The organism is Streptomyces sp. NPDC001002, assembly GCF_053599215.1.
The window spans coordinates 1-114,992 of record NZ_JBSFLV010000004.1 but is presented as its reverse complement, the minus strand read 5'-3'; the positions used below and the strand labels follow the sequence as shown (position 1 = coordinate 114,992).

General features: G+C 71.2%; 96 protein-coding genes (1 of these 96 running past the window's edge). 49 read left to right on the top strand and 47 right to left on the bottom strand.

From position 1 onward, the window contains the following. On the top strand, window positions 1–634 hold the 3' portion of the coding sequence (locus ACWDR3_RS03710; RefSeq protein ID WP_450350517.1) for a potassium channel family protein. Its footprint begins 464 nt before the window's first position; the window shows 634 of its 1,098 coding nt (coding positions 465–1,098); its start codon lies off the left edge, out of view; it ends in the stop codon at window positions 632–634. 24 nt (window positions 635–658) lie between these two features. Here the strand turns inward: ACWDR3_RS03710 and ACWDR3_RS03705 are convergent, their stop codons facing one another. After that, complete coding sequence (locus ACWDR3_RS03705; protein WP_450350516.1) at window positions 659–1,507, bottom strand: ABC transporter permease; 849 nt, start codon at window positions 1,505–1,507, stop codon at window positions 659–661. Next, a complete protein-coding gene (locus ACWDR3_RS03700; RefSeq protein ID WP_450350514.1) occupies window positions 1,504–2,538 on the bottom strand; it encodes an ATP-binding cassette domain-containing protein in 1,035 nt (344 codons plus the stop codon). Before ACWDR3_RS03700 ends, ACWDR3_RS03705 begins: the two co-directional genes overlap by 4 nt. Window positions 2,539–2,678: 140 nt before the next feature. Here ACWDR3_RS03700 and ACWDR3_RS03695 point away from each other — a divergent pair, with 140 nt between their 5' ends. Further along, complete coding sequence (locus ACWDR3_RS03695; protein WP_450350512.1) at window positions 2,679–3,659, top strand: NAD(P)H-quinone oxidoreductase; 981 nt, start codon at window positions 2,679–2,681, stop codon at window positions 3,657–3,659. Between the two features lie 124 nt (window positions 3,660–3,783). Here the strand turns inward: ACWDR3_RS03695 and ACWDR3_RS03690 are convergent, their stop codons facing one another. Then, on the bottom strand, window positions 3,784–4,332 hold the full coding sequence (locus ACWDR3_RS03690; RefSeq protein WP_450350511.1) for a hypothetical protein: 549 nt from the start codon (window positions 4,330–4,332) through the stop codon (window positions 3,784–3,786). 223 nt (window positions 4,333–4,555) lie between these two features. Between ACWDR3_RS03690 and ACWDR3_RS03685 the strand changes: the two genes are divergently transcribed. Together ACWDR3_RS03685 and ACWDR3_RS03680 are read left to right on the top strand one after the other, a co-directional pair. After that, window positions 4,556–5,143 (top strand): PadR family transcriptional regulator, encoded by a 588-nt coding sequence (locus ACWDR3_RS03685; RefSeq protein ID WP_450350509.1) that lies wholly within the window; start codon window positions 4,556–4,558, stop codon window positions 5,141–5,143. 112 nt (window positions 5,144–5,255) lie between these two features. Continuing rightward, complete coding sequence (locus tag ACWDR3_RS03680; RefSeq protein WP_123998912.1) at window positions 5,256–5,798, top strand: bacterial proteasome activator family protein; 543 nt, start codon at window positions 5,256–5,258, stop codon at window positions 5,796–5,798. Window positions 5,799–5,853: 55 nt separating this feature from the next. On the opposite strand, the gene ACWDR3_RS03675 is transcribed toward ACWDR3_RS03680, so the two are convergent. Further along, on the bottom strand, window positions 5,854–7,479 hold the full coding sequence (locus tag ACWDR3_RS03675; protein ID WP_450350508.1) for a protein kinase domain-containing protein: 1,626 nt from the start codon (window positions 7,477–7,479) through the stop codon (window positions 5,854–5,856). 335 nt (window positions 7,480–7,814) lie between these two features. On the opposite strand from ACWDR3_RS03675, the gene ACWDR3_RS03670 reads away from it, so the two are divergent. Beyond that, window positions 7,815–9,404, top strand: coding sequence for a protein kinase domain-containing protein (locus ACWDR3_RS03670; protein ID WP_450350507.1), 1,590 nt, complete (start codon window positions 7,815–7,817; stop codon window positions 9,402–9,404). A gap of 122 nt (window positions 9,405–9,526) precedes the next feature. Here the strand turns inward: ACWDR3_RS03670 and ACWDR3_RS03665 are convergent, their stop codons facing one another. The 3 genes from ACWDR3_RS03665 to ACWDR3_RS03655 all read right to left on the bottom strand — a co-directional run bounded on the left by ACWDR3_RS03665 (window position 9,527) and on the right by ACWDR3_RS03655 (window position 11,815). Beyond that, window positions 9,527–10,531 carry a phosphotransferase gene (locus ACWDR3_RS03665; protein WP_450350590.1) on the bottom strand — a complete coding sequence of 335 codons (1,005 nt, stop codon included), beginning with the start codon at window positions 10,529–10,531 and terminating at the stop codon, window positions 9,527–9,529. Between the two features lie 92 nt (window positions 10,532–10,623). Next, on the bottom strand, window positions 10,624–11,058 hold the full coding sequence (locus tag ACWDR3_RS03660; protein ID WP_450350588.1) for a pyridoxamine 5'-phosphate oxidase family protein: 435 nt from the start codon (window positions 11,056–11,058) through the stop codon (window positions 10,624–10,626). 97 nt (window positions 11,059–11,155) lie between these two features. Next, window positions 11,156–11,815: a response regulator gene (locus ACWDR3_RS03655; protein WP_450350505.1), complete on the bottom strand. Its 660-nt coding sequence runs from the start codon at window positions 11,813–11,815 to the stop codon at window positions 11,156–11,158. Between the two features lie 344 nt (window positions 11,816–12,159). Between ACWDR3_RS03655 and pdhA the strand changes: the two genes are divergently transcribed. Genes pdhA through ACWDR3_RS03640 form a run of 3 tightly spaced genes read left to right on the top strand, consistent with a single transcriptional unit; the run spans window position 12,160 to window position 15,758 of the window. Continuing rightward, on the top strand, window positions 12,160–13,341 hold the full coding sequence (pdhA, locus tag ACWDR3_RS03650; protein ID WP_450350503.1) for a pyruvate dehydrogenase (acetyl-transferring) E1 component subunit alpha: 1,182 nt from the start codon (window positions 12,160–12,162) through the stop codon (window positions 13,339–13,341). Between the two features lies 1 nt (window position 13,342). After that, entirely contained in the window at window positions 13,343–14,338 is a 996-nt protein-coding gene (locus ACWDR3_RS03645) for an alpha-ketoacid dehydrogenase subunit beta (protein ID WP_450350502.1), read from the top strand. Between the two features lie 10 nt (window positions 14,339–14,348). Further along, window positions 14,349–15,758: a dihydrolipoamide acetyltransferase family protein gene (locus tag ACWDR3_RS03640; RefSeq protein ID WP_450350500.1), complete on the top strand. Its 1,410-nt coding sequence runs from the start codon at window positions 14,349–14,351 to the stop codon at window positions 15,756–15,758. Between the two features lie 101 nt (window positions 15,759–15,859). Here ACWDR3_RS03640 and ACWDR3_RS03635 read toward each other — a convergent pair whose 3' ends face one another. Continuing rightward, on the bottom strand, window positions 15,860–16,762 hold the full coding sequence (locus ACWDR3_RS03635; RefSeq protein WP_450350499.1) for a D-alanyl-D-alanine carboxypeptidase family protein: 903 nt from the start codon (window positions 16,760–16,762) through the stop codon (window positions 15,860–15,862). 264 nt (window positions 16,763–17,026) lie between these two features. Here ACWDR3_RS03635 and ACWDR3_RS03630 point away from each other — a divergent pair, with 264 nt between their 5' ends. Together ACWDR3_RS03630 and ACWDR3_RS03625 are read left to right on the top strand one after the other, a co-directional pair. Continuing rightward, entirely contained in the window at window positions 17,027–17,698 is a 672-nt protein-coding gene (locus ACWDR3_RS03630) for a GntR family transcriptional regulator (RefSeq protein WP_450350498.1), read from the top strand. Then, entirely contained in the window at window positions 17,695–19,008 is a 1,314-nt protein-coding gene (locus tag ACWDR3_RS03625; protein WP_450350497.1) for an MFS transporter, read from the top strand. Before ACWDR3_RS03630 ends, ACWDR3_RS03625 begins: the two co-directional genes overlap by 4 nt. A 93-nt stretch (window positions 19,009–19,101) precedes the next feature. Here the strand turns inward: ACWDR3_RS03625 and ACWDR3_RS03620 are convergent, their stop codons facing one another. Then, window positions 19,102–19,926, bottom strand: a complete 825-nt coding sequence (locus ACWDR3_RS03620; RefSeq protein ID WP_450350495.1) for a maleylpyruvate isomerase family mycothiol-dependent enzyme — start codon at window positions 19,924–19,926, stop codon at window positions 19,102–19,104. Between the two features lie 181 nt (window positions 19,927–20,107). Between ACWDR3_RS03620 and ACWDR3_RS03615 the strand changes: the two genes are divergently transcribed. Next, window positions 20,108–20,944, top strand: a complete 837-nt coding sequence (locus tag ACWDR3_RS03615; RefSeq protein ID WP_450350494.1) for a carbon-nitrogen family hydrolase — start codon at window positions 20,108–20,110, stop codon at window positions 20,942–20,944. Window positions 20,945–21,001: 57 nt separating this feature from the next. Here the strand turns inward: ACWDR3_RS03615 and ACWDR3_RS03610 are convergent, their stop codons facing one another. Further along, window positions 21,002–21,412 (bottom strand): SsgA family sporulation/cell division regulator, encoded by a 411-nt coding sequence (locus ACWDR3_RS03610; protein ID WP_450350492.1) that lies wholly within the window; start codon window positions 21,410–21,412, stop codon window positions 21,002–21,004. A 230-nt stretch (window positions 21,413–21,642) separates the two neighbouring features. Between ACWDR3_RS03610 and ACWDR3_RS03605 the strand changes: the two genes are divergently transcribed. Beyond that, window positions 21,643–23,316 carry a sigma-70 family RNA polymerase sigma factor gene (locus ACWDR3_RS03605; protein WP_450350491.1) on the top strand — a complete coding sequence of 558 codons (1,674 nt, stop codon included), beginning with the start codon at window positions 21,643–21,645 and terminating at the stop codon, window positions 23,314–23,316. 9 nt (window positions 23,317–23,325) lie between these two features. Here ACWDR3_RS03605 and ACWDR3_RS03600 read toward each other — a convergent pair whose 3' ends face one another. Further along, window positions 23,326–23,817, bottom strand: coding sequence for an LURP-one-related/scramblase family protein (locus tag ACWDR3_RS03600; RefSeq protein WP_450350490.1), 492 nt, complete (start codon window positions 23,815–23,817; stop codon window positions 23,326–23,328). 101 nt (window positions 23,818–23,918) lie between these two features. Here ACWDR3_RS03600 and ACWDR3_RS03595 point away from each other — a divergent pair, with 101 nt between their 5' ends. Continuing rightward, on the top strand, window positions 23,919–25,745 hold the full coding sequence (locus tag ACWDR3_RS03595; protein ID WP_450350488.1) for an NHL domain-containing thioredoxin family protein: 1,827 nt from the start codon (window positions 23,919–23,921) through the stop codon (window positions 25,743–25,745). Window positions 25,746–25,875: 130 nt separating this feature from the next. Here ACWDR3_RS03595 and ACWDR3_RS03590 read toward each other — a convergent pair whose 3' ends face one another. The 3 genes from ACWDR3_RS03590 to ACWDR3_RS03580 all read right to left on the bottom strand — a co-directional run bounded on the left by ACWDR3_RS03590 (window position 25,876) and on the right by ACWDR3_RS03580 (window position 29,539). Next, window positions 25,876–26,124 (bottom strand): DUF6458 family protein, encoded by a 249-nt coding sequence (locus ACWDR3_RS03590; RefSeq protein ID WP_280875979.1) that lies wholly within the window; start codon window positions 26,122–26,124, stop codon window positions 25,876–25,878. Between the two features lie 124 nt (window positions 26,125–26,248). Beyond that, a complete protein-coding gene (locus tag ACWDR3_RS03585; RefSeq protein ID WP_450350487.1) occupies window positions 26,249–27,541 on the bottom strand; it encodes a M18 family aminopeptidase in 1,293 nt (430 codons plus the stop codon). Window positions 27,542–27,712: 171 nt separating this feature from the next. Then, window positions 27,713–29,539, bottom strand: a complete 1,827-nt coding sequence (locus ACWDR3_RS03580) for an acyl-CoA dehydrogenase (RefSeq protein WP_450350486.1) — start codon at window positions 29,537–29,539, stop codon at window positions 27,713–27,715. Between the two features lie 161 nt (window positions 29,540–29,700). Here ACWDR3_RS03580 and ACWDR3_RS03575 point away from each other — a divergent pair, with 161 nt between their 5' ends. The 3 genes from ACWDR3_RS03575 to ACWDR3_RS03565 all read left to right on the top strand — a co-directional run bounded on the left by ACWDR3_RS03575 (window position 29,701) and on the right by ACWDR3_RS03565 (window position 32,500). Further along, window positions 29,701–30,168, top strand: a complete 468-nt coding sequence (locus tag ACWDR3_RS03575; protein ID WP_123998889.1) for an SseB family protein — start codon at window positions 29,701–29,703, stop codon at window positions 30,166–30,168. A 111-nt stretch (window positions 30,169–30,279) separates the two neighbouring features. Continuing rightward, on the top strand, window positions 30,280–31,257 hold the full coding sequence (locus ACWDR3_RS03570; RefSeq protein ID WP_401720439.1) for a pirin family protein: 978 nt from the start codon (window positions 30,280–30,282) through the stop codon (window positions 31,255–31,257). Between the two features lie 166 nt (window positions 31,258–31,423). After that, a complete protein-coding gene (locus ACWDR3_RS03565) occupies window positions 31,424–32,500 on the top strand; it encodes an AI-2E family transporter (protein ID WP_450350484.1) in 1,077 nt (358 codons plus the stop codon). On the opposite strand, the gene ACWDR3_RS03560 is transcribed toward ACWDR3_RS03565, so the two are convergent. Beyond that, window positions 32,455–34,659, bottom strand: coding sequence for a SpoIIE family protein phosphatase (locus ACWDR3_RS03560; RefSeq protein ID WP_450350482.1), 2,205 nt, complete (start codon window positions 34,657–34,659; stop codon window positions 32,455–32,457). The two genes, ACWDR3_RS03565 and ACWDR3_RS03560, sit on opposite strands and share 46 nt — an antisense overlap. 176 nt (window positions 34,660–34,835) lie before the next feature. On the opposite strand from ACWDR3_RS03560, the gene aspS reads away from it, so the two are divergent. Together aspS and ACWDR3_RS03550 are read left to right on the top strand one after the other, a co-directional pair. Continuing rightward, entirely contained in the window at window positions 34,836–36,599 is a 1,764-nt protein-coding gene (aspS, locus tag ACWDR3_RS03555; RefSeq protein WP_450350480.1) for an aspartate--tRNA ligase, read from the top strand. Between the two features lie 153 nt (window positions 36,600–36,752). Further along, complete coding sequence (locus tag ACWDR3_RS03550) at window positions 36,753–37,661, top strand: intradiol ring-cleavage dioxygenase (RefSeq protein WP_450350479.1); 909 nt, start codon at window positions 36,753–36,755, stop codon at window positions 37,659–37,661. A gap of 92 nt (window positions 37,662–37,753) precedes the next feature. On the opposite strand, the gene ACWDR3_RS03545 is transcribed toward ACWDR3_RS03550, so the two are convergent. Both ACWDR3_RS03545 and ACWDR3_RS03540 read right to left on the bottom strand, forming a co-directional pair. Continuing rightward, window positions 37,754–39,169, bottom strand: a complete 1,416-nt coding sequence (locus ACWDR3_RS03545; protein ID WP_450350478.1) for a VCBS repeat-containing protein — start codon at window positions 39,167–39,169, stop codon at window positions 37,754–37,756. Window positions 39,170–39,198: 29 nt separating this feature from the next. Further along, a complete protein-coding gene (locus tag ACWDR3_RS03540) occupies window positions 39,199–40,710 on the bottom strand; it encodes a polysaccharide pyruvyl transferase family protein (RefSeq protein ID WP_450350477.1) in 1,512 nt (503 codons plus the stop codon). Window positions 40,711–40,880: 170 nt separating this feature from the next. On the opposite strand from ACWDR3_RS03540, the gene ACWDR3_RS03535 reads away from it, so the two are divergent. After that, a complete protein-coding gene (locus ACWDR3_RS03535; RefSeq protein ID WP_450350475.1) occupies window positions 40,881–42,227 on the top strand; it encodes a pectate lyase family protein in 1,347 nt (448 codons plus the stop codon). A gap of 109 nt (window positions 42,228–42,336) precedes the next feature. Here ACWDR3_RS03535 and metG read toward each other — a convergent pair whose 3' ends face one another. Then, on the bottom strand, window positions 42,337–44,061 hold the full coding sequence (metG, locus tag ACWDR3_RS03530) for a methionine--tRNA ligase (protein WP_450350474.1): 1,725 nt from the start codon (window positions 44,059–44,061) through the stop codon (window positions 42,337–42,339). A 145-nt stretch (window positions 44,062–44,206) separates the two neighbouring features. Then, the gene (locus ACWDR3_RS03525) at window positions 44,207–45,673 is read right to left on the bottom strand and encodes a VWA domain-containing protein (protein ID WP_450350472.1); all 1,467 of its coding nucleotides are present in this window, start codon (window positions 45,671–45,673) and stop codon (window positions 44,207–44,209) included. Window positions 45,674–45,906: 233 nt separating this feature from the next. Here ACWDR3_RS03525 and ACWDR3_RS03520 point away from each other — a divergent pair, with 233 nt between their 5' ends. Then, window positions 45,907–47,994: a PhoX family protein gene (locus ACWDR3_RS03520; RefSeq protein ID WP_450350470.1), complete on the top strand. Its 2,088-nt coding sequence runs from the start codon at window positions 45,907–45,909 to the stop codon at window positions 47,992–47,994. A gap of 15 nt (window positions 47,995–48,009) precedes the next feature. Here the strand turns inward: ACWDR3_RS03520 and ACWDR3_RS03515 are convergent, their stop codons facing one another. Further along, complete coding sequence (locus ACWDR3_RS03515; protein WP_450350468.1) at window positions 48,010–49,008, bottom strand: LysR family transcriptional regulator; 999 nt, start codon at window positions 49,006–49,008, stop codon at window positions 48,010–48,012. Between the two features lie 174 nt (window positions 49,009–49,182). Between ACWDR3_RS03515 and snpA the strand changes: the two genes are divergently transcribed. Beyond that, complete coding sequence (gene snpA / locus ACWDR3_RS03510) at window positions 49,183–49,893, top strand: snapalysin (protein ID WP_450350466.1); 711 nt, start codon at window positions 49,183–49,185, stop codon at window positions 49,891–49,893. 104 nt (window positions 49,894–49,997) lie between these two features. Here the strand turns inward: snpA and ACWDR3_RS03505 are convergent, their stop codons facing one another. Genes ACWDR3_RS03505 through ACWDR3_RS03495 form a run of 3 tightly spaced genes read right to left on the bottom strand, consistent with a single transcriptional unit; the run spans window position 49,998 to window position 53,732 of the window. Beyond that, window positions 49,998–51,932: an FUSC family protein gene (locus ACWDR3_RS03505; protein ID WP_450350465.1), complete on the bottom strand. Its 1,935-nt coding sequence runs from the start codon at window positions 51,930–51,932 to the stop codon at window positions 49,998–50,000. 28 nt (window positions 51,933–51,960) lie between these two features. Then, window positions 51,961–52,959, bottom strand: coding sequence for an endonuclease/exonuclease/phosphatase family protein (locus tag ACWDR3_RS03500; RefSeq protein WP_450350463.1), 999 nt, complete (start codon window positions 52,957–52,959; stop codon window positions 51,961–51,963). 35 nt (window positions 52,960–52,994) lie between these two features. After that, window positions 52,995–53,732, bottom strand: a complete 738-nt coding sequence (locus ACWDR3_RS03495; RefSeq protein ID WP_450350461.1) for an alpha/beta fold hydrolase — start codon at window positions 53,730–53,732, stop codon at window positions 52,995–52,997. Between the two features lie 97 nt (window positions 53,733–53,829). Between ACWDR3_RS03495 and ACWDR3_RS03490 the strand changes: the two genes are divergently transcribed. Further along, window positions 53,830–55,266, top strand: a complete 1,437-nt coding sequence (locus tag ACWDR3_RS03490) for an aminotransferase-like domain-containing protein (protein ID WP_450350459.1) — start codon at window positions 53,830–53,832, stop codon at window positions 55,264–55,266. A gap of 980 nt (window positions 55,267–56,246) precedes the next feature. Then, window positions 56,247–56,798 carry an SH3 domain-containing protein gene (locus ACWDR3_RS03485; protein WP_450350458.1) on the top strand — a complete coding sequence of 184 codons (552 nt, stop codon included), beginning with the start codon at window positions 56,247–56,249 and terminating at the stop codon, window positions 56,796–56,798. 110 nt (window positions 56,799–56,908) lie between these two features. Here the strand turns inward: ACWDR3_RS03485 and ACWDR3_RS03480 are convergent, their stop codons facing one another. Next, window positions 56,909–57,382, bottom strand: coding sequence for a hypothetical protein (locus ACWDR3_RS03480; RefSeq protein WP_450350457.1), 474 nt, complete (start codon window positions 57,380–57,382; stop codon window positions 56,909–56,911). A 114-nt stretch (window positions 57,383–57,496) separates the two neighbouring features. On the opposite strand from ACWDR3_RS03480, the gene ACWDR3_RS03475 reads away from it, so the two are divergent. Together ACWDR3_RS03475 and ACWDR3_RS03470 are read left to right on the top strand one after the other, a co-directional pair. Next, window positions 57,497–58,669: a PP2C family protein-serine/threonine phosphatase gene (locus ACWDR3_RS03475; protein ID WP_450350455.1), complete on the top strand. Its 1,173-nt coding sequence runs from the start codon at window positions 57,497–57,499 to the stop codon at window positions 58,667–58,669. 126 nt (window positions 58,670–58,795) lie between these two features. Then, the gene (locus ACWDR3_RS03470; RefSeq protein WP_450350454.1) at window positions 58,796–60,085 is read left to right on the top strand and encodes a hypothetical protein; all 1,290 of its coding nucleotides are present in this window, start codon (window positions 58,796–58,798) and stop codon (window positions 60,083–60,085) included. A 12-nt stretch (window positions 60,086–60,097) separates the two neighbouring features. On the opposite strand, the gene ACWDR3_RS03465 is transcribed toward ACWDR3_RS03470, so the two are convergent. Continuing rightward, entirely contained in the window at window positions 60,098–61,333 is a 1,236-nt protein-coding gene (locus ACWDR3_RS03465; protein WP_450350452.1) for an amidohydrolase, read from the bottom strand. A 124-nt stretch (window positions 61,334–61,457) separates the two neighbouring features. On the opposite strand from ACWDR3_RS03465, the gene ACWDR3_RS03460 reads away from it, so the two are divergent. After that, on the top strand, window positions 61,458–62,294 hold the full coding sequence (locus tag ACWDR3_RS03460) for a membrane protein (protein ID WP_450350450.1): 837 nt from the start codon (window positions 61,458–61,460) through the stop codon (window positions 62,292–62,294). A 92-nt stretch (window positions 62,295–62,386) separates the two neighbouring features. Here the strand turns inward: ACWDR3_RS03460 and ACWDR3_RS03455 are convergent, their stop codons facing one another. Together ACWDR3_RS03455 and ACWDR3_RS03450 are read right to left on the bottom strand one after the other, a co-directional pair. Then, window positions 62,387–62,695, bottom strand: coding sequence for a DUF6401 family natural product biosynthesis protein (locus ACWDR3_RS03455; RefSeq protein ID WP_450350448.1), 309 nt, complete (start codon window positions 62,693–62,695; stop codon window positions 62,387–62,389). Between the two features lie 46 nt (window positions 62,696–62,741). Next, complete coding sequence (locus ACWDR3_RS03450; protein WP_450350446.1) at window positions 62,742–62,909, bottom strand: hypothetical protein; 168 nt, start codon at window positions 62,907–62,909, stop codon at window positions 62,742–62,744. Between the two features lie 111 nt (window positions 62,910–63,020). Between ACWDR3_RS03450 and ACWDR3_RS03445 the strand changes: the two genes are divergently transcribed. The 4 genes from ACWDR3_RS03445 to ACWDR3_RS03430 all read left to right on the top strand — a co-directional run bounded on the left by ACWDR3_RS03445 (window position 63,021) and on the right by ACWDR3_RS03430 (window position 67,023). Continuing rightward, a complete protein-coding gene (locus ACWDR3_RS03445; RefSeq protein ID WP_450350444.1) occupies window positions 63,021–64,364 on the top strand; it encodes a tetratricopeptide repeat protein in 1,344 nt (447 codons plus the stop codon). A 136-nt stretch (window positions 64,365–64,500) separates the two neighbouring features. Next, entirely contained in the window at window positions 64,501–65,505 is a 1,005-nt protein-coding gene (locus ACWDR3_RS03440; RefSeq protein ID WP_450350443.1) for a permease, read from the top strand. After that, entirely contained in the window at window positions 65,502–66,257 is a 756-nt protein-coding gene (locus tag ACWDR3_RS03435) for a TIGR03943 family putative permease subunit (protein WP_450350442.1), read from the top strand. Before ACWDR3_RS03440 ends, ACWDR3_RS03435 begins: the two co-directional genes overlap by 4 nt. A gap of 121 nt (window positions 66,258–66,378) precedes the next feature. Further along, window positions 66,379–67,023, top strand: a complete 645-nt coding sequence (locus ACWDR3_RS03430; protein WP_450350441.1) for a GAF and ANTAR domain-containing protein — start codon at window positions 66,379–66,381, stop codon at window positions 67,021–67,023. Between the two features lie 47 nt (window positions 67,024–67,070). On the opposite strand, the gene ACWDR3_RS03425 is transcribed toward ACWDR3_RS03430, so the two are convergent. After that, window positions 67,071–67,859, bottom strand: coding sequence for a hypothetical protein (locus tag ACWDR3_RS03425; RefSeq protein WP_450350439.1), 789 nt, complete (start codon window positions 67,857–67,859; stop codon window positions 67,071–67,073). A 323-nt stretch (window positions 67,860–68,182) separates the two neighbouring features. On the opposite strand from ACWDR3_RS03425, the gene thrS reads away from it, so the two are divergent. Further along, on the top strand, window positions 68,183–69,433 hold the full coding sequence (thrS, locus tag ACWDR3_RS03420; RefSeq protein ID WP_450350437.1) for a threonine--tRNA ligase: 1,251 nt from the start codon (window positions 68,183–68,185) through the stop codon (window positions 69,431–69,433). A gap of 97 nt (window positions 69,434–69,530) precedes the next feature. Next, window positions 69,531–70,520: a nucleoside hydrolase gene (locus ACWDR3_RS03415; RefSeq protein ID WP_450350435.1), complete on the top strand. Its 990-nt coding sequence runs from the start codon at window positions 69,531–69,533 to the stop codon at window positions 70,518–70,520. Between the two features lie 88 nt (window positions 70,521–70,608). Here ACWDR3_RS03415 and ACWDR3_RS03410 read toward each other — a convergent pair whose 3' ends face one another. After that, on the bottom strand, window positions 70,609–71,547 hold the full coding sequence (locus ACWDR3_RS03410) for an LAETG motif-containing sortase-dependent surface protein (RefSeq protein WP_450350433.1): 939 nt from the start codon (window positions 71,545–71,547) through the stop codon (window positions 70,609–70,611). 214 nt (window positions 71,548–71,761) lie between these two features. On the opposite strand from ACWDR3_RS03410, the gene ACWDR3_RS03405 reads away from it, so the two are divergent. Continuing rightward, on the top strand, window positions 71,762–73,405 hold the full coding sequence (locus ACWDR3_RS03405) for a glycoside hydrolase family 13 protein (RefSeq protein ID WP_450350431.1): 1,644 nt from the start codon (window positions 71,762–71,764) through the stop codon (window positions 73,403–73,405). A 16-nt stretch (window positions 73,406–73,421) separates the two neighbouring features. On the opposite strand, the gene ACWDR3_RS03400 is transcribed toward ACWDR3_RS03405, so the two are convergent. Then, the gene (locus ACWDR3_RS03400; protein ID WP_450350430.1) at window positions 73,422–74,159 is read right to left on the bottom strand and encodes a DUF4142 domain-containing protein; all 738 of its coding nucleotides are present in this window, start codon (window positions 74,157–74,159) and stop codon (window positions 73,422–73,424) included. Between the two features lie 265 nt (window positions 74,160–74,424). Between ACWDR3_RS03400 and ACWDR3_RS03395 the strand changes: the two genes are divergently transcribed. The 4 genes from ACWDR3_RS03395 to ACWDR3_RS03380 all read left to right on the top strand — a co-directional run bounded on the left by ACWDR3_RS03395 (window position 74,425) and on the right by ACWDR3_RS03380 (window position 78,547). Beyond that, window positions 74,425–75,132 (top strand): DUF6445 family protein, encoded by a 708-nt coding sequence (locus ACWDR3_RS03395; protein ID WP_450350428.1) that lies wholly within the window; start codon window positions 74,425–74,427, stop codon window positions 75,130–75,132. A gap of 132 nt (window positions 75,133–75,264) precedes the next feature. Beyond that, entirely contained in the window at window positions 75,265–76,725 is a 1,461-nt protein-coding gene (locus ACWDR3_RS03390; protein ID WP_450350426.1) for an APC family permease, read from the top strand. Further along, window positions 76,722–77,159, top strand: a complete 438-nt coding sequence (locus ACWDR3_RS03385; protein ID WP_450350424.1) for a hypothetical protein — start codon at window positions 76,722–76,724, stop codon at window positions 77,157–77,159. Before ACWDR3_RS03390 ends, ACWDR3_RS03385 begins: the two co-directional genes overlap by 4 nt. 5 nt (window positions 77,160–77,164) lie before the next feature. After that, window positions 77,165–78,547 (top strand): M20/M25/M40 family metallo-hydrolase, encoded by a 1,383-nt coding sequence (locus tag ACWDR3_RS03380; RefSeq protein WP_450350422.1) that lies wholly within the window; start codon window positions 77,165–77,167, stop codon window positions 78,545–78,547. A 5-nt stretch (window positions 78,548–78,552) separates the two neighbouring features. Here ACWDR3_RS03380 and ACWDR3_RS03375 read toward each other — a convergent pair whose 3' ends face one another. The 8 genes from ACWDR3_RS03375 to pstC form a co-directional block, all read right to left on the bottom strand. After that, the gene (locus ACWDR3_RS03375; RefSeq protein WP_450350421.1) at window positions 78,553–78,921 is read right to left on the bottom strand and encodes a DUF6479 family protein; all 369 of its coding nucleotides are present in this window, start codon (window positions 78,919–78,921) and stop codon (window positions 78,553–78,555) included. A gap of 37 nt (window positions 78,922–78,958) precedes the next feature. Continuing rightward, on the bottom strand, window positions 78,959–79,723 hold the full coding sequence (gene pstB, locus ACWDR3_RS03370) for a phosphate ABC transporter ATP-binding protein PstB (protein ID WP_450350587.1): 765 nt from the start codon (window positions 79,721–79,723) through the stop codon (window positions 78,959–78,961). Window positions 79,724–79,820: 97 nt separating this feature from the next. Further along, window positions 79,821–80,711, bottom strand: a complete 891-nt coding sequence (locus tag ACWDR3_RS03365) for a sortase (RefSeq protein ID WP_450350419.1) — start codon at window positions 80,709–80,711, stop codon at window positions 79,821–79,823. Between the two features lie 141 nt (window positions 80,712–80,852). Further along, window positions 80,853–82,835, bottom strand: a complete 1,983-nt coding sequence (locus ACWDR3_RS03360; protein ID WP_450350417.1) for an Ig-like domain repeat protein — start codon at window positions 82,833–82,835, stop codon at window positions 80,853–80,855. A 164-nt stretch (window positions 82,836–82,999) separates the two neighbouring features. Continuing rightward, window positions 83,000–85,642 (bottom strand): hypothetical protein, encoded by a 2,643-nt coding sequence (locus ACWDR3_RS03355; RefSeq protein WP_450350415.1) that lies wholly within the window; start codon window positions 85,640–85,642, stop codon window positions 83,000–83,002. Beyond that, window positions 85,639–87,306 carry a phosphate ABC transporter substrate-binding protein PstS gene (locus ACWDR3_RS03350; RefSeq protein WP_450350413.1) on the bottom strand — a complete coding sequence of 556 codons (1,668 nt, stop codon included), beginning with the start codon at window positions 87,304–87,306 and terminating at the stop codon, window positions 85,639–85,641. Before ACWDR3_RS03350 ends, ACWDR3_RS03355 begins: the two co-directional genes overlap by 4 nt. Further along, window positions 87,306–88,811: a phosphate ABC transporter permease PstA gene (gene pstA / locus ACWDR3_RS03345; RefSeq protein ID WP_450350411.1), complete on the bottom strand. Its 1,506-nt coding sequence runs from the start codon at window positions 88,809–88,811 to the stop codon at window positions 87,306–87,308. The genes ACWDR3_RS03350 and pstA overlap by 1 nt, the downstream gene beginning before the upstream one ends. A gap of 1 nt (window position 88,812) precedes the next feature. After that, a complete protein-coding gene (gene pstC / locus ACWDR3_RS03340) occupies window positions 88,813–89,787 on the bottom strand; it encodes a phosphate ABC transporter permease subunit PstC (RefSeq protein WP_450350409.1) in 975 nt (324 codons plus the stop codon). Between the two features lie 291 nt (window positions 89,788–90,078). Here pstC and ACWDR3_RS03335 point away from each other — a divergent pair, with 291 nt between their 5' ends. Together ACWDR3_RS03335 and ACWDR3_RS03330 are read left to right on the top strand one after the other, a co-directional pair. Next, window positions 90,079–90,474, top strand: coding sequence for a luciferase domain-containing protein (locus ACWDR3_RS03335; RefSeq protein ID WP_450350407.1), 396 nt, complete (start codon window positions 90,079–90,081; stop codon window positions 90,472–90,474). A gap of 225 nt (window positions 90,475–90,699) precedes the next feature. Beyond that, window positions 90,700–92,670, top strand: a complete 1,971-nt coding sequence (locus ACWDR3_RS03330; RefSeq protein ID WP_450350405.1) for a YncE family protein — start codon at window positions 90,700–90,702, stop codon at window positions 92,668–92,670. A gap of 93 nt (window positions 92,671–92,763) precedes the next feature. Here the strand turns inward: ACWDR3_RS03330 and ACWDR3_RS03325 are convergent, their stop codons facing one another. Then, window positions 92,764–93,342: a hypothetical protein gene (locus tag ACWDR3_RS03325; RefSeq protein WP_450350403.1), complete on the bottom strand. Its 579-nt coding sequence runs from the start codon at window positions 93,340–93,342 to the stop codon at window positions 92,764–92,766. Between the two features lie 36 nt (window positions 93,343–93,378). Next, a complete protein-coding gene (locus tag ACWDR3_RS03320; protein WP_450350401.1) occupies window positions 93,379–94,356 on the bottom strand; it encodes an Lrp/AsnC family transcriptional regulator in 978 nt (325 codons plus the stop codon). A 207-nt stretch (window positions 94,357–94,563) separates the two neighbouring features. On the opposite strand from ACWDR3_RS03320, the gene ACWDR3_RS03315 reads away from it, so the two are divergent. Next, window positions 94,564–95,136: a RidA family protein gene (locus ACWDR3_RS03315; protein ID WP_450350399.1), complete on the top strand. Its 573-nt coding sequence runs from the start codon at window positions 94,564–94,566 to the stop codon at window positions 95,134–95,136. Between the two features lie 28 nt (window positions 95,137–95,164). Continuing rightward, on the top strand, window positions 95,165–95,851 hold the full coding sequence (locus ACWDR3_RS03310) for a DUF4328 domain-containing protein (RefSeq protein ID WP_450350397.1): 687 nt from the start codon (window positions 95,165–95,167) through the stop codon (window positions 95,849–95,851). Here ACWDR3_RS03310 and ACWDR3_RS03305 read toward each other — a convergent pair. From ACWDR3_RS03305 to ACWDR3_RS03290, 4 genes are all read right to left on the bottom strand, one after another. Next, window positions 95,841–96,929, bottom strand: coding sequence for a chitinase (locus ACWDR3_RS03305; RefSeq protein WP_450350395.1), 1,089 nt, complete (start codon window positions 96,927–96,929; stop codon window positions 95,841–95,843). The two genes, ACWDR3_RS03310 and ACWDR3_RS03305, sit on opposite strands and share 11 nt — an antisense overlap. A gap of 92 nt (window positions 96,930–97,021) precedes the next feature. Beyond that, a complete protein-coding gene (locus ACWDR3_RS03300; RefSeq protein WP_450350393.1) occupies window positions 97,022–99,595 on the bottom strand; it encodes an FtsX-like permease family protein in 2,574 nt (857 codons plus the stop codon). 19 nt (window positions 99,596–99,614) lie between these two features. Next, window positions 99,615–100,373: an ABC transporter ATP-binding protein gene (locus ACWDR3_RS03295; protein WP_450350391.1), complete on the bottom strand. Its 759-nt coding sequence runs from the start codon at window positions 100,371–100,373 to the stop codon at window positions 99,615–99,617. After that, window positions 100,370–100,624 (bottom strand): hypothetical protein, encoded by a 255-nt coding sequence (locus tag ACWDR3_RS03290; protein ID WP_450350389.1) that lies wholly within the window; start codon window positions 100,622–100,624, stop codon window positions 100,370–100,372. The genes ACWDR3_RS03295 and ACWDR3_RS03290 overlap by 4 nt, the downstream gene beginning before the upstream one ends. A gap of 183 nt (window positions 100,625–100,807) precedes the next feature. On the opposite strand from ACWDR3_RS03290, the gene ACWDR3_RS03285 reads away from it, so the two are divergent. Together ACWDR3_RS03285 and ACWDR3_RS03280 are read left to right on the top strand one after the other, a co-directional pair. Next, window positions 100,808–102,103, top strand: coding sequence for a sensor histidine kinase (locus ACWDR3_RS03285; protein ID WP_450350387.1), 1,296 nt, complete (start codon window positions 100,808–100,810; stop codon window positions 102,101–102,103). A gap of 37 nt (window positions 102,104–102,140) precedes the next feature. After that, window positions 102,141–102,800, top strand: coding sequence for a response regulator transcription factor (locus ACWDR3_RS03280; protein ID WP_450350385.1), 660 nt, complete (start codon window positions 102,141–102,143; stop codon window positions 102,798–102,800). Window positions 102,801–102,831: 31 nt separating this feature from the next. On the opposite strand, the gene ACWDR3_RS03275 is transcribed toward ACWDR3_RS03280, so the two are convergent. Beyond that, a complete protein-coding gene (locus tag ACWDR3_RS03275; protein WP_450350383.1) occupies window positions 102,832–103,752 on the bottom strand; it encodes a hypothetical protein in 921 nt (306 codons plus the stop codon). A 103-nt stretch (window positions 103,753–103,855) separates the two neighbouring features. After that, the gene (locus ACWDR3_RS03270) at window positions 103,856–104,890 is read right to left on the bottom strand and encodes a glycoside hydrolase family 26 protein (protein ID WP_450350381.1); all 1,035 of its coding nucleotides are present in this window, start codon (window positions 104,888–104,890) and stop codon (window positions 103,856–103,858) included. Window positions 104,891–105,190: 300 nt separating this feature from the next. On the opposite strand from ACWDR3_RS03270, the gene ACWDR3_RS03265 reads away from it, so the two are divergent. Together ACWDR3_RS03265 and ACWDR3_RS03260 are read left to right on the top strand one after the other, a co-directional pair. After that, window positions 105,191–107,719, top strand: coding sequence for an ATP-binding protein (locus tag ACWDR3_RS03265; RefSeq protein ID WP_450350379.1), 2,529 nt, complete (start codon window positions 105,191–105,193; stop codon window positions 107,717–107,719). 21 nt (window positions 107,720–107,740) lie between these two features. Continuing rightward, window positions 107,741–108,502, top strand: coding sequence for a DUF4118 domain-containing protein (locus tag ACWDR3_RS03260; RefSeq protein ID WP_450350377.1), 762 nt, complete (start codon window positions 107,741–107,743; stop codon window positions 108,500–108,502). Window positions 108,503–108,674: 172 nt separating this feature from the next. Here ACWDR3_RS03260 and ACWDR3_RS03255 read toward each other — a convergent pair whose 3' ends face one another. Beyond that, entirely contained in the window at window positions 108,675–109,208 is a 534-nt protein-coding gene (locus tag ACWDR3_RS03255) for a hypothetical protein (protein ID WP_450350375.1), read from the bottom strand. Between the two features lie 308 nt (window positions 109,209–109,516). Between ACWDR3_RS03255 and ACWDR3_RS03250 the strand changes: the two genes are divergently transcribed. From ACWDR3_RS03250 to kdpB, 4 genes are all read left to right on the top strand, one after another. Beyond that, window positions 109,517–111,361, top strand: coding sequence for an APC family permease (locus ACWDR3_RS03250; RefSeq protein WP_450350373.1), 1,845 nt, complete (start codon window positions 109,517–109,519; stop codon window positions 111,359–111,361). A 213-nt stretch (window positions 111,362–111,574) separates the two neighbouring features. Then, window positions 111,575–111,664 (top strand): K(+)-transporting ATPase subunit F, encoded by a 90-nt coding sequence (kdpF, locus tag ACWDR3_RS03245; RefSeq protein WP_016434100.1) that lies wholly within the window; start codon window positions 111,575–111,577, stop codon window positions 111,662–111,664. A gap of 7 nt (window positions 111,665–111,671) precedes the next feature. Then, on the top strand, window positions 111,672–113,336 hold the full coding sequence (kdpA, locus tag ACWDR3_RS03240) for a potassium-transporting ATPase subunit KdpA (RefSeq protein ID WP_450350371.1): 1,665 nt from the start codon (window positions 111,672–111,674) through the stop codon (window positions 113,334–113,336). Further along, a partial coding sequence (gene kdpB / locus ACWDR3_RS03235) for a potassium-transporting ATPase subunit KdpB (RefSeq protein WP_450350369.1) occupies window positions 113,333–114,992 on the top strand: 1,660 nt, incomplete at its 3' end. The genes kdpA and kdpB, both read left to right, overlap by 4 nt.

Here is a 114,992-nt window from a genome sequence, read left to right as displayed (position 1 = left end):
TTCGGCGATCCAGACCGTCTGCGCGACCGGGCTGAAGCAGGAGCAGGTCGTCGTGGTCGACCCCAGTGCCAAGGTGATCGAGGCCGCGACCGCCGACGGGTTCGCCGGGGTGGTCGGGGACGCGACCCGCAGCGAGGTGCTGACGCGGGCCGAGGTGCAGCGGGCGCGCCAGATCATCATCGCGACCCAACGGGACGACACCGCCGTACTGGTGACGCTCACGGCCCGGCAGCTCAACCGCGGCGCCAAGATCGTGGCCGCCGTGCGCGAGGAGGAGAACGCGCCGCTGCTCAAGCAGTCCGGCGCCGACGCCGTCATCACCAGCGCGAGCGCGGCCGGACGGCTGCTCGGCCTGTCCGTGCTCAGCCCCGCGGCCGGCATGGTGATGGAGGACCTCATCCAGCAGGGCAGCGGGCTCGACATGGTGGAGCGGCCCGTCATAAAGGCCGAGGTGGGCAAGAAGCCGCGCGAGACCGACGACCTGGTGGTGAGTGTCGTACGCGGGCACCGGGTGCTCGGATACGACGATCCGGCGGTCGGGACACTGCAGTTGACGGACCGGCTGATCACGATCGTGCGGGCCTCGCCGGGCACGCAGGTCGCACCCGACGTCCGCCCGATGCCCCGGCACTGACCGGGGCCGGGCGGACCGCTCGGGCTACTTGCGGTTGTAGAGCCGCATCGTGACCGGGCCGAAGACCAGCACGAACAGGCCCGCCCAGCCCAGCGACCAGGCGACCTCGTCGGCCGGCCAGTCGCCCGCCATCAGGCCGCGCACCGCCGACGAGAGGTGGGTGATCGGGCTGTTGTTGACGAAGGCCTGGAGCCAGCCGGGCATGGTGTGCGGGTCGACGAAGACGTTGGACAGGAAGGTCAGCGGGAAGATCACCATCATGCTGACGCCCATCACCGACTTCTCGGTGCGCAGCAGCAGCCCGAACATCGTCCAGATCCACGAGAACGCGAACGAGAAGACGACCAGCAGCGCGATCCCGGCGAGCACGCCGCCCACCCCGCCGTCCGCGCGGTAGCCGATGATCATGCCGACGGTGAGCATCACGACGGACGCGATCGTGTAGCGCAGGGCGTCGCCGAGCAGATAGCCGACCATCACCGCCGGCCGCCAGATCGGCAGCGTACGGAAGCGGTCGAAGACGCCCTTCTCGATGTCGGTGTTGACCGAGACACCCGTGTACATGGTGATCATCACGACCGACATCACCAGGATGCCCGGCAGCAGGAACTGGATGTACTCCTTCGGCGACCCGGCCAGGGCGCCCCCGAAGAGGTACGTGTACATCAGCACCATCATGATCGGGAACGCGGTGACGTCGAAGAGCTGCTCCGGCACGTGCTTGATCTTGAGCATGGCCCGCCAGCCGAAGGTCAGCGAGGCGGACAGGGCGCTGGGCCGGGGCGGTCGCTCCCCGCCGACCAGCAGCGCGGCCAGCGACTCGGCGCTGACGGGGGCGAGGTCCTTGGTCTCGGTGCTGGTGGCGGTACTCATGCGACGGCCTCGCTCTTCCGGTTGCCCTGCTCTGCCTTCTCCGTGCCCTGCTCCGCCGAGTCCTGCGTGTCATGTCCCGTGAGGGCGAGGAAGACCTCGTCCAGGCTGGGCTGGCCCAGCGAGAAGTTGTCGACGGTGATGCCCGCGCGGGCCAGTTCGCCGAGCGCACGGGCGGCCTGTTCGGCGGCCTTGTCGCTGGCCGCCGCGCCCACGCGCGCGGTCAGCGCGACCGGGTCGGGCTCCAGCTGCACCTGCGCGTCCAAGGTCCGCCGCAGCACCTCGGCCGCCTCGGGCCGCTGCCCCGCGTCCCGCAGCCGCAGATGTACGGAACCGGCGCCGACGGACGCCTTGAGCTCGCCCTTCGTACCCTCGGCGATCACCTTGCCGCGGTCGATGACGGCGATCCGGGACGCCAACTGGTCGGCCTCGTCCAGGTACTGCGTGGTCAGCAGGACCGTCGTGCCCTGTGCGACGACCGCGCGGACGATGTCCCAGACCTGGTTGCGGCTGCGCGGGTCGAGTCCCGTGGTCGGCTCGTCGAGGAAGAGCAGGTCGGGGGTGTTGAGGATGGACGCGGCGATGTCGATACGGCGCCGCATGCCGCCGGAGTAGTGCTTGACCTGCTTGCCCGCCGCGTCCGTGAGCCCGAAGGCCTCCAGGAGCTGCGCCGAACGCTCCCGCGCGGCCTTCTTTGCTTGGCCGAGCAGGCGGCCCAGCAGGATCAGGTTCTCGGCGCCGGTGAGGTCCTCGTCCACCGACGCGTACTGGCCGGTGAGGCTGACCCGGGCGCGGACGTCGTCGGCCTCGCGCACGACGTCGTGCCCGAAGACGTGCGCCTGGCCGCCGTCCGGACGCAGCAGCGTGGCCAGCATCTTGACGGTGGTGGTCTTGCCCGCGCCGTTCGGGCCGAGGAGGCCGTAGACCGTGCCGGTCGGGACGGCGAGGTCGACGCCGTCCACCGCCCTGGTGTCGCCGAACGTCTTCACCAGTCCCGCGGTCTCGATGGCCAGGCCGGTCGTGTGCTGGCTCATGGTGGTATTTCCTTCCACGCACTTGGGTTCTGCATGGTGAGACCTTTACCTTCTCCGGAACTCATCGGTGATCGCACACTTTTTTCGCTGCGGACCCGGCGGACGGGAGCGGCGCGGCAGCGAGGGGTAGCGTCCCTTGCATGCATGCGATCACGATTCCCGAACCTGGTGGGCCCGAGGCGCTGGTGTGGGACGAGGTCCCCGATCCGGTGCCCGGCGAGGGCGAAGTGCTGGTCGAGGTGGTGGCCGGCGCCGTCAACCGCGCCGACATCCTGCAACGGCAGGGCTTCTACGACCCGCCGCCCGGCGCCTCCCCCTATCCCGGCCTGGAGTGCTCGGGCCGGATCGTCGAGACCGGACCCGGCGTCACCGGCTGGGCGGCCGGCGACGAGGTGTGCGCGCTGCTGTCGGGCGGCGGATACGCCGAGAAGGTCGTCGTCCCGGCCGGCCAGCTGCTGCCCGTGCCCGCGGGCGTCGACCTCAAGAGCGCGGCCGCCCTGCCCGAGGTGGTCTGCACGGTCTGGTCGAACGTCTTCATGGTCGCCCACCTGCGGCCCGGCGAGACGCTGCTCGTGCACGGCGGCTCCAGTGGCATCGGCACGATGGCGATCCAGCTGGCCAAGGCGGTCGGCGCGCAGGTCGCCGTGACGGCCGGTACGAAGGAGAAGCTCGACCGGTGCGCCGAGTTGGGCGCCGACATCCTGATCAACTACCGCGAGCAGGACTTCGTCGAGGAGCTGAAGAAGGCCACCGACGGGGCGGGCGCCGACGTCATCCTCGACAACATGGGCGCCAAGTACCTCGACCGCAACGTCCAGGCGCTCGCCGTCAACGGACGTCTCGCGATCATCGGCATGCAGGGCGGGCTCAAGGGCGAGCTGAACATCGCCGCGCTGCTCGGCAAGCGCGGCGCCATCAGCGCGACCTCGCTGCGCGCGCGTCCGCTGGCGGAGAAGGCGGCGATCGTCGCGGCCGTACGCGAACACGTCTGGCCGCTGCTCGCCGCCGGGCACGTGCGTCCGGTGGTCGACCGCGAGATCCCGATGCCGGATGCTGCGGCGGCTCACCGGGTCGTGGAGGAGAGCGGGCATGTGGGCAAGGTGCTGCTGGTGGTGCCTTGACGCCAGGGATGGGTGGTCGGGGATCGTGGGGCGGCTGCGGGCCGTGGGGGCTGGTCGCGCCCCGCGGCGGAGCCGCACATCGATACAGCCCCGTGCCCCTTGGGGCGTCCTGCTTGCGCGCGGTTTATCTGCGGCGTAGCCGCAGGCCCGCGAAGGCCAGGCCCAGGCCGACGCCGATCAGGACCAGGCCGCTGCCCAGCGGCAGTATCCGCAGGACGGGTTCGGTGGGGGCCTCGGCGTGGGTGACGGGCCGGTTCGCAGGTCGGCCGAGAGGGGTGACGGCGAGCCCCGGCGTCTCGGAGGCCTGGGGGGACTCGGCGGCGGGGGAACTCCCGTCGTCCTCCTCCTCGGCGTATCCCGAGTCCTCCGCCTCCCCGGCGCCGTCCGCGTTCTCGTCGGCCGGCGCCGACGTCTCCGGCCGGCCCGGCCGTTGCCGTCCCTCGCCCGCCAGGCTTCCGGCGCGGGACGGTTCGGCGGAGCCGTCGGGAGACTTCGGGGACGGGGAACCGGACGCCTTCGGGCCCGCCGCGGCCGCGGGCGCCCCGGGAACAGGGGGGTGCGAGGAGGTCGCCTCGGGGACGGGGGCGTGTGAAGGGGTTCCCCTGGGGGCCTCGGGGGCGGGGGCGTGCGACGGCGTCACCCCGGGTGACGGCACCGCTCTATAAGCCGGCACCACCGCACCGTAAGCCGACACCGCCCCATAAGACGGCAGGGCCGCGCCCCACCACAGGACGAGGACCCCCGTCCCCGTCCCCACCACTCGTCCCACCCGTCCCGTCGCCCGCAGCGTGCGCAGCCATGGAGTCACGTCTCCAGGCTCACACCGGCCCCGCGGTCCGGCATTCCGGATTGCGCCAGGGGGCCGAAGGGACGCGGGACGGCTGCACAATCCAGGTATGTCGATACGCCACGGACTGCTCGCGCTGCTGGACCGCGGCCCCCGCTACGGCTCCCGGCTGCGCACCGAGTTCGAGGCGCGTACCGGCGGCACCTGGCCGCTCAACATCGGACAGGTCTACACGACCCTCGGCCGCCTGGAGCGGGACGGGATGGTCGTCCAGGACGGGTCCGACGAGGCCGGCCGGGCGCTGTACGCGCTGACCGAGGCGGGCCGTACCGAGCTGCGGGCCTGGTACGCGGGGCCGGTGGAGCGGTCCGGGGCGCCCCGCGACGAACTGGCGATCAAGCTGGTCCTCGCGGTCGGCGCGCCCGGCGTGGACGTGCGCCGGGTGGTCGAGGCGCAGCGCCGGCACATCGCGGACGCGCTGCACGAGTACGTACGACAGCGTGCGCGGGCGCTGACCGGGGCGCCCGCCGAGCATCCGGACGAGCTGGCCCGGCTGCTGGTCCTGGAGCAGCTGATCTGTCACGCGGAGGCGGAGATCCGCTGGCTGGACCACTGCGAGGCCCGGCTGCTGCGGATGGTCCGCGGCGGACGGCCGCCGACGCCGCCACCCGATCGGCCGGAACCGTCGCCCACCTGACCGTCGCCCACCTGATCGCCGGGGCCGGAAACGGTGGGTCCGGAAACAGTGGATCACCCGTCACCGGGGGGCGCCCAGGTGATGAAATGCACGGGTGCGAGAGAATGGCGGCATGGAGATGCCGAGGAACGAACGGTCGCCGGACAATCCGCAGATCCTGGTCGTGGGCCAGGACGGCATGGCGATTGGCGGCGGCGGAGACGAGGACTCCCGCGAGATTCCGGTGACGGAACAGGTCGAGCAGCCGGCCAAGGTGATGCGGATCGGCAGCATGATCAAGCAGCTGCTGGAGGAGGTGCGGGCGGCTCCCCTGGACGAGGCGAGCCGGGTGCGGCTCAAGGAGATCCACCGCAGCTCGGTGAAGGAGCTGGAGGACGGTCTCGCGCCGGAGCTGGTCGAGGAGCTGGAGCGGCTCTCCCTGCCCTTCCGGGACGAGGGAACCCCCAGCGACGCGGAACTGCGCATCGCGCAGGCCCAGTTGGTCGGCTGGCTGGAGGGACTCTTCCACGGGATCCAGACCACGCTGTTCGCCCAGCAGATGGCCGCGCGGGCCCAGTTGGAGCAGATGCGCCGGGCCCTTCCGCCGGGCGTCGGCGGCCAGGAAGCGGGCGAGGACGGTCACCCGGGCGGCCGGGTGGGCGGACCGTACCTGTAGACATCCGAGCGAGAAGGGGCCCGGCGGTTCGGCCGCCGGGCCCCTTCACGTTCCGTCAGGACGGCGGGTAGCCCGTCGAGACGCCCAGCTCGATCTCGGGCATGTTCTTGGGGTCGACGTCCGTGTCGGCGGACGGGAACTGGTTGATGACCGCGCCCTGTCCGTACGTGTTCTCCTCGACATCCTTGGTCTTCACCTCCCAGCCCGCGGCCTGGAGGCACTCCTTGACCGACTTGATGTACTTGAAGCGGAAGTCGGGCAGCCGGATCTTGTCGGGGTCGTTGTACGACTCCTGCGGCTCCGAGCACTCGGAGGAGTCGATCGTCTTCGACGTGTCCGGGCCGCGGTACTTCGAGGTGTCGCCGGTCGCCGACGCGCTCGCGCTGCTGTCGCCGCCCTTGCCCTCGTCGCCGCTGCCGCCGCCGTTGTTGAGCATCAGCGCCGCGATCAGACCGCTGACGGCGAGCACGGAGACGACGATCGCGCCGACGACCACCGGCCGGTTGCCCTTGCCGCCGCCCCCGGAGGGGCCCGGCTGGGGCGAGAGGTTGTAGGGCGGCGGGGTCGGCGGCTGCTGCCCGTACCCGGCCGGCGTCTGGTAGCCGCCCTGCTGCGGGTAGCCGTACGCCGGGGCCGGGGCGGGTGTGCCGTACGGGTTCTGGTTCGGGTTCGGCTGGTACGGCGTGTGGACCGGGCCCGGGGGCGCCTGGCTCGCCTGATCGACGGGCGGGAACACCGCGGAGCCGACGCCGGCGCCGCTCGGGGTGGCCGCGCCGGGGACGATGCTCGGCGGGGTGGCGTGGAAGGAGGCGGCCACGCGCAGGCACTCGTCGCGCATGGCGACGGCGCTCGGGAAGCGCTCGTTCGGGTTCTTCTTCAGCGCGCGGGCGATGAGCGCGTCCACCGCGGGCGGCAGCGCCCGGTTGACCGAGGAGGCGGCGACCGGCTCCTCCTGCACGTGCGCGTAGGCGATGGCCAGCGGGGAGTCCGCGTCGAACGGCAGCCGCCCGGTGACCAGTTGGAACAGCATGATGCCGACCGAGTAGAGGTCGGAGCGCGCGTCCACCCCGCGGCCCAGGGCCTGCTCGGGCGAGAGGTACTGCGGGGTGCCGACCACCATGCCGGTCTGCGTCATCGAGGTGACGCCGGACTGCATGGCGCGCGCGATGCCGAAGTCCATGACCTTGACGACCCCGCGCTTGGTCACCATCACGTTGCCCGGCTTGATGTCCCGGTGGACCAGACCCATCTCGTGGCTGATCTCCAGGGCCGCCAGGACGTCCGCGGTGACCTTGAGCGCCCGGTCCGCGGACATCGCGCCGAACCGCCGCACGTCCTCGTCCAGCACCGAGCCGAGCGGCCGGCCCTCGACGTACTCCATGACGATGTACGGCATCGTCGAGCCGTCCAGCGCGTCCTCACCCGTGTCGAAGACCGAGACGATGTTGGTGTGCGTGAGCTTGGCCACGGCCTGGGCCTCGCGGCGGAAGCGCTCGCGGAAGGCCTGCTCGCGGCCCAGCTCGGTGTGGAGTGTCTTGATCGCGACCTGCCGGTCGAGCACGGCGTCGTACGCCAGGTGCACCGAGGCCATGCCGCCCTCGCCGAGCAAGTCGCGCAGCTGATAGCGGCCGCCGGCCAGCGCCCGCCCCGCGTACCGGCCCTGTGCGCCGTCCTGGCTCATGTTCCGTGTCCCCCATCGGCCTTGAGAAGCCGGCCCACCGTCATTGATCTACTGAGTCATTACCGGCCAAGTCTGCCGGAGGGCACTGACACGTCAAGTTCGGTGCCCGATCCGTGACCGTACGCGAAAGAAGCTGCGCGAGAGCGTTACAGAGGCTGTACGGGCGGTACACGGAAGTTGCACCACCGAACGGTTCGAGGGTTTGATGGCCGGTCCGTCCTGTGCGGTTCGCGGCACCCGTCCCGGACCGGAGGCTTGCGCCGAGGCTGTAGCGTGGCCGACGGAGACCGTAACAACACCGCGCGTACCGCGGGCAGAAACGACGGCGAGGACTGATGGCACAGCAGCACGCTCAGGGCCCGTCCGACCCCGAGACGGCTGGCGGCGGTATGTCGGACGCACCGGAGCTGTGGGGCAACGGCGGACTGGTCGGCGACGGCCGGTACCGGCTGACCCACAGACTGGGCCGGGGCGGTATGGCCGAGGTTTTCGCGGCCGAGGACGTACGGCTCGGGCGCACCGTCGCGGTCAAGCTGCTCCGTGCCGACCTCGCCGAGGACCCGACCTCCAAGGCCCGCTTCACCCGCGAGGCCCAGTCCGTGGCGGGCCTCAACCACCACGCGATCGTCGCCGTGTACGACTCCGGCGAGGACACCGTGACCACGGGCGGCTACGGCGCGGGCGCCGGCCAGTCGGTGCCGTACATCGTGATGGAGATCGTCGAGGGCCGCACCATCCGCGACCTCCTCCTCAACGCCGAGGCGCCCGGCCCCGAGCAGGCCCTGATCATCGTCTCCGGGGTCCTGGAGGCGCTCGCCTACTCGCACCAGCACGGCATCGTGCACCGTGACATCAAGCCGGCCAACGTGATCATCACGCACAACGGCGCCGTCAAGGTGATGGACTTCGGCATCGCCCGCGCGCTGCACGGCGCGTCCACGACGATGACGCAGACCGGCATGGTCATGGGCACCCCGCAGTACCTCTCGCCCGAGCAGGCCCTCGGCAAGGCGGTCGACCACCGCTCCGACCTGTACGCGACGGGCTGCCTCCTCTACGAACTCCTCGCGCTGCGGCCCCCGTTCACCGGCGAGACGCCCCTGTCGGTGGTCTACCAGCACGTCCAGGACATCCCGACCCCGCCGTCCGAGGTCTCCGACGCCTCGCCGCCGGAGCTCGACGGCCTGGTCATGCGCTCCCTCGCCAAGGAGCCCGACGACCGCTTCCAGACCGCGGAGGAGATGCGCGGCCTGGTCCAGTACGGGCTGCAGATGCTGTACGACCAGGGCGGCCACACCGGCACCTGGAACACAGGCCCGGTCGGCATGCACGACGGCCGGACCCCGGTGGCGGGCTACGGCGCCACGTCGGTGCTGCCCTCCGGTGACTCCTCCGGTACGACCCAGATCCCGCAGCCGATCCTGCCCGGCGGCTACGGCAACGGGGACGACGGCGGTTTCGAGGGACACGGCAACCGGGGCGGCGGCCGCGGCAAGCTGTGGATCCTCGCGGTGCTCGCGGTGATCGCCATCGCGGCGGGCGTCGCGCTCGCGCTGAACAACACCGGTTCGGGCGACGGCGGTTCGAGCCCCTCGAAGACGCCGTCCCAGTCGGCGACCACCGAGGACGACTCGGCCAGCGAGACGCCGAGCGACGACACCACCGACGAGCCGACCGACCAGCAGACCGACGACGGCAGCGGCACGAGCTCCGGCTCGAACTACACGCCGTCGTACACCCCCTCGTACACGCCGTCCCAGAGCGCCACGAACGAGCCGACCGACGAGCCCACGGACGAGCCCACCACCGAGGAGCCCACGGACGAGCCGACGGCGACCGCGACCCAGCCGTCGACCGACCCGACGGACCCGGGCACGGACGGCGGTCAGGACGGCGGCAACGTGACCGGGGGCGTTCTCGGCTGATCCCGAGAGCGCGACAGAAACACCCACGCGCGCGTGGAGCCGGAAACGGCCTCCACGCGCGCGTGCTGTTTTCGCGTGCTGTTCTCAGGACGCCGACCGCGGCACCCGCGGGGACGATTCGGCTACGACGCGAACGCCTCGCACACGGCGTCGTACTCGCGCGTCCACCACACGGCGAGCGCCGAGGCGGCCGGGAACTGGGGATCCGCGCGGGTGTCGCCGCGTTCGTAGTGCCAGCGCAGCATCCAGAAGTCGTTGAGGCGCTCCCACCACACGCGGTGCACGGCCGCCGCGAGCTGGGAGGGCGTGGCGCCGGCCGTGCGCCGGTACGCGCGCGCGTACGCCCGTACCTTCGGCAGATCGAGCGCGCCCGCAGGGCGTACGAAGAAGATCGCGGCGGCGCGGACCGCCTCCTCCGCGCGCGGGCGCAGGCCGAGCCGGTCCCAGTCGACGATGGCGGCGGGCGCGTCTCCCTTGTAGAGCAGGTTGAACGGGTGGAAGTCGCCGTGCACCCAGCCGACGCAGGCGCCGTGCGGCGGGCGCCGGTCGGCATGCTGCTCAAGCAGCGCCCGGCGTTCCAGGAGGCGGTGGCGGGCCAGTTCGTCGAAGGAGTCCGACGGGTGGTGGTGCCGTACCCGGGTGAGCAGGTCGTCGATCAGGGTGAACGTGTCCTCGGGGTCGGCGCTGTCGGCCGGCTCGTCGCCCGCGCGCGGGGGGCGCGGCATCACGCGCTCCAGGCTCGCGTGCACCACGCCGAGCAGCGCGCCGAGGCGCTCGCACTGGGTGGTGGTGAGCTGGCCGCCGTCGCGGTGCCGCCCCTCGACCCACGGGTGCAGGGCGTAGGCGTGTCCGCCGACGACGGCGACCGTACGTCCGTCCCGGTCGGTCAGCGGCGGGGCCACCGGGACGCCCAGGGCGGCCAGGCGCTGGGTGGCCCGGTGCTGGCGGGCGATGGCGACCGGGTCGGCGGTCTCGGGGTCGAAGTGGTGCTTGAGGAAGTAGCGACCGCGGGTCGTGCGCAGCCGGTAGCCGCGGTTGAGCAGGCCCTGTTCGACGGGCTCGCAGGTGACGGCGGAACCTGCTGCGTACTGGCGCAGCAAGGGCTCCAGCGGGGGCGCGTGAGGCAATGGGGGTGGTAACGGGGAGCGCGGCACGCGCTAGATGCTAGGGCACGAGCCGGTGCCGTGACCTGGGGTTTGTCACAGTCAGTCGCATTCGGTCACAGTGTGTGCCCGAAGTGGCGTTCCAGGCCGTCGTCCGTCGAGTGGACGGTCCCGAACTGCGGCTCGACGCTCAGATAGACGGGCTCGTACGGCTCGCCGTCCACCAGGCGGGGCGCCGGGCCGAACCGCTCGGTCTCGGCGGCGGTCGGCTCGTACGCCGTGCACGCGCCGACGACCTGCACGGTCCACAGGCTCTCGCCCGGCCGGGCGAAGCCCAGGTTGTCCGAGCCGTACGCCACCACCGTGCCGACGCAGGCCCGGTCGTAGCCGCAACTCCTGGGCAGCCGCAGCAGCACCCGGCCGTCCTCGACGATGTGCCGGGCGAAGGCGAGGAAGGGCAGGGCGCGCACGCTGGTGGCGATCCGGCCGTGGTCGGTGCGGGCGAGCAGCTCGACGGCGAGCTTTTCCGCGGAGAGCACGTCGGAAGGCATCTCGGAGGGTGCTTCGGAGGGCATGCATTCACTGTGCGGGCGGGACAAGCGAGATAACAGGGACATAAGTCCCTCAATGCGTCCCGCGGTAGATCCCTCAGTGTTTCTCCGCCTGCAGGCGTGCCACGTACGCGGCCGCCTGGGAGCGGCGCTGCATGCCGAGTTTGGACAGCAGGCTCGACACGTAGTTCTTGATCGTCTTCTCGGCGAGGTGCAGCTGCTCGCCGATCTGGCGGTTGGTGAGGCCCTCGCCGATCAGGTCGAGGATGCGGCGCTCCTGGACGGTGAGGTTCGCGAGCCGTTCGTCGCCCCGTGCGGTGCCGCCGTCGCGCAGTCGCTCCAGCACGCGCGCGGTGGCGACCGGGTCGAGCAGGGAGCGGCCGGCCGCGACGTCCCGGACGGCGGTCAGCAGCTCGGTGCCGCGGATGGCCTTGAGGACGTATCCGGAGGCGCCCGCCATGATCGCGTCGAAGAGGGCCTCGTCGTCGGCGAACGACGTCAACATCAGGCACCGCACCGACTCGTCCTGAGAGCGGATCTCCCGGCACACCTCGACGCCGCTGCCGTCCGGCAGGCGTACGTCGAGCACCGCCACGTCGGGCCGGGTGGCCGGAATGCGTACCAGCGCGTCGGCCGCCGTGCCCGCTTCGCCGACCACCTCGATGTCGTCCTCGACCGACAGGAGCTCGTGGACTCCGCGCCGGACCACCTCGTGGTCGTCGAGCAGGAATACCCGGATTTTTCCCTCTTCGCGCACATACGCAGTCTCACACGGGGCCTGAAGTCCCGCCTGAGGGGAACTCTTCCCGTGACCTGGGTCACCGGGATAACGTGCCGTTGTTCCGGCCCCCTGCAAGGCTGTGACCAGGAAGAGTTCCCGACTTTCGCGATTTACTTGGATATCCAAGCAAAATCGCAGGTCAGGAGGGGTTTCACAGAAATGTGGAGCACTGGGTAACGTGCCTTCTGCAGGGCGCTCGCCGGGGCACCTGTCACGCCTGTGTCGCAGCTGGCCGCACCCACCCCGTGCGTCCGTGGGACACAGGTGAGCCGCACTGGCACCCGGCGAACCCGGGTAGCCGGACCGACGGAGGAGCACACGTGACCGTGGAGAGCACTGCCGCGCGCAAACCGCGACGCAGCGCCGGAGCCAAGAGCACGGCCGGCAAGCGAACGACCGCAAAGAACGCGCCGAACGCCGAGCCGGAACTCGTCCAGCTGCTGACGCCCGAGGGCGAGCGCGTCGAGAACCCCGAGTACGACAAGTACGTCACCGGCGTCACCCCCGAGGACCTGCGCGGCCTGTACCGCGACATGGTGCTCACGCGCCGCTTCGACGCCGAGGCCACCGCGCTGCAACGCCAGGGCGAGCTGGGCCTGTGGGCCTCGCTGCTGGGCCAGGAGGCCGCCCAGATCGGCTCGGGCCGGGCGCTGCGCGACGACGACTACGTCTTCCCGACCTACCGCGAGCACGGTGTCGCCTGGTGCCGCGGGGTCGACCCGACCAACCTGCTGGGCATGTTCCGCGGCGTGAACAACGGCGGCTGGGACCCCAACAGCAACAATTTCCACCTCTACACGATCGTCATCGGCTCCCAGACCCTGCACGCCACCGGCTACGCGATGGGCGTCACCAAGGACGGCGCCGACAGCGCGGTCATCGCCTACTTCGGCGACGGCGCCTCCAGCCAGGGCGATGTCGCCGAGTCGTTCACCTTCTCCGCGGTCTACAACGCGCCGGTGGTGTTCTTCTGCCAGAACAACCAGTGGGCGATCTCCGAGCCGACCGAGAAGCAGACCCGGGTGCCGCTCTACCAGCGCGCCCAGGGCTTCGGCTTCCCGGGCGTGCGGGTCGACGGCAACGACGTGCTGGCCTGTCTCGCGGTCACCCGGTGGGCGCTGGAGCGGGCCCGCAGCGGCGAAGGGCCGACGCTCGTGGAGGCGTACACCTACCGGATGGGCGCGCACACCACCTCCGACGACCCGACGAAGTACCGGGCCGACGAGGAGCGCGAGGCCTGGGAGGCGAAGGACCCGATCCTGCGGCTTCGCCGGTACCTGGAGGTCTCAAACCACGCGGACGAGGGATTCTTCGCGGAACTCGAGACCGAGAGCGAGACGTTGGGAAAGCGAGTGCGCGAGGCGGTCCGTGCCATGCCGGACCCGGACCACTTCGCCATCTTCGAGAACGTGTACGCGGACGGGCACGCGCTCGTCGACGAGGAGCGGGCCCAGTTCGCCGCCTACCAGGCGTCGTTCGCGGACGCGGAAGGGGGCAAGTGACATGGCGACGGAAACCGTGACGGCCAAGAACATGGCGCTGGCCAAGGCGATCAACGAATCGCTGCGCCGCGCCCTGGAGACCGACCCCAAGGTCCTGATCATGGGCGAGGACGTCGGCAAGCTCGGCGGTGTCTTCCGGGTGACCGACGGTCTGCAGAAGGACTTCGGCGAGAGCCGCGTCATCGACACCCCGCTCGCCGAGTCCGGCATCGTCGGCACAGCGATCGGCCTCGCGCTGCGCGGCTACCGCCCGGTGGTGGAGATCCAGTTCGACGGCTTCGTCTTCCCGGCCTACGACCAGATCGTCACCCAGCTCGCCAAGATGCACGCGCGCTCGCTGGGCAAGGTCAAGATGCCGGTCGTCGTGCGCATCCCTTACGGCGGCGGCATCGGCGCGGTGGAGCACCACTCCGAGTCCCCGGAGTCGCTGTTCGCGCACGTGTCGGGCCTGAAGGTGGTCTCGCCGTCGAACGCGTCGGACGCGTACTGGATGATGCAGCAGGCCATCCAGAGCGACGACCCGGTGATCTTCTTCGAGCCCAAGCGGCGCTACTGGGACAAGGGCGAGGTCAACCCCGAGGCGATCCCCGGCCCGCTGCACAAGGCGCGGGTCGTGCGCCCGGGCACGGACCTCACGCTGGCGGCCTACGGTCCGATGGTGAAGCTCTGCCAGGAGGTCGCCGACGCGGCGGCCGAGGAGGGCAGGTCCCTGGAGATCCTCGACCTGCGCTCCATCTCCCCGCTGGACTTCGACGCGATCCAGGCGTCGGTGGAGCGCACGCGCCGCCTGGTCGTGGTGCACGAGGCGCCGGTGTTCTTCGGCTCCGGCGCGGAGATCGCCGCGCGCATCACGGAGCGCTGCTTCTACCACCTGGAGGCACCGGTCCTCAGGGTCGGCGGCTACCACGCCCCGTACCCGCCGGCCCGCCTGGAGGAGGAGTACCTGCCAGGCCTGGACCGGGTGCTCGACGCCGTCGACCGCGCCCTGGCGTACTGAGGAGAGGGTCGTGACGACGATGACGGACACGTCCGTACGCGAGTTCAAGATGCCGGACGTGGGCGAGGGGCTCACCGAGGCGGAGATCCTCAAGTGGTACGTCCAGCCCGGCGACACGGTCACCGACGGGCAGGTGGTCTGCGAGGTCGAGACGGCCAAGGCCGCGGTGGAACTGCCGATCCCGTACGACGGGGTGGTGCGCGAGCTGCGCTTCCCCGAGGGCACGACGGTCGACGTGGGCACGTCGATCATCGCGGTGGACGTGTCGGGAGGCGGGGCGGCTCCCGCGGAGGCCCCGGCCGAGGTTGCGGTCGAGGCTCCCGCTGCTGCGACGGAGGAGGAGAAGCCGGCGGCCAGGACGCCGGTGCTGGTGGGGTACGGCGTCTCGACGTCCTCGACGAAGCGGCGCCCGCGGAAGGGTTCGGAGACCGCGGCTGCGGAGACCGCGGTCCCGGAGGCCGCTCAGGCGATCCAGTCCGAGCTGAACGGCCACGCGGGGACCGCCACGGTCGAGGTGAGCCGTCCGCTGGCCAAGCCGCCGGTGCGCAAGCTGGCCAAGGACCTTGGCGTCGACCTGAACACGGTGACCCCGTCGGGCCCGGACGGCATCATCACACGCGAGGACGTGCACGCGGCGGTGGCACCGGCGCCGGTGGCGGCCCCGCTGACCGCGCCCACTCCCGTGTCCGCCCCCGCACCGGTGCCGACGTACGACACGGCGCGTGAGACCCGTATCCCGGTCAAGGGCGTGCGCAAGGCGACGGCGGCGGCGATGGTGGGCTCCGCGTTCACCGCGCCGCATGTCACGGAGTTCGTGACGATCGACGTGACGCGGACGATGAAGCTGGTGGAGGAGCTGAAGCAGGACAAGGAGATGGAGGGCCTACGGGTCAACCCCCTCCTCCTGATCGCCAAGGCCCTGCTGGTCGCCATCAAGCGCAACCCGGACATCAACGCGTCCTGGGACGAGGCGAACCAGGAGATCGTGCTCAAGCACTACGTCAACCTGGGCATCGCGGCGGCGACCCCGCGCGGCCTGATCGTCCCGAACATCAAGGACGCCCACGCCAAGACGCTCCCGCAACTGGCGCAGTCCCTGGGCGAGTTGGTGTCGACGGCGAGGGAGGGCAAAACCTCCCCGGCGGCGATGCAGGCCGGCACGGTCACGATCACCAACGTCGGCGTCTTCGGCGTCGACACCGGCACGCCGATCCTCAACCCCGGCGAGTCCGCGATCCTCGCGGTCGGCGCGATCAAGCTCCAACCGTGGGTCCACAAGGGCAAGGTGAAGCCGCGTCAGGTCACGACCCTGGCCCTGAGCTTCGACCACCGCCTGGTGGACGGTGAGCTGGGCTCCAAGGTCCTCGCGGACGTGGCAGCGATCCTGGAACAGCCGAAGAGGTTGATCACTTGGGCGTGACGGCCGCTCGGGCGTGAACCGACGCCACCGGCACGGAAACAGAAGGGGCCCGCCGCAATCGCGGCGGGCCCCTTTCTTAAGGTTTTTCAGCTGGTGGTGGGTCAGCCGATTTTTGCGAAGCCGTAGTTGAGGAGCTTCGTGGCGTCGGTGGCGCGCTGGGTGGCGTTGGTGGAGGCGAGGACCGTGCCGTAGACGGTCTTGCCGTTGCGGGTGGCGGCGAAGACGAGGCAGTACTTGGCCTCGGTGCCGGAGCCGGTCTTCACGCCGATCGTGCCGCTGTAGCTGCTGAGCAGGGTGTTCGTGTTGGTCCAGGCGGCCATCGTGCGGGTGGAGCCCGTCTTGGTGATGGTCTTCGCCGTGTACTTCTTGGTCTTGACGACCGCGCGCAGGGTGGAGCTCTTCATCGCGTTGCTGGCGAGGACGGTCAGGTCGCGCGGCGTCGAGTAGTTGCCGCCGTTGCCGATGCCGTCGAACGAGTCGAAGTGCGTGTTCGTCAGGCCGAGGTTCTTGGCCGTGGTGTTCATCTTGCCGATGAAGTTGGACACGCGCTTGGCGCGCGTCGAGCCGGTGCCGAACTTGTCCGCGAGCGCGTAGGCCGCGTCGCAGCCGGACGGCAGCATCAGCCCGTAGAGCAGCTGACGGACGGTGACCTTGTCGCCGACGATCAGGTGCGCCGAGGACGCGCCCTTGGAGACGATGTAGTCGCTGTAGGCCTTCTGGATCGTGACCTTGGCGTCGAGGTTCAGGTTCGCCTGCGAGAGCACGACCTTCGCGGTCATGATCTTGGTGGTGGAGCCGGTGGAACGCTTGGTGTTGGCCGCCTTGCTGTACAGCCCCTTACCGTTCGCGTTGTTCATCACGTAGCCGCCCTTGGCGACGATCGTGGGCGTGGTCACGGCCTGCGCGGGTGCCGCGGTCAGGGCCGCGGTCGCGAGCATCGCGCCGGACGTGATGGCGACGGCTGCGGCTCGGCGGATACGAACGCCCTTGATGCCGGTTATCAACTGAGATACCCCGATTACGTCGAATGCCCCTGCGGTGCGGCCAAGTTGAGGGGAGAGAGAAGATCGGGCCGCACGTGTCTGACACGTATGTAGCACGGATGGTTGTGCGACAGCTGGGGCGGGCCTGCTTCCGTGACGCGGTCATTACAGAAGCGGCGGCTACCGGACAGGCGGGCACCCGGACGGGCGGATACCGGGTGGGTGGCTCGTCCGGATGATGGACCCGCTCTCCTCATGCGTACGTGTTGTATCTAAGATGTCCCCATGGCTTCCGCACCACCCGCCCCGTCCCCCACCGTCAAGCAGCCACCCGCCGCCGACCGCGTCTACGCCCACGTCAAACAGGGCGTCCTGGAGCGCCGCTACGAAGGCGGCACCCTGCTCACCGAGGGCGAGCTCGCCGAAGCCGTCGGGGTCTCGCGGACCCCCGTGCGCGAGGCGCTGCTCCGGCTGGAGGTCGAGGGCCTGATCCGGCTCTACCCGAAGAAGGGCGCCCTCGTCCTGCCCGTCTCCTCGCAGGAGATCGCGGACGTGGTGGAGACCCGGATGCTGGTCGAGCAGCACGCGGTCCGCAAGGTCGTACCGGCGTCACCGACCCTCATCGCCCGGCTCGAAGAGCTGCTCGCCAAGCAGAAGGAACAGGCCGCCGCGGGAGACCTCGCCGGCGCCGCCGTCACCGACCGCTGCTTCCACGCCGAGATCGTCCGCAGCGGCGGCAACGAGATCCTCTCCCGCCTCTACGACCAACTCCGCGACCGGCAACTGCGGATGGGCGTCGCCATCATGCACTCGCACCCCGACCGCATCGCCAAGACGCTCACCGAGCACGAGGCGATCCTCGACGCGCTGCGCACCGGCGACGCCGAGGCCGCCGCCGGGATCGTGCACCAGCACGTCGACTGGTTCTCCCACCTGGCCCGGGGCGAGGTCCGATGAGCGTCGGCAGTTCGCGCTCCGCACTGTCCCTGCCCGGCGATCCCCCCGGGGGCCGGCGTGCCGTCGCCGTCTGGGGCATCGGCGTCTCCGTCTACTTCGTCGCCGTCATCTTCCGTACGTCCCTGGGGGTCGCGGGACTCGACGCGGCCGACCGCTTCCACGTGGGCGCCTCGGCCCTGTCGACCTTCTCGATCCTCCAACTGCTGGTCTACGCAGGCATGCAGATACCCGTCGGCCTCATGGTCGACCGGCTCGGCACCAAGAAGGTCCTGGCCATCGGCACCGTCCTGTTCACGGCGGGACAGCTCGGCTTCGCCTTCTCCCCCTCGTACGGCACCGCCCTCGCCTCCCGCGCCCTGCTCGGCTGCGGCGACGCGATGACCTTCATCAGCGTGCTGCGCCTGGGCACCCGCTGGTTCCCGGCCCGTCGCGGCCCGCTGGTCGCACAGCTCGCGGGGCTCGCCGGCATGGCGGGCAACCTGGTCTCCACGCTGGTGCTGGCCCGGCTGCTGCACGGTGTGGGCTGGACGGCCGCGTTCGCGGGCAGCGCGGGCGCCGGCGCGGTCGTGTTCGTCCTGCTCCTGCTGTTCCTCAAGGACCACCCCGAGGGCCACGAACCGGAGCCCTTCCCGCACCAGGGCGCCGCCTACGTCCGCCGCCAGATCGCCGCGTCCTGGCGCGAGCCCGGCACCCGGCTGGGCCTGTGGGTGCACTTCACCACCCAGTTCCCGGCGATGGTGTTCCTGCTGCTGTGGGGCATGCCGTTCCTCGTCCAGGCACAGGGTCTGACCCGCGCCACGGCCGGTGAACTCCTCACCCTGGTCGTCCTGTCCAACATGGCCTTCGGCCTCGTCTACGGCCAGGTCGTCGCCCGGCACCACACGGCACGGCTGCCGCTGGCGCTCGGCACGGTGGCGGCGACCGCGACGGTGTGGGCGGTGACGCTGGCGTACCCGTCCGAGCACGCGCCGATGTGGCTGCTGATCGTGCTGTGCACGGTGCTCGGCGCGTGCGGCCCCGCCTCGATGCTCGGCTTCGACTTCGCCCGCCCGGCCAACCCGCCCGAACGTCAGGGCACGGCCTCCGGGATCACCAACATGGGCGGTTTCGTCGCCTCGATGACGACCCTGTTCGCGATCGGCGTGCTGCTGGACGCGACGGACGACGACTACAGCATCGCCTTCTCGGTGGTCTTCGTCCTGCAGGCCCTCGGCATCAGCCAGATCCTGCGCCTGCGCAAGCGGGCGGCCCGCCTGGAGCGGGAGCGGCTGGTGGCCAGCCGGGTGGAGACGGTGCACGTACCGGCGTGAGCCGGGTGGAGGCGATGCGGGTGCCGGGGTGTGCCGGCCGGGTGGAGGCCGTGCGCAGGCCCGTCCGCCCGGCCCGCGTCATGCGGTGGGCGGCTACTGCGTCACCGTGAAGTTCCGCAGGATCGCCCCCGTCAGCTCCGGATCGCCCTCCGCCTTCACCCGGTCCGCCGCCGCGTCCAGCGACACCCGGCCGCAGGCCAGCCGCACGTACGTCTCCCAGTCGAGGGTGAAGGTCGCGGCGGGGCCGAGCGCGGGGGCCGTCTCCAGGGTGCCGCGGCCCTGGATGTCGACGCGGATGGTGCGCAGGAACTCGATCGGACCGTGCACGTCGAAGACGATCGCCGAACTGCGCGGCGCGTCCGCCTTCTCGGCCACGATCGCGGGCAGCGCGTCGAGCAGCACGTCCCGGGCGACCTGCGCGCCGGGGGAGTCGAGGTTGCCGGGCCGGCCGAGGGCGGCGCGCAGATCCTGCTCGTGCACCCAGACGTTGAACGCGTGGGAGCGCATGGACTCTTCGAGGGTCAGCTCGGTACCGAGGGGGGCGCGCACCTTGGCACCCGGGTCGCGCGACTCGTTGCGCAGCTGCCGGTTGCGGCGGATGATCACGTACTCCAGCTCGGAGGTCATCTCCGGTGCCGTGTGGTGGCGGCGGACGTCGACCTGCATCTCCATGTAGCGCTGGTGGTCGTTGCCGACGTGGTACAGGTCGCGCGGCAGGGTGTGGATGGGCCGCGGGTCGCCGAGCATCTCGCAGTCCAGCCCGATGACATGGGAGACCACGTCCCGCACCGACCACGCCGGGCACGGAGTCCGGCGGTTCCACTCGCCCTCCACAAGCGGCTGGACCAGCTCGGATATCGCTTCGACGGAGTGGGTCCAGGCGTCGGCGTAGGGCTGGAGAGTGGGATGCAGACTCACGGAAACGGGACCCCTCGGCGGTCGGTACACGGGCTGGTTGGCGTCGTTGCCAGTGGGAGGTGGCTGCGCTGGGCGGGTGTCTTGGAACGCTAAGTTACGCTGCTGTGAGGCACCCCGGCAGTGCTTTCGTGTGACGATCGTAGGCCTGTGTGGACGGCTCGAATGCCAGGACGGTGGTAGTGTGCGCGCCTCTCTGCTCCAACTCGCCGTAGACCAGGGCGAATCGGTCGAATCACGTCGGCAGCGAGTGGCTTCTCTGGTACGGGACCAGGCGGGCGCCGATCTCGTCGTCCTGCCGGAGCTGTGGACCACCGGGGCGTTCGCCTACGAGGAGTTCGGCACTGAGGCCGAACCGCTGCACGGCCCCACCTACGAGGCGATGGCCAAGGCGGCGAGCGACGCGGGCGTGTGGCTGCACGCGGGCTCGATCCCGGAACGGGCGGCGTCCGAGGGCGACTTGGCGGCTGACGGTGACTCGGTATCCGGTGCGGGCACGCTCTACAACACCTCGCTCGTCTTCTCCCCCTCCGGTGAACTGGCGGCTGCCTACCGCAAGATCCACCGCTTCGGCTTCGACAAGGGCGAGGCCGTGCTGATGGGCGCGGGGCGCGATCTGGTGACGGTCCGTCTGCCGGACACGGTGCTCGGTCTCGCGACCTGTTACGACCTCCGTTTCCCCGAACTCTTCCGCGGGCTCGTCGACGCGGGCGCCGAGACCCTGGTGATCCCGGCGGGCTGGCCCGAGCGACGCCGCTCCCACTGGACGCTGCTGGCTCAGGCGCGGGCGGTGGAGAACCAGGCGTTCGTCCTTGCATGCGGAACGGCCGGGACACACGCCGGAGTTCCGCAGGCGGGTCACTCGATCGTGGTCGATCCCTGGGGCGAGGTCCTGGCGGAGGCCGGCGCCGGCGAGGAGGTCCTCACCGTGGAGTTCGACCCGGCGAAGGTGGGGGTGACGCGGGAGCAGTTCCCGGCGCTGAAGGACCGGTTGCTGGGGCTGGACCCGCCTCGACGCTGACCGAGCCTCGGAGTTGACCGCGCCTCGGAGTTGAGGGCGCCCGGAGTTGAGGGCACCTCACACCCCGTCAAGCAGCGCGGCGAGCCCGTGCTCCAGCGCAGGACCCACCGCCTCCTCACCCGGCTCCGTCACCGTGTACGACCGCAGCAGGAACCGGTTCAGATCGGCCGTCCTGAACCGCAGCATGGCCACCCCGTCCGGCGTGTGCAGTTCCACGATCGTGTCCGTCGGCCCGCACGGCCAAATGTGCACGCTGCCAAGGCCGGTGGCCGCGCCAAGACCCTCCTCCAGCAGCGCGCGGGCGAAGGTCCACGTCACCGGCTCGCCGTCCAGCGCTATCCAGGCCGGGAACGCGAAGTGCACGGCGAGCGGGTCGTCGGAGCCGTAGCGCAGGGTGACGGGGACGGCCAGCTCCTGATCGCGGGTGATCAGTCGGGCGCCGGTGGGCTGGTCGAGGCTGACGTACACGGATGGTCTCCAAGGCGGGCGGGAAGTCGGCGAGTTGGTGCGGTGACGCCGATGGCTGGTGCCGATGTCTTCTCGACCGTCGGGAGGGGCATCTGATTACGCGGTTTCGCGAGTGACGGCTGTGACCTGCGTCACCTTTCATTTCGGCCGCAACTTTAATTGAAACCTTTGTCATCTAGGGTGACAAACCCATCGGGGCCATCCCCCAGCAGGCAACTGGAGTTCCTGCCATGAACGACGGTTCCACCGCCGAGTACGCCCGCGTCTACGCGGAGCAGCAGCCGCGTCTCGTCGCCTACGCGCGCTCGCTCACCAGGAACTCCTGGACCGCCGACGACATCGTCGCCGAGGCCCACTTCCGGGTCTGGCGGCGGCTGTCCGCCGGGCACGAGATCGACAACGTGCCGGCGTACCTGATGACGACGGTGCGGCGGCTGGCGACCGCGGCCGGCGGCGCCGTACGCGAGACACCGCAGGATCCGCAGACCGACGAGCGGGCCGAGGCCGGCGCGCACGGGCACGACCCCGCGGAGCGGGTGTCCTCCGTCGACCTCCTCACGCGCGTGCTGGGCGAACTCCCCGAACGCTGGGTCAAGGCACTGTGGTTGGCCGAGGCGGAGGGGCAGCCCCTCGCCGCGATCGGGCCGCAGCTCGGCACGCGCGAGGGGGCGACGGCGGTCCTGCTCCATCGCGCGCGTGAAGGCATGCGGCAGGCGTTCCTGCGCACCCAGACCGGCGCTCCCGACGATCCCGCGTGCCAGGTGCACTGGGCGCGCATGCCCGCGTACGTTCGCGGCAACGCGACGGCCCGTCAGTCCGAGCGGCTGCTCGGACACGTGGACGCGTGCGACGACTGCCGCGAACGGCTCGCCCTCCTGATGCAGACCAACAGCAAACTGCCCGCACTGATCGGACCTGCACTGCTGGTGTTCGCGGTGGGCGGGGCGGGGAAGTGGCTGCTTTCGGGGGCGGCGGGTGTTGTGGGTTCGACGGGGGCTGCGGTGGGCGGTGCTTCGGGCGCCGGTGCCTCGGGCGCCGGTGGAGGCGCCGGGGCGAGCGGAAGCGCGGCTTCCGGTGCGGGTGCGAGTAGTGGCGCGAGTGCGGGTAGCGGCGCCGGGGCCGGAGCTTCGGCGGGCGGGTCCGGCGGGGCATCCGCAGGAGCAGCCGGTTCGGCCGGCGGGCATGGCGCTGCGGCGGGACTCGCCGGTGGTCATGGCAGTGCGGCGGGGGTTGCGGGCGGGCACGGCGGCGCGGCCGGGCTTGCGGGTGGCGGGCACGGCGGTGGGTTGCTGCACGGAGTGAAGTCCGCCGTGGCCGGGGGCGCCAAGGCACCCGTGGCCGTGGCCGCTGGTGCCGCCGTGGCCGGTGCCGTGGCGATCTGCATCGCGCTCGGGTCGGTCGACTCCGGTCCGGTCACCGTGGACAAGGGGTCGGTGCGGGAGACGCCCGTCGCTCAGGCGCCGGTTGGGCAGCCGGAAACGGGCGACGGGACGGCCACGCCCGGCACCACGGAAGGAACTCAGGCGCCGAGACCCGGTTCGACACCGTCCGACGTCCCGGTCCCGGTCTCGTACGACGTCGGCGATACCGGGCCGGGAGCTGCCACGCCGGTGCCGATACCGCCTCCGCTCCCGCCCGTGCCGCCGACGCCGACGCCGATACCCACGCCCACCTCGGCGCCTTCGGGCGGCCCGGGCACGCCGGCGCCCGAGCCGACGTCACCGGAGCCCTCGACTCCCGAACCCTCGGCTCCTGAACCCACGTCACCCGAGCCCACCTATCCCGAGCCCACGTCACCCGAGCCCACGAAGCCCGTCGAGGAACCGACGGAGCCCGCACCGTCCCCGTCCCCCACGGACGACTGCCCCCCTCCGGTGCAGTCCGCTCCCCGGTACCCCGTCTAGTCCTCCCGCTCAGTCCTCCCGTTCCTTCTCCGCCAGGTGGATCACGCACACCGCCACCGCGATCAGCAGCGCCGGATCCGCGTCGTCGCGGACGACGTCGACGCCGTACGTCTCGCGGAGGTGCATCCAGCGGCGGGAGATCACGGCCAGGAGCTCGTTGTCGTACTCGACGGCGAACTCGCGGTCGAGGATCTTGCCGCTGACGTCGAGTTCCGTGCCGTCGACGAGGGCCACGCGGTAGTGGTTGCGCAGGAGCGAGAGGCGTTTTCGCTTGATGCGGGCGAGCGGTTCGCCGTCCCGTTCGATCACCATCGTGTCGCGCAGGGCGAGCATCTTCTTGTGGATGTCGATCAGGACGCGCCCCCGCGAGTCCTTCAGCTCGAAGGTGTCCCGCAGTCGCATGGCCTTGCCGTCGACGAGGAACACCTTGTTTCCGTGTTCGTCCTCGATCCAGTAGTCGTCACCGAAGCCGAGGAGCCGGTCGCGCACGAGGAATCTCATACCGTCACGGCTTCCCCGGACCCCGGCCCGCAACGCCGCCGGTAGGCCGACGGACTGACTCCGCCGGGGTGACTGTCAGTGGCGGGTGGCACTCTTGACGCATGAGCGACTCCACTCCCCGACGCGTCCGCGTCCGCGCTCCCGAGCTGGTCGGCAAGGGCGGCTGGCTGAACACGGGCGACAAGCGGTACACCCTCGCCGACCTGCGCGGACGCATCGTCGTCCTGGACTTCTGGACGTTCTGCTGTGTGAACTGTCTGCATGTCCTCGACGAGCTGCGGGAGCTGGAGGAGAAGCACGCGGACACCGTCGTGGTGATCGGGGTGCACTCGCCGAAGTTCGTCCATGAGGCGGAGCACGCGGCGGTGGTCGACGCCGTCGAGCGGTACGGGGTGGCGCACCCGGTCCTCGACGACCCGGAGCTGGCGACCTGGAAGCAGTACGCCGTGCGCGCGTGGCCGACGCTGGTCGTGATCGACCCCGAGGGGTACGTCGTCGCGCAGCACGCCGGCGAGGGCCATGTGCACGCCATCGAGCGGCTGGTGACGGAGCTGGAGGCCGAGCACGAGGCGAAGGGCACGCTGCGGCGCGGCGACGGCCCGTACGTGGCGCCGGAGCCGGAGCCGACGGTGCTGCGCTTCCCGGGCAAGGCGCTCGTCCTGCCCGGCGGGACCTTCCTGGTCAGCGACACCACCCGGCACCAGCTCGTCGAGCTCGCCGAGGACGGGGAGAGCGTCCTGCGGCGGATCGGTACGGGCGCGCGCGGGTTCGCGGACGGCGGTCCGGACACCGCCGCCTTCAGCGAGCCGCAGGGACTCGCGCTGCTCGACGACGGGTCCGTGGTCGTCGCCGACACCGTGAACCACGCCCTGCGCCGCCTCGACCTCACGACCGGCGAGGTCACCACCCTCGCCGGCACCGGACGGCAGTGGTGGCAGGGGGCGCCCACCTCCGGTCCGGCCCGCGAGGTCGACCTGTCCTCGCCGTGGGATGTCGCCCTGTGGGACGGCAAGGTGTGGATCGCCATGGCCGGGGTGCATCAGCTGTGGGTCTACGACCCGGACGAGCGGACCGTTGCCGTCGCCGCCGGTACCACCAATGAAGGGCTCGTCGACGGGGCCGCCGCCGAGGCCTGGTTCGCGCAGCCGTCGGGGCTCGCCGCCACCCCCGAGCGGCTGTGGGTCGCCGACTCCGAGACGTCCGCCCTGCGCTGGGTCGATCTGGACGGCAGCGTGCACACGGCGGTGGGTACGGGGTTGTTCGACTTCGGCCACCGTGACGGCGCCGCCGAACAGGCGTTGCTCCAGCACCCGTTGGGCGTCACCGCGCTGCCCGACGGCTCGGTCGCGATCAGCGACACGTACAACCACGCGCTGCGCCGCTTCGATCCGGCGACGGGTGAAGTCACCACCCTGGCCACGGATCTGCGGGAGCCGAGCGACGCCGTGCTCGTCGGCGACGACATCGTGGTCGTCGAGTCGGCCCGCCACCGGCTGACCCGGCTGCGGCTGCCGGAGGAGGCGGTACGGGTGGCCGCGGTCGCCCATCGGACGCAGCGCGCCGCGACCGAAGTGGCCGCGGGGAAGGTCCGGTTGGACGTGATCTTCCAGGCGCCCGCCAGTCAGAAGCTCGACACCCGGTACGGCCCCTCGACCCGGCTCCTGGTCTCCGCCACCCCGCCCGAGCTGCTGCTCGCGGGCGAGGGAGCGGACACGGATCTCGTACGGGAGCTGGAGCTCAACCCCGCGATCGAGGAAGGCGTGTTGCACGTCTCCGCGATGGCGGCCTCGTGCGACGACGACCCAGCCGTCGAGTACCCGGCCTGCCATGTCCACCAGCAGGACTGGGGCGTTCCGGTCCGCCTCACCGAGGGCGGGGCGGACCGGCTGCCGCTGGTCCTGGCGGGGATGGACGAGCGGGACGCGTGAGTGCTCCGAAGGAGCCTTCGACGCCCTGAAAGAGCCCTGCCGGGCCCGAAATTCTTCACGCTATTCACACAACTGAACAGGCTGACTTCGCTCGCAGTTGTTCGCGATTGCCCGTTACACGTCGTATCCGCTAGACGCCGTATCCGCCGCCGTAGCCGTCGCGGCGGCGGTTCGGGTCCTCGTCGATCACCGACGTGGTCGGCGGTACGACCACCCGCCTGCGCCGCGCGATGCTGCTGAAGGTGCTGACGCCGATGAGTCCGACGGCCATGAGGATGACGCCGACCAGGTCGAGGTTGACCCCCTTCATGTGCCAGTCGGTCGCGAAGGTGAGGATGGCTCCCGAAGCGATCAGGATGATGCATCCACCGAGGCCCATGAGTGTCGCCTCCTGTCCGGCCCGGTCCTTCCGGTCCGGACCTCCGGGTACCCCGGCGTACAACACCCATGCGCCACCGCGCCGTTGACAACCCGGCCGACCGGCCCCCGCGGCCGCCCCGCGACTACCCGTCCAGGAACGCCACCAGCGCGTTCGCCAGCAGATGCGGGTCGTCCGCGCCGCACAGTTCGCGGGCGCTGTGCATCGAGAGGATCGCCGCGCCGATGTCCACGGTCTTGATGCCGTGCCGGGCCGCGGTGATCGGGCCGATCGTCGTGCCGCAGGGCATGGAGTTGTTGGACACGAAGGACTGGAAGGGGACGCCCGCCTTCTCGCAGGCGGCGGCGAACACCGCGCGGCCCGAACCGTCCGTGGCGTAGCGGTTGTTGACGTTGACCTTGAGGATCGGCCCGCCGTTGACCCGCGGGTGGTGCGTCGGGTCGTGCCGCTCGGCGTAGTTGGGGTGCACCGCGTGACCGGTGTCGGAGGAGAGACAGACGGTGCCGGCGAAGGCTCTCGCGCGGTCCTCGTAGGAGCCCCCGCGGGCGAACACCGAACGCTCCAGCACACTGCCGAGCAGCGGCCCATCGGCGCCGGTGTCCGACTGCGAGCCGTTCTCTTCGTGATCGAAGGCGGCGAGTACGGGGATGGAGGGCAGGTTCCCGACGGAGACCGCGGCGAGCGCGGCGACGCCCGCGTGCACGGAGAGCAGATTGTCCATGCGCGGGCCCGCGACCAGGTCCTTGTCACGGCCCAGGTAGGCCGGCGGCTCCACGGAGTGCACCATCAGGTCCCAGCCGGTGACCTCGCCCGGCGCGAGCCCGGCCGTCTCCTCGACGAAGGCGATCAGGTCGCCGTCGCGCACGTCGTTGCCCAGGCCCCAGACCGGCTGCAGATGCCGCTGCTTGTCGAGCTTGAGCCCCTCCGCCGACACCGATCGGTCCAGGTGGATGGCGAGTTGGGGCACCCGCAGCAGCGGCCGGTCCACGTTGACCAGGCGGGTCGAGCCGTCCCGCAGGGTCACCCGGCCGGCCAGGCCCAGGTCACGGTCGAGCCAGGAGTTCAGCAGCGGCCCGCCGTAGATCTCCACGGCGACCTGGCGCCAGCCGTGCGCACCGGTGTCCGGCAGCGGCTTGACCCGCAGGTTCGGGGAATCGGTGTGCGCGCCGACGATGCGGAACGGCGTGTGGGGCGCCGCGCCCTCGGGGACGTACCAGGCCACGATCGCGCCGCCGCGCAGCACGTACTTCCCGCCGGTCGTCCCGTCCCAGGCGTCCGTCTCCACGACCTGCCTGAACCCTGCCTTCTCCAGCCGCTCGGCGGAGCCGGCCACCGCGTGGTACGGCGACGGGCTGGCCGTCAGGAAGGACATGAGGTCGTCGGTGTGGCCGCGGTCGAAGCGGGGGGGTTCGCTCATGGGGTTCACCTTAACGACGTACGAAGGCCCACTCCGCGTGCTGGGGAGCGGGCCCTCGGGAGGCGATGTGGAGTTCTGGCTACCCAGATCCCGGGCCGCTGGAACCACGACCTGGACCGGGTGACCGGTCTCTCATCGGAACGGGAGCGCGGTCCGGCCGCGCTCCTGGAACTAGAACGCCGCTTCGTCGAGCTCCATGACGTCCAGGTCGACGTTCTCGGCGAGCTTGCGGGCGCCGGTGACGCCCGGCAGGACGTTGGCCGCGAAGAACTTCGCCGCCGCGATCTTGCCGGTGTAGAAGGCCTTGTCCTTGGCGGGGGCCGTCTCCAGCTTCTCGGCGGCGACGGCTGCGCCCTTGAGGAGCAGGTAGCCGACGATCACGTCGCCGGAGGCGAGCAGCAGGCGGGTGGTGTTCAGGCCGACCTTGTAGATGTTCTTGACGTCCTGCTCGGTGGCCGCGAGGTCGGTCAGCATCAGGCCGACGATCGCCTCCAGCTCGACGGCCGCCTTGGCGAGGTGCTCGCGGGCGCCGGCCAGGTCCTCGCCGCCGGTGCCGAGCGCGAGGAACTTCTTGATGTCCTCGGCCAGCGAGTTGAGGGCCGCGCCCTGGTTGCGGACGATCTTCCGGAAGAAGAAGTCCTGGCCCTGGATCGCCGTCGTGCCCTCGTACAGGGTGTCGATCTTGGCGTCGCGGATGTACTGCTCGATCGGGTACTCCTGGAGGAACCCGGAGCCGCCGAAGGTCTGCAGCGACTGCGCGAGCTGCTCGTAGCCCTTCTCGGAGCCGTAGCCCTTCACGATCGGCAGGAGCAGGTCGTTGAGCGCGTGCTCGGTCTTCGCGTCCTCGCCGTTCGTCTCCTTGACCTGGATCGCGTCCTGGATCGAGGCGGTGTAGAGGACGAGGGCGCGCATGCCCTCGGCGTACGCCTTCTGCGTGATCAGCGAGCGGCGGACGTCGGGGTGGTGCGTGATGGTGACCTTGGGCGCGGACTTGTCGCCGAAGGCGGCGAGGTCGGAGCCCTGGACGCGCTCCTTGGCGTACTCCAGCGCGTTCAGGTAGCCCGTCGACAGCGTGGAGATCGCCTTCGTGCCGACCATCATCCGCGCGAACTCGATGATCCGGAACATCTGGCGGATGCCGTCGTGCCGGTCGCCGATCAGCCAGCCCTTGGCGGGGTGCTGGTCGCCGAAGGTCATCTCGCAGGTGTTGGAGGCCTTCAGGCCCATCTTGTGCTCGACGTTGGTGGCGTAGACGCCGTTGCGCTCGCCCAGCTCGCCGGTCTCGAAGTCGAAGAGGTACTTCGGTACGAGGAAGAGGGACAGGCCCTTGGTGCCGGGCCCGGCACCCTCGGGGCGCGCCAGCACGTAGTGGAGGATGTTCTCCTCCATGTCGTGCTCACCGGAGGTGATGAAGCGCTTGACGCCCTCGATGTGCCAGGAGCCGTCCTCCTGCTGGACCGCCTTGGTGCGGCCGGCGCCGACGTCCGAGCCCGCGTCGGGCTCGGTGAGGACCATGGTGGAGCCCCAGGTCTTCTCCACGGCGATCTTCGCGAGCTTCTTCTGCTCCTCGGTGCCCTCCTCGAAGAGGATGCGGGCGAACGCCGGGCCGGAGGAGTACATCCACACGGCCGGGTTCGCGCCGAGCACCAGCTCCGCGTACGCCCAGATCAGGGACGGCGGCGCGGTCGTGCCGCCGATCTCCTCGGGCAGGCCCAGGCGCCAGTACTCCGCGTCCATGAAGGCCTTGTAGCTCTTCTTGAAGGACGCCGGGACCGGCGCGGTGTGCGTCTCCGGGTCGTAGACCGGGGGGTTGCGGTCGGCGTCCGCGAAGGACTCCGCCAGCTCGTTCTCGGCGAGGCGGGTGAGCTCGTCGAGGATGCTCTTCGCGGTCTCGGCGTCCATCTCCTCGAAGGGCCCGGTGCCGTACAGCTTGTCGCGGCCGAGTACTTCGAAGAGGTTGAACTCGATGTCGCGGAGATTCGACTTGTAGTGCCCCATGGTGACGGCTCCCGGCTCCGTAGAGAGATCGGCGAGGCACTGGATCCTCGCGCTGGTTCAGATGGATAAACGTGTACCAATAAGTAGCTACGATGATGCTACCCGTCGGTAATAAGAAGCAACCCCGATTGGGTCATCTGTGACTCAGTACTCTTTGGGGCATGTACGGCTACGACCAGGGTGTGGGCGCTCAGCAGCAGCAGTACGCCCAAGGACAGCAGCAGATGCCGGGCGGGTACGGCCAGCAGCCGCCGCTGTACCCCGAGCCGTCCCCACCGTCCCTCGCGGACGCGGTGCGGGCGTTCACCACCGGCCAGTTGGCGGCCGAGGACTTCCAGCAGGTCTTCGCCACATCGAAGGTGTACTGCCCGCGGGGCGACAACCCCGGGTTCCTCGCGCTGCACAACACGCAGCAGCCGGTGATCCCGATGTTCACCTCGCTCAAGGAGCTGCGGCGGTACGCGGGCAAGGAGTCCAAGTACTTCGTGATCACCGGCGCCGAGGTGATCGACCTCCTGCCCACCGGCTACGGCTTCGTCCTCGACATGGAGGGCGAGCACAGGATGGTCTTCGACGCGAAGGCGGTCGAACAGATGGTCGACTTCGCCATGCGCCGCATGTACGGCTGATTCGCATCCCCAGACCTGGAAGCCCGGAGGGAATGTCCTCCGGGCTTTCTCTGTTAGGGGTGGCAGAAAGTTCAATGCTCAACTAAACTGGCCGCACAAGGAGGTACCGACATGCCTGCAGTGACCGTCGAGAACCCGTTGACGCTCCCGCGCGTGACCACGCCGGTCGATGCCGTGGCACGCCCCGTGCTCGGCGTCACGACCGCCCCGAGCGGATTCGAGGGCGAGGGCTTCCCGGTGCGCCGCGCGTTCGCCGGGATCCACTACCGCCACCTCGACCCGTTCATCATGATGGACCAGATGGGTGAGGTGGAGTACGCGCCGGGCGAGCCCAAGGGCACTCCCTGGCACCCCCACCGCGGTTTCGAGACCGTCACCTACATCATCGACGGCGTCTTCGACCACCAGGACTCCAACGGTGGCGGCGGCACCATCACCAACGGCGACACCCAGTGGATGACGGCGGGCGCGGGCCTGCTGCACATCGAGGCGCCGCCGGAGTCCCTGGTCGTGTCCGGCGGTCTCTTCCACGGCCTGCAGCTGTGGGTGAACCTCCCGGCCAAGGACAAGATGATGGCCCCGCGCTACCAGGACATCCGCGGCGGCAACGTGCAGCTGCTCACCACCCCCGACGGCGGCGCGCTCCTGCGGGTCATCGCCGGTGAGCTGGACGGTCACGCGGGCCCCGGCATCACGCACACGCCGATCACGATGATCCACGCGACGCTCGCCCCGGGCGCCGAGCTGACCCTGCCGTGGCGCGAGGACTTCAACGGTCTCGCGTACGTGCTGGCCGGCAAGGGTGCGGTGGGCGCCGAGCGCAGGCCGATCCACCTGGGCCAGACCGCCGTGTTCGGCGCGGGTTCCTCGCTGACCGTCCGCGCGGACGAGCAGCAGGACTCGAACACCCCGGACATGGAGGTCGTCCTCCTCGGCGGCCAGCCGATCCGTGAGCCGATGGCCCACTACGGCCCGTTCGTCATGAACAACCAGGCGGAGCTCCAGCAGGCCTTCGAGGACTTCCAGAAGGGCCGCCTGGGCACCATCCCGGCGGTGCACGGCATGAACGAGAGCGGCCCCCAGGGCTGACCGGTTCCATGAGAGGGGCCCCGCCCGGCTACGACAGCCGGACGGGGCCCTTCTGCCTGCCCGGGCGCCGCCGAATGCCCGGCAACCGCATGACCTGCTGACGGGTCGTCACCCGGACGGGGTGTTCGGGCGGGACGTGGGGTTCGGGGCGTGGTCGGGTGGGGGTGTGCAGTTGCTTCCCGAGGCCGTTCGCCGGTTCGCCGCCTGGTGTGCCGTTCTGCTGCTTGTCGCCGGGGTCGGGTATGTGGGGATCCGGTTGTGCGCGGAGCTCAAGACGGCCGTCACGCCCGTGCTGCTCGCGCTGCTGGGGACGGCGCTGCTCGGGCCGCTGTACCGGCGTCTTGTGGAGGCGCGGGTCAACCGGTCGGTGGCCGCCGGGCTCACCTGCGTCGCGGTCGTCGCCGTGGTCGGCGGGGCCGTGTACATCGTGGTCGCCGCGCTGATCGACACCGGCGACGAGATCGTCGCCTCGCTCAAGGACGCGGCGACCTCGCTCACCGAGCACTTCGGTGCCGCCGGGACCTCACTGGACGACCTCGCCTCCAACGCCAAGGAACTGCTCACCAAGTTCGGCGGCACCGCGGCCTCCAACCTGATCAGCGGGGTCAGTGTGGTCGGCGAGGTCATCGCCATGGCCGTCCTCGCCCTGCTGCTGGTCTTCTTCTTCCTGCGCGACTCCCACCGTGCCGTCGGCACCCTGCGGTCCATCGCCCCGCGCGGCACCGCCGACCTCGTCGAGGCCATGGCGCGGCGGGCCTTTGAGGCCGTCGAGGGGTTCATGCGGGGGACCACGATCATCGCGCTCATCGACGCCCTGTGCATCACCGTGGGCCTGCTCGTGCTCGACGTCCCCGGTGCCGTCGGCCTGGGCGCGCTCGTCTTCGTCGGCGCCTACATCCCCTACCTCGGCGCCTTCCTCTCCGGTGCCGTCGCCGTCCTGGTCGCGCTCGCCGACCGCGGCTTCGTGATCGCCCTGTGGGCTCTCGGTGTCGTGCTCGCCGTACAGGTCCTGGAGGGGCATGTACTGCAGCCGATGATCCAGAGCCGGACGGTGCAGATGCACCCGGCGGTGGTGATGCTGGCGATCACCGCGGGCGCCTCCGTCGCCGGGATCCTCGGCATGCTGCTCGCCGTACCGCTGACGGCGGCCGCCTTCGGGGTCCTGCACGAACTGCGGACGCGCTACGGGGCGCCGCCTCAGGCGCCGGGGCCGATGGAGTCGCCGGCGCCCTCGGGGCCGTAGCCCTCGATCCCGTACCCCTCGGTGTCCTTCGGTTCGGGTTCGAGGAGTTCGAACCAGATGCTCTTGCCCTCGCCCCGCGGGTCGACTCCCCAGGTGTCGGCGAGGAGTTCGATGAGGACCAGGCCGCGGCCGGAGGAGGCCAGTTCGCCGGGGCGGCGCTTGTGCGGGAGGTCGTCGCTGGTGTCGGTGACCTCGATGCGCATCCGGCGCCCGTCGGACTCGTCGCGCACCTCGGCCAGCAGCAGCGCGTCGGCGTCGGTGTGCACGAGGACGTTGGTGAGCATCTCGGACAGCAGCAGGACCGCCGAGTCGATCTGGTCCTGCGAGGTCCAGTCGTGCAGCAGCTCGCGCAGCTGCTGCCGGGCCACCGCCACCCGCTCCGGTTCCGCCTGGGCGACCGACATCATGGTGCGCCGGACCGTCGGCGCCAGCCCGGTCGGGGTGTCCTTGGCGTCGCCGGTCCCCGGCCGGGACAGCAGCAGCACCGCTATGTCGTCCTCCCGGCGGTCGGCGAGCGGGCCGGTGGTGTGGTGGGAGGAGGGCCCGTGCACGCCCTGCACCAGGGCGTCGGCCAGCTCCTCCAGATCGCCCTCGTGCTCTTCGAGGATCGAACGGATCCGCTGCCAGCCCGTGTCCAGGTCGTGGCCGCCGGTCTCGATCAGCCCGTCCGTGCACATCAGCAGCGTCTCGCCGGGCTCCAGGGTGATCCGCGTGGTCGGGTAGTCGGCGTCCGGGTCGATGCCCAGCGGCAGCCCGCCCGCCGTCGGCCGGGCCAGCACCGTGCCGTCCGCCATCCGGATCGCCGGGTCCGGGTGGCCGGCCCGGGCGATGTCCAGGGTGCCGGTGGCCGGGTCGGCCTCGATGTACAGGCAGGTCGCGAAGCGCAGGTCGGAGGCGTCCTCGGGGGAGCCGTAGGTCATCCCGTGCAGAAAACGGGAGGCGCGGGAGAGCACCGCGTCGGGGCGGTGGCCCTCGGAGGCGTAGGCGCGCAGGGCGATCCGCAGCTGGCCCATCAGACCGGCCGCCCGCACGTCGTGGCCCTGGACGTCACCGATGACCAGGGCGATCCGCCCGCCGCCCGCGGTGCTCCCGGGCAGCGGGATCATGTCGTACCAGTCGCCGCCGACCTGCAGACCGCCGCCGGTGGGCACATAGCGGGCGGCGACGTTCATGCCCGGTATTCGGGGGCCCAGGGTCGGCAGCATGGAGCGCTGCAGGCCGTCGGTCAGGGCGCGCTCGCTCTCGGCGACGCCGGCCCGGGAGAGGGCCTGGGCGAGCATGCGGGCGATGGTGGTCAGGACCGAGCGCTCGTCGGGGGTGAAGGCGACGGGATACGCGAAGGACGCCATCCAGGCACCCATCGTGCGGCCCGCGACCGTCAGCGGCAGATACGCCCAGGACTCGCGGCCGAGGTGCTCGATCAGCTGCCACATGACCGGATAGCGGGCCTTGTAGTCGCCGGGGGACGAGAGGTAGACGGCGCGGCCGGTGCGGATCACCTCGGCGGCCGGATAGTCCGCCTGCAGGGACATGGGGGAGAACGGGTCCTCGTCGCCGGGCTGGTACCCGTGCAGGCCGATGATCGACAGGCGGTCGCCCGCGACCTCGAAGACCGCCAGCCCGTCCGGGGAGAAGCCCGGCATCGACAGGCCCGCCGCGACCCGCAGCACCTCCGCCGTCGACCGCGCCTCGGCCAGCGCACGGCCCGCGTCCAGCAGGAACGCCTCCCGGGAGCGCCGCCAGTCACCCGTGACGGCACTGCGCCCCGCGGGGCTGCCCGGGGTCGGCTCGGTGACCTCCTGGAGCGTGCCGATCAGCTGGAACGCTTCCTGCTCGGGGTCGTACGACGGCTTGGAGCGGGAGCGCACGACCCTGATCACCCGGCCGTGCTCGTCCATGACCCGCACCCGCACCTCGGCGAGGGTGCCCTCGGCGACGGCCAGGCCGACGATGCCGGCGATCTCGTTCCAGTCGACGGGGTGCAGCCGGGACCGGATCTGGGCCTCCGTGAGGGAGGCGGCCTTCACGGGCAGCCCGAGCAGACGTGCGGCCTCGGCGTCCACCGTGACCACCTCTGTGGCGGTGTCCCAGGACCACAGGCCGGTCGCGAGGGCGGCGAGAACCTCCCCCACGGCGGGCAGAGGCTCACCAGTGCGCATTGCCCCACTTTAAGAAAAGGTGATCGATGAGTGCCACTGATCGGGGTGTGAGAAGTGTTCCGGGGCCCAAATGGTGGGGAGCCGATCTTGGGGTCCCCGGTAGGCTTGGCCGAGTGTTTCACGTGAAACACCCCGAGTGACACAGACCCCGATACGCGAAGACTGGATGAACGACGATGCATCGGTACAGGTCCCACACCTGCGGCGAGCTCCGCGCCTCTGACGTCGGCACCGACGTCCGGCTGAGCGGCTGGCTGCACAATCGGCGCGACCTGGGCGGCATCCTCTTCATCGATCTGCGCGATCACTACGGCATCACGCAGCTCGTCGCCCGTCCCGGCACGCCCGCCTACGAGGCGCTGGACAAGGTCACCAAGGAGTCGACCGTCCGCGTCGACGGCAAGGTGGTCTCCCGCGGCACGGACAACGTGAACCCGGACCTGCCGACCGGTGAGGTCGAGGTCGAGGTCGGCGAGGTCGAGCTGCTCGGCGCGGCCGCCCCGCTGCCCTTCACGATCAACACCGAGGACGGGGTCAACGAGGAGCGGCGCCTGGAGTACCGCTTCCTGGACCTGCGCCGCGAGCGCATGCACCGCAACATCATGCTGCGCTCCTCGGTCATCGCCGCGATCCGCTCGAAGATGGTCGCGCTCGGCTTCAACGAGATGGCGACGCCGATCCTGTCCGCGACCTCCCCCGAGGGCGCCCGTGACTTCGTCGTCCCCTCCCGCCTGAACCCGGGCAAGTTCTACGCCCTTCCGCAGGCGCCGCAGCAGTTCAAGCAGCTGCTGATGATCTCGGGCTTCGACCGCTACTTCCAGATCGCGCCCTGCTTCCGCGACGAGGACGCGCGCGCGGACCGCTCGCCGGGCGAGTTCTACCAGCTCGACGTCGAGATGAGCTTCGTCGAGCAGGAGGACGTGTTCCGGCCGATCGAGCAGCTCATGACCGAGCTGTTCACGGAGTTCGGCGGCGGCCAGGAGGTCACCTCCCCCTTCCCGCGCATCCCGTTCCGCGAGTCGATGCTGAAGTACGGCTCCGACAAGCCGGACCTGCGCGCCAAGCTCGAACTCACCGACATCACCGACATCTTCGAGGGCTCGGAGTTCAAGGCCTTCGCCGGCAAGCACGTGCGCGCCCTTGCGGTGCCGGACGTCTCGGCGCAGCCCCGCAAGTTCTTCGACCAGCTCGGCGACTTCGCGGTCACGCTCGGCGCGAAGGGCCTGGCCTGGGTGCGCGTGACCGAGGACGGTTCGCTGACCGGCCCGATCGCGAAGTTCCTCACCGAGGACAACGTCGCCGAGCTGACCAAGCGCCTGTCGCTGGCCGCCGGGCACGCCGTCTTCTTCGGCGCGGGCGAGTTCGAAGAGGTCTCCAAGATCATGGGCGCGGTCCGCGTCGAGGCCGCCAAGCGCGCCGGTCACTTCGAGGAGAACGTCTTCCGCTTCTGCTGGATCGTCGACTTCCCGATGTACGAGAAGGACGAGGAGACCGGCGCGATCGACTTCTCGCACAACCCGTTCTCCATGCCGCAGGGCGGACTTGAGGCCCTGGAGACCCAGGACCCGCTGGACATCCTGGGCTGGCAGTACGACATCGTCTGCAACGGCGTCGAGCTGTCCTCCGGCGCGATCCGGAACCACGAGCCGGACATCATGCTCAAGGCGTTCGAGATCGCGGGCTACGACCGTGACACCGTCGAGGACAAGTTCGCCGGCATGCTGCGCGCGTTCCGCTTCGGCGCCCCGCCGCACGGCGGCATCGCCCCCGGCGTCGACCGCATCGTGATGCTGCTGGCCGACGAGCCGAACATCCGCGAGACCATCTCCTTCCCGCTCAACGGCAACGCCCAGGACCTGATGATGGGCGCGCCGACGGAGCTGGAGGAGGCCCGCCTGAAGGAGCTGCACCTCCAGGTGCGCAAGCCGCAGGCGAAGTGACGCGAGCAGGCTGAGCGGGAGTGACACAAGCACTCTGAGCGGTACCGAAGGGCTCGAAACCGGCGTCGGTTTCGAGCCCTTTCGGCTGGGCACCACGATTCACAGCTCTTTCAGATGTTCCTGCCGAGTAGCTCCCACCTACCGTCCCTGACCATGACGGACACTCAAACACCCGAAGACAGAGGGACGTTGGCCCGCCGGACGGTATTAGCCGCCGGTGGCATCGCGGTGACCGCGGCCGGTGTGGGCACCGCCCTGGCCACCGGCGCATCCGCCCAGGAGGGTGGCCCGAAACAGGCCGCCCCGAAGCCGGGCGCCCCGGAGGAGACCTGCTACGCGCTGACCTCCGAGCTGGTCGAGGGGCCGTACTACATCGACGCGGACAAGATCCGCCGTGATGTCACCGAGGACCAGGAGGGCGTCCCGCTCGCCCTCCAGCTCAAGGTGATCGACGCGGAGACGTGCAAGCCGGTCCGGAACGCGGCCGTGGACATCTGGCACTGCAACGCCACCGGCGTGTACTCCGGCTACGAGGACATGGGCAGCGGCGGCGGGGGCGGCGGCCCGACGGGTCCCCCGCCCACCGACACCCCCACCGGCACCCCGACGGACACGCCCACCGGCCCTCCCCCGGGCGGTGGCGGCGGCCACCAGGAGCCGACCGACGACGAGCGCTATCTGCGCGGCACCTGGCGCACCGACCGGCACGGCGAGGTCACCTTCCGGACCGTCTTCCCCGGCTGGTACCAGGGCCGTTGCGTCCACATCCACGTCAAGGTCCACGTGGACGGCACCTGGACCGACGCCGGCTACGAGGGCGGGCACGCCTGCCACACCGGGCAGCTGTTCTTCGACGAGAAGTCGGTGCTGCTGTCGGCCGAGGTGGAGCCGTACGCGAGCAACACCACTACGCGCGTCACGCTGGACGAGGACTCCATCTACCCGGACAACGGGCACGCGGGCGGCCTGCTGTACCTCAAGTACGACCGCAGGCACTTCGCCAGGGGCGTCCACGGCCGCCTGACCCTGGAAGTGGCCACGGACGAGACGCACGACGGCTGAGACACGAGGGCCGGCAGGCGAGGGCCGACATACGAGGGGCGCCCGGGACTTCGGAGGTGAAGTCCCGGGCGCCCTGCGGCCGTTCGGACGGTTCAGATGATCCAGAGCAGTCCGTTGCCGCCCAGGAGCGTGCCGTTCTGCTGGCCGAGACCGACCGCCTTCGCCGTGAACACGCGGCTGCCCGTGGCCGTCGGACGGGCACTGGCGCCGGGGAACACCCAGACGGCGCCGGTGAAGTTGTTCTCGCCGGCCGCGCCGACGAACAGCTCCGGCTTGCCGTCCTTGTTGATGTCCCCCACCGAGACCGTCGTACCGAAGAAATCGTCGGTCTCGGAGGTGTCCGGGACCGACGGTGTGTCCTGGGAGAAGGAGTACGAGCCGGTGCCGAGGGCGCCCGAGGTGCGGCCCGGGATGATCGTCACCTGGCCCGCACGGGGGTGCGCGAGGTCCTCGTAGGGGGAGCCGACCACGATGTCGGCGAGGCCGTCGCGGTTGAGGTCGGCCACCGCGAGGGAGCCGCCGAAGGCGTCCTCCTTCTCGCTCGCGCCGGGGACCCCGGCGGTGTTCTGGGTGATCTGCACGGGCTTGGCGCTCGTCGCGATGCCCTGCTTGGACCCGTACCAGACGAGGATCCGGCCGCCGAGCGCGCCGTCGACGCCCGCCTTGGCCGGTTCGTCGGGGTCGCCGACCACGAGGTCCGCGCAGCCGTCGCCGTTGAGGTCGCCGGTGGCGGCGATGAGGCCGTTGCCCTGGAGCTGGTTGCCGTACGACGGGTCGGTGTACACCTCGCCGCCGCTCAGGTCGCTGAGCCGGGTGGTGACGACGACCGGGGCGGGGGTGCCGGCGCCGGAGAAGTCGCCGAGCGCGACGGACTCCGTGGACGGGGTCTCGCGGTTGTAGGTGACGGAGCCGTAGGTGCCCGTGCGGCTGAACGGTCCGCTGAAGAAGACGGTTCCGTCGTAGCCGGAGACCGCGATCCGGGTCTTGGCGCCGGCTCCGGTGCTCTGGGCGGCGACGTCGAGTCCGTAGTACGTCGGATCGTCGGCGGCCTTGGCCGGGGTCGGCAGGTCGGTGCCGCTCGTCAGGCCGCTCTTGCTCCCCCACAGGACCGTCACCGTGCCGGCGTCGGTGCCCTTGGTGGTGTCCTCGTAGGGCGAGGTGACGACCAGGTCGGCGTAGCCGTCGCGGTTGAGGTCGGTCGTGGCGGTGGCGGCGCCGAAACGGTCGTACGCCTCGGCCGTGCCCGGTATCCCGGCGGTGTTCTGGGTGAGCGTCTTGCGGCGCGCGGCGGCCAGGCCGGTCTTCGAGCCGTAGAGCACGACGACCGCGCCGGCCGCCTCCTTGCCGGAGACGTTCGCGCCCGGCGCGGGCAGGACGACGTCGCGGTAGCCGTCGCCGTTGAAGTCGCCGGGCACCGCGCCGTGCACGGCGGACGCGGGTGCGGCGGGCACCAGGGCGCCCCCGATCAGACCGGCGGCCACGAACGCGGCCACCCTCCATCTGCGCATGTCCGTGTATCCCCCGTCGACGCCTCGCGTCAGTCGCTGTTGGCAGGTGTCCTCGCGGCCGGCCCTCTGCGGGCGCGGCGGCGCAGGGCCGGCCCGAGCCGTACCAGGAGCCGCTTGTCGATGCCGGTCACCCGACGCTCCACCGCGGACAGCCGCTTCGCCGCGGCCGCCAACTCCTTGCGTACGGCGTCGAGTTGGCGTGCTGTCTCGCTCGCCCGCCGCTCGGCCGCGGCCAGCTTACCCCGTAGTTCCTTGTTCTCCCTGGCCTGTTTTGCGGCCCGCTCCCCGGCCCTGGTGTCGGCCGCGGTGATGCGCTCGCGCAGGCTGCTCATGCGGTAGCGCAGCTGGCCGTCGTCCCCGCCGTCCCAGACCGGCATCGACGCGGGCAGGTCGAGGCCGGCCATACGGGCCTCGAAGGCGGCGCCGCTGTCGCCGTGCGTGTAGGTGTTCTCCAGGCCGTTGCGGTCGAGGAAGGCGGTGATGCGGTCGAAGCGCTCGCCGTGGCCCTTGAGCATCGCGGAGAAGTCGGCCTCTTCGTACAGGTCCCGCGGGTCGGTGCCGGCGGTCAGCTCGGTGAGCGGGCGGTGCGGGATGTCGAAGTAGCGGCAGAGTTCGAGGGTGCGCGAGTCGTGGGTGAGGACGACGCTCGGGGTGCCGGCCAGCAGGGCCGCGACGTTGCCGTGGATGCGGGTGCCGTAGGCGAAGTCGTACGCGCGCAGCTCGTCGATCCAGGTCGCCGGGTCCAGCGGCATGCGGACCTTGTTCTCCTGGAGGAGGGCGTGGCTGAGCTGGAGCGGGAAGGGGTCCGCGTGGCCGGACTCGGGGGTGGTGTCGCCCCACATCAGCAGTTCCGCGTCGGCGGTGTTCTGCGCGTAGTACGTGAGGTGGGGGTAGCGCTCCCAGGCGGTGCGGGCGATGCCCGCGATGTCGCCGACGGGGATCGCGTCCGGCGAGAGGTTCAGGGCGATACGGGAGTCGGAGGTGAGCTCCGAGGCCCGTATCTCGGGGAAGGCCGCGCCGTACAGGAACATCGACGGGCAGCCGATGATGTCCACGTCGTGGAAGCCGAGGTCGCGCAGGTAGCCGGCGGTCAGTTCGCCGCGGACGCCGATGGAGGCGGAGCGGTCCAGGACGGCGCGGGCGAAGCGGCGCACGGAGTCGGCCATCGGGCGCAGCCACTCGGTGTCGTAGTCCGCGGGGGCCTGGGCGCCGACGCCGAACACCACGACCGGGATGGTGAGCTGCTCGATCAGCGTCGACAGGCGGTCGAGGGAGCCCTGGAAGGCGGGGCGGAAGGCGTTGGCGAGCGGCACGACGAAGACGTCGTACTGCTCGTTGATCTCCGCGGCGCGGCGGGCCGAGGGGTCGGTCCTGATGCCGTTCGACGTCACTTCGGTGTCCGGGGTCGTCAGCATCTTGTGCGCGGAGTCGCTGAAGATGAGATTGCCCGTGTTCGTCCCGATCAGGTCCTGCTGGATGAACTCCGCCGGGGTGGCGACACGGAAGGGGCTCCTGCCGGAGCGGATCAGGATGCGTTTCACGAACGGAACCCTATAGCGAGGTAAATGTGGAGTGAAGGGAGCGTAAGAGATCGGTTGCTGTGACAATCGGCAACCTTTCTTGCGCGCGTGACCACTGATGAGTCGGAAGGTCCCTCCACGGGAGCTTCACGCACAGGACGTCTGTCTTCGCACCAGGTAAGGACTCATCCGTGGCCTCTGCCTCCCATCGCCGGTCCCTCCGCGCGCGCCGCACCGCCGTCGTCTGCGCCGCGGCCGTGGTCGCCGCCGCCGGCGCCGGTGTCGTCGTACTGAACGCGAACGCGGGCACGACCGCCGACCTCTACCACCAGACGCTCGCCGCCAAGGACGGCTGGGCGGCGTCCGGGACCGGCACGACCGGCGGTACGAAGGCGGACGCGGCGCACACCTTCACCGTCTCCACCCGCGCGCAGCTGGTGAAGGCGCTCGGCTCGGCCTCCGACACGACACCGCGGATCATCAAGGTCAAGGGCACGATCGACGCCGACACCGACGCCGCCGGCAAGAAGCTGACCTGCGCCGACTACGCGTCGGGCACCGGCTATTCGCTGACCGCGTACCTGAAGGCGTACGACCCCGCGACCTACGGCCGCTCCAAGCTGCCCTCCGGCACGCAGGAGAAGGCGCGGGCCGCGGCCCAGGACAAGCAGGCCAAGAACGTCGTCCTCAAGGTGCCGGCGAACACGACGATCGTCGGTGTCCCCGGTACCAAGGCCGGCATCACCGGCGGCATGCTCCAGATCCAGAACGTCGACAACGTCATCGTCCGCAATCTCACCTTCGCCGCGACCGAGGACTGCTTCCCGCAGTGGGACCCGTCGGACGGCGACGACGGCAACTGGAACTCGGCGTACGACTCCGTCACCCTGCGCGGGGCGACCCATGTCTGGGCGGACCACAACACGTTCACCGACGCGGCCCACTTCGACAGCGCCAACCCCACGTACTACGGCCGCGAGTACCAGATCCACGACGGCGCCCTGGACATCACCAAGGGCTCCGACCTCGTCACCGTCGAGCGCAACCAGTTCACCAACCACGACAAGACGATGCTGATCGGCTCCAGCGACACCGACAGCACCGGCAAGCTGCGCGTCTCCATCCACCACAACGTGTGGAAGGGCATAGTCCAGCGCGCCCCGCTGGCCCGCCTCGGCCAGATCCACCTCTACAACAACGTCTACGACACGACCGCGCTGAACGGCTACGCGCCGCAGTACAGCATCAACTCCCGCGCCAAGGCGCAGGTCGTGGCCCAGAACAACTACTGGAAGGTGCCGGCCGGCGGCAAGACCGCGAAGCTCCTCAGCGGCGACGGCACCGGCTCGATCGCGGGCTCCGGGAATCTCGTCAACGGCACGGCGACGAACCTGGTCGCCGTGTACAACGCCGCCGCGTCGAAGAAGATCAAGACGTCGGTGAACTGGACGCCGACGCTCACGGCGGGACTTGAGACGTCGGCGAAGAACCTGCTGACGGAGCTGGGGTCGACGACGGGGGCGGGCGTGCTGTCGTAGGAGCGGGCCGGCTCCTGGGACGGCTCCCAGAACAGGCGTGAGGCCCCGGGATGTTCACGGGTCCGGGGCCTCACGCCGCAATGCGTCGCGCCGCTACGGCGCTACGTCCTTACGCGGGCTCGCCGCCGAAGCGCTCCTTGTAGTTCTCCAGGTCCTCGTCCGTGAGCTTGGCGAAGAGGACCGGGGGGACGGTGAAGGGGGTGCCGACGGGGACCGAGCCGAGGGTGCGCGCCTCCTCGGGGGAGACCCAGGTCGCCGTGTCCTCGGGGAGGGCGAACGCCTGGCGCATGGCCTTCGACGAGGTCGGGATGAGGGGCTCGGAGACCACCGCGTAGAGGTGGATGAGGTTCATCGCCGTACGCAGGGTGAGGGCCGCCGCGTCCTTGTCGGTCTTGATCTCCAGCCAGGGGGCCTTCTCCTCCAGGTAGGAGTTGCCGGCCGACCACAGGGCGCGGAGTGCTGCCGCGGCCTTGCGGAACTGGAGGGCCTCCATCTGGGACTCGTACTCCGCGAGGAGTTCCGCGATCTGCTCGCCCAGCCGCGTCTCGGCCTCGCCGGGCTCGCCGCCCGCCGGGACCTCGTCGCCGAAGCGCTTCTTCGAGAACGACAGGACGCGGTTGACGAAGTTGCCGAGGGTGTCGGCGAGGTCCTTGTTCACCGTCGCCGTGAAGTGCTCCCAGGTAAACGACGAGTCGTCCGACTCGGGGGCGTTGGCGATCAGGAAGTAGCGCCAGTAGTCCGCCGGGAGGATGTCCAGGGCCTGGTCGGTGAAGACGCCGCGCTTCTGGCTCGTGGAGAACTTCCCGCCGTAGTACGTCAGCCAGTTGAAGGCCTTGACGTAGTCGACCATCTTCCAGGGCTCGCGGATGCCGAGCTCGGTGGCCGGGAACATCACCGTGTGGAACGGGACGTTGTCCTTCGCCATGAACTGCGTGTACCGGACGGGGTTCTCGCCGGCGCCGGACTCGTACCACCACGCCTTCCAGTCCCTGTTCTCCGGGTCCTCGTCCGACCACTCCTTCGTCGCGCCGATGTACTCGATCGGGGCGTCGAACCAGACGTAGAAGACCTTGCCCTCGGCCGCCAGTTCCGGCCAGGTGTCGGCGGGGACCGGGACGCCCCAGTCCAGGTCGCGGGTGATCGCGCGGTCGTGCAGGCCCTCGGTGAGCCACTTGCGGGCGATGGAGGACGCCAGCTGCGGCCACTCCTCCTCGTGCGCCGCGACCCACTCCTCGACCTCGACCTGGAGCTTCGACTGGAGGAGGAAGAGGTGCTTGGTCTCGCGGACCTCCAGGTCGGTGGAGCCGGAGATCGCGGAACGGGGGTTGATCAGGTCCGTCGGGTCGAGCACGCGGGTGCAGTTCTCGCACTGGTCGCCGCGGGCCCTGTCGTATCCGCAGTGCGGGCAGGTGCCCTCGACATAGCGGTCCGGGAGGAAACGGCCGTCGGCGGGCGAGTACACCTGGCGGATCGCGCGCTCTTCGATGAACCCGTTCTCGTTCAGACGGCGGGCGAAGTGCTGCGTGATCTCCCGGTTCTGCGGGGAGGAGCTGCGGCCGAAGTAGTCGAAGTCCAGCGCGAAGCCGTCATAGACCGCCTTCTGCGCGTCGTGCGCCTGCGCACAGAACTCCGCTACGGGGATGCCCTGCTCCTTCGCGGCCAACTCCGCCGGCGTGCCGTGCTCGTCCGTCGCGCAGATGTACAGCACGTCGTGACCGCGCTGGCGCAGGTAACGCGAGTAGGCGTCCGCCGGGAGCATGGACCCCACCATGTTGCCCAGGTGCTTGATCCCGTTGATGTACGGAAGGGCGCTGGTGATGAGGTGTCGAGCCATCGGGGGCTGCTCCCAGGTCGCGGTTTCTGCAAGCGGTTCTGCAGGTGTGAACCTTGAAATCGTAGCCGACATGTGTATGCCGTCCGCCTCCCGTTTTATTGGGTGGGAAGCGGACGGCACGGGGTGGGACGGGTGGAGTACGGACTTACGGGCGCCAGTCGATCAGGACGCCGTCGTAGAGTTCCGCGTCCGTGAGTTCCAGGGGGGTCGGGCCCGCGTGGAAGAAGGCCGTGTTGGCGGTCTTCAGTTTGCGGAGGTAGTCGAAGGCCTTGTTGTCGTGGTCGCCGAACGCGACGAACGAGAAGAACACGGAGGCGTGCGACTTGGCCGCGTCCGTGAGGGACTGGGTGGCCGGGGTCTTCGCGTCCGGGGCGCCGTCCGTCTGGAAGACGACCAGGGCGGGGGTGCCGGGGGTGGCGTTCTTGTCGTAGTGCGCGAGTACGGCTTCGACGGCGGCGTGGTAGCTGGTGCGGCCCATGCGGCCGAGGCCGGCGTGGGCGTCGTCGATCGCGTTCTCGGGGGAGGCGGGGGTGAGGTCTGTGGTGCCGTCCACTTCCGTGGAGAAGAAGACGACGTGGACGGTGGGGGTTTCCGCCGGGTCCAGGTGGGTCGCCAGGGCGAGGGTCTGGTCGGCGAGGGCCTGGGCGGAACCGTCCTTGTAGTACGGGCGCATGCTCGCGGAGCGGTCCAGGACGAGGTAGAGCTTTGCCTGGGTGCCGGTGAGGTTGGCCTTGGCGAGGGCGGTCCCTGCGGGGTCTGTGGGGGCGGGGACCTCGGCCTCGGCTGCGCCTTCGGCCTCGATGATGTTCCCACCCGCACCACCCGTGCTGCTTTCGTTGTCGGGTGCGGGTGGCCCCTGTGGGGCTTCCTCGACATCGGCGGCCGCGGGTTCGGGGGTGGTGACCGCTGGTTCGGGGGTGGCAGCGGCGGGTTCAGGGGTGACGGGCTCGGGAGTGGCGGTAGCGGGCGGGTCGGTGACCGCGGCTGCTTCCGGTTCGTCGTTCGTCGTCGCTACCGGTTCAGGGGTCGATTCCGGTTCCGGCGTCTCGGCCGCGGGCTCCTCTTCAGTCGGCACCAGCACGATCACCGCCTCGGCGATGACCTCTTCCTCTTCCGTTACCGGCGTCTCGGCAAGCACGACCACCGGCTCCGCCACCGCGGTGACCGGCTCCTCGGCGGTGACCTCTTCTTCCTCTTCCACGATCACCGTCTCGGCAGGCACGACGACCACGACCGGTTCCGCCACCAGCGGTTCCGGCTCCGGCGTCGGCTCCTCCGTCACCGGAGTCTCGGTCACCGGCTCCGCAGTGGTCGTCTCCTGTCCGGAGACCTGTTCCTCGACGAGCCGCTCGCCCTCCACCGGTGAAGCCGGCTTCGGGACCGCGACCTTGTCGAAGGCGGCCGCCACCAGATCGTGCTCGTCGGAGTCGGACGAGGACTGTGGCTGTGACTGTGCGGGGACCGTCGGCTGCGGAGCGGGGGACGGCTCGGTCGGTGTGACCGGCGTCTCCTCCGTCCGCTGCGAAGGGGTTCGGTCCGCACCCTCTGCTTCGGCGGCACGCCCCTTGCGTGACCTGCCGAACGCGTTCCGCAGGAGAGTGAGAATGCCCATGTGCGCAACCCTTCGCGTGAGTTGAAGCCCGTCAATCCCTGGCCAGGACGGACACGTAAGGTTAGCGGCCCCGGGCGGCGATCTTGGGCAGGGGCGGGAGACAGTAGCGGGCCCTGTGTCAACAGCCCCGCGGCCAACCGGGGTTCACCTTTCGTTCAACCCGCGTCAGCGCTCCCGCACATGCGTGCCCCTAGCGTCACGCTCAAACCAAGGGCATGCAAGGGGAGAGTAAAGTGCGCAAGCAGTTGCCGATCATCGGGATGCCGTCCGACTCGCACCCGGGAGGACGATCCTCCCTGACCTGTCGTTTCCGGTGTGGTGACGCCTGTTTCCACGAGGCGCCCAACACCAGCTCCAACGAGTACGTCGGTGACGTCATCGCCGGTGCCCTCGGCCGCCGTTCGATGATGCGGGCCGCCGCCGTCGTCACGGTCGCCGCCGCTGCCGGTTCGGCCGGTGTGGTCGGGGCCGCCCGGCCCGCGGAGGCCGCGGTCCAGGAGGCGTCCGCGGAATCCGCCAAAACGCACAAACCCCAGGGCAAAGCCGCGCGCGGACTCCGGTTCGGCGCCGTCGCCCCCAACACCGCCGACGCCGTGGTCGTCCCCGACGGGTACGCGCAGAACGTCGTCATCCGCTGGGGCGAGCCCATCCTGCGCGGTGCCCCCGCCTTCGACCCGGAGAACCAGACGGCCGCCGCCCAGGCCGGGCAGTTCGGGTACAACAATGACTTCCTCGCCCTGCTGCCCGTTCCGGGTGAGCACCGGCGGCAGCTGCTCGTCGCCAACCACGAATACACCGACGAGGTGTTGATGTTCCGCGGGTACGACCCCGCCAACCCCACCCGCAACCAGGTCGAGGTCGCCTGGGCCGCGCACGGTCTCGGTGTCGTGGTCGTGGAGGAGGACCGGCGCACCGGCGCCCTGCGTCCCGTCCCCCGGCACCACCTCAACCGGCGCGTCACCGTCACCACCGAGTTCAAGGTGACCGGGCCCGCCGCCGGCAGCGACCTGCTGAAGACCTCCGCCGACCCGACCGGCCGCAAGGTCCTCGGCACGCTCAACAACTGCTCCGGCGGGACCACCCCTTGGGGCACCACCCTGCACGGCGAGGAGAACTTCAACCAGTACTTCGCCAACGGCGCCCGCGCGACGGACAAGCGGTACGGGCTCGTCGCCGGGGCCACCGAGCGCAAGTGGGAACGGTTCGACAAGCGGTTCGACGTGCTCCAGGAGCCCAACGAGTCGCACCGGTTCGGGTATGTCGTGGAGCTGGACCCGTACGACCCGACCTCGACGCCCCGCAAGCGCACCGCCCTCGGGCGCGTGAAGCACGAGGGCGCCACCGTCCGGCTCACCGACGACGGTCGTCCCGTCGTCTACACCGGTGACGACGAGCGGTTCGACTACTTCTACAAGTTCGTCGGCAGCAAGAAGATGAAGAAGGGCAGCAGCCGGGCCGCGCGGGAGCACAACCTAACGCTGCTCGACGAGGGGACCCTGTACGTCGCCAAGCTCACCGGCGACTCCCCCGCCATCGAGATCGACGGGACCGGGAAGCTGCCCGCCGACGGTGAGTTCGACGGCAGCGGTGAGTGGATTCCGCTGGCCACCGCCACCGCGAAGGGTGCCGTCTCGCACGTCGAGGGGATGACGGTCGAGGAGGTCCTCGTCTTCACCCGGCTCGCCGGTGACAAGGTCGGCGCCACCAAGATGGACCGGCCCGAGGACATCGAGCCCAACCCGCACACCGGCAAGGTCTACGTCGCCCTCACCAACAACACCAACCGCGGTGTCGGTGCGAACGCCCCCGTCGACGAGGCCAACCCGCGCAACGCCAACAAGCACGGGCACATTCTGGAGCTGACCGAGCGTCACAACCGGGCCGACAGCACGAAGTTCGCCTGGACGCTGTTCCTCGTCGCCGGTGACCCGAAGGATCCCGCCACCTACTTCGCCGGGTTCCCGAAGGACGACGTCAGCCCGATCTCCTGCCCGGACAACGTGGCCTTCGACCCGCACGGCAACCTGTGGATCTCCACCGACGGCGCCCAACTCGGCTCGCACGACGGGCTGTTCGGCGTGGCGACCAAGGGTCCGCGGCGCGGTGAGCTCAAGCAGTTCCTGACCGTGCCGAACGGCGCCGAGACCTGCGGTCCGCTCGTGCAGGACCGGCGTGTGCTGGTGGCCGTGCAGCACCCGGGCGAGATCGCCGGCGCGACCGTCGAGAGCCCGGCGAGCGTCTGGCCCGACGGACCCGGCAAGATCGTGCGCCCGGCCGTCGTCGCCGTGTGGCGCAAGGACGGCTGCGACATCGGCGTCTGATCCGGACGACAGCCCCTAAGGGAGGGCTGGAGCGGGCTCGGGTCTGGGGTCCCCGCCTTCGGGCGTAGGTCTCATGACTTCGCCTTCGGGCGTGGGTCTCGCACCCTCGCGTTCCAGCCACTCCCGGTACGCCGGTGCCTCCCGTGCTGCCTCCCAGTACGCCTCGCGCAGCGCGGGCAGGGCGCCGTCCAGGTCCGTCTCCGTGCGGGCCGCCAGCAGGAGCCGTACGCCCAACGGGTCGCCGTGCAGGCGGCGTACGGCCATGTCGGGGCGGGGGAGGCAGGACGGCTGGCAGACGGTGACGACCTCGCCGGTGTCCACCAGGGCGGCGGCCGTGTGGTAATCGCCGTGCAGGACATGGGGGTTGATGCCCGCCGTGCGGAACATGTGCTGCACGGCGTCCCACTCGCCATCCACCGTGGGGTCGATCATCCAGCGGTCCTCGGCCAGTTCGGAGACGTGCACCGAGGCGTGCGCGGTGGCCGGGTGGCCGGCGGGCAGGGAGACGAACTGCGGTTCGCGCTCGATCAGGACGCGCAACGGCAGCCCCTCGGGGATGCGCAGCGGGGAGCCCTCGACCTCGTGCACGAAGGCGACGTCCAGCTGGCCGTCGGCGACCATGCGCAGCAGGGCGTTCGGGGAGACGTTCATGTGCAGGGTGGGATCCTGGCCGTGGGCGCGCAGCCGGCGCAGCCAGCCCGCCAGGGCGCGGCTCGCGGTGGAGCCGACGCGCAGTTCCTGGCCGCCCGTCGCGGCGGCCCGGGCCTCGCTGACCAGGGAGCGCATTTCGGCCACCAGCGGGCGGGCGCGGCTGAGCACCAGGCGGCCCAGCGGGGTGGGCCGGCAGCCGGTGCGGGCCCGGACGAAGAGCGGGCCGCCCAGCTCCTGTTCGATCCGGCGCAGCTGGGTACTCAACGACGGCTGGGCGACACCGAGTTGGCGGGCAGCCCGGTGCAGGCTGCCGGTGTCGGCTATGGCGCACAGTGCACGGAGGTGCCTCACCTCTAGGTCCATGCAAACGGAGCGTAAAGCGGAAGCAGACGTTTCACCAGACGCACAAAACCCGCCCGGCACACACGAATTGGGTCCCCGATAGGGCGGTGCTATCGCCGACTGCCATCATCACAGCCGGGCCACAGGCACAGAAACTCCTCGGTGACGAGACTCACCCCCACCTAGGAGTCCTCGATGAACAAGTCCCTGTCCCTGCATGCCCGTTCGGCGCTCGCGACCGGTATCGGGCTCGCGGTCCTCGGTCTCGGTACGGCGGTTCCGGCCGCCGCCGCCACGGCCTCGGCGCCCGCCCCGCAGGTCGGCACCTCCGGCTACTCGGCCTACACCGGCTCCCCCGCCGAATCCGACGCCAACCAGGCCTTCTTCCAGGCGGTCCTGAAGTCGGTCGCCGAGAAGCGCGCCGCCAACCCGACCAGCGCGGCGGCCGTCACCGTCATCTACGACGCCTCCCGCGCGCCCACGTTCGCCACCCAGATAGCCCGCTCCACCTCGATCTGGAACGGCGCGGTGACGAACGTCAGACTCCAGTCCGGCTCCGCGTCCAGCGCCGACTTCAGCTACCGGGAGGGCAACGACTCGCGCGGCTCGTACGCCTCCACCGACGGCCACGGAAGCGGGTACGTCTTCCTCGACTACCGGCAGAACCAGCAGTACGACTCGACGCGCGTCACCGCGCACGAGACCGGGCACGTGCTCGGGCTGCCGGACCACTACACGGGCCCGTGCAGCGAGCTGATGTCCGGCGGCGGCCCCGGCACGTCCTGCACCAACTCGAACCCCAACGCGGCCGAGCGGGCCCGGGTGAACCAGCTGTGGGCCAACGGCCTCGCCGCCGCCCTCGACCAGGCCATGAGCGACAAGTCCCTGCAGAAGTCCGGGCGTTAGGAACCAGCAGCCGGACTGTCCCCCCAGCACCCACCACCCCCCACCCGGTGCGGGTCGCCTTCTGCACAAGGCGGCCCGCACCCACCTGTGTCGGGAGGCGGACGTCAGTGCGGTGAGGCGATCGCCCGGGCCGCCGCCACCTCTTGCCGCAGCGGTTCCAGCACGCTCCCGGCCGGCCCGGTGAGATCGGTACGGACCTCCACCAGCACCTCGGACTCCCGTACCCCGTCCGCCAACTCCCGCAGTTGAAGTGCGACTTGATGGATCTCCCCGGCTGACGGCGGAGCCGCTCCGTGGCGCACCCGCACCCGGGCCGCCGTCGTCGCGTCCACGATCCGTTCCACGGCGACGACCAGCGGCCACCACGCGGCGGCCCGGCGGCCGGTCGGCGGGGGTTCGGTCAGGGCGCGCTGGAACTCGGTGCGGATGACGGAGAGATCGCGGTAGAGGCGGCGCCGCATCCGGGCCCGCGCGGCCGGTTCGGTGGCGTCGCCGAACGCGGACTCGACGTAACGCGCGGTGTCGGTGACCGCGTCCGCGAGGCGGTCGCCGACGCGGGTGTGCCAGCTCTCCGGCCACAGCAGATACCCGGCGACCAGCGCGATGCCGCAGCCCATGAGGGAGTCGAGCAGGCGGGGCAGGAGCAGGGCGGTGCCCTGGTGGTTGAGGACGTCGGACAGGAGCAGGATCACCGGGGTGATGGCGGCGGTCTGGTAGCCGTAGCCGCGTGGGGTGAGGAGCGGGATCAAGGGGGCCAGGCAGAGCAGGACCGCCACGTCCCACCAACCCCGCGGTACCTGCGAGAGCACCGCCGCCGCGACGAGCAGGCCCGCCACCGTGCCGAGGGCGCGCAGCAGGGCGCGGGAGAAGACGGAGCCGAAGTCCGGCTTCATCACGAAGGTGATGGTGAGCGCGACCCAGTACGAACGCGGCACCGGCACGATCGAGACCAGGGCCTGAGCGATGCCGATGCACAGGGCCAGCCGCAGTCCGTAGCGCCAGGAGGCGGCGGAGAGCGTGACGTTGCGCAGGGCGCGGGCGGTGCGGATGCCGAGGGCGGCGGGGCGGCCGAGGCGGTCGTCGATGCCGCGCGGGTCGACGTCGGGCCGGGCGACGACCTCGGCCGCGTGGCGCAGGGCGTGGTCGACGGCGCGGGCGGTCTCCGAGGCGGGCACGGGGAGTTGGAGCCCTATCGGTCCGGTGTAGCCCGTCTCCACCGCGTGCGCGAGGTGGCGCACCGCTTCCGGGATCTCGGCCGGCATGGGGACACCGGCGAGGTGGGCGGCGGGGGCGGCCTCCACGACCGGGGTGATGGCGTTCAACTGGGCCAGCAGGCGGGTCAGTTCGGTGCTGCGGCCGTGGTGGCGGGCGCGCCGGGCGAGGATGAGGTCGTAGGACTGGTTGAGGGACTGGGTGACGGCGTGCCGGGCCTCGTCGTACTCCTCCCGCCCGCAGGCCGCCATCAGGTCGGCCACCTGCCGGTAGGTCCCGCCGACCGCCGCCCGCTCCGGCACCCCCGACCTGAGCGGCCACGCCAGCAGCGCGAGGAGCAGCACCAGCAGCCCGCCGCCGGACATCAGCAGCGGCGCAAGCCACCACGCGCCGGGCAGCGGCAGACCCGCGCCGATCACGCAGTTGAGAAGCAGGAGCAGTCCGGATACGGAGGCCACCGCGCCGATCGTCGAGATCATCCCGGAGGCCAGCGCGACCGCGGTGACGGCGACGACCGCGAGCCAGCCGCGGCCCTCGACCAGCGCGCCCAGGGTCACGCCGATCGCGCCGAAGAGCTGCGGGATCGCGATCTTCAGCAGCCGCATCCGGTACGCGTCGGCGGTGTCGCTGATCACGCCGGACAGGGCGCCCATGGAGGCAAGCGCGCCGTACGCGGGGCGGTCCGCGGCGAGGCCGATCAGCAGGGGCAGGGCCATCGCGATCGCGGCGCGGGCCACGGCGGGGCGGTTGACGGGGGTCTGCTGGGCTCGGAGGTTCCGCACCAGCCAGTCGGGAGGGGTGAGGCCGATGGGGAACTCGCGGGGCATGCGCCCATTATGGGCACCCCGCCCTGACTCAATCGCGCTGGTGGAGCGTGATGTCGACGACCAGGGCCCGGTGGTCGGTGTCGGCCAGCGTGAGGAAACGGGCCTTGCTCGCGGAGAAGTCCCGCGACACCAGGACGTGGTCGATCTGCGCGCCGATCACCCCGGCCGTGCGGGACGGCCAGCTCGGTGTGCGGTCGTGACCGGCGAGCCGGGCCGCGTCGCGCAGCCCGGTGCCGAGGATCCCGCGGAAGGCCGCGTGGTCCTGGGAGGCGTTGAAGTCCCCGGCCAGGATGGTGGGCGCGTCCCGGTCGGCGGCGGCCACGTCCCGCAACCGGCCCAACTCCCGCCGCCAGACATCGAGTTGACCTGGCAGCGGAGGCATCGGATGCGCGAGCTGCAGCCGTACGGACGCGCCGCGCACCTCCGCGACGGCTCCCGGCATGCCCATCGTGGCGGGGACGGTGTCGGTCGCGCGCAGGGGGAACCGGCTGAGGATGATCGACCCGGTTGAGCCGCCCGCCCGGACGGCCGCGCGGTAGGGGTATGTGTCGCCGAAGGTCCCCTCCAGCGTGTCCTGGCAGGTGTACTCGCACTCCTCCACGAACACGATGTCCGGCTGCTCGCGCCGCACCACGGTGACCAGCGAGGGGGCGCCCCGCCCGAACTCCACGTTCGAGGTGAGCACCTTGAGCTCGGCGACGGCGGGCCCGTCGGGCTCGTCGCCGCTGCCGTACGGCTCGATGAACCAGGCCAGTAGCCCGAGCAGGACGATTCCCCAGACCATCCCGATCCGCCAGCGCGCCAGCAGAGTCAGCAGCAGGGCGAATGCGGTGGGCGCGAGCAGCCAGGGCAGGAAGGCGAGGATCTGGGGGACGGGGGTGAAGCCGTCGCTGTCGAGGAGACGACAACCGACGATCAGACTCAGGGCGGCGAACAGGAGCCCCGCGCACCAGGCCGCGAGGAGCCGACCGCCGTGCCGCTCGGGTGTGTCACCGGAGACCGTCCACTCCGCAGCCGCAGTGTCCAAGTCCCGGCCTTCCGTTCACGGATGGGTTGTCCGAATCATCCCACGCGCGCCAGAAACTTCCCCAGCGTCTCGTTGAACTCCGCCGGTCGCTCCAGGTTCGGCAGATGCGCCGCCCCCTCGATCACCCGCAACGTCGAATCGGGCAGCGCCGCGTGCATCGCCTCCGCGTCGGAGACCGGGGTGTACTCGTCGTCGGCACCCACGACCACCAGGGCCGGCACGGTGACCCGGGTGAGCAGGTCGCGGTAGTCGGGGCGGGCGGCCCGGGCGCGCAGGGCGGCCGCGGCGGCCTCGGGCGCGGTGCCCGTCATCATGCGGTGCACGTGCGCCTTGACCTCGGCGTCGGCGTACGGCGCCACCATCTTCTCCAGCACCTCGTCGGCGTACCCGCGCATGCCCTCCCGCAGCAGCCGGTCCGCCATGGCGTGCCGCACCTCGACGCCCTCGGGGGTCTCGGCGGCCGGGAAGGTGTCGGCGAGGACCAGGCCCCGGACGCGGTCCGGGAACCGCCGGTAGCAGTCCATGACGATCTGGCCGCCCATGGAGAGACCGCCCAGCACGCACGTCTCCACGTCGGACTCGTCCAGCAGCGCCTCGACGTCCTGCGCGAACTGCTCGAAGGCCGTGATCCCGGGGGACGGCGGGGAGGCGCCGTAGCCGCGCAGGTCGGGGGCGAGGACGCGGCGGGTGGTGGAGAAGGCGGTGAGTTGCGGGTGCCACATCGTGTGGTCGAAGGGGTGGCCGTGGATGAGGACGAGCGGGATCGGCGGCATGTGATCGACGGTAGGCAGGGGCAACTCCTCGGTGCAATAAAATCTTTGCCCTCGGTGCAATGGTGAGCATGAACGATGGGCATGGGTGGGGCTTCGAATGGGACGACCGCACGACTACCGCCGGATCGCCGACCGCATAGGCGCCGACATCGCCGCCGGACGGCTCCGCCCGGGCGAACGGCTGCCCCCGCAGCGGGCGTTCGCGCGTCGGCACGGGATCGCCGCCTCGACGGCCGAGCGGGCGTACGGCGAACTCGTGCGGCGCGGGCTGGTGGTGGGCGAGGTCGGCCGCGGCACCTTCGTACGGGCCGCCGCCCCGCAGCCGGCCGGGCGCGCGCTCACCGAGTCGGCCGCCGAAGAACCGGACGGCCCGATGCCCGGTCATCCGTCCGCGCCGGTCAACCTGGAGCTCAACTACCCTTCCGTGCCCGGCCAGTCGGAGCTGCTCGCGCCCGGCCTCGCCCCGCTCCTGCGCCCCGACGTCCTGACCGAGGCCCTCCGCCCGGCCCCGGTCACCGGCACCCCGTCCGCCCGCGAGGCCGTGTCCGAACTGCTCGCCGTCCCCGGTTGGCGCCCCGACCCCGCCGGTCTCCTCTTCACCGGAAACGCCCGTCAGGCCATCGCCGCCGCCCTTGCCGCACTGGTCCGCCCGGGCGGCCGGGTCGGCGTGGAGGAGTTGACGTATCCGCTGGTCAAGGAGATCGCGGGGCGGCTGGGCTGCACGCTGGTGCCGTTGCCGGGCGACGAGGACGGGCCGCTGCCGGACGCGGTGGCCGCCGCCCATCGCACGGCTCCCCTCTCCGCGCTCTATCTCCAGCCGACGCTGCACAATCCGACGGCACGGACGATGGGCGCCGGGAGGCGGCACGAACTGGCGGAAGTCGTAAGGGACTTGGCCATCCCTGTGATCGAGGACCGCATCTGGTCCTTCCTGGACGCGGCGACCGCCGCCGCCGCATCTTCCGCCGCCGCCCCCTTCGCCGCCCACGCCCCCGAACTCACCCATGTCGTCGACGGGTTGTCCAAGCGGGTCGCGCCGGGGCTCACCGTCGGCTTTCTCGTCGTGCCGCCGCAGCGGGTGGAGACGGTGGCGGCGGCCGTGCGGTCCGGGGGATGGAGTGCGGGGCGGTTCGCGCTGGAGGCGGGGGTGCGGTGGATCGGGGACGGGACGGTGGCGCGGCTGGTCGCGGCGAAGCGGGCGGACGCGGTGCGTCGGCAACGGTTGCTGGCCGAGGTGCTCGACGGGTTCCGGGTGCGGTCGGATCCGCGGGCCTACTTCGCGTGGTGGGAGCTGCCCGCCCCCTGGCGCGCGGACACCTTCACCGCGGCCGCGGCGGCCCACGGCATCGCCGTCACCCCGGGTTCCGCCTTCGCCGTCGATCCGCGCCGGACGCCGGACGCGGTCAGGCTTGGACTCGGGTCGGCTGGGTTCCCGGATCTGGAGCGGGCGTTGCGGATGCTCGGCGACGTCGTACGAGGTGCAGGACGAGGTGTCCCCAGCGGGCCGCGAGCCATGTGGTCACCGCGACCGTGAGGCCCAACGCCAGGAGCAGCCAGGCGGTTTGGCGGAGGGTCGTGGTGAGGGCGTCGTAGATCGCCGCCGCGGCGGGGCGGTGGGTCTCGTCGGGGAGGTCGGTGAGGGTGAGGTGGCGGCCCAGGGCGACGGCGAGGCCCAGGGCGGCGCCGCCGAGGGCCGTGCCGAGGGCGGTCGCGGTGAGGGCGCGGCGGCGGCAGGCGGCGAGCGCGATGCCGGCCACGGCGAAGACGACGGCCGCCAACGGCAGCCAGAAACCGGCGACTTCCAGCACGTGGAAACCCTTTCGGAACCGGTCCGCTTCCTGGGCCGGGAGAACGGCGACTCGGGTGTGTTCGACGGGGATGTCAGCGGCCAACGGCACGTGGTCGGTGGCCAGTTGGTGTTTGAGTCGGGCGGTGATCGGGGCCAGGTCGACGGTCACGTCACCGCGGTCGGCCTTGTCCCGCAGCGCGGTCAGCACGGCGTCGTGGACGGCCCGGTTGCCGGTGTCCCAGGCCGTGCGGAAGGCCGCGGTCGCGGTGAACGAGCGGACCGCGTCCCGTACGAAGGGGCGCGCGGCGGCGGGCATCGGGCCCGCGTCGGTCCGGTCGTCGACCTCGCGCATGATTCCGGACCCGACCGAGTCGGCGACGGCGTCCCGCACCGCCGGGTCCCTGGCCAGCGGCGCCATCGTGGTGACGTACCGGCCGGTGTCGGCGAGCCCGTACGCCGCCCAGGCCGCCAGCGCGCCGAACGGCGCGAGGAGACACGCGAGGGTGAGCAGAGCGGCCGCCAGGGCGCTCCTGAGACGGGAGGGCACCCTCTCAGGCAAAGCGGTCGGGGGCGGGGGCGCGAGCGCGGTGACTGCAAATGGGTGCACGCTGCGAGCCGAACGGGCGCTGTGCGTCGGAAACCGTGGCGGAGCTGGACGTTTTGCCCTCCGGTGGAGGGTTCACCCGAACGGGTGTTTCCTGGTGCTGGGGAGAAGGAGGCCGATCATGCGCACCACTCCGGCCCTGCGGACCCTGGCCGCGGTACTGCTCACCGGTGGCACCCTCGTCGCCGCGGCGGCGGGCACCACGGCCACAGCCGCTGCCCCGCCGACGTACGCCGACGGTCATGGCGACGGCGGCGGATCCGGCGGTCCGATCTGGGGCACCATCGTCTCCCGCTCCGCACTGAACGTGCGGTCGGGTCCCACCGTCAACTCCTCCGTCGTCGACCAGCTCTCGCCGGGCAGTCAGGACCGTGTCGAGTGCATGGTCCAGGGCCAGAGCGTCAACGGAAACCCGTACTGGTACTGGCTCGTCGGCGCCCAGGGCTGGGCGAGCGCCGCCTTCGTGGACACCAACGGGCAATGGGTGCCGACCTGCGCGGACCCGTGTCCGCAGTGGCGGGACGGCAACTGGTCCAACGCGAACTGGAACGACCCGAACTGGAACGACGGCTCCTGGGCCACGTCGAGCTCCGGTTCCTGGAGCGCCTCGGGTTCGTGGAGCTTCAGCGCCTCCGGATCCTCCTCGTCGGCCTGGGACTGGCTGCCTTGGTGACGCTGCCTCGGTGAGGTGAGGGAAACCGAGGGAGAGACCGAGGAAGTCAGGGAACGCGTGGGCCCCGGCGGGCAAGTCCGCCGGGGCCCACGCGTGTGCCGTGTCGTACGTCAGCGCAGGCGGTTTCCCTCGCCGTCCTCGCGCGTGTAGTAGCGGTAGAAGAAGACACCGAAGACGGCCGCCGTGACGACGATGCCCAGCGCCACCGAGCGGTAGATCGACTCGCCGGTCTGGCTGTAGAGGAAGCCGACCGCGGCGCCCGCGAAGCCGGACTTCACCAGCGAGTGCAGTTCGCGCTTGAGCAGCGGGGCGAAGGTCGCGACCGCCAGGCACAGCACGATGAACGCGGCCGCGGTGACGAAGCCGAACAGGATGTTCCAGCCGGTGATCTCGCCGCCGCCGCGCCGGTTCGCCGCGGCCCAGTAGCCGTAGACGAGTCCGAGGATCACCGGGATCCCGTAGCGCGCCGCCCGGTGCACGCGGTCGTCGAAGATGTCGGGTGTGTGGATGGGCCGGGTCGTCCGGGTCAGCCGGCCGCTCGTCCTGCCGCGCATCCCGCCGGGCGTGGGTGCCGCTTGAGCCATGAGAGTGCTCCTCTCTCTCCTCGCCCCCGACTTCCAGAGCACACCTGGAGAAGGCAGCTGGCAAGTCGTCGTGCCCGGATGCGGGCGGTGTGGGCCCGTGTTTCGCTGGGCCGCATGCGACGGGCCGGGGCCGGGCGCGGCGACCCGGCCGCCCGGCATCAGATGCTGCGGGTGCGGGGGCGCAGTGTGGCCTGGGTGCCGCCGCTGGTGCTGCTGCTCGCGATCGCCGTCGTGGACTGGAACACCACCGGTGAGTTCCGGATCATCTCCTGGATCGTGCTCGTGCCCGGGATCGCCGCCGCGATCTGCGGGGTGTGGGGCACCGCCGTCATGTCCGTGCTCGCGGTCCTCACCTACGTCGTGGTCGACAGCGCGTGGCCCGGCGAGTACCAGGCCGGCTGGCCCGACTTCGTGCTCGTCCTCATCGGCGGCATCCTCGCCACCCTCGCCTGCGCGGTCCGCGTCCGCGGTGAGCGCCGCATGCTGCACATCCGGGACGTCGCCGACACCACCCGCCGTACCGTGCTGCGCCCCCTGCCGCCGCACTGGGGCGGCCTCGAACACGCCGCCGTCTACCTCGCCTCCGACGTCGAGGCACGCGTCGGCGGCGACTTCTACGACATCCAGCCCGGCTCGCACGGCACCCGCGTCCTCGTCGGCGACGTGCAGGGCAAGGGGCTGGGCGCGGTGGAGGCGGCGTCCGCGCTGCTGGGCACGTTCCGGGAGGCCGGGTACCACGAGGCGGATCTCGGCACGGTCGCCGAGCGGCTGGAGACACGGATGCTGCGGCACCGGCGCCGTAACGCGGCGCTCGGCCCGGACCGGGGGGCTCCTGGCAGCCTGCTGGACAGCGACCGGTTCGCCACCGCCGCCCTCGTCGGCTTTCCCGAGGACGACCCGTGCGCCGTGGACGTGCTCCTTTTCGGCCACGAACCCCCGCTGATCGTCGGTCCCGACGGCGTACGTCCCGTGCCGCCCGGCGACGGCCTTCCGCTCGGCCTCGGTGAACTCGCCGTGGACGGGCCGCCGTCCGTGCGCCGGGTGCCGCTCGCGCCCGGCGAGACGCTGCTGCTCACCACCGACGGGGTCACCGAAGCCCGGGACGCGGACGGGGAGTTCTACCCGCTCGCCGCCGACCTGGCCCGTGCCGTCGCCGCCGATCCGCGCACCGCCGAACCCCGGCGCCTGGTCGCCTTCGTACGGGATCGCACCCTGCGCCACTGCGGCGGGCGGCTGGTCGACGACACCACGGTGTTCGCGGTGCGGCGGGACGGGGAACGGGGGTAGGGGGTACGGGAGCGACGGGGGATGCGGGTGGTCGGAAGTGGACGTTTGCAGTCCTGAGACCCACCTTTGCAGCCGCAGCGGTTACGGTGCTGGCGTACGTGATCGTCGGGGGATGGGGAGGGAACGATGCCCGGAACCGTGCTGCTGCTGGCCGCTTCACCGGTCGGCAAGGGGTGTCTGGTGGACGCGGCCTCGGTGCTCCCGGTCCTCGCCGCCGTCCCGCCCGCCGTGCTGTCCGGCACGGACACGGCCAACGTCGTCGAACTCGCCGATCCGCTGGAGCCGCAGGCCGTTCTGACGCGGTTGCGTGCCGCCGCGACCGCGCCGGGTCCCTTGACGCTCTTCGTCACCGGGCAGCTCCAACTCGACCGCCGGCAGCGGCTGCCGCACCTCGCGCTGGCCCGCACGACGCCGGCCACGGTCCGCTACACGGGGCTGCCCTGGCAGTGGATCCGGGAGGAACTGCGGCTGCGGCCGCCTGGCACGACGACGATCCTCTTCGATCTGCATGCGGACGTGGAGGCGTGGGAGTGGTTGCGGTCGAGTCCGCTCGACTGCGGTCGCAACAGTGCGGTGTACGGCCGTGTCGCGCCGCCGCCGGGTCGGCGGACCGTGGCTGTTCCTACGTATATGAAGGCCGTGGCGACGATTCTGCGCAGTGGGTTTCGGCCGGCGGTGGAGCAGTTGCATCAGCAGGCGTTGGCTCGGGTGGGACCGGACGGTTTCGCGGACCTGCTGTTTTGTATGGAGCCCGGGGTGGTGGGCGCCGTCCCTGGGGGCTTCGCCCCCAGACCCCCTTATCGGCCTGAACGGCCTCGTCCTCAAACGCCGGACGGGCTGGAAAGTGAACGGAGTTACGGCGGGACCGCCGATCCAGGCAGAGCCCTCGATCCCGGCAGAGCCCTCGATCCCGGCAGAGCCCTCGATCTCGGCAGGACCGCCGATCTCGGCAGAACCGCCGATCTCGGCAGAACCGCCGATCCCGGTAGGCGTCCCGACCCCTACGCCGAAATCTCCGCCGCCGTCCAATCCGGTCGCCACCCCGACGCCGACGCTCTCGCCGCCACCCACGAGCAGCTTGCCGTGCGTGCTCACGGGTCCGGGTCCGAAGCCGCGTTGCACTGGGCCGAAGTGCGGGCGGATCTGGCGATGTTCGCGGGGGATCCGGTGCGGAGTTGCCGGACCTGGCTGGCGGTGGCCGGGGCGCGGCTGACGGCCGGGCAGGCGGCGGACGCGCCGGACGTGGAGGCGGCCGTGGACCGGGCGCACCACCAGTGGGGGCAGGTCGTCGATCCGGTCGCCGCGCGTGAACTCGGCGCGGCACTGGCCGACTTGAGGTCCCGGGTGCCGGGGCGGCGCGAGGGCGCGCTGGATCATGTGCAGCGCCAGTTGCGGCAGTTGCAGACGCAGAACTAGGGATATCCCGGGCTAGAGCAGATACGCCAGCGCTCCCGACACCAGCGTCCGTACCCCGGGCGCCACCGTCGACAGGTCCGGGGCGAAGTGCGGGCTGTGGTTGCTGGGGACCGCGTCGAACTTCTCCATCAGGTCCGTGCCGGGCGCCGCGTCCCAGGTCTCGGCCGGGGTGGAGGTCACGAACCAGTAGGAGTACGGGAGTTCGCCGAGCGCGAGGCGGGAGAAGTCCTCGCTGCCCATCGCCGGGCCGGGGTCGAAGACGGTGGCCGCGCCGAAGACCTCGCGGTGGACGGCGGCCACGCGGTGGTCGGTGTCGGGGTCGTTGACGGTGACCGGGAACTCGTCGCCCAGGATCAGCTCGGGCTCGCGCGGGCAGCCCGCCGCACGGCACTCGCCCTCCACGATCCGGCGGACCGCGGCGACCATCCGGTCCCGTACCGCAGGGGACTGGGTGCGGAGGTTGAGCCAGATGCGGGCGGTGGCCGGGATGATGTTCGGGGCCGTGCCCGCCTCGATGCGGCCGACGGTCAGGACGGCGGACTCGCGGGGGGCGATCTCCCGGCTGACGACCGTCTGGAGGCGGGTGACGATGTGCGCGGCCGTGACTATCGGGTCGACCGTCGTCTCCGGGCGGGAGCCGTGGCCGCCCTCGCCGTGCACCACGATCTCGACGTCCGTCGAGGCCGACATGATCAGTCCGGGCACGTGCGCGTACAGGCCCGCCGGGCCCGGCGCCACATGCTGGCCGAGCAGTACGTCGGGGCGCGGGAAACGGTCGTAGAGCCCGTCCTCGATCATCGCGGCGGCGCCGCCCCCCGTCTCCTCGGCGGGCTGGCCGAGGACGAGGAGCGTGCCGGACCAGGTGTCGCGGCCGGCGGAGAGCGCGGCGGCGGCGCCCGCGAGCCAGGTGACGTGCAGGTCGTGGCCGCAGGCGTGCATCAGGCCGGGGGCGGTGGAGGCGTAGGGCAGGCCGGTCTGTTCCTCGACCGGCAGCGCGTCCATGTCGGCGCGCAGCAGGACGGTCGGTCCGTCGCCGTTGCGCAGGAGGCCGGCGACGCCGGTGCCGCCTATGCCCTCGGTGGTCTCGTAGCCGGCGGCGGTGAGGCGCCGGGCGAGCAGGCCCGCCGTGCGGTGCTCCTTGAACGCCGGTTCCGGGTGGCGGTGCAGGTCCCGGTAGAGGTCCTCCAGTGCCGGGGTCGCGAGGTCGGCGGTGATATCCAGGGCGGCGCGCGCGGCGGCAGAGGTCATGCGGGCAGCGTATGGGGCCCGGACGTCACCCGCATGGGGGCGTTCGCGCGGCCGGAGTCCGGTGGCGCTGCTATCCACGGAGGAGGGGGACGGTCACCACCGATTCCACCGAAGGAAGGCCCTGATGGCCACCACGCCCACCACCGCCACCACGCTGTCCATAGATTTCACGCAAGGCCTCAACGACGCCTGGTCGAAGGTCGCCCAGTTCGTACCGAAGCTCGTCGGCTTCCTGGTCGTGCTGGCCATCGGCTGGTTCATCTCCAAGATGATCGCCCGTGTCCTGGACCGGGTGCTGCGCAAGGTCGGCTCGGAGCGACTGTCCGAACGGGCGGGCACGCAACGGCTGTTGCGCGAGTCCAAGTACGACATGACGGGCATCGTCTGCAAGATCGTCTACTACGCGCTGATGCTGATCACCCTCCAGCTCGCGCTCGGCGTCTTCGGCGCCAACCCGGTCTCCACGATGATCAACGGCATCGTCGCCTGGCTGCCGCGCGGCATCGTCGCGGTCGTCCTGATCGTGGTCGCCATGGCCATCGCGAACGCCGTGCGCTCCATCGTCACCGGCGCGCTGTCCTCGGTCTCCTACGGCCGCACGGTCGGCACCGTCCTGTGGGCCTGCATCCTCGCCCTGGGCGTCATCGCCGCCCTCGGCCAGGCGGGCATCGCCACCACCGTCACCCAGCCGGTCCTGTACGCGGCCCTCGCGACCGGCGCCGGCATCCTGATCGTCGGTGTCGGCGGCGGCATGATCGGCCCGATGCGCCAGCGCTGGGAGCGCATGCTGACCACCGTCGAGACGGAGTCGACCCGGGCCAAGGGCAGCATGGCGGCCTACCAGGCGGGCCGCCAGGACGCCCTCTCCAACCAGCCGGTACGCGACCGCACGGACATGCGCGGCGGCGACATGGGCATGGGCGGCGGCGGTATGGACATGCGGGGCCCCGGCGAGATGTGACCCCGCCGGTCACCAGCGGGCGGCGGGCGGCTGTCGGTGCGCACGAGGAGGTGCGTGCCGGTGGCCGCCCGCTCTCTCTACGCCCGCTGTCTCTACGCCCGGTCGGCCAGCAGATCGTGCTGGTGCACCAGCCAGCTGATCGCGGTCAGCCGGCACACCGCGTAGTCGTGGCCGACCGGCTCCCGCCAGTCGATCTCCTCCAGCGCGTCGAGAAAACCGAGCGCGTAGTCGGCGAGCACCTCGCGGTGCGGGGGCCGGGGGATCAGTCCCGAGTGATTGACCGCGAGCCGTTCCCTGAGCTCGGCCACGTGCTGATCGACGGCGGCCACGAATCCGGGCTCGAACGCGAACTCCGCGAAGCGGGGCGCGAACGAGCCGGCGATTCTGGCCAAGGGGGACATTTCTCTACGGTAAGCGGGCCGGGGGCGGTTGATTACGTGATTTCCCTCACCGCTGAGTCGTCGTGTGTCGTACCTGCTCACGGGCAGGATCGGGCCCACTGGCCCGGGCCGGGCCCGTGTTCGCCGCGAGGATCAGGGTCACCACGGTGACCACGGCGGCGGTCAGGCCCCTGGCGTAACGCTGGGCGGTGCTGGTGCGTTCGAGCACGGTCACCTCGCAACAGCCAAATGTTGAACGAAAGCCAACGGTTAAACACGTTTACTGTGCGGTTTAACCTAGGGGCTGACAGCGGCGAACGGCAAGGGGCGCAGGGGGAGTTGGGCGATGACGGACCGCGATGACCCGGGCACGATCGGGCGAAGAGTGCAGCATCTGCGGGCCGAACGGGGGCTGACCCAGAAACAGTTGGCCGAGCCCGCGTACACCCCCGCCTATATCTCCACCCTGGAGGCGGGCCGGGTGCGCGCCTCCGACGAGGCGCTGCGGCACATCGCCGAGCGGCTCGGGGTGGCGTACGAGGAGCTGGCGACGGGGCGGCCGGCCCATCTCGCGACGGATCTGCGGCTGCGGCTGACCGAGGCGCAGCGCACGCTCGCCACCGGTGCGGCCGAGGAGGCGGCCGGGCAGTACGCCGCGCTGCTCGCCGAGGCGGAGGGGCACGAACTGGCCGACGTCGAGGCCGTCGCCCTGCTCGGGCTCGGCGAGTGCGCCATCGACACCGGCGAACTGGCCGCCGCCCGGCTGTACTTCGAGCGCTCCGAGCAGGCCCTCGCCGACGCGCCCCTGCCCGCCCGCGTGCCCGCCCTGCGCGGCCGTGCCGTCTCGCACTACCTGGCCGGCGAACTCCGTTACGCCGTCTACCTGTTGGAGTCCACGCTCGACGAACTCAACCGCGGTGGACTGCACGACCCCGACGCCCTGCTCCTCCTCTACGCCAGCATCATCGGCCCGTACATGGACATGGGCGCCCAGGCCCGCGCCGCCCAGGCCGCCGAGTTCGCGCTCGCCCTCGCCCCGCAGTCGCAGGACCCGGCCCTGATCGCCCGTATGCACCGCTCGGTGGCCCGCACCCTGCTCGCCGAGGGCCGGATCGCCGAGGCCGACGCCTCCCTCGTCAAGGCCGCCGAGCTCTACCGCACGCTCCAACTCCGCACCGAGCTCGCCAACTGCCACTGGATGCGCGGGTACGTCTCCGCGCAGAACGGCGAACTGGAGCGCGCCGAGGGCGAGTTGCGCGAGGCCCTCGCCATGCTCACCGCGAAGCGCGCCGCGCTGTACAGCAGCCAGGTCGCCGTCGAGCTGGCCGACGTACTGCACCGGCGCGGCAAGTCCGACGAGGCCGCCGCGATCCTGGAGGACGTGCTGGGCGGCCTCAGTTCCGAGCGCGGCGCCCTGCACTCCGCCGCCGCGCACCGCCTGCTCGGCATCATCGCCGAGGACGCCCGCGACACGGACGCCGCCGAGGAGCACTACGTCCGCGCCCTGAGCCTGCTGGAACGGGCCGGCGCCGCCGGCGACCTGGCCGACCTGTGCCGCCTGCTGGGCGACCTGCTCCACCGCACGGGCCGGGTGGAGGCAGCCCTGGACGCCTACCGCACCGGCCTCGGCCACCGCACGTCCCCCGGCACGACGACCCTGGGCCCGGCCCCGGCGCAGCCGCCTCTGTGACGTCGACGGCCGACCCGCCCCTGTGACCCACAGCGCTCTCCCCGGCGAACCCGGGGTGGTGCACAGCGGTAGCCGTTAGCCTGCGCGGGACGTTCACGGCACACGTGGATGTTCATGGCACTACTGGGACAGGCGCGTGCAGAATCAGCGGACGGTGGTCGACGGGGTGCGCCTCGTCGTACGCGCGCTGGTGTACGCCGTGCTCGGCGGCTCCGCCCTGATCGCCATCGCCACGGTCGTCTCCGTGCTCGGGCCGATGCTCGCGCTCGACCTCTACACCCCGCCGGTCGCCGCCTGGTGGACCGTGTTCACCGCGATCGCGGTCCAGGGCGTGCCCTTCCTGCTGCTCGGCACGGTCGTCTCCGCCGCGATCGGCGCCTTCGTGCCCGAACGCGTCTTCACCAGGCTCCTCCCCCGCAATCCCGCCCTCGCCGTGCCCGTCGCGGGCGCCGCCGGAGTCGTACTGCCCGGGTGCGAGTGCGCGTCCGTGCCGGTGGCCGGGAGTCTGATGCGGCGCGGGGTCGCGCCCGCCGCCGCCCTCGCCTTCCTCCTCTCCGCGCCCGCCATCAACCCCGTGGTCCTGGTCGCGACCTCGATCGCCTTCCCCGGCCAGCCCAGGATGGTCCTCGCCCGGCTCGTCGCCTCGCTCGCGACCGCCGTGGTGATGGGCTGGCTGTGGGCCCGGTTCGGCAAGGACGAGTGGCTGCGGATGCCGGCGTCGAGGAACGGCGGCGACGCCTCAGGACCGCGCGCCTTCCTCACCGGTCTCCAGCACGACTTCCTGCACGCCGGCGGCTTCCTCGTCCTGGGCGCCGCGGCCGCCGCGACCTTCAACATCGCCGTACCCCGGTCCGTCCTGGACCTGTTCACCGGTTCCGCCTGGGCCGCCGTGGGGCTGCTCGCGGTGCTCGCCGTCGTGCTGTGCGTGTGCAGCGAGGCGGACGCCTTCGTCGCCGCCTCCCTCAGCGCCTTCCCGCTCACCGCGCGACTGGCGTTCATGGTGGTCGGCCCGATGGTCGACCTGAAACTGATCGCGCTCCAGGCGGGCACGTTCGGCCGCTCCTTCGCCGTCCGCTTCTCCTCGGCGACCTGGCTGGTGGCCGTGACGAGCAGCGTCCTGGTCGGGTGGTGGCTGCTGTGAGACTCCGCCGGTACGGACCCGCCGTACTGCTCCTGCTCACGGGCGCCGCGGTACTGCGCGTCACGCTCTTCAGCGACCTGTACCTGAGATACGTACAGGCGGCCCTGCGGCCGTACCTGATCGTCTCCGGCGTGGCGCTGGTCCTGCTCGGCGTGACGACGGCCGTCCTGAGGCGGGACGAGCACGAGGGTTACGAGGGTGAGGACGAGGGGCACGGTGACGGGCTCGACGAACACCACGGGCACAGCCACGGCGCCGCAGGCCCCCGTGTCGCCTGGCTGCTCACTCTCCCCGCCCTCGCCCTTCTCCTCTTCCCGCCGCCCGCCCTCGGCTCCTACAGCGCCGGGCGTGAGGCCGCGCAGCGGGCGGCTCAGGGGGTCGGGAGCTTTCCCGCGCTGCCGGCCGGGGACCCGGTCGAGCTGAGCGTCGCCCAGTTCAGCTCGCGGGCGATCTACGACAGCGGACGGTCCCTGAAGGGCCGGACGCTCCGGATGACCGGCTTCGTCACCCACGGGGACGACGGCACCTGGTACGTCACCCGGCTCCTGGTCTCCTGCTGCGCCGCCGACGCCACCACCAGCAAGGTCGAGATCCGCGGCGACGACGCCCCGCCCACCGACACCTGGGTCACCGTCACCGGCACCTGGCACCCCAAGGGCGAGCTGGGCTCGGACGCGGCCTGGCCGCCGGTGCTGGACGCGACCTCGGTCCGGCAGGTGAAGCAGCCGGCGGATCCGTACGAGAAGCGGTAGGTCCGGTGGGACGCCACGTGTTTCGGCTCCTGGGGCACGGGTAGTCGGCCGGGGTCCGGTGCCGTGACGGCGTCGGCCGCTTCGCCACCGTGGCCACGCCCGAACCAAGGAGGCGGTGGCTGTGCGGCCCAGGCGAGACGGCCGTGACGCCTGCGGCGACCCGACGACCGAAGAGGTACCGGGGCTGCTGTGCCGGGTGGCGGTCGGACTTCTCCCGGTGACCGGCGCGAGCATGTCCCTCTACAGTCACGGTCTCCCGGTACGGCTCGGCGCGAGCGACGCGCGGGCCTCCTCCATGGGCGACCTCCAGGCCACGCTCGGCGACGGGCCCTGCCGGTCCGCGGTACGGGCCCGGGCCCCCGTGCTCGCCGACGACCTGACCCGCCCCGAGGACGCCGGTCGCTGGCCGGTCTTCGCCGAGCAGGCCACTGCGGCCGGGGTGCGGGCGGCGTACGCGATCCCGCTCGGCGACGACGCCGTGTGCGTCGGCACCCTCGACCTGTACCGCGACACCCCGGGTGCGCTCACCGGCCGCGACCTGCACACCGCCCGGCTGCTGGCCGCGCTGATGACGGTCGTCCTGATGACGCTGCCCCACGGACACGACGAGGTCCACCAGGCCACCGGCATGATCATGGCCCAGCTCGGCGTCTCCGACGACGACGCCCTCGCCCGCCTCCGCGGCCACGCCTTCGCCCACGACCGCACGGTTCTCGACGTGGCCAGGGAGGTGGTGGGGCGGCGGATGCGGTTCGAGCGGGAGTAGGCGAAGGGAGAACCGGAGCAGGCGACGGGCCGGGAAGGGGGCGTTCGTCAGACCTGCGCCCGCCCCTGCTTCCGTACGTCCGCCAGCCGCTGCGCCCCCACCTCCAGCGTCGCGTTCGTGATGTCCGGGGAGACCTCGCCCAGGCCGCCGTTGGTGACGGCGATGGTGTCGTCGCCGGTGCGGGCCGCGGCGACGTCGAGCGTGAGGACCGTCGGTTCGCCGTCGGGGGTCTCGGAGGTGAGGGTGACGCGCAGGCCCTGACGGGTGTCGCCGACCTCCGGCAGGGCGGCCTCGGTGACCTGGACGGTCTGGACGGTGCCGCGTTCGGTCACCGCCGTGAACCGCGCGCACTTCTGCGGCAGCGACTTCAGCCAGGCCAGCGTCCGGTCGACCTCGGCGGGTGGCAGGGCGAGCACCTGGTACCGCAGTTGGGCCTCGTCCATGGTGTCGTCGAGGCCGGTCGCGGCCCGCGGCCGGGCGTCCTTGCCGAACAGGTCGTCGGCGTACAGCGCGTCGAGCAGCCGCCGGCAGTCCGGCGCGTCCGTGGTCGCCTTGAGCAGGGCGTCCCGCCAGGTCGCCGCGCCCTGGGTCGGCGCCCACGGATCGCCGAGGTCCGCCTCGGTGACCAGGGCGGCCTGGGCCTGCGCGGTGGTGAGACCGTCGGGCGTGGTCACCGCGGCCGGGGCGGACAGGGACGCGGACGGAGGCGCCGAGGACGGGATCGTGGGCAGGGGCGCGTGCGCCTGCGGCGGCGTACTGAGGCAGGCCGACGCCGTGAGCAGGGTGCCCGCCGAGAGCGCGGAGGCGACGAGGACGCGGGCCGGGGGACGGGGCATCGGAGCCTCCTGGGAGACGGGCGGGGAGTCGGGTACGCCTCCAAGGGATCACCGCGTCCGGCGCTCCACCAGCGAGCCGGGCCGTCCGGGTTACCCGGGCACTTGGGGGCGTCCGTGCTCGGCCCCGATATTGCGTGGCACCCGCACCCCGCCCCTGGCTACCGTGGACCGCATGAAGCGCGCCCAGCCGTCCCTCACGACGACGCCGGAGAGTGTCCCGGCGCGCTGATCCACGACTGGATGACCGAAGCCCCGGGGCGAGTGCCCCGGGGTTTTCCGTCGCCCATCGGCTCCTCGCCCGGCACCTAAACGAGGAGCCCGCCATGTCCCACGAGTCCACCGCCCACGACCCGTCGGCCCCCGCGCCCCACGACCACCGCCGTCTCGGCCGCGAACTCGACCTCTTCGACACCGACCCCCTGATCGGCGCGGGCCTCCCGTACTGGCTGCCCGACGGCGCCCTCGTGCGGCACACCCTGGAGGAGTACGTCCGGGAGGCGGAGCGCGCGGCCGGCTACCGGCACGTGTACTCGCCGGTGCTCGGCAAGCGCGAGCTGTACGAGATCTCGGGCCACTGGTCGCACTACAGCGAGGACATGTTCCCGCCGATGAGACTCGGCGCGGAGGAGGTCGTTCTGCGCCCCAGCCTCTGCCCGCATCACGCCCTGATCTACCGCTCCCGTTCCCACAGCTACCGCGAACTCCCGCTCCGTATCGCGGAGTTGGGCGGCATGTACCGCTCCGAGCTGTCCGGCGTGCTCGGCGGTCTGACCCGGGTACGGGCCATCCAGCTCAACGACGCGCACATCTTCTGCACCCTGGACCAGGCGGTCGAGGAGGCGGCCTCGGCCCTGCGGCTGATCGCCCGCGCCTACGACGATCTCGGCCTGCGCGCCCACCGCTACCGGCTCTCCCTGCCGGGCGAGGGCGGCAAGTACGTCGCCGACCCGGACCTGTGGGCGCGGGCCACCGCCCTGCTGCGGGAGGTGCTGGCCGAGGCGGGCGTCGAGTACGAGGAGGCCGAGGGCGAGGCCGCCTTCTACGGGCCCAAGATCGACGTGCAGATCGCCGACGCGGCGGGCCGCGAGTCCACCCTCTCCACCGTCCAGATCGACTTCCACCAGCCCGAGCGCTTCGACCTGCACTACATCGGCGCCGACGGTGCGAAGCACCGCCCGGTGATGGTGCACCGCAGTGTCATCGGGAGCGTGGAGCGGGCGGTGGCGCAGCTGGTCGAGGTGCACGGCGGGGCGTTCCCGGTCTGGCTGGCCCCGGTGCAGCTGGTGGTGCTGCCGGTGTCGGCGGAGCAGGAGGAGGCGGCCGAGCGGTTGGCGCGGGCGGCGCTCGCGCGGGGGCTGCGGGCGGAGGTCGTCGGCGACGGCAGCCTCGGTGCCCGGATCCGCGCGGCGCGCCTGGTGCCGTACCAGGCGGTGATCGGGGCGCGGGAGGCCGAGGGCGGGCGGGCCGCCGTACGGCTGCGGGACGGGCGCAAGCCGGGCGTGCTGCCGGGCGACGAGCTGCTGCACCGGATCGGCGAGCGGGCCGCGGCCCGCGGAACCGGCCTGTGGGAGTGACCGGGAGTGACCACGGACGCATAAGGTCGAGCCGACACCTCTGCCGGGGCGACGGCTCCGTCCGTCCAGGCAGCGGCTCTACGGAAGGACTCCCGAGGTGACCGACCAGCCCATCCCGGTGATCATCGACTGCGACACGGGGGTCGACGACGCGCTCGCCCTGCTGTTCGCCGTCCGGCAACCGGGCCTCGATCTGCGGGCGGTGACCTGTGTCGCCGGGAACACGGACGTCGACGGGGTGGTCCGCAACACGCTGACCGTGCTGGAGATCGCGGGCGCCGGGGACGTCCCGGTGGCCCGCGGTGCCGAGCGCCCGCTGATCGAACCGGCCCGCTCGGCCCGGCACGTGCACGGCGCGGACGGCATGGGCGACCTCCCCGGCCTGCCCACCCCGACCCGGGCCCCCGCCGACGTGGACGCGGTGACCCTGCTGCACCGCGAGATCCTCGCCTCCCCGCGCCCGGTCACCCTGATCCCGACGGCGCCCCTGACCAACATCGCCCTGCTGCTGCGCACGCACCCCGAGGTCGTCCGCAACATCGAGCGGATCGTCTTCATGGGCGGCGCGGTGGCGACCGGGAACGCCACGGCGGTCGCCGAGTTCAACGTCTGGCACGACCCGGAGGCGGCGGCGGTGCTGCTCACGGCGGGGGTGCCGATCACGATGTACGGCCTCGACGTGTTCCAGCGGGTCGTCGTGCCCGGCCCGGACGTACGGCGGCTGCGCGCGAGCGCCGATCCGGCCGCCCGCCTCGCCGGCGACCTGCTCTCCCACCGTCCGGCCACTCCCGACGCCGACGGCGACGACCCGGGCGGCGGCATCGGCGACGCGGGCGCGGTCTGCACGGTCGTCGACCCGGCCGGCATCACGACCCGACTCCTCCCGGTCGAGGTCTCCCTCGCTCCCGGGCCCACCCGAGGGCAGACGATCGTCGACCGCCGCCCCCGCCCCGGCGAGTCCGAGATCCACGACGGCACCCGCCCCCGCGACCTCGTCGACGTGGCCCTGGACGTGGACGTGCCGCGCTTCGTGAAGCTGTACCTGGACACGGTGGAGCCCGGCCGCGAAGGTGCGCCTTCCGTCTAGGGCAGGACAAGCCGAACGCCCCGGAGAGAGAAGGACTCCGGGGCGTTCGTCATGGGGACGGGTCAGAAAGGCTGGGGTGCGGGCCTGGTCAGGCGCGCGTCGCGCGGCGGCGCTTCGTCGCGACGACGATCGCCGCGCCCGCAGCGAGGAGCGCTGCCGCGCCGCCCGCGATGATGCCGCTGCTGCTGCCGCCACCGGTCTCGGCGAGGTCACCACCGCCACCGCCGTTCGGCGTGGGCGCGGCGGGGGTCGTCGACTCCGAGGCGGGCGGGGTGGACTCCTCGGCGGGAGGGGTGCTCTCCTCGGCCGGCGGGGTGGACTCCGACGCGGGCGGGGTGGTCTCCTCCGCCGGCGGGGTCGTCTCCCCGGCCGGCGGCGTGGCCGGCGGGGTGGTCTCCGGGGTCTTCGAGCAGTCCTTCGTGCCGCCGTTCCAGGCCGCGATCAGCTTGTCCTTGATGACCGGGCGGTCGGGACCGATCGGCAGGTCGCCGTGCTCGAAGCCGTCGTTCGCGTCCTTCTCGCCGTCGAACTTGACCGCGCCGCGGTACAGGTCGATCTGCGCGAAGCAGCCCGCGTCCGGCACCGCGATGTCGAGCGAGTCGGTCTGGCCCTGCTTGACCGTCACGGTGTCGAAGTCGACGAAGACCTGCTCGCCGGAGGTGGCGAAGGTCGGGCCGTGGGCGATGTAGGAAGCCAGCGAGGCGGTGCAGGTGGCGGCGTCACCGGCGGCGCGGACCTTGATGTGGATCTTGCCGTCGTCGGTGGGCTTGAGGTTCTGGTCGTCGACCTTCACCGAGGGGAAGAAGCTCGTGCCGTCGAGCGAGAACTCGCAGCGGTCGGTGCCGGTCTCGGTGCCCGCGCCGGTGCCGGGCTTGTACGAGCCGCCGGACTTCCAGCCGTCACCGCCGGGCGTACCGCCGTGGGCGAAGGCACCGGAGGCACCGGCCACGGAAGCGGCACACAGGACGAGCGACGCGGCGCCCGTCCCCAGCAGGCGGCGCGCGGTGACAGGTCTGGCTATAGACATGGATGTCCCATCTCAGGAGCTCAGAGAGAGCAGAGGAAAGGCAGAAGAGAGACACTGGCCCCATTGGTCACTTGCGGCACAGCGTGCCCTCATGGTGGTTCGAGCCGCTGAGGCATGTCAACTTGCGGTGACGCACGGAAAGTTCAAGAGTCATTACAAAACCATCACACAGGGAACGATCTACTCCGATCCGGCTCGATCCCGAAGGGGAACCGTGACCGACCTTTCCTCCAGGAACCCCGACTGGTGGCGCCAGGCCGTCGTCTACCAGGTCTATCCGCGCAGCTTCGCGGACGCCGACGGCGACGGGCTCGGTGACATCAGGGGCGTCACCGAGCGCCTGACCCATCTCGCCGGGCTGGGCGTGGACGCCCTGTGGCTCAGCCCGTTCTACCCCTCCGAACTCGCCGACGGCGGCTACGACGTGGCCGACTACCGGGATGTCGACCCGCGCCTGGGCAGCCTCGCCGACTTCGACGCGATGGTCGCCGAGGCCCATCGGCTCGGCCTCAAGCTGATCGTCGACCTGGTGCCCAACCACACCTCGCATCTGCACCCCTGGTTCCAGGAGGCCCTGGCCGCGGGCCCCGGCTCGCCCGCCCGCGCCCGCTACGTCTTCCACGACGGCCGCGGCGCGCACGGCGAACTCCCGCCCACCGACTGGCAGTCCGTCTTCGGCGGCAGCGCCTGGCGCCGGGTGCCCGACGGCCAGTGGTACCTCCACCTGTTCACCCCCGAGCAGCCGGACCTGAACTGGGACCACGAGGAGGTCCGCGAGGACTTCCGCACCACCCTGCGCTTCTGGTCCGACCGCGGTGTCGACGGTTTCCGCGTGGACGTCGCCCACGCCCTCGCCAAGGACCTGCGCGAACCGCTGCGCGACCTCGGCGACCCCGAACTGAGCGGCGAGGCCGCGCTGGCCCAACTCGCGCCCGGCACCCACCCGTTCTACGACCGCGACGAGGTGCACGCCATCTACCGCGACTGGCGCCGCATTCTCGACTCCTACACCCCGCCCCGCATGGCCGTCGCCGAGGCCTGGGTCCCGGGCGCCCGCCGCGCCCTCTACGCACGACCTGACGAACTGGGCCAGGCCTTCAACTTCGAGTACCTCCAGGCCGGTTGGGACGCGGACGAACTGCGCGAGGTCATCACCGGCTCGCTGGCGACCGCGCGGGCCGCCGGCGCCTCCGCCACCTGGGTGCTCTCCAACCACGACGTCGTACGGCACGCCTCCCGGCTGATCCTCCCGCCCGGCACCGACGACAACGCCTGGCTGCTGTCCGGCGGCCACGCACCCGAGATCGACCCGGTCGCGGGGCTGCGCCGGGCCCGGGCGGCGACCCTGCTCATGCTGGCGCTGCCGGGATCCTCGTACGTCTACCAGGGCGAGGAACTCGGTCTGCCCGAGGTCGCCGACCTGCCCTTCGAGGTGCTCCAGGACCCGGTCTGGGAACAGACGGGCCATGTCAACAAGGGCCGCGACGGCTGCCGGGTGCCGCTCCCGTGGACCCGGACCGGGCCCTCGTACGGCTTCGGGGCGGGCGCGGCCTGGCTGCCGCAGCCGGAGAGCTTCGGCGGGTACGCCGTCGAGGCGCAGGACGGCACGGAGGGCTCCACGTTGGAGCTGTACCGGGCCGCCCTGAAGCTGCGCCGCAAGCTGCTCGCGGGCGAGGCGCTGACCTGGACCCCGGACGCTCCGGCCGGAGTGCTGGACTTCGTGCGCGGGGACGGCTGGCGGTGTGTGACCAACCTGTCCGGGGCGGCCGTACCGCTGCCGGCCGGCGAGGTGCTGCTGAGCAGCGGGCCGTCGGCAGCGGGGTCGATCGACCCGGACACGACTGTCTGGCTGGGTTGAGCGGTACGCCCGCGGGTCAGCCGACCGTCGGGGTGGGGCTGGGGGCCGCCGCGCCGCCGCCCGAGAGGCCGTCGATGTCCACCGGCGTGGAGGTGGCGTTCGGCGGCGGGGTGAGCACGATCGGCTGCTGGCCCGCGGGCGGCGCCGGCGGGGTCAGGTCGGTCTTGGGCAGCTTCGGCGGGGTGGTCTGCGTGAACAGAGACGTGTCGAAGTTCACCAGGCCGGTCTTCTCCATGACCGTGATGTGGTCCAGGACCGTGTTGTTGGCCTGGTCGGCCAGGGCGCGCACCAGGCTGTTCTTGGTCGTGGACCGGACCTTCGCCACCGTGTTGAAGATCGAACCGTGCGTGATCCGCAGGATGTTGGCGAAGTCCTGGTCGAACTGCGCGCCGCTGTCCGCGTTCAGGGTGTTGACGAAGCCCTGCTGCTGGGGACTCGCCAGGTTGGGCAGCGTGATGCCCAGCATCGGGGCGATCTTGCGGCAGGTGGTGTCCAGTGCCGCGTGGCCGTCGATCAGGTGCTGCGAGGCGGTCAGCACTCCCTTGTTGGTCCCCTTCTTCAGGCCGATCTGGCCCACGGGGTACTCCCACAGGCCGGCCGCGCGCACCTTGACCACGAAGTCGCGGTCGCCTTCCGTCAGCGGCCCCCACTGGGTGTTGGCGATGATTCTGTCCTGCGCGGTCGAGACGGTGCTCACTCCGAGCATCGACGGGTAGGCGAGGGCGGCGAGTGTCAACGTCAGCGCACCGCCCACAAAGAGAGTTCCCGTCGCATTCCGCGAAAAGCGCACCGTGCCTCCTGCCCGGTCGGGGGTCCCACCGAGCACGGTGGGGTCGGACAGGGAGAAGTACGGCTGCGGGAGCCCTCCGACTCGCCGGTTTTGGTAAAGCCGAGGCAAAGTGGCACGTGTCCTCGGTCACTCCCATGACGACCGGTTGACGGTTTGTTGACCAACTCGCGGGAGATTCCGGACGAGTTCGCGGGAGAGTCCATACGGACCCCCGCCCTAGATTCGCGGCATGCCCCCACAGCAGCCCCCCAGGATCCCCGCAGGCCGCCCCGCTGCTCCCCCCACGCTCCCGGTCCTGCCGTACCGCAAGCCCACCAAGGGCCGTGACTACTGGGTCCTCGACGACGTCCTGCCCGAGGTGGACGCCGTACGCGAGCGCTGCCTGGCCAAGGACGACTGGGTCGAGGGCTACCCGTACACCTCGGAGACCTGGCCCGGGCTGCGCACCATGCCGGGCCTGGAACCCGCCGAACTCGCCCGCGTGGAGCGGCTGGTGAAGAAGGCGACCGGCGCGAAGGAGCTGTGGGTGCAGCGGGCGCCCGGCGGCGGCACCCTCAACCACAACTGCGTCCAGGTCGTCGGCGAGGGCGAGAGCGAGCCGCGTCCGCACACCGACTCGCGCGCGCTGTGCCGGTACGCGGCGGTGCTCTACCTCAACCCGGCCGTGCCCAAGGACTGCGGGACGAGCTTCTACCGCCAGTCCATGCCGGGCGGCCGCCTCGGCGGCAACGTCGTCCAGGCCCCGCACAACAACCTCGTCGAGGCCCTCGGCACGCGGTTCGTGGCCCCGGACGCGTTCGAGGAGGACGTACGCGTCCCGCACAAGTACAACCGCCTGCTCCTCTACAACGCCAACCTCGTGCACAGCGCGACGGGTTACTCCGGCACGACGCTGGAGGAGAAGCGGATGACGGCGGTCTTCTTCTGGATGGCCTGATCGAACCCTGACGTCCCGAGCCGAGTCCACCATGCCCACCGCGATCGCCGTCACCCGAACGGCCCCACCCATCCGGCGTCGCCCGGTGTCCCAGCCGAGGCTGGGGTTCCCGAGCCGGTCTCTGGAGGGTCGATGGCATCGATGGACGTACCCGCCGATCTGCCGAAAGCGCAGGTGCAGGCGCGGGCGAGGGCGAGACAGGTGGCCGCGCCGAGGCTCAGCTGGGTGACGCTGGCGCTGATGACCACCTCGTCGGTGGCCAGTCTGCGGGCCGCACCGACGATGGCCGTGTACGGGCTCGCCTGTGTGTTCCTCTACCTGGTGCCGGCGATCGTCTTCCTGCTGCCGACCGCGCTGGTCTCCGCCGAGCTGGCGTCCGGCTGGTCGGGCGGTGTCTACCGGTGGGTGAGCGAGGGCCTGTCCAAACCGCTCGGGTTCCTCGCCGTGTGGTGCCAGTTCGCGATGACGATCTTCTACTACCCGAGCCTGCTCGCCTTCGTCGCGAGCACCATCTCGTACGTCATCGATCCGTCCCTGGCCTCCAACGGCCTCTACACGGCGATCGTCATCATGATCCTGTACTGGACCGGGGTGTGGGTGTCCTCGCGCGGGACCAAGGCCCTTGCCGGGCTGTCCAGTTGGGGGCTCGTGATCGGGACGCTCGTGCCCGGCACCCTGCTCGTCGTGCTCGGCATGGTCTTCCTCGGGCAGGGCAACGGCTCGGCCGCGCCCATGACCAGCAGCCATCTGCTGCCCGCCTGGACGGGGCTGGCGAGCCTGGTGCTGATCGTCAACAACTTCCTGTCCTACTCCGGCATGGAGATGAACGCCGTGCACGTGTCCTCGCTGAAGGACCCGGCCAAGGAGTACCCGAAGTCGATGTTCCTGGCGATGGGGCTCGTGCTGCTCATCTTCATCCTGCCCGCCCTCGCCATCAGCTGGGTGGTGCCCGGCGACCAACTCAGCCTGACCGCCGGGGTGATGCAGGCTTTCGACGCGTTCTTCGCGTACTTCCACATCGGCTGGATGACCCCGATCGCCGCCGTGATGCTCGTATCGGCCTCGCTGGGCGGGATGCTGACGTGGCTGGCCGGACCCTCCAAGGGCCTCCTGGAGATCTCCCGCAGCGAGGGCTATCTGCCGCCGTTCCTCCAGCAGTTGAACAAGCACGGCATCCAGCAGAACATCCTCGTCACGCAAGGCGTCGTCACCTCGGCCATCGCGCTGATGTACGCGCTGCTGCCGAACGTCTCCAATGTCTACTGGATCTTCTCGACGATCACCACGCAGGTGTACCTCATCGTCTACCTGCTGATGTTCGTCGCCGCGATGCGCCTCAGGAAGACCCGGCCCGACCACCCGCGCGGCTACCGCGTCCCCGCCCTGCACCTGCTGTGCACGGTCGGCCTGCTCGCCTCGGTCGCCGCCCTCGCCATCGGATTCGTGCCGCCCTCGCAGTTCGGCGGCGGCAGCGTCTGGTCGTACATCGGGATCGTCGGCGGCGGTCTGGTCATCCTCGGTCTGCTGATCCCGCTGGCCTTCCTGAAACTGCGCAGACCCGGCTGGCGCACCGAGGGCGGTGACGCGTCATGAGCCCGACCCGGTTCGCCTCTGAGCACAAGTGGATCTACGTCGGCGCCGTCGTCCTCCTGGTCGGGCTGATGATCGCCGGGATCGTCCAGTACAACAACGTCAAGAGCGACAACGAGGCCGCGAAGAAGGCGAATCGGCTCGCCGACGCGGCCGAGGACGCCGGTTACCCGCGCCCCGACACCGGGGTGATCGAACGCTCGCTGGGCACCGACGGCGGTCTGGTCTGCAAGGACCCGGCGAGCGCCCTGAAGTCGGCGCAGTGGAAGACCAACATCTCCAACGGCGCCGCGTTCGTGGGCCAGCGGCCGATCATCGGCGACGCCAAGGCGCTGCGGGCCGAGGCCAAGATCCTGGAGATCTACTGCCCGGACAAGGTCGACAAGATCAAGGACAAGCTCGACGACCTCAAGACCGACGACACGGTGAGGCGCTGACGACGATGACGGAACCCACCGCGCCCGAACCGACCGCGGATGAACTGGCGGCGAAAATCGCCGCGTTGATGCCCCGCGCCAAGGCCGACCTCACCGAACTCGTCGCCATCCCCTCCGTCGCCGACCCGCGCCAGTACCCGCCCGAGGAGTGCCGGCGGGCCGCCCAGTGGGTCGCCGACGCGTTCACCGGCGCCGGGCTGCGCGATGTCCACCTCGTCGAGACCCCGGACGGCAGCCACGCCGTGATCGGCCACCGCCCGCCCCCGCCCGGCGCGCCGACCGTCCTGCTCTACTGCCACTACGACGTCCAGCCCCCGCTCGACGAGACCGCCTGGAAGACCCCGCCCTTCACCCTCACCGAAGCTGCCGACGGCCGCTGGTACGGGCGCGGCACCGCCGACTGCAAGGGCAACGTCGTCATGCACCTCACCGCGCTGCGCGCGCTCGGCGACGACATCCCGGTGGGGCTGAAGTTCGTCGCGGAGGGCTCGGAGGAACAGGGCACGGGCGGCCTGGAGCAGTACGTCGCCCGGCACCCGGAGCAGTTCCTCGCCGACGCCCTGCTGGTGTGCGACACCGGCAACGCGGAGGTCGGCACCGGCACCGCCACCGTCACCCTGCGCGGCCTCGCCAACCTCGTCGTCACCGTCGAGACGCTCCGGGGCGAGATCCACTCCGGCATGTTCGGCGGCCCCGCGCCCGACGCCCTCGCCGCGCTGATCCAGCTGCTGTCCACGCTCCGGGACCCGGAGACCGGCGCGACTGTTGTCGACGGCCTTGACTGCGAGGGCACTTGGGACGGCGTCGGCTACGACGAGGCACAGTTCCGCGAGGACGCCGGCGTGCTCGACGGCGTACGCCTGACCGGCACCGGCACGGTCGCCGACCGTCTCTGGGCCCGCCCCGCCGTGACCGTCCTCGGCATCGACTGCCCGCCGGTGGTCGGCTCGGCCGCCGCCGTACCGCCCTCCGCGCGCGCCCGCGTCAGCCTGCGCGTGCCGCCGGGCACGGACGCCGAGGCGGCCCGCGAGGCCCTCACCCGGCATCTGACGGAGGCGGCCCCCTGGGGTGCCCATGTCACCGTCGAGACCGAGGGCACGGGCGCCCCCTTCCGGGCGGCCACCGACGGACCGGCGTACACCGCGCTCGGCACGGCGATGCGCGAGGTCTACGGCAAGCCGCTGGCCTTCCTCGGCCAGGGCGGCTCCATCCCGCTGTGCAACGTGCTCGCCGCTACCTACCCGCGCGCCGAGATCGTGCTGATGGGCGTGGAGGAACCGCGGTGCCTGATCCACGCGCCCAACGAGAGTGTGGATCCGTCCGAGATCGAGCACATGGCCCGGGTGGAGGCGGTGTTCCTGCGGGAGTTCGCCCGGGCCGGGCGCTGACGGCGTCAGACGTGTCCGAGGCCGCCCCCGCCGAAGGAGCCGCTGGAGCCGGGCAGCCAGCGACGGCGGCGCTGGTCCTTGCCCGTTCTGCTGCCTGAGTGGTGGAGGTCGTGCGGCATCAGCCGCTCCCCGCCCTCCGTGTGCGGCATCTCGTCCGGCTCGCGCATCTCGCGCATCTCCCGCACCGGGCCGGTGGCGGGAAGGTGGGGCTGGTCGTCGGGGGCGGGGCGCGGGAGCTCGCGGTCCCCGACCCGCACGCCGAACTGCACAGCCCAGACCAGCAGGCCCGCGACGACCAGGCCACCGACGAACGCGGCGACCAGGTCGAGTGTCTGGCTCGACGTCGCCGCCAGAACATACGTGGCGGTACTCATACCATCGATTATCCACCCGAATGGCCCAAAACGGGTGTCAGCCGAAGCGGCCCGCCACGTAGTCGGCCGTCCGGCGGTCCTTCGGGGTGCCGAAGATGTCGTCCGTGGGGCCCGCCTCGACGATGCCGCCGGGTGTGCCCTGCTCGGCGAGGAAGAAGGCGCACTGCTGGGAGACGCGGGCGGCCTGCTGCATGTTGTGGGTGACGATCACGACCGTGACCTCACCGGCCAGCTCCTGGATGGTCTCCTCGACCCGTCGGGTGGACGTCGGGTCGAGCGCCGAGCACGGCTCGTCCATCAGCAGTACCCGGGGCCGTACCGCGAGCGCCCGGGCGATGCACAGGCGCTGCTGCTGGCCGCCGGAGAGCGCGCCGCCGGGCTTGCGCAGCCGGTCGCGGACCTCCTTCCACAGGCCGGCCCGGGTCAGCGACTCCTCGACCAGCTCGTCGCGGGTACGGCGGCTCACGCGCACACCGGTCAGGCGCAGCCCGGCCACCACGTTGTCGTAGATCGACATCGCGGGGAACGGGTTCGGCTTCTGAAAGACCATGCCGATCCTGCGGCGGGCGTCGGTCAGCCGCCACGAGGGGTCGTAGACGTCCTCGCCCTCGAAGAGCACCTCGCCCGCGAACTGCGCGGCCGGGATCAGCTCGTGCATGCGGTTGAGGGTGCGCAGGAACGTCGACTTGCCGCAGCCCGACGGGCCGATGAGGGCGGTGACCCGGCCCGCGGGCATGGTCAGCGAGACCCGGCTGAGCACCTGGTGGGTGCCGAACCAGGCGGAGACCGCGCGGGCCTCCAGGGTGGCGGGGGCGGCGGCCTCGACGGCGGCCGCGGGGCCGGGAAGGCCCGGCAGGGCGGGGAGTTCGGCGGTGTCGGTCACGTTCTGTTACCTCGGTTCACAGCAGATTCGGCAGCAGTTCGGTGGTGCGGGTGGCGACCTGGAGGCCCAGGACCGCGACGACGGGAGCGAAGACGATCCAGGTCTGGTGACGGCCCCAGCGGTGCCAGGCCCAGACGGCGGCGACCGCCGTGAGCAGCAGCGCCTGCAGCCACATCACCAGCGGCCAGGGCACCCCGGACGGGTGGGCGAGGGGTTCCTCGGCGGCCGGCAGAGTGCCGGAGCGGATGACCGCGGAGGGGGTCTGGAAGGCCGGCGAGACCAGGTCGGCGTCGACCCGCAGGACGCCGCCCGGCGCGAAGCGCGGACCGGTGGCGGTGACCAGGACCAGCCGGCCCTTGCCGGCGGCCACGGGGGCGGGCGCCGGATCACCGGCCCGGCGTACGCCGCTGACCTGGTACGTCGCCTTGCCCTGCCCAGTGGTCACGGTGAACCGGTCCCCCGCGGCGAGCGAGCCGAGCCGCCCGAAGGGGCCGCCGTAGGCCGCGGCGCGGCCCATCAGGACGCTGGTGCCGGCCTGGCCCGGCATGGGGGTGTCCCGGCGGTGGCCGGGCCCGTCGGTCAGCACGGCGGAGTCGGTGCCCTCCAGGACGACCTGGCTCGTGCCCAGCGCGGGGACGGCGAGCAGGGCGACCGGGGTGCCGGGCGCGAGCAGCCGGCCCTCCTGGTCGGTCTGGGCCACCGGGGCGGTGCCCAGGGCGAGTCGGTCGCGCAGTTCGTCGAACGCGGCGTGCTGGGCGGAGTGTTCCTGGATCCCGCTGACCAGCAGCAGCTGTGCGGTGATGCCGAGCAGCAGGGCGGCGAGGCTCAGCAGGCCGCCCCGGGCGAGATGGCGGACGACGGTGACGCTCCGGGCGCGCGTGAGCGTGAGAGGTACGGCGACCGTCACGGCGAGGCCCGCCTCCTTCGATGGGTCGGTGTCGGATCTTCGGTCTCGGATCCAAGGGGCTGCCGGGGAACGGGTCCCCGGCAGCCCGCCGGAGAAGGGAGATCAGGAAGTGGGGTCAGGAAGAGGGATCAGGGAGAGAGATCAGGTGGACTTGATGGAGAAGTTCGCGCCGGTCTTGGCGTTCACCGTCGACGAGCCCGAGTACACGGCGTGCAGAGTGTGCTTGCCCTTGGCGAGCTTGGGCAGCGTCACGGTGACCTTGCCGCCGCTCAGGGTTCCGGTGGCGAGCAGCTTGGTGCCGTCGTAGACCTTGACCGTGCCGCCCGGGGTGGTGCCGGTCGCGGTCACCTTGACGGAGACCTTGGCGCGGGCGGTGTGGCCGATGGAGGCCGGCGCGCTGGTACTGACCGCCGCGGACGCCTTGGTGACCTTCAGGGAGAGGGCCGCCGAGGAGGCGTTGAGCTTGCTGGTGCCCGGGTAGGACACGGTCAGGCTGTGCGTGGCGACCTTGAGGTGGCTGGACAGGGCGACGGTGGCCTTGCCGGCGCTGTTCAGGGTGGCCGTGCCGAGGACGGTGGAGCCCTCCTTCACGGTGACCTTGCCGGTCGCGGCGACACCGTGGCTGCCGGCGACGGTGACGGCGACCTTCGGGGCCTTGCCGTACGCGGTCGTGCCGACGGACGCGGTCGTGGTGCTCTTGTACTTGACCGAGCCGGTCCAGGTGGCCGCCTTGCCGGTGCCGATGATGTTCGCGGCGCCGACGGAGGCGGTGTACTTGCCCAGCGCCAGACCCGAGAAGGTGTACGTCTTCGTGGTCGCCGGCAGGTCCTTGGTGGCGACGACGGCGCCGTCCGAACCGGTCAGCGTGACGCGGTAGTCGGTGACGGGCTGGCCGTTGGACGCGGGCGCGGTCCAGCTCAGCTTGACGCTCTTGTCGCCCGGGGTGGTGGTGAGCTTGGGCGCGTCCGGCACCCCGGCGGTCAGGCCGCTGATCTCCAGGCCGCCCTGCTTGGCGTGCTTGGTGAGGTTGACCGAGCCGTTGTACGACTCGTTCAGGAAGCCGAAGTCCGAGATGACCTGCTCGGAGCTGTCGGAGGCCAGGGCGGCCTCGTGGGTGCCGCTGGTGACGAAGACGTCGTAGAGGTCCTTGTCGAAGAAGACGCTGGTCGGGTCGACGGCCCGGGTCGGGACGACGTTGTAGACGTCGCGGCCGAAGGTGGAGTTCTCGTAGTAGTGGGGGACCGGCGCGAGCTTGCCGTCCACCGTGGTGACCGGGCTGGTGACGCCGCCCGTGTCGGTGGGCAGCTTGATGCTCGCCAGGTGGCCGCCGGCGGCGACCGCGGTGCTGCTGTAGTCGGGCGCGATGCCGTTGTTCTGGGCGATCCAGCTGCCCACGGAGAACGGGACGAGCGCGCCGTCCTGGGTGAGGGCGGCGTTCGCCTGGTTCTCCTGGACGGTCGGCAGGCTGGTGTCGATCGTGTCCTCGCCCAGGCCGATCGCGCCGAGGAAGAACTTACGGGTGCCGGAGCCGCTCTGCGGCAGCACCGGGTGCACGGTCACGCCGTTGAGCTTGTGATCGCTGCCTGCCTTGTAGAGCTCGTGCAGCTGGTCGACCGTCAGCGTGTCGAGGCCCGAGCCGCGCACCGCGAGACCGACCGCGTCCCGCGCGAACGGGATGTAGGTCAGGGCGGTGCCGGAGGCGCTCGGACCGCCGGAGGAGCGGGCGAAGTCGACCTGCCCGGGGATGGCGACGCCGTTGCCGTTGGGGAACTTGTCGCCGGTCAGCGACATGCTGAGCGCGGTGCGGCCGGGCCCCGAGCCGTTGGGGCGGGTGAAGGACGGACCGCCCGTACGGGTCTGGACGGTGGCCGAGCCGATCGCGTCGTACGAGGCGACACCCGCCCCGGACGCCGACTTCACGGCGGTCGTGCTGTAGCTCTTGCCGTTGACGGTGTCGCCGGCCAGCGCGTTGAGCACGTCCTGGGTGGTGTCGGAACCCACGCCGACGAGCTGGCGGAAGGTGCCGGCGGGGGTCGGGTCGGCGTACGCCGGGCTCGACAGAGCCAGGCCGCCGGCCACCACGGCGGCGGCGACCAGCGTCGCCGTGTAGCGCGTAGTGCGCATGGAGAGTCTCCGTGACTGTGCGAAGGAGTGGATCTGGCAGGGTGGTACGAGCCGCCCGCCCCGACTGCCTTTCGGGGCGGACGGCCGCTCATGGGGAGCCATGTGGCTCCGGGGCACTCTTTACGCCCCTAGGTGGGGCGCCCCGTCAGGGGCGCGGGGCTGTGCTAATTTGCGGCTCCGCCGCGTGGGCGCGACCAGCCACGACGGACCCGCAGACGACGTAGTGCCGCAATCGTGCTGGTGATCGACAACTGACGCCCGCCGGCAAAGGGCGCCCCCGCACCGGCAACCGCCCCCAACGCCGCGCCCGCCGGCACGGCATACCGCAGCGGATTCGCCGGATCGGCCGGAGTGTCACCCGTGGCCGTGGTCTGTACGGCCTTGCCACCGTCGTACGAGGGCCCACCGCTGGGCGTGGCACTGGCACCACCGCCGGTCGAGCCGCCCGACACGTCACCGCCCCCGGAGGACCCGGCACCGGCCGACGAACCGTCCGTCCCCGAGCCACCCCCGGTCGAGCCGCCCGACGACCCCGAACCCCCGCCCGTGGAACCGCCCTTGTACCGCTGGAGCGCGTCCGCGGCGGCCAGCGTGCGGGTGCGCAGCTTCTCGGAGAGCGGTGCGTACCCCACCGGCAACCGCCCCGGGTCCGCCCCGGTGACCTGCCCCTTGCCGGCGGCATACCGGAGCAGCCCGGCGTACTCCGCACGCACCTTGGCCGAGAGCTCCGCAGGACGCGCCGCCGCGTACACGATCTGCGCGAGCGGGTACGCCCCCTTCGCGGTGGCCTTGGCCGGACTGACCTCGGCGGCCCCCGCGCCGGAGGCGCTCGTGGCGGCGGCCGTCAGGGAGGCGTCGGTGGGGGCGACGTACTTGCCGGCGGTGTTCAACAGCCGGGCGGTACCGAGCCCGTAGCGCGCGGCGGAGACCGCGTCCGTCACCGTGATCATGAACCGGGAGCCGACCGTCTGCGGGCCGGGGCTCTTGTACGCCGGCGGGCTGGCCAGCGGGTCCCAGGTCGCCTTCCACAGGCCGTCGACCCGCAGGGTGTGCAGCGCGCCGGAGTGCATGTCGGACACGTACGGATGGAAGTCGATCATGCACTGCTTGTCGGTCGCGCCGGTGCCGGGCGGGACCGTGCACCAGGGGTCGCTCTTCGGGTAGGTGTCCGTGTCGGCCGGGTCGAAGGTGAAGTCGGTCGGGTTCACGTCCGGGTTGGTGGAGAAGTACGGGTTGACCCGCATCCCCCAGTCGTCGGACACCCCGGCGAGGAAGCGGCGCGCGTCCTGGTCGGCGGTGACCCACTGCCACACCGCGCGGGCCGAGTCGGAGTGGCCGAGCGAGGTGAGCAGGTCGGTGTCGGTGGCGGGGGTCTCGGCGACCGAGAGTTCCGCGAACTCCGGGTTGAGCGCGATGAATTCGGGGTCGCTCGCCAGACCGGCCGGGTTGTTCTTCGCCCAGCCGTAGCCGTTCGCGACCGTGCTGCCGCTGATCGCGCCCCAGGGGGAGTTGCGGTAGGACTCGGTGAGCAGCTTGGCGACCAGCCGGGGATTGAGGTCGATCGACCGTACGATGCTTCCGGCGAGTTTCCTCGTCGCCTCGGAGGCGTCGGCCTTGGGTCTGCGCTCGATGGTGAAGCCGATGACGGTGCCGGAGAGCGCGGTGGGCGCGTACACGGCGGGGTCGTCCGGCGCGGTCGTGCCCGGGTCGGTGCCCAACGCCCGTGTGGTGAAGGCCAGTCCGGAGGAGCCGTCGTTGCTCAGCCGGGCGCGGGCGTCCGGCTCGCCGAGCTCGGTGTAGCCGTACACCTTCCCGGTCGGGCACAGGGCGGTCTGCCAGCTGGTCATCGCGTCGGCCGCCAACTCGCTGCCGGTGGTGGGGATCTCGTCCGCGCCGAGGGCGCAGTCGGTGCCGACGGCGTTGAAGCCGAGCGGGATCGCCACGCGGTTCTTCCAGTTGGTGGAGGAGACCGGGGAGCCCGCGTTGACCTGGCTCTGGTCGGCGTAGGGCTTGCCGTCGAGGTCGAGGTGGCCCTGCGGGACGATCACCAGCCAGCAGGAGCGGGGCTTGGTGACGCCGTTCTTCGTCACCGGGGAGCCGCAGCCGAGGTGCGGGGCCTCGTTGGCGGTCTGCACCTCGAAGTTGGCGGTGCCGGTGCCGTCGGCGCCGGTGCGGGCGAAGTCGACCTCGTTGGTGGTGTTGCGGTTGAAGTAGGGGTTGTTCTGCGTGTTGGTGGTGACGATCTCGCCGCTCACCGGCTTGAAGGGGACCTCGCCCGGCACATTGGCGTTGGCCGCTCCGTAGCGGTCGTCCTGGCCGTAGTTGGTGGGGTCGGCGCTGTAGAAGACCTTGCGGGTGTCGTCGTAGTCGTTGCCCGGCCAGGTGCCCCGGTCGGTGGTCGGGGAGCCGCCGTACTGGCACTGGGTGCGCGAGGGGCCGGGGTTGGCGGCGACCGTGCCGTCGGCGTCGCCCCAGCACTGCATGATCTGCACGAAGTCGGTGTTGAAGAGGGTGCCCGCGAAGGTGGTCGGGGTGCCGCCGGTCCAGGAGACCGTGATCGCCTGGCTGGTGAGGTGGGTGGTCTGGCCGACGGTGAACTTCATGTCCTTGAACTCGCCGCGGCCCGCGACGGTGACGGCGGACCCGGCGCCCGACTGCGCGGCGGTCGCGGGCGGCGCGGCCTGGGCCAGGGCGAGTCCGGCGAGCGCGCCGACCGCCGCCCCGGCGACCAGACGCACCAGCAGCCGTCGTACGCGGTGTGCGCGAGGTACGCGGGTCGCGCCGTGCGCGTGTGCCGTGCGCTTCATCGTGAACCCCCGTCGGAGGAACGGCCCTTGGCGACCAGGCGGGAGACGACCGACGGCAGCAGCAGCAGGCCGAGGATCAGCACCACGGCCAGCAGCATCAGCGTCTGGGTGCCGGTCCAGCCGCTGCGGCCGGCCACCGAGACGGGCTGGGCGAGGGCGACCGTGCCGGTGGCGCCGGCCGCCGTGCCGCCGCTGCCGGTGCCGTCGGGGGCGATCGTCTGGCCGGTGTCCGGATCGACGGAGGGCTGCCCGCCCCCGGTGCCCGTGCCTCCGGCGGCCGTGGAGCCGTTGCCGCCCGTGCCGGTGGTGGTCCCGCCGGTCGACCCGCCCGAGGAGCCGCCGCTGGAACTCCCGCCCCCGCTGCCCGACTTGGCACCGCCGCTGCCCGAACCGCAGGGCGCGGCGCCCTTCTTGTCGCAGGCGGCCGGGTAAGGGGCCGTCTCCGCGAGCCTGTTGCGGCCGCTGGCGGTGAAGGTCGGGTTGTTGCAGTTCTTGATGTTGATGTTCTGCGTCTGCACACCCGGGATCCGGCGGATCTGGTCGAAGCCGGCCTGCACGAGGTTGATCGGGAGTGGTGAGTAGCCGAGATCCGGGGCCTGTTGCTGGCCCTGGCACATGAAGTAGTAGGAGAACGCGCCGAGCGTCTTGCCCTTGGCCTTGGTGAAGGTGCCCTGCACCTTCAGCGGCAGAATCATGTACGAGTAGCTGGACAGCGGGTAGTTGCGCCGGTCCGTGTCGTTGTAGACGCCGTTGAGCTGCTGGGTCAGGTAGTCCGCGGAGTGCTTGTCGGTGTTGATCTTCGCCTTGAGGAGCGAGACGGCGACGTTCTTCGGGGTCGGCTCGGTGTAGTAGCCGGCATGGTTGAGGACCTTGGCGACCGGATAGTGGGCGTTGAGGGCGTAGGAGTAGTTGACGTAACCGATCGCGCCCTCGCCGTAGTTCTGGGCGATGTACCCGGCCACGCCGAGGTCGCCGGACTGGGCGATCATGCCGGAGACGGTCGGGTAGTACGAGGTCTGTCCGCAGGCCCCGGAGCGGCCGACCCGGGCGCAGTACGCCTGCCACAGCGACTTGTGCTGGTTCGCCATCCACATCGTGAACTGGGCGGTGGAGCCGGAGCCGTCGGAGCGGACGACGGGGACGATGGTGCGGTGCGGGAGCTGGAGGCCGGGGTTGTCGGCCTTGATGACCGGGTCGTCCCAGGTCTTGACGGCGCCCGTGAAGATCTTCGTCACCACGTCGCCGGAGAGGCGGAGGTTGGTGACGCGCTTGCCGCCGACGGTGAGGTGGTACATGAAGACGGTGCCGCCGGCCACGATCGGCATGTAGGCGTAGCTGCCGCCGGCCGGGCGCTCCGCCGCGCTGCCGTCGGTGGGGTTGGTCTGGAAGGGGATGTCCGAGACCGCGAAGTCGACGGTGCCGGAGAGGAACTGGCGGCGGCCGTCGGAGCTTCCGGTGCCGGCGTACGAGATGCGCATGCCGTACTGGTTGACGGCGCGGCGCCATTCGTCGACCGCGTTCTCCGCCCAGGTGGAGCCGGCGCCGGCGATGGGGGTGTAGGAGGCGGCCGCGGCGTTCTCCGCCGGAGTGAGGGCGGTGAGGATGCCGAGGAGGGCGGTGATTATGCCCAGCCGTCTTAGCGGGGACGTGAGGTGGCTGAGCATCAGTCCGTCTCTCCGGGGGTGGGGCGCTCTTCAGGGTCTGTGGGTGCTGTCGGTTCGTCGTCGGGTGCGGGTGCGTCGTGGCTGGTCGCGCAGTTCCCCGCGCCCCTGGGTGGGCTGGGATCGCCGGTGTTGCCGGAGGCACCGGGGTTGGGCAACTCCGGGGCCTGTGCGTCAGCCGCCGCAGGCACGTCGTGGCTGGTCGCGCAGTTCCCCGCGCCCCTGGGCAAACCGGGCTCGCCGGTGTTGTCGGAGGGGCCGGTGTCGAACAGGTCCAGGCCCGGGGCGTGGAGTTCTGCGAAGCGGTCGACATCCCGGCGGGACGCCCGCGCCGTTCTCTTCGCCTGACGGCGGGTCTCGTGGCCCGGGCCGCGGCCGCCTATCACTCGGGCGATGACGAAGAGGACCAGGACCAGGGCCATCAGGACCGCCGCCGCTCCGAAGCCGCGGGCGATCATCGCGGGCTCGGGGGAGCGCACGAAGTTGAAGACGGCGAGGGGGAGGGAGATCATCGGGCCGCTGGTCGGGTTCGCGTTCAGCGCCGCCGTGAAGCCCGCGGTGAGCAGGACCGGGGACGTCTCGCCGATCCCCCGGGCCGTGCCCAGGATCACCGCCGTCGCCAGTCCGGATCGCGCCGTCGGCAGGACCACGTGCCACACCGTCCGCCAGCGCGGAGCGCCCAGCGCCTCCGCCGCCTCCGTCAACGTGCCCGGCACCAGACGCAGCACCACGTCCGCCGCCCGGATCACGATCGGCAGCATCATCACGCTGATCGCGAACCCGGCCGCGAGCCCCGACTTCTGCATGCCGAGCCCGAGGATCCAGGTCGCGTACACCATCAGACCGGCGACGATCGACGGCAGCGCGGTCATCGCCTCGACGATCGTCCGGACGAACCGGGAGAAGCGGCCGGGGAGTTGGTTGAGGTAGACCGCACAGGCCAGCCCCAACGGCACGGTGATCGTCAGCGCGATGGCGATCATCACCAGCGTGCCCAGCATCGCGTGCGCGACCCCGCCGTGCGTGAGCGGGTCCAGCGGTCCTGCCGCCTGCATGTCCTGGGTGAAGAAGTTGCCGTGCGGCAGCGCCTCCCGCCCGCGCCACGCCGTGAAGCCGACGACCATGGCCAGCGCCGAGAACAGCAGCCCGGCCGCCGTCCACAGCACCACCGTCATGACCCGGTCCCGTACCGCCTGCCGGTTCTCCTCCAGCCCTGTCAGCACCGCGTAGATCGTCAGGAAGGCGGCGTACGCCGTCACGAAGAAGCCCAACGCCCCTGAGAACGGCGCGAGTTCACCGAAGAGCAGCACCGCCACGCACAGCCCGGACACCGCCGCGCCCATCAGGGACAGCACCCCGGACCGGCTCAGGCCGCCGATCCGGCGCGGCTGGTCGGGCAGTTCGGGGGGAGACGGGGGAGAAGGGGGAGATGCCGGAGCGTCCTCGGCCGACGCCCCCACCTCCACCGCGGGCTCGCTCGCGGTCGCGGTCTCGTTCACGACAGTCATCTCATGCCTCGCTCTGCGCGCCGGACCGGGAGCGGGCCACGATGGAGGAGGCGGTGAAGTTGACCGCCAGGGTGAGCAGGAACAGCGCCAGGCCCGCCGCCATCAGCGCCGACATGCCGAAGGTGGAGGCGTCGCCGTAGTGCAGGGCGATGAGCGAGGAGACCGAGTTGGAGCCGGTCTGCAAGATGTGCGGCTGGATCACGAAGACCGGCGAGATGATCATGTAGACGGCGATCGTCTCGCCCATCGCCCGGCCGAGCCCGAGCATCGTCCCGCCGATGATCCCGCCCTTGCCGTAGGGCAGGACGACCGCGCGGATCATCCCCCAGCGGGTGGCGCCCAGCGCGTACGCGCCCTCCCGCTCACCGGCCGGCGCCTGTGCGAACACCTCGCGCATCACCGAGCACTGGATCGGCGCGACCATCAGCGCGACCACGATCCCGGCGATGAACGCGGAGGCGGTGTAGACGCTGTCGGAGGCCAGCGGCTCGCCCGGCTGGGTGCCGTCCACCTTCAGGAACGGGATCCAGCCGAACCAGTCCGACAGCCAGCGGGAGAGCCCGATGACGTGCGCCTGCAGGAAGAACAGGCCCCACAGGCCGTACACCACCGACGGTACGGCCGCCATCAGGTCGACCATCGTCACCAGCGTGCGGCGCAGCGGGCGCGGGGCCACGTCCGAGATGAACAGCGCGGTCCCGACGGCCAGCGGCACGGAGATCGTCACCGCCACGGCGGCGATCAGCAGCGTGCCGGTGAGCACGGCCGCGATCCCGAAGCGGTGGACGTCCGGCTGCCATTCGGCGGTCGTCAGGAACGCCCAGACACCTCTGGCGCGGAGCGTCTGGAAGGCCCTGAGCAGGAGAAAGAGTCCGACGGCCGCCATGACGGCGAGGACGACGACCCCGGTGGCCGTCAACTGCACCCGGAAGACCCGGTCACCGAGGCCACGGGCCGCCGACGGCCGCCTGGGCACGGGTCTTTCGGACTCCGGTCTGCCGGAGTCCTCCTGCGCGGACAACACGTGCGCCCCCAAAGGAAACGATTCGCCCCACACGGCTACGAATTGATCGCCGCGCGGAGTGAGTCAATGGCCGGTTCCTTTCGCTCGATGCCGCCGGATATGGAGAAGGTGTGAACGGTTCATGTCATTTCAGTGGGGCTGATGTGGAGGGAGGGGCTCCGTGAGACGTGAGGAACATCTCTCCCGGGTTACGTATCCCTCAATCCCTGGTGGCCGCGCGGTGAGCACCGCACCATGGATGCCATGACCCCGGCCCAGAAAGCCATGGACCAGCTCGCGAAGTGGCCCGACCTCAGCCCGTGTCCGGCCAACTGCGGCACGGGCCGGGCGCTGCGCTCCACCCGCGACGAGATCGTCCACTTCCACTCGGACCGCGATGTGGACCTCCATCTCACCTCCCCGGCGATCCAGCGGCTGCACTACGACTTCGCCGAGTCCAGTGCGATCCGCATGGTCCCCGGCTCCCGCTGGGTCACGATCCACCTCGACTGCGACGGCGACGTCGATCTGCTGCTCAGCCTGGTGAGCGTGGCCCTCAAGGCCCACCAGAACGGGCCGGCTCCGGAGACCGCCCCGATGACCGGGTGCAACTACCACCGGGTGACGGTGCTGCAGCGGGACGGCGCCGAGGACGCGTGACGGTGCCGGCCGGCGGCGAGCGACGGTGCGGCCGACTGTGCGTGATCATCACGCCCTTCAAATCCCTTTCACAACTGTCACAGCCATGACATAAGCTGCGTTCAGGCAGCCGCGCCCCGTGCGTCACCGCACTTCACGGAGCTACCAGGGGGCACGTACGGGCGTTGCGCGGCGCTCTCAACTCCCGGTGACACACCGGGTTTTCTTCGTGGGGGTATCAGTACTGTGCGCACGCGCAGCATCTCGACCGCGACGGCGCTCGCGGTCCTCTTCGGCTCGGCGGCGCTCGCCGTGGGCACGGCCGGACCGGCGGCGGCCGACTCCGCCAGGATCCTGCCGGTGAAGTCGGTCGGCGACCTCGTCGTGGACGGCCTGCACCAGCGGGTCTACGTCTCCGACCCGACCAGCGGCAAGATCCTCATCACCGACTACTCGGGCACCGTCAAGGCCACGCTCACCGGCATGACCGGGGTGACCGGCCTGGCCCTGTCCGCCGACTCCGGCCTGCTGTACGGCGCGGTCAAGGGCGGCGACCGGATCGTCACCGTGGACACGCAGACCGCCACGCCGACCCTCAGCTACCCGCTGGGCAACGGGATCGCCCCGAGCGACCTGGAGGTCGTGGACGGCCGGATCTGGTTCTCCTACGACAACAACTTCGGTTCGCTCGACACCTCGGGCGCCGAGCCGGTCGTCCACCTCGACCAGCGCGGTGACGCCGGTGTCAGCGGCTCCGGGACGGTCCTGGCCGCCGACCCGGCCGTGCCGGGCGTCCTGGCGGCGTCCGACGGGGGTGACGTCGCGGTGTACGACGTCACGGGCGACGGGGCCACGCTGCGGACCAAGTCCTACGTGGGTTCCTCCGTGCGGCAGATCGACCTCACGCCCGACGGCAAGCAGCTGCTCACCTCCTGGGCCGAGGACGGCGGTTACGGGGTCGGCGCCTACTCGACCACCGACCTCGCCCGGCAGCCGAGCTACCCGACCGAGCCGTACCCGAACGCCGTACGGGTCGCGCCGGACGGCTCCGTCGCGGGCGGCAGCTCCTCCTGGTACGAGCCCGACGTGCACATCTTCAAGCCGGGCGAGCAGAAGCCGACGCGGCAGTACGACTTCCCCAACACCGGCAACAGCAGCGGCGCCGACACCCTCGTGGAGGGCGCGCTGGCCTGGGCCCCGGACAGCAGCCGCATCTTCGCCGTCTCCGTCAACGACTCCGGCGCCTACACGCTGCGCGCGCTGACCGACCCGACCAAGGAGCTGCCGACCCTCACGGTGGCGGCCCCCGCGAAGTCGGACCGCGCCAAGAAGCTCACGGTCACCGGCAAGCTGGCGTCCAAGACGCTGCTCCCGGCGGGCACGAGCCTCAAGGTCACCCGCACCGACATCGACTCGCCGAACGGCAAGGCGCTGCCGGTCGTCAAGACGAAGGCGAACGGCACGTTCTCCTTCACGGACACCCCGCCGGCCGGCGGCAAGGTCACCTACAAGGTGAGCTTCGCGGGCGACAAGACCCACGCGGCGGCCGCCGGCTCCGACGCGGTCACCGTCTCCCGCGCCTCGACCAAGCTGAGCCTGAACAACAACCGCAAGCTGTACTCGTACGGCAAGGACGTCAAGTTCACCGCGCACCTCGGTACGACGTACAAGAACCGCTCGGTCGAGATCTGGGCCAACCCGTTCGGCACCGACAAGCCCAACAAGCTGATCAAGTCCGGCAAGGTCAACTCCCACGGTGACATCGCCGCGTGGGTCGACATGACCCGTGACACCGACGTCACCGCCGTCTTCAAGGGCGACGCCCGCTACGCGCCGAAGACGGTCAAGGTCACCGCCTTCGCCAAGGTCAAGGTCTCGGTCGCCGTCGCCAAGCACTACAAGACGGGCAAGATCGGCTCCACCACGTACTACTGGTTCCACAAGAACACCAGCCCGGTGCTCACCACGACCATGTCGTACTACCCCGGCCGCCAGCAGCGCTTCGACCTGGAGGTCTACTACCAGGGCACCTGGTACGACGCCGGCTCCGAGTACTTCTACCTCGGCACCAACGGCAAGTCCGCGGTGACCCTGGAGGCGGCGGGCGAGTCCGGCATCAAGGCCCGCATGCGCTCGGCGTACATCAACGGCTCCTCGGGCGACAGCGTCAACTCGACGACGTACACGGGGTGGAAGTACCTGTACTTCTCCAACTGATATACGAGGAGAGGCAGTTCGCGTAGGTCAGAAAGCTTGCAGTTAGGCAGGGGCGTCCCTCACAGGGGGCGCCCCTGTTGTGTCCGAAGCCGTTCACGTGGCCAGGCCGGCGACGGTCCCCGCCGCTACGCACGCGAGAGCGAGGTATGCGGCCGTGTCCGGCCATGGGCAGCGGGTCCAGGCTTCCCTGAACTGCGGTGACTTCGGGCCTTGTGCGCGGTCTGGGTGGTCGGTTTTCTGAATCCAGTCGTTCATTCGCTTCTCGGCCTCGCGTGTGGTGCCGATGAAGTGATCGACAACTGAGCCCCCGAACCCGAACACAGCGATCTCCCGGGACTCGGTCGTTCTGACGATCAGGGTTCCGCCGTCGTTGGCCAGCACCGAGCCGACGAGTTCGCGGGGAACCGTGTAGGTGCGCAGTGGGTTGACGATCACAAGGCGGTCCGCGAAAAGGCAGACCTTGGACGACGTGATCCGCCCCAGGACGGCACAGAGAGCGAGGTACACAGGGATGCCCTGCCATCCCTGTCGGAAGCCGTGCGTGGATGTGACCCTGATGACCGCCGCCGCGAAGCCGACGCCGAGGAGCGGCAGCGTGACCCAGGCGAATCCTGGCCAGGATCTTCGGCGCAGGACTGTCGGGTGTTCTCCCTCTGCCTTCACGAAGGGCAAAGGTACTGAATCTGTCTGTCAGTCAACCGGGCTGGTTCACGGTGCGACAGCGTGCCAGTGGCCGGTGTTGTACGTCATGCCGCTTTCCTTGATGAATGTGGTGACGAGGTGGACTCGGGCGTGGCGGTAGCCGGGGAGGTAGGGGAGTTCGTCGACCAGGAGTCGGTGGACGGCGTCCATGTCGGGGCCGGCCACGGCGGCGATGACGTTGTCGGGGCCGGTCACCGCGGCGGCCAGGTGGACGGGGGTGCGGGCTGTCAGTTGCTTCATGGCGTCGGTCAGTGAGGCCGGGTCGATCTGGAGGAAGAACACGGCCTGGATCTCCAGGCCGACCTGGCAGCGGTCGACGACGGTGGCGATCTCGGCGCCGCCGGACAACCTCAGCTGGTGAAGCCTGCGTTGGGCCGTCGCGGCGGAGGTGTGCGTGCGCGCGGCGAGCCGGGCGAAGCTCATCCGGCCGTCTTCGGCGAGGGCCTCGACGAGATGGTGCTCGTCGGGGTCGAGGGCGGGTCCGGGCGCGAGGCCCGGGCCGGAGTAGGGGTGGCGGAGCCGGTCCGTCTGGGCGCCGGTGAGCAGGGGCGGGTGTGGTGGTCCGGCCAGGGCGCACGCGCTCAGAACGGGCAGGGTCCGCAGGTCCAGAAGGTCGCTGATGATCGGTTGGCGGCGCAGTGTCAGGTCGTTGCGCTCCTCGCGGCTGCGGGGGTGGACCAGGGCGAAGATCTCGCCGGTGTCGAGGACCCAGACCGTCTTCACCGGGTACATCCGGGCGAGTTGGTGGGCCAGGCGCAGGGTCCGGTCGGGACGGGCGCGCAGGACGAGGATGAGCGGCCAGCCGCCCCAGGCGCGATAGGGGTTCTCCAGGACCGTGACCGCGAGGAGCCCCGACTCCAGCAGCCGAGTGCCCCGTCTGCGGATCGTGCTCTCGCTGATGTCCAGCACCTCGGCGATCGTCGTCCACGAGACGCGCCCGTTGGCCAGCAGCGCGGAGACCACCAGCTTGTCCGTCTCGTCCATGGTGCCGACTCCCCGTGGTGCGGTGTCCGTGCGTCTCGTGGGGAGTGTGCCCACGGTGACGAATTTCCTATGCGCAGCGCCGCGAGGTCGACGGAATCCTGCACATCCGCGGCCCTGGCCTGCGACGGCGGCTCTGGCGGACCTTCGGGCCACTTCACTGTCGTATGCACGCAACGCCAGCGAACCTACCGCCGGAGAGGCCTCGCCATGAACGTGAAGAAGAACAGCAGAGTGACCGTCACCATCGCGCTCGCCAGTGCGATGGCATCCGCCGGACTCGTGTGGGGCGTCCAGGCCGGCGCCGCCGAGGACCCGCAGCCGAAGACCACCGGCGTCTCCGCCGAGGCCCCGGCGCGGTCCACCGTGACGGCCGAGGAACAGGCCGGTCGGCACAAGTTGGGCGAGCCGTGGAAGTACAACGGCAAGACGGCCCTCTACCAGACCCACGAGGTGGTCGACCCGCGCGGCATCCTCTTCGTCGCGGGACAGACCGCGAAGGACGCGAACAGCAACTACGTCTATCTGTGGGACATGGAGAAGCAGATCGACAAGGTCCTCGACCAGGTGGAGAAGTACGTCAAGGACGCCGGGTACAGGCCGAACGAGATCACCCAGCTGCGGTACTCGGTGACGGACGAGGACCTGTTCTTCAAGCACTTCGACCACGTCGTCGACCGCCTCAACGACGACGGCATCAAGCCCACCAGCGCCGCGATCGGAGTCGAGCGCCTCGCCAAGCCCGGCGTCCTCATCGAGATCGAGGCGGTCGCCGTGCGCTGACCGTCGGGCCATCCGCAAAGATGACCCGGTGAACGATCACCAGGAATCCCCTCACTCGAATCCCGCAGCCGATCCCCGACTGCATCCCGTCCGCGGAGTCGCTCTCTGCACCACCGTCGCCCTCGCCCTCGCGGGCGTCGCCTGGGCCGTTCGGGCCGTGTGGCACATCAGGCTCGCGGTCGCGGGGGAGCCCGCCTCCGGGCCGCCGGACCAGGGCGGCGGTGTGCACCGGCCGTTGACCTCGCTGGAGGACTCGTACCACCAGGTGTCGACCGCCGGCGGGTTCGTGGTCGTCGTCTGTGTGATCGCCTTCCTCAGCTGGTTGAACCGGGTGCGGGACAACGCCCTCCTGCTGAGCGGCACCCCGGCCCGCTACTCAGGGTTCTGGGTCTACGTCGGCTGGATCGTGCCCATCGGCAACCTGTGGATACCCCGCGGTCTGATCGTCGACGTCCATCAGAAGAGCGCGCCCGGCGAACGGCTGCCCCGGGTCGTGAACGTGTGGTGGGGGCTGTGGCTCGTCGGGCTGTTCAGCGGCGTGGGGCTCGTGTACTCCGACTCCACCGACGAGGTCATCGGCCGTGCCTACAGCGAGGTGTGGCCGCTGCTCGCCTCCGACCTCGCCGTCGTCGCCGCGGCGGTGACCGCGATCTTCGTCGTGCGTGCGGTCACCGCCGTACAGGAGAGGCAGGGGCGACTGGAGGTCAGTCGTTGAAGCGCGCGAAGGTGTGGCTGAAGTAGTAGAGGTCCTGGGCGATCCCGGAGCAGGAGTTGGCGCCCTTCGTGCCCACGCAGCCGCCGTTGTCGCGCTGAAGGGCCCAGAAGGAGAGGGTGTTGATGCCCTTGGCCTCGGCCCAGCGTTCGACCTTGACGGCGTCCTGCGTGGTGAAGGTCTCCTCGGGACCGAAGTCGTCGATGCCAGGCATCTCCGTGACACCGATCATGTGCCACAGCTTCGACGAGCTCTTCTTCGGGTAGAGGGCGGCGAGTTGGGCGTGCAGCCCGGCCGCCGCCGTCTTCGTGTCGGCCGCCATGTCGTGCACGAGGCCGTCCCAGTAGTCGAAGGTCATGATGTTGACGACGTCCACGCGGGCGCCGTTGTCGACGGCGTTCTGCAGGAGGGCCACGCCGCTCGGCGCCAGACCGTTGGTGAAGGACGGCAGGGTGTACGAGAACTGCACGCGGTGGCCCGTGCGTTCGGCCCAGCGCTGCACCTTCGCGATCGCCTTGTTGCGGCGGTCGATGCCGGCCGTGTTGTTGATCGAGTCGGCTTCGATGTCGAGGTCGATGCGGGAGATCCCGTACGTCGTCACGAGGCCCTCGTAGACCTTCGCGATGGCGTCGACGTCCGTGCAGCTGTCGGCCAGTTCGGTGTTCGTCGTGTCGGCCGCGTAGCCGCCGAAGGACGGGATGACGTTGCCGCCGCGCCTCTGGATCTTCGCGATGTCCGCGCCGAACGAGGCCTTGGTGAGCGGGAGTTTGGTGTCGCCGTTCCAGTAGGCGGTGCACGAGCCCGGGGCGTCGGTCTGGAGGAAGGCCATCGTCAGGTACTTGTTGCCGGACGCGGCGGCCAGCTCGGCGGGGCTCTCGCCGGTCCACGCCTCGAAGTACGGCGCCGCCACATGCGCCGGCATCGGCTTCACGTGATGTGCGGAGTGCGCGGAGGTCTGCTGGGCGGCGCTCGCCCCGCCGCCGCCGAGCGCGACGAGCCCGGCGGACAGGGCGGTGACGGCGGTGCAAGCGAGAAGGGCACGGACTCGACGGGCTCGAAGTGGCGGACGCTGTCTTCTCATTGACGCTCCTGAGGAGGAGGTGGGCCTGAACGGGCAGCGCCTATCGTTGGACTAGACCAATTGTCTGTCAAGGTTCTTTACCATCACCGGACCTAACCAGCCCTCACCGCACTCGCCGGCGGCGTCCGCAGCGCCCGCCGGGTCGGGAACTCCACCGTCGCGAACGCGGTCACGACCACCGTCACCGCGATCGCCGGCAGCAGCCACACCGGACCGGCCGGCCAGGGACGCCCGAGGAACCCCTGCCCCAGCAGCGCGAGCGGCACCGCGGACAGCACGAGCCCCGAGACGAGCGCGGTCACGGCGATCACCGCGGCCTCCCGGCGCATCATCGCGCGGACCTGCCGCGGGGTCGTACCGACCAGCCGCAGCGCCCCGATCTCCCCGCGCCGCTGCGAAGTCGCCGCGACCAGCTTGTTGGCGATGCTCAGCAACAGATATCCGAGCAGTACGACGACCACCGCCAGGTTGACCCAGACCTGGGGCGGGGTGTCCTGGCCCGTGTCGACCCCGTCCGTGGGCGCGAGCATCAACCCAGGCTGGGCGGCGACGAGTTGGGCGAGCCGGTGTTCGGTCGCCGCGCTGCCGTCGGTGCGGACGAGGACGCTCGGGTCGAGGTGCGTGGAGGTGTGGCCGGCGACGAGGTCCCGGGACAGCGTCACCGGGCCGAACCCGAGCCCCCGGTCGTAGACGGCAACCACCTTCGCCCGCACCGGCGTTCCGTCCCCGAGCACCAGCCGCACCCGGTCGCCCACCCCGGCCCCGAACGAGCGCGCGGCCTCGTCGCTGATGGCGACCGTGGCGCCGGTGAGCCCGTTCGGATCGCCCTCCTTCACCCCGAGGTCGATCACGCCCGCCGCACCCGAGGAGAGGATCTGCGCGGAGGCCTCATCGGTCGTCGGCGCGCTCCCGAACTCCTTGTACTGCACCACCACGGTGGTCGACCCGACGGCCGCCGCCGCCCGCACCCCCGGCACCTTCCGCACGGCCTCCGCGGTCCCCGCCGGCAGCCCGCCGAGCCCGGGCGCGCTCACCCGGAACTGGGCCAGCGTCCCCGTACGGGTGTCGTCCGAGGTGGCGGCCATGACGGTGGTCTGCGCGAGGGCGTACGTCAGCACGAACACGACCGCCATCGACAGCGGGCTGACCACGCCGGACAGCCGCTGCGCGTACCCGCGTACGTTCGCCACCGCCAGCCAGGTCGGCGCCGCGACCCTCGGCCGCAGCCGTCGCGCCATCGCGTTGCCCATGCCCTTGACCAGGGCGGGACCGGCCAGGGCCAGGCCGATCGCGGCCAGGATCCCCGCCATGGAGGTCGTCGAGGCGCCGAGCGCGGTCCGGGCGAACAGGGGTGTCACCGAGAGGGTGAACGCGCCCAGGATCAGCACCAGTCCACCGCTTGTGCGGGCCTTCGACGGCTTGCGGGGCTCGACGCGCGACTCGGCGACGGCCTCGGTGGCCGGCATCCGCGAGGTGCGCCAGGCGGCGCAGCGGGCCGAGAGCTGCACGGCCGCGCCCATGAGGAGGAGGGTCGCGAGGGCGGGCAACGGGCTGACGGTGAGCGGGAGTTCGGGCGGCAGCACCCCGTGGTCGGTCAGCAGCGTGCGGAACTGCCCGGCGAGTACGTAACCGAGGCCGATCCCGGGCACCAGCGCCACCGCCGCCACGACCGACGACTGGGCCGCGGCAAGTCGCCTGATCTGCCGTGGAGTTGCCCCGACGGCTCGCATCAGCGCGAGGTCGCGGCGCTGTCCGGCGATCGTGACGCCCAGCGCGCCCGCCGTGACGAAGCCGGTGATCAGCAGCACGATGCCGCCGAGGGACGTCGACAGGAGGATGAGGAGGGAACGGGCGGAACCGATGCCGGGGGCCACCGCGTCGCCGCGGTCGGCGCCGGTCAGGACCTTGAGTCCGGTGCCTTCGAGACGGTTCCGGACGGCCGAGACGACCCACTTCTCGGTACCGGGTGCGGTGCGCAGGCCGATGAGATCGACGGTGCCGGCACGGGAGTCGGCCGTACCGGTGGCGTTCTGTCTCCCGCTCCCGCTCCTGTTTCCGCTCCCGCGGCCGGACAGTCGTACGGCGGTCTCGTCCGCGAAGTAGACGCCGGCGCCCGGCGCTCGGACCAGCGCGGAGACCCGGTAGGGGGTGGCGGCGCGGCCGTCCGCGACGACGTCGATACGGTCGCCGATCCGGACGCCCGCTCCGGCGGCGACCGCGATCTCGTCCGAGCCGGTCGGGGCGCGGCCCTCGATGCGGGGCTGGGAGAGCAGCTTCGTGGAGGACCAGCCGTGGCCGGCGGAGGCGGGGTCGTCGTTGACGGGTACGACCGTGCCGTGGGCGTCGAGGAGTCCGGTGGGGAAGCCGATGTCGCCGACGGCCGCGGTGACGCCCGGGAGTCCGGCCAGCTTGCCGACCAACTCGGCGGGGACGGTGGCGCGTTCGGGCAGGGCGATGGGCATCTCGCCGTCGGAGTGGAACTCCTGGTCGGCGGCGACGACGACGTTCGCGCCGCCGAGCCGGCCCGGCGGGAGCTGGGAGCTGAGTCCCGACTCGGCCAGCACGCCGGTGGTGGTGATGAGGGCGGCTCCGCCCAGCACCGCGCACGCCACGGCGAGCAGGGAGGTGATGCGGTGGGCGGCCATGCGCCAGGCGAAGTGCAGCATGTCTGTGTCTCTCCGCTCTCTACTTCTCGCCCAGGGCGACGAGCCGGTCGGCCAGTTCGGGGGCGGTGGGGTTGTCCAGGGACTCGACGACACGGCCGTCGGCCATCACCAGGGCGCGGTGCGCGCGGGCCGCGGCGGCCGGGTCGTGGGTGACCATGACCACCGTCTGGCCGAGCTCGTCGACGAGGTCGCGCAGCAGGTCCAGGACCTGGTGGGCGCTGCGCAGATCGAGCGCGCCGGTCGGTTCGTCGGCGAACACGACGGCGGGCTTGGCGGCCAACGCCCGTACGACGGCGGCGCGTTGCTGCTGGCCGCCGGAGAGTTCGGCGGGGCGGTGGGTGAGCCGGTCGGCGAGTCCGACCCGGTTCACCAGGGTGTGCAGCCACTGGTCGTCGGGGCGGCGGCCCGCGAGGCGCAGCGGGAGCGTGATGTTGTCGGCGATGCTGAGGGAGGGGATCAGGTTGTAGGCCTGGAAGACGAAACCGACGCGCTCGCGGCGCAGTTCGGTACGGCGGGTCTCGTTCAGTCCCGCGATCTCGTGGCCGTCGATGCGGATGCTGCCCGAGGTCGGCGAGTCCAGTCCCGCGGCGCAGTGCATCAGGGTGCTCTTGCCGGAGCCGGAGGGCCCCATCACGGCGAGGAAGGTGCCGCGCGGGACGGTGAGCGAGACGTCGGCGAGGGCGTGGACGTCGCCGGCGTAGGTCTTGGCGACGTGGTCGAGGGCGATGGCGGGGGTGGTGGGGGAGGCGGTCGGGCCTGCCGCGTATCGAGTGCTCACTTGCGTCGACCCCGCAGGCTGCGCACGACCAGGGTGCCGGCGGACAGGACGGTGACGATGCCGGCCGCGAGGTGCGGCACGGTGCCCGAACCTCCGTAGGAGAGCGCCATGTTGGTGACCGCGCTGATCACGACGAGGGCCCAGAGGAGGGTGCGGGCCACGTCGGCGCGGGTGATGCCGTCGGAGGTGTCGGCGGAGCCGGGGACAGGGGTGGGGGTGGAGGTGAAGCGGTAGGGGTCCGTGTGAGCCATCGGAATCTCCTGTGGGCGGTCGGGGTTGCTGACGTGCCCAAACGCTATGGATCGGGACCCCTCGCGGCCGATCCCGTGGGCCGCCGGGTTCGAGGTACAGCAGGCTGTACTTCCCGCCCGGAAGGGCGACGGCGAACTCCTTTCCCTCATAAGGTCGTCCGCGACGAGAGGAGAGCCGAGCCGATGACAGACGCGCCCGCGATATCGACGTCGACGCCCGCTTCGACACCGCCGCCGCCTCCGGGGGCGACCGTCCGAGAGACCGTCGTACGCACGGTGAAGGCGGCCGGGGCCGCGATCGCGCAGTTGGCCGGTGGGTTCGTCACGGCGGTGCTGGCGCTGGGTGTGCTGGCTCTGCTGGCGGTGACGGCGGTGACCGCGGTCGTCGGTGTGGGCCTGCTCCTGGCGCCCCTGGCGTTGCGCGCGCTGCACGCGCTGGCCGGTCGCGAACGCGCCCGCCTGGACCGGGCCGGCCCCGAGGTGATCGCCCCCGAACCACCGCCGACCCGCCTGCGGCTCGCCCTCGCCGACGCCACCACCCGCCGCGAACTGCGCTGGGCGGCCCGGCACGCGAGCCTGGGCCTGCTCCTGGGCTTCCTAGGCGTCTACCTCTCCCTGTCCGCGGTACGCGACAGCACGTTCCCTCTGTGGTGGAAGCTGTTGCCGGAGGGCGGGACGAGTACGTCGATCGGGATCGGGACCGCGCACTCCTGGTTGGACGCGCTCGTGGTGCTGCCGCTGGGCGTGGGCTGGGTCGCGATCGTGCTGGGCCTGAGCCCGGCGATGGCGCGACTGCAGGCGGAGCCGGGCCGTCGCCTGCTCGCGGCCGGCCCGGACGTCGATCTCTCGCTGCGGGTCGCGGAGTTGACGGCGACACGCGCCGCAGCGCTGGACGCTCACGCGATCGAACTCCGGCGTATCGAGCGCTCGTTGCACGACGGCACCCAGAACAGGCTCGTCACCGTCACGGTGTTGCTCGGGGCGGCCCGTCGCCAGGTGGCTCGCAACCCGGACGCCGCCGACGAACTCCTCGAACGCGCGCAGTCCGCGGCCGAACACGCCCTCGCCGAACTGCGCAGCGTCTCCCGCAGCATCCTCCCGCCGGTCCTGGACGACCGGGGCCTGGCGGGCGCGCTCTCGGGGCTCGCGGCGGAGTGCGCGGTGCCGTGCCGGACGGACGTGGACGTACCGCAGCGGTGTGCGGCCTCCGTGGAGGCGACGGCGTACTTCGTGGTGGCGGAGGCGCTGACGAACATCGCCAAGCACAGTGGCGCGACCCGGGCGAAGGTCACGGTCCGCGCACGCGGCGGCCGCCTGCACCTCCTGGTCGAGGACGACGGCCGAGGGGGCGCCGACGAGGCGGGCGGCTCCGGCCTGACCGGCATCAGCCGCCGTATCGCGGCCCTCGACGGTACGCTCCGCGTCACGAGCCCGCGGGGCGGGCCGACGCGACTGGAGGCCGAACTCCCTTGTGGCTGAGGGCAACAGGCTTCACGACTGAGAACTGGACACCGACATGCGTGTGGTGATGGCCGAGGACGACCCGTTGCTGCGGGAGGGCGTGGCCCTGCTGCTGGGGGCGGAGGGGCTCGACGTGGTGGCGAAGGCGGGCAACGCCGAGGAGGCCCTGGTCGCCATCGACACCCACAGGCCGGACGTGGCGATCCTCGACGTACGGATGCCGCCCACGCACACCGACGAGGGGATCCGCGCGGCGGTGGAGGCCAGACGCAGACACCCGGAACTCGCCGTGCTGGTCCTGTCGGCATACGTCGAACAGAGCTTCGCCACCGAGCTGTTGAGCGGCGGGGTGAACGGCCTCGGCTACCTCCTCAAGGAACGGGTCGGCCGGGTCGAGGAGTTCCTCGACGCCCTGCACCGCGTCGCCGCCGGCGGCACGGCCATCGACCCCGAGGTCGTCGCCCAACTCTTCACCCGCTCCCACCAGGACACCCGCCTGGACCGCCTGAGCCCCCGCGAACGCGATGTCCTGACCCTCATGGCCGAAGGCCTCGGCAACACCGCCATCGCCGAACGCCTCGTCGTCACCGACGGCGCCGTCCACAAACACATCCGCAACATCTTCGCCAAACTCGACCTCTCCCCAACGGACCAGGTGGACCGCCGGGTGGCAGCGGTGCTGCAGTACTTGGAGGAGTCACGCCGGGCTCGGTAAGCGGGTTCGGCGCGCTGAACGGGGGCCCGGCCTATTCCCCTTCTGCATCCGCCTCAGCTACACCTTCCTCATCCGCGAACAGGTCTTCGGCCTGCTCGACAGTTCCGGCGAGGTCGAGCCAGCGGGTGACGCGGTCGAGGTCGGTGCAGGTGGCGATGCGTTCGCGGACGACGTCGGGGACCGGGATACCACGCACTTCGAGGACGCGCAGAACGCCCCTGGCTTCTCCCTCAGCCTTGCCCTTGGCCTCGCCTTCGAGGAAGGTCCTCTCCATGAGGTGGCCCCGCCCAGGGAAGTAGTTGACGAAGGTCATGATGTTCCTCCATGTGTCTCCGGCGGGGCTTTCCCCCAGCGCGCTGTCCAGGAACTGGTAGAAGTAGTCGACGTTGTTCGAGTCCATCCCGGCGAGGGCGCGGCCCAATGCGTCCAGTATGGCGTCGATGTCCGGGCCCTTGGCGTGTGTCAGGGCGGAGAAAGCGGCCATCGCGGGCTTCTCGGCGGCGGTTCGTGCGTCAGTGATGGGCGGAAGATTGTCGGGACCGATGACCAAGGGGTAGGTCTTCTGGGCGGTCCAGCCGCGGGCCTCGCAGGAGAACGGTCCGGCCGCCCACTTGGTCGTCGCACGGTCGCGGCAGACGACCAGCAGGAGCACCGGCAGGTCGTACTTGGTGCGGAGATACGCCACGTAGTAGGGCCAGCTCGACTCCTTCTTCGTGTCGCGCCGCTCCTGTGCCTCGATGGCGAGCAGGAAGGCGTCGCCGTCGGACGGCTCGACGCGCAGGACCGTGTCGACGTGCCGGGCGAGTGGCTTGGCCTCCGTCGCGTCGGTGGCGATCGCGTACACGGCGGCCTTCTCGGGTAAGCCGATGTCCAGCGCCTTGAAGACCGGTGCCAGGATCTCGGGCCGCTCCTGGAAGATGCGGTGCATTCCCTCGTGGGCTGATGTGACCATGTGCGCAAAATAGGTGGATCAAGGTCCGCGCTGTCCGGCCTATTCGGATGCGTTCACTCTTTCGGGGACAGCAAGAACGTTCAGCCACTCGCTCTCAGAGCCCTCACCCCATCCCCCGCCGATACACCCCCGAAGCCCGAGAATTGCCCCCGCACCGCCACACCCCGTGCGGGCAATAGTCCGTGATCGACTGGTAGACCGGGCGGACGCGGGCGATCCACGCCAACATGCCTTTCATGTAGGCCGAGTTGTCGCCGTTCTTGTACAGGCCCCATTCCGGGTACGACACCGGCTTGCCGTGGGTTCGGGCGAAGCGGAGTTGGGCTGCCAGGCCGTAGGGCTCGCGGAGTTGGGTGCGGAAGGGCATGCCGTGCGGGGAGTCGTACGTGTCCATGCCGATGATGTCGACGTAGGGGTCGCCGGGGTAGCAGCGGGGCCAAGGGATGGCGTCTCGGCCGCGGTTGGGGGCGAAGTCGAAGCGGAAGTGCTGGCCGGGGACCGCGCGCATGGCGCGGACGATGCGGCGCCAGTACGTCCGCCAGGCCGCCGGGTCCGGGCCGCAGCGGTGGGTGTACGTGATGCCGTTCATCTCCCAGCCGACGACGAGGACCGTGTCCGACAGGCCGAGGCGGACCAGGCGTTCGGCCAGGGCCCGGAAGTGGGCGTCGTAGCGGCCCTGTGCGCCGCGGCGGAGTTCCGTGCGGACCGTGCGGTCGGGGAGGTGGGACTCGTTGCGGGGCAGCATCGGGACGTTGAGGACGAAGAGGCGGTCCGGGCGGGCTCGGCGCCAGGTTCCCCAGGGTGAGAGTTGGCCGTCGGATCCCTCGATGCCCTTCCAGCGGTCTCCCGGCAGGTATTCGCGGCCGACCCGGGGTGCGGGCGCCCCCCGTCCGAGCCAGCCCGCCAGGCCGGCGATCCGCCGGACGCCCGCGGGGCCGTATCCGAGATACGCGCCGAACGGGGTGGTGGCGGGGCGGGACGCCGGCGCGCCGGACGCGTATATTCCGCCGTCCTCACCTGTCCCGCCGCTCTCGGAGAGGGGCGCGCTCGCCGGTCCCGTGAGTGTCGCCAGGGCGAGGAGCGCGGCGGCCAGGGAGAGGGTCAGGAGGCGTATGCCGCGGGTGCCGTCCGGGGTCACTGGTCCGTCTCCTGTCCTGGGCGGCGGCGGCCGCGCCGCCCTGACGGAAACGACGTACCGCCGATCGGGGTAACGCGGCACCCGCCCACCAGCGACGACCGCCCACCGGTTCCTCCGTCGAAGCGGGCGTCAAGACCGTGTCAAGGTCCCCCCGGCCCGCGCCAAGGAAGCGCTAACGCGGGCCCCGGCCGGGGTGCCGAGGGGCTTCCGTAGAAGGAGTGATCCTCCTCCCGCGGGAACCGGGCCCGCGGACAGCGAACCCCCGGGGGTCGAGCCAGTGAGCGGAGCGCGTCGGCGGCGATGAGTGATGTACGGGCCGGACGGCTGAAGGTCTACCTCGGGGCGGCCCCGGGGGTCGGCAAGACCTACCGGATGCTCGACGAGGGCCGGCGGCGGGCCGCGCGGGGCGCGGACGTGGTGGTGGGGTTCGCCGAATGTCATGGGCGGCCGCACACCGAGGCGATGCTGGCGGGCCTTGAGGTCGTGCCGCGCGCCCGATGTGCCTACCGGGGTGGGGAGTTCGAGGAGATGGATCTCGCCGCCGTGCTCGCGCGGCGGCCCGAGGTGGCCATCGTCGACGAGTTCGCGCACACCAACGTGCCCGGCGGGGGCCGCAATCCCAAGCGGTGGCAGGACATCGAAGTGCTGCTCGCCGCCGGGATCGACGTGGTCACCGCGCTCAACATCCAGCACCTGGAGTCCCTCAACGACGTCGTCGAGCGGATCACCGACGTGCCGCAGCACGAGACGGTGCCCGACGACGTCGTACGCCGGGCCCACCAGGTCGAGCTGGTGGACATGCCCCCGGAGGGCCTGCGGCGGCGGATGGCGCACGGCAACGTGTACGCGCCGGAGAAGGTCGACGCCGCCCTCGCCAACTACTTCCGCACCGGCAACCTCACCGCCCTGCGCCAACTCGCCCTGCTCTGGGTCGCCGACCGAGTCGACGAGGCACTCCAGGACTACCGGACCCGGCACGGCATCGGGCGGGTGTGGGAGACCCGCGAGCGGGTCGTCGTCGCGCTGACCGGCGGCACGGAAGGAGACACCCTCGTACGACGGGCCGCGCGCATCGCCGCCCGGTCGGCCGGCGGCGATCTGCTCGCCGTGCACGTGGCCCGCAGCGACGGCCTCGCGGCCGGCGTCTCGCACGCCTCCCTCGCCCGCCAGCGGCGCCTGGTCGAGGACCTCGGCGGCAGCTACCACTCGGTGGTCGGCGACGACATCGCCACCACGCTCGTGGAGTTCGCGCGGGCCGAGAACGCCACCCAGCTGGTGCTGGGTACGAGTCGGCGGGGCCGGCTGGAGCGGTTCCTCACCGGGCCCGGCACCGGCGAGACCGTGACCGAGCTGTCCGGCGACATCGACGTCCACCGCGTCACCCACGAACGGGCGGGCCGCGGCACCCTGCTGCCGTCCCGGCGCCGCACCCTCTCCCCGCGCCGGATGATCGCGGGACCGGTGGCGGGGTTCGTCCTGCCGGTGCTGCTGACCGTCGGCCTCGCCCAGGTGCGCGGCACCGTGACCCTCACCAGCGAGGCCCTGCTGTTCCTGCTCGCGGTGGTGGGCGTGGCCTGCATAGGAGGGGTCGCCTCCGCGCTGATCGCCTCGGTCACGGCCTCCCTGCTGCTCAACTACTGGTTCATCCCGCCCATCGGGGCCTTCACGCTGGACGATCCGAACGCGCTCATCGCCCTCGGCGTCTTCGCGGTCGTCGCCGTCACGGTCGCCGCCGTCGTCGACCGCTCGCTCAGACTCTCCCGCCGCTCCGCCCGCGCCACCGCCGAGGCCGAGACCATGTCGTCCCTGGCCGGCAGCATCGTGCGCGGCGGCGCGACCATCCCGGCCCTGCTGGAACGCACCCGCGAGACCTTCGGCATGGACTCCACCGAACTCGTCGACGAGCCGCCGGACGGGCCGGACAGCGAGGGCGTCACCGTCGTGCCCGCCGGACCCGGCGCCCACCTCGCGCTGCGCGGACGCACCCTCTCCTCCTCCGAACGGCGCGTCCTGGCCGCGTTCGCCGCGCACGTGGGCTCCGCCGTGGAGCGGGCCCGACTGGCCGAGGCCGCCGCCGAGATCGAGCCGGTGCGGGCCGCCGACCGGATGCGTACGGCGCTGTTGCGTGCCGTCAGCCACGATCTGCGCACCCCGCTCGCCGCGGGCTGGGCGGCGGTGACCTCGCTGCGCAGCCGGGACGTGGAGTTCTCGCCGCAGGACCGGGACGAACTCCTCGCCGCCGCCGACGAGTCGATGGCGAAGCTCAACCGGCTGGTGGAGAACCTCCTCGACCTGAGCCGCCTTGAAGCGGGCGCGCTCACCCTCAACCTGCGGGCCACGGCCCTGGAGGAGGTGCTGCCGATGGCCCTGTCCGACGTGCCCGAGGTCGTCGTCGCGGACGTGGAGGCGATCCCGGCCGTGCTCGCCGATCCGCCGCTCCTGGAGCGCGTGATCGCCAACCTGGCCGGCAACGCGGCCCGGCACACCCCGCCGGGGAAGCCGGTGCTCGTGACGGCAAGTGCCCTGGCGGGGCGGGTCGAACTGCGGGTGGTCGACCGCGGCCCCGGCCTCCCGCCGACGGGCCGGGACCGGCTCTTCGAACCCTTCCAGCGCCTCGGCGACACCGACAACACCACCGGCCTGGGCCTCGGCCTCGCCCTGGCCCGGGGCCTGACGGAGGCGATGAACGGCACGCTCACCCCGGAGGACACCCCGGGCGGCGGTCTGACCATGGTCGTCTCCCTGCCGTTCGCGGAACGGACGACGGGGAGCACACAGGCGGTACGGCATCCGCATCCGCACCCGCATCCGCGAGGTGCCCGGACGTAGACGGACACAGGAGGTGCCACCATGAGCACCGAGACCCACACCGGCACATGGAGAATGCCCCGCACGGGTCGGGGAATCCACCCGACCCGAGACCAACTCGCCCTCGCCACGAGCCTGTTGGCCCCCTTCCTCGTGGCCCTCGCCCTCGTCCCCTTCCGCACCCACCTCTCCTCGACGAACGCGGCGCTGATCCTCGTGGTGGTCGTCGTCGCAGTCGCCGCGCTGGGCAGCCGGACGGCGGGCGTGATCGCGGCGCTGTCGGCCGCGGCCTGGTTCGACTTCTTCCTCACCCGCCCGTACGAGACCTTCGACATCACCGCGTCCGGCGATGTCGAGACGGCCGTGCTGCTCCTGGCCGTCGGTGTGATCGTCGCCCAACTGGCCGCCCACGCACGCCGTTTGGAGGTGGTGACGGTGACCGACGCGGCCCAGTTGGCGCTCATCCACCGGATCGCGGCCCTGGCGCGGACACCGGGCTCGGCGGACACGGTCGTCGACGAGGTCCGCACGGAACTCGTCGGCCTCCTCGGGCTGCGCGCCTGCCGCTTCGAGTACGGCACCCTGCTGGGCCGCCCGCCCCGGCTGCGCGAGGACGGCACGGTGACCGGCGCCCACGGCTGGGCCGCGGACGAGGTCGAACTGCGCTCCTACGGCAACGGCCACTACGTAGGCCGCTTCATGCTCACCCCGGGCCCGGGCCCCGTACCGCCGTTGCAGACCCGCCTCGTCGCGGTGACGCTGGCGGAGCAGGCGGGGGCTGCGCTTGCTCCTGGCCGGAGGTGAGCGGCGACCACCTCTACGCCGATCAAGGTGGGCTGGTACGCACCCGGCGGGGCCGTCTACGAACGGACCGCCCCGCGCGCTCCGAGGAAACGGGACCGTGCCCGACCGCTGGCCGGCGCCCCCGCCCGACCGCTGGCCGTCGACCCCGTCCGACCGCCGGCCGGTAACCCGCTCACTCCAACCCCGAGTTCCTGAACACCGCGTGAGCCGTCTCCCGGTCGATGCGTCGGGAGAGCCGGCTCAGTGCGAGCGTGCCGTTCTCCAGCGTGCCCGCGGCCGTCGACCGGTGGGTGCCCTCCGTCAGGTGGAACCACAACTGGGGGTTGTTCTCCAGTACTTGGGGGTCGATCTCCACCCGTTCGCCCAACGCGTCGCGCAGCACCAGCCGTTGGGAGACCCCGTCCAGCAGGCCCACCGACACCAGCAGGTCGGTCCGTACCCGTCGCTCGCGCAGCAGGCCGCGCGAGGACAGCCAGTTGTCGCCGGCCGACACCCGGGCGGGGCACAACACGGCGAAGAGCAGCGCGGACAGGCCGAGCCAGAGGGCGCAGCGCCACGGCTCCAGGCGGCCCGCGCCCCAGTCGACCAGCAGGAGCAGCGCGAGCAGCACGCCGGCGCAGCGCACGGCGTCCCGCAGGTCGCCCGCCCAGCGCAGGTCGTGCGCGGCCTCGGGTGGCCGGTTCAGGTCGTCGTCACCGCGTTCCATAGCGGAGACCGTAGGGACCCGGAGCGCCGGACCGACAGCCATTGACGCGACTCATATACGACTCTGACGGGATTCTGTCCGGCGGGAATCCGTCCGGCTCCCGCGGGATTCCGCACGTCTGCGGCGGGATTCCGGCCGACTCCGACGGGCACCCCCGCTCGTCAAGGCCCCGTCAAAGAAGGCCCGTTCCGCGCGAAGAAGGCGCAAGGATCCGTCGGCCCCGGCCCGCGGCGGACAGAACCTGAGGGCACCGTGCGCCCCCAGTCCTCGCGCGCGGAACCGGACGCCCGACGAAGGAGCACGCACCCATGTCCGTCCTGACCCTTGAGCCGGGCGGCGCGACCCCCGCCGACGAAGAGCCGCCCGACACCGGCGAGCAGCACCGGCTGACCGCCGTCACAGGGCTGGCCGCGCTGTCGCTGGACGCGATGGCGTCGGTGGCCTACGGGCCGGAGGCGATCGTGCTGGTGCTGGCCGCGGCCGGCGCGCACGGGCTCGGGTTCACGCTGCCGGTCACGCTGGCCATCGCGGGCCTGCTGGCGGTCCTGGTCGCCTCGTACCGGCAGGTCATCGCGGCCTTTCCGGACGGCGGCGGCTCCTACGCGGTCGCGAAAACCCACCTCGGCGCGCGCACCAGCCTGGTGGCCGCCGCCTCCTTGGTCCTGGACTACGTACTGAATGTCGCTGTGGCCGTGACCGCCGGTGTGGCCGCGCTGACCTCGGCTTTTCCGGGTCTGTACGGTGACCGGCTGTGGCTGTGCCTCGCCGTGCTGGTGCTGATCACCGCCGTGAATCTGCGCGGCATCGTGGAGTCGGCGCGGGCGTTCATCGTGCCGACGGTCGTGTTCGTCGGGTCGATCTTCGTGCTGATCGGGGTCGGGCTCTTCCGGTCCGCGCCCGTCAGTACCGCCGCCGCCGACGGGCACGCCTCTGTGCTCGCCGACAACGCCACCACCGTCGGCGCCCTGCTTCTGCTGAAAGCTTTCGCCTCCGGGTGCAGCGCCCTCACCGGCGTCGAGGCCATCGCGAACGCCGTACCCTCCTTCCGCCGCCCCCGCGCCAAGCGCGCCCAGCGGGCCGAGGTCGCGCTCGGTGCCGTACTCGGTCTGATGCTGATCGGCCTGTCGGTGCTGATCTCCCGCTTCCACCTCCAGCCGGTCGCGGGCGTCACCGTCCTCGCCCAGCTCGCGGACGCCTCCTTCGGGCACAACTGGGCTTTCTACGTCGTCCAGTTCGCCACGATGATCCTGCTGGCGCTGTCCGCGAACACGTCCTTCGGCGGGCTGCCGGTGCTGCTGAAGCTGCTGGCCCGGGACAACTACCTCCCGCACGTCTTCGCCCTCAAGGCCGACCGCCAGGTGCACCGGCACGGCGTACTCGCCCTCGCGCTGGTCTCGGCCGCCCTGCTCGTGTTCTCCGGCGGCGACACCAACACCCTCGTCCCGCTCTTCGCCATCGGCGTCTTCGTCGGCTTCACCATCGCCCAGGTCGGCATGGTCCGGCACTGGCGCCTTGAGCGCGGTCAGGGCTGGCGGGGCAGGGCCTCGCTCAACGGGTTCGGTGCGCTGCTGACGGGGGTGGCGACGGTCGTCGTCACGCTCAGCAAGTTCGAGGAGGGCGCCTGGCTGCTCGTGGTGGCGCTGCCGGTGCTGGTGGCCGCCTTCGTCGTCGTGCACAAGGCGTACGCCCGGTTGGGCGAACGGCTCGGTCTCGGTCGCGTTCCCGAGACTCCGCACCGCGAGCGGTCGCTGGTGATCGTCCCCGTCTCCTCGCTCTCCCGGCTCACCTCCGAGGCGCTGACCGCGGCCGCCTCCCTCGGCGACGAGGTCCGCGCAGTGACCGTCTGCTACCCCGACCCCGAGGACCGGGCGCAGCTGCACGCCCTGGAGCGGGCCTGGGCCGACTGGGACCCGGGCGTGCCCCTGGTCCGCCTGACCTGCGAGCACCGCACCCTGGGCCGCCCGATCGCCGCCTACGTCCGTGAGGTCGCCGCCACCGAGCCGGCCACCCGCGTCACCGTGCTGATCCCCGAGACGGAACCGGAGCGGCTGTGGCAGCGGCTGCTGCAGAACCAGCGGGGCGCGGTCGTCGCGCACGCCGTGCGCAGAGACACCGATGCGGTCATCTGCCGGCTGCGGTTCCGGCTCCCCTGAGCCACTGTCGTAAGAGTCCCGTCAAGGGAGCGCCCGCCGCCGTAAGGGAGGCGTCAACGGTGGCCGAAACCGGTCTGGCAGGCGTTTTGCTCTAAGCGTCCTCATCTTCCGAACCTCATCCCAGGAGTCAGCGATGGCCGATCTGGCCTTCGTAGTCATCACGCTCGCGGTCTTCGCGCTGGTGGCCCTCGTCGCCAAGGGGGTGACCAAGCTGTGACCGCCGAGAACATCGTCGGACTCGTCGTGGCCGTCGCCCTGCTGGGCTATCTCGTCCTCGCCCTGATCTTCCCGGAGAGGTTCTGAGACGACCATGGGTCCCGTACTCGCCGGCGTGCTCCAGCTGCTCGCCCTCATAGGCGCACTGGCGCTCGCCTACATCCCGCTCGGCAACTACATGGCCCGGGTCTACACCTCCGACAAGCACTGGCGCGTCGAGAAGTGGATCTACAAGGGCATCGGCGCCAACCCCGACACGGAGATGCGCTGGCCCGCCTATCTGCGCGGTGTCATCGGCTTCTCCCTGGTCGGTGTGCTGTTCCTGTACCTGCTCCAGCGCATCCAGGGCGTGCTGCCCGGCTCGCTGGGCTTCTCCTCGATCGAGCCCGCGCAGGCGTTCAACACCGCCGCGTCCTTCGTGTCCAACACCAACTGGCAGTCGTACTACGGCGAGCAGGCCATGGGCCACGTCGTGCAGACCGCCGGGCTCGCCGTGCAGAACTTCGTCTCCGCGGCCGTCGGTATCGCCGTCGCGGTGGCGCTGGTGCGCGGCTTCGCCCGGGCGCGCACCGGTGAGTTGGGCAACTTCTGGTCCGACCTGGTGCGCGGCACGATCCGCATCCTGGTGCCGATGGCCGTCGTCGCCGCGGTCGTGCTGGTCGCCTGCGGTGCCATCCAGAACTTCTCCGGGATTCACGAAGTCGGTCAGTTCATGGGTGGGCAGCAGCAGTGGAACGGCGGCGCGGTCGCCTCGCAGGAGGCCATCAAGGAGCTGGGCACCAACGGCGGCGGCTACTTCAACGCCAACTCCGCCCACCCCTTCGAGAACCCGACGCCCTTCACCAACCTGTTCGAGATCTTCCTGCTGCTGGTCATCCCGTTCGCGCTGACCCGCACGTTCGGCGTCATGGTCGGCTCCGTGAAGCAGGGCTACGCGATCCTCGCCACGATGGCCACCATCTGGGTCGGCTTCGTCGCCCTGATGATGTGGACCGAGTTCGCCCACCACGAGGGCGCGCTGCAGATCGCCGGCGGTTCGCTGGAGGGCAAGGAGACCCGCTTCGGGGTCGGCGCCTCGTCGATCTTCGCGGTGTCCACGACGCTGACGTCGACGGGCGCGGTGGACTCCTTCCACTCGTCCTTCACCGGCTTCGGCGGCGGCATCACCATCCTGGGCATGCAGCTGGGCGAGATCGCGCCCGGCGGTACCGGCTCCGGCCTCTACGGCATCCTCATCATGGCGATCATCGCGGTGTTCATCGCCGGTCTGATGGTCGGCCGCACCCCGGAGTACCTGGGCAAGAAGATCGGCTCCCGCGAGATCAAGCTGGCCGCCGTCTACATCCTGATCACCCCGGCCCTGGTGCTGGTCTTCACCGCGATCTCGATGGCCCTGCCCACCCCGCCGGACTCGATGCTCAACTCGGGCGCGCACGGCTTCTCGGAGGTCCTGTACGCCTTCACCTCGGCGGCCAACAACAACGGCTCGGCCTTCGCCGGTCTGAACGCGAACACCGACTGGTACAACACGATGCTCGGGCTCGCGATGCTGCTCGGCCGGTTCCTGCCGATGGTGTTCGTCCTCGCGCTGGCCGGCTCGCTCGGCGAGCAGAAGCCGGTGCCGGCCACCGCGGGCACCCTGCGCACCGAGAAGCCGCTGTTCACCGGCCTGCTGGTGGGCGCGATCCTGATCATCGTCGGTCTGACGTACTTCCCGGCCCTGGCGCTGGGACCGCTGGCCGAGGGGCTGGCGTCATGAGCACCCGTATAGAGAAGTCAGAGGACTCGATGTCCACAGCCACTCCGACCCGGGCGCCGCACAGCGACGTACCCACCGGGCACAAGTCCGCCGAGAGCCGTGTCGGCGCGGGTCTGTTCGACCCCAAGCAACTGCTGCGGTCGCTGCCGGACGCGGTCCGCAAGCTCGACCCGCGGGTGATGATCAAGTCGCCCGTCATGTTCGTGGTGTGGATCGGGTCCCTGCTGACCACGGTCTTCTCCTTCAAGGACCCGGGCGACTGGTTCGGCTGGACGATCAGCGCCTGGCTGTGGCTGACCGTGATCTTCGCCAACCTGGCGGAGGCGGTTGCCGAGGGCCGCGGCAAGGCGCAGGCCGACACCCTGCGCAAGGCCAAGACCGACACTGTCGCGCGGCGGCTGGTGGACGGCCGTGAGGAGCAGGTGCCCGGCACCGAGCTGAGGATCGGCGACCTGGTCGTCTGCGAGGCCGGTGACGTGATCCCCGGCGACGGTGACGTCGTCGAAGGGGTCGCCTCGGTCGACGAGTCGGCCATCACCGGCGAGTCCGCGCCCGTCATCCGTGAGTCCGGCGGCGACCGCTCGGCCGTCACCGGCGGTACGAAGGTCCTCTCCGACCGGATCGTCATCAAGATCACGACGAAGCCCGGCGAGACCTTCATCGACCGCATGATCGCCCTCGTCGAGGGCGCGGCCCGGCAGAAGACGCCGAACGAGATCGCGCTGAACATCCTGCTGGCCTCGCTGACGATCGTCTTCCTGCTCGCGGTGGCGACCCTGCCGCCGTTCGCGGACTACGCGGGCACCCACCTGACGATGATCGTGCTGGTCGCCCTGCTGGTCTGCCTGATCCCGACCACCATCGGCGCCCTGCTCTCCGCGATCGGCATCGCGGGCATGGACCGGCTGGTGCAGCGCAACGTGCTTGCCATGTCAGGCCGTGCGGTCGAGGCCGCCGGTGACGTCTCCACGCTGCTGCTCGACAAGACCGGCACCATCACGCTCGGCAACCGGCAGGCCTCGGAGTTCGTGCCGGTGCGCGGCACCACGGAGGCCGAACTCGCCGACGCCGCCCAGCTGTCGTCGCTGGCCGACGAGACGCCCGAGGGCCGCTCCATCGTCGTCCTGGCGAAGGAGAAGTACGGGCTGCGCGAGCGCCACCAGGGCGAGTTGGCGCACGCCGAGTGGGTCGCGTTCACCGCGCAGACCCGGATGTCCGGCGTCGACGTCGACGGGCGCAAGATCCGCAAGGGCGCGGCCGGTTCGGTCATCACCTGGGTGCGCGAGCGGGGCGGCGATGTCACCGCCGAGGCACAGGAGTTGACGGAGCGGATCGCCGGGGCGGGCGGCACGCCGCTGCTCGTGGCGGTCGAAGACACCGACGGCGCCCGGGTGTTGGGCGTCATCCACCTCAAGGACGTCGTCAAGGACGGCATGCGCGAGCGGTTCGACGAACTGCGCCGCATGGGCATCAAGACCGTCATGATCACGGGCGACAACCCGCTGACCGCCAAGGCGATCGCCGAGGAGGCGGGCGTCGACGACTTCCTCGCGGAGGCCACTCCCGAGGACAAGATGGCGCTCATCAAGCGGGAGCAGGCCGGCGGCAAGCTGGTCGCGATGACCGGCGACGGCACGAACGACGCGCCCGCGCTCG

Bases quoted from the DNA above. Each gene is read 5' to 3' on its own strand.
- ACWDR3_RS03285 (WP_450350387.1), top strand. From the start codon at position 100,808: ATGACAGACGCGCCCGCGATATCGACGTCGACGCCCGCTTCGACACCG.
- ACWDR3_RS03395 (WP_450350428.1), top strand. From the start codon at position 74,425: ATGCCCCCACAGCAGCCCCCCAGGATCCCCGCAGGCCGCCCCGCTGCT.
- ACWDR3_RS03490 (WP_450350459.1), top strand. From the start codon at position 53,830: ATGGGACGACCGCACGACTACCGCCGGATCGCCGACCGCATAGGCGCC.
- ACWDR3_RS03695 (WP_450350512.1), top strand. From the start codon at position 2,679: ATGCATGCGATCACGATTCCCGAACCTGGTGGGCCCGAGGCGCTGGTG.
- ACWDR3_RS03575 (WP_123998889.1), top strand. From the start codon at position 29,701: ATGTACGGCTACGACCAGGGTGTGGGCGCTCAGCAGCAGCAGTACGCC.
- ACWDR3_RS03605 (WP_450350491.1), top strand. From the start codon at position 21,643: ATGAACGACGGTTCCACCGCCGAGTACGCCCGCGTCTACGCGGAGCAG.
- ACWDR3_RS03670 (WP_450350507.1), top strand. From the start codon at position 7,815: ATGGCACAGCAGCACGCTCAGGGCCCGTCCGACCCCGAGACGGCTGGC.
- ACWDR3_RS03485 (WP_450350458.1), top strand. From the start codon at position 56,247: ATGCGCACCACTCCGGCCCTGCGGACCCTGGCCGCGGTACTGCTCACC.
- ACWDR3_RS03625 (WP_450350497.1), top strand. From the start codon at position 17,695: ATGAGCGTCGGCAGTTCGCGCTCCGCACTGTCCCTGCCCGGCGATCCC.
- ACWDR3_RS03475 (WP_450350455.1), top strand. From the start codon at position 57,497: ATGCGACGGGCCGGGGCCGGGCGCGGCGACCCGGCCGCCCGGCATCAG.
- ACWDR3_RS03550 (WP_450350479.1), top strand. From the start codon at position 36,753: ATGACGGACACTCAAACACCCGAAGACAGAGGGACGTTGGCCCGCCGG.
- ACWDR3_RS03260 (WP_450350377.1), top strand. From the start codon at position 107,741: ATGAGCACCGAGACCCACACCGGCACATGGAGAATGCCCCGCACGGGT.
- ACWDR3_RS03600 (WP_450350490.1), bottom strand. From the start codon at position 23,817: ATGAGATTCCTCGTGCGCGACCGGCTCCTCGGCTTCGGTGACGACTAC.
- ACWDR3_RS03350 (WP_450350413.1), bottom strand. From the start codon at position 87,306: ATGCTCAGCCACCTCACGTCCCCGCTAAGACGGCTGGGCATAATCACC.
- ACWDR3_RS03595 (WP_450350488.1), top strand. From the start codon at position 23,919: ATGAGCGACTCCACTCCCCGACGCGTCCGCGTCCGCGCTCCCGAGCTG.
- ACWDR3_RS03275 (WP_450350383.1), bottom strand. From the start codon at position 103,752: ATGGTCACATCAGCCCACGAGGGAATGCACCGCATCTTCCAGGAGCGG.
- ACWDR3_RS03700 (WP_450350514.1), bottom strand. From the start codon at position 2,538: ATGAGCCAGCACACGACCGGCCTGGCCATCGAGACCGCGGGACTGGTG.
- ACWDR3_RS03675 (WP_450350508.1), bottom strand. From the start codon at position 7,479: ATGAGCCAGGACGGCGCACAGGGCCGGTACGCGGGGCGGGCGCTGGCC.
- ACWDR3_RS03315 (WP_450350399.1), top strand. From the start codon at position 94,564: ATGAACGTGAAGAAGAACAGCAGAGTGACCGTCACCATCGCGCTCGCC.
- ACWDR3_RS03410 (WP_450350433.1), bottom strand. From the start codon at position 71,547: ATGTCTATAGCCAGACCTGTCACCGCGCGCCGCCTGCTGGGGACGGGC.
- ACWDR3_RS03445 (WP_450350444.1), top strand. From the start codon at position 63,021: ATGACGGACCGCGATGACCCGGGCACGATCGGGCGAAGAGTGCAGCAT.
- ACWDR3_RS03660 (WP_450350588.1), bottom strand. From the start codon at position 11,058: ATGCCTTCCGACGTGCTCTCCGCGGAAAAGCTCGCCGTCGAGCTGCTC.
- ACWDR3_RS03470 (WP_450350454.1), top strand. From the start codon at position 58,796: ATGCCCGGAACCGTGCTGCTGCTGGCCGCTTCACCGGTCGGCAAGGGG.
- ACWDR3_RS03320 (WP_450350401.1), bottom strand. From the start codon at position 94,356: ATGGACGAGACGGACAAGCTGGTGGTCTCCGCGCTGCTGGCCAACGGG.
- ACWDR3_RS03360 (WP_450350417.1), bottom strand. From the start codon at position 82,835: ATGCGCACTACGCGCTACACGGCGACGCTGGTCGCCGCCGCCGTGGTG.
- ACWDR3_RS03290 (WP_450350389.1), bottom strand. From the start codon at position 100,624: ATGGCTCACACGGACCCCTACCGCTTCACCTCCACCCCCACCCCTGTC.
- ACWDR3_RS03505 (WP_450350465.1), bottom strand. From the start codon at position 51,932: ATGCCCCGCGAGTTCCCCATCGGCCTCACCCCTCCCGACTGGCTGGTG.
- ACWDR3_RS03425 (WP_450350439.1), bottom strand. From the start codon at position 67,859: ATGCCCCGTCCCCCGGCCCGCGTCCTCGTCGCCTCCGCGCTCTCGGCG.
- ACWDR3_RS03585 (WP_450350487.1), bottom strand. From the start codon at position 27,541: ATGAGCGAACCCCCCCGCTTCGACCGCGGCCACACCGACGACCTCATG.
- ACWDR3_RS03255 (WP_450350375.1), bottom strand. From the start codon at position 109,208: ATGGAACGCGGTGACGACGACCTGAACCGGCCACCCGAGGCCGCGCAC.
- ACWDR3_RS03580 (WP_450350486.1), bottom strand. From the start codon at position 29,539: ATGGGGCACTACAAGTCGAATCTCCGCGACATCGAGTTCAACCTCTTC.
- ACWDR3_RS03455 (WP_450350448.1), bottom strand. From the start codon at position 62,695: ATGTCCCCCTTGGCCAGAATCGCCGGCTCGTTCGCGCCCCGCTTCGCG.
- pstA (WP_450350411.1), bottom strand. From the start codon at position 88,811: ATGACTGTCGTGAACGAGACCGCGACCGCGAGCGAGCCCGCGGTGGAG.
- ACWDR3_RS03680 (WP_123998912.1), top strand. From the start codon at position 5,256: ATGGAGATGCCGAGGAACGAACGGTCGCCGGACAATCCGCAGATCCTG.
- ACWDR3_RS03390 (WP_450350426.1), top strand. From the start codon at position 75,265: ATGGCATCGATGGACGTACCCGCCGATCTGCCGAAAGCGCAGGTGCAG.
- ACWDR3_RS03265 (WP_450350379.1), top strand. From the start codon at position 105,191: ATGAGTGATGTACGGGCCGGACGGCTGAAGGTCTACCTCGGGGCGGCC.
- aspS (WP_450350480.1), top strand. From the start codon at position 34,836: ATGCATCGGTACAGGTCCCACACCTGCGGCGAGCTCCGCGCCTCTGAC.
- ACWDR3_RS03460 (WP_450350450.1), top strand. From the start codon at position 61,458: ATGGCCACCACGCCCACCACCGCCACCACGCTGTCCATAGATTTCACG.
- ACWDR3_RS03645 (WP_450350502.1), top strand. From the start codon at position 13,343: ATGGCGACGGAAACCGTGACGGCCAAGAACATGGCGCTGGCCAAGGCG.
- ACWDR3_RS03570 (WP_401720439.1), top strand. From the start codon at position 30,280: ATGCCTGCAGTGACCGTCGAGAACCCGTTGACGCTCCCGCGCGTGACC.
- ACWDR3_RS03355 (WP_450350415.1), bottom strand. From the start codon at position 85,642: ATGAAGCGCACGGCACACGCGCACGGCGCGACCCGCGTACCTCGCGCA.
- snpA (WP_450350466.1), top strand. From the start codon at position 49,183: ATGAACAAGTCCCTGTCCCTGCATGCCCGTTCGGCGCTCGCGACCGGT.
- ACWDR3_RS03385 (WP_450350424.1), top strand. From the start codon at position 76,722: ATGAGCCCGACCCGGTTCGCCTCTGAGCACAAGTGGATCTACGTCGGC.
- metG (WP_450350474.1), bottom strand. From the start codon at position 44,061: ATGGCTCGACACCTCATCACCAGCGCCCTTCCGTACATCAACGGGATC.
- ACWDR3_RS03335 (WP_450350407.1), top strand. From the start codon at position 90,079: ATGACCCCGGCCCAGAAAGCCATGGACCAGCTCGCGAAGTGGCCCGAC.
- ACWDR3_RS03280 (WP_450350385.1), top strand. From the start codon at position 102,141: ATGCGTGTGGTGATGGCCGAGGACGACCCGTTGCTGCGGGAGGGCGTG.
- ACWDR3_RS03465 (WP_450350452.1), bottom strand. From the start codon at position 61,333: ATGACCTCTGCCGCCGCGCGCGCCGCCCTGGATATCACCGCCGACCTC.
- ACWDR3_RS03305 (WP_450350395.1), bottom strand. From the start codon at position 96,929: ATGAGAAGACAGCGTCCGCCACTTCGAGCCCGTCGAGTCCGTGCCCTT.
- ACWDR3_RS03250 (WP_450350373.1), top strand. From the start codon at position 109,517: ATGTCCGTCCTGACCCTTGAGCCGGGCGGCGCGACCCCCGCCGACGAA.
- ACWDR3_RS03495 (WP_450350461.1), bottom strand. From the start codon at position 53,732: ATGCCGCCGATCCCGCTCGTCCTCATCCACGGCCACCCCTTCGACCAC.
- ACWDR3_RS03590 (WP_280875979.1), bottom strand. From the start codon at position 26,124: ATGGGCCTCGGTGGATGCATCATCCTGATCGCTTCGGGAGCCATCCTC.
- kdpA (WP_450350371.1), top strand. From the start codon at position 111,672: ATGGGTCCCGTACTCGCCGGCGTGCTCCAGCTGCTCGCCCTCATAGGC.
- ACWDR3_RS03480 (WP_450350457.1), bottom strand. From the start codon at position 57,382: ATGGCTCAAGCGGCACCCACGCCCGGCGGGATGCGCGGCAGGACGAGC.
- ACWDR3_RS03515 (WP_450350468.1), bottom strand. From the start codon at position 49,008: ATGGACCTAGAGGTGAGGCACCTCCGTGCACTGTGCGCCATAGCCGAC.
- ACWDR3_RS03705 (WP_450350516.1), bottom strand. From the start codon at position 1,507: ATGAGTACCGCCACCAGCACCGAGACCAAGGACCTCGCCCCCGTCAGC.
- ACWDR3_RS03685 (WP_450350509.1), top strand. From the start codon at position 4,556: ATGTCGATACGCCACGGACTGCTCGCGCTGCTGGACCGCGGCCCCCGC.
- ACWDR3_RS03525 (WP_450350472.1), bottom strand. From the start codon at position 45,673: ATGGGCATTCTCACTCTCCTGCGGAACGCGTTCGGCAGGTCACGCAAG.
- ACWDR3_RS03545 (WP_450350478.1), bottom strand. From the start codon at position 39,169: ATGCGCAGATGGAGGGTGGCCGCGTTCGTGGCCGCCGGTCTGATCGGG.
- ACWDR3_RS03630 (WP_450350498.1), top strand. From the start codon at position 17,027: ATGGCTTCCGCACCACCCGCCCCGTCCCCCACCGTCAAGCAGCCACCC.
- ACWDR3_RS03560 (WP_450350482.1), bottom strand. From the start codon at position 34,659: ATGCGCACTGGTGAGCCTCTGCCCGCCGTGGGGGAGGTTCTCGCCGCC.
- ACWDR3_RS03375 (WP_450350421.1), bottom strand. From the start codon at position 78,921: ATGAGTACCGCCACGTATGTTCTGGCGGCGACGTCGAGCCAGACACTC.
- ACWDR3_RS03380 (WP_450350422.1), top strand. From the start codon at position 77,165: ATGACGGAACCCACCGCGCCCGAACCGACCGCGGATGAACTGGCGGCG.
- thrS (WP_450350437.1), top strand. From the start codon at position 68,183: ATGTCCCACGAGTCCACCGCCCACGACCCGTCGGCCCCCGCGCCCCAC.
- ACWDR3_RS03300 (WP_450350393.1), bottom strand. From the start codon at position 99,595: ATGCTGCACTTCGCCTGGCGCATGGCCGCCCACCGCATCACCTCCCTG.